This is a genomic window from Pseudomonas sp. v388 (assembly GCF_003935425.1).
Lineage (GTDB): Bacteria > Pseudomonadota > Gammaproteobacteria > Pseudomonadales > Pseudomonadaceae > Aquipseudomonas.
Genome location: NZ_RHQN01000003.1, coordinates 227,111 through 340,119, shown reverse-complemented (window position 1 = coordinate 340,119; position 113,009 = coordinate 227,111). Strand labels below are relative to the sequence as shown.

Genomic DNA, 113,009 nt, shown 5'->3' with positions numbered 1-113,009 from the left:
GTTCCCGGGGTGACAACTGCTGCGGCGCCAGCAGTTGATCGCTGCCGTGGTCCTGTGCATCAAGCAAGACCCGCTGCACGGAATCGGCGATGAACACGCGCCTGCTGCACACGCCTTCGATCGCCGCCGGCAGCTCGCTGGCCACGCTGGCCTTGCTCAGCAAGCCACGAACATTCAACTCCAGCATCGCCTGAAACAGCCCGGCGTTGCTCAACGTGGTCACCACGATCACCGGCAGGTCCGGAAAGTCGCGGCCGATGCGTTCCAGCAGGCGCAGGCCATCGCTTTGCTGCGCGGCCGGCATCATGAAGTCGGTGACCAGCACATCGCAGGGATGATCCCGCAACGCCTGCAACAGCTCATCCGGGTTGCTCGCCTGGGCCACCACGTGCGCAGCGTCGCCGTGTTCTATCACCACACGCAGGCCGATCAGGAAGATGGGATGGTCGTCCGCCAGAATGACGCGCAGAGGGCGATCGAGTGTTCCGCTCACGGTATTGCTCCATCGAAGGTTGCCACATGGTAATGGCATCCGGCGCTGCTGTTTAGCCAGAAGCAGCGTCTGGAGAATATTCGTAGGAATTGGCGAAGGTTATTGATGAAGATTCCTACGCTTCGTGTAACGCAGCGCAGGGCAGAGTGCGGCGATAGCCCCGAGATGATCGAGTCACCGGACTTCCCAGGCGGTTTTCTGCCTGTCACATTGCGCAGGCATCCTCGGAGTCAGGAACCGGTGCCCGATCGCGTTGTGCAGAGAACTTTATGCATGAAGCCACGGTCATTGATAAGCACCTTTGCATTCAAACTGTTGAGTGGTGATCTAGATGGAAAATATCAGCTTACTGCTAAGCGAAGCGCTGGCTCCGTATCAAGCCAGTCTTGGGCCGCAGGGGCCTCGGGGCGAACGTCTGGTGACCCTGAAAGATGCAGCCGGTGCCGTTGTGATCGAGCGCAGCTTTACCGCCGATCAATTGCGCGACAAACGCCAGTTGACCGATGTGGTCGATGGCCTGCACCGGGATCTGATGGTTGCCGAAGGCCGTATCGAACCTTGCGTGATCGCTGCCATGCGTCATGCCGCAGTGGGCCAGGCTTTCGTCGCCGCTCCTGCTTTTGTCTGACGGCCTGGAACCTTTGCCCGCACCGGGCGCTCCTATGATTACGGCAGGCTCGATCGTTGTGCTCCGATGATCGATGGCCCGCCGTACGGACCTATAGCGTCCTGTTGACCCCGAGCAGGCTCCCCACTGCCCGGGGTTTCTTTTTTTCAGGCGCGGCCTATGCAGACCCCCTCGACCTGGTGCCTCAATGGCTGGCGAAATACGCCTTGGCCTGTGCCAGGTAACCGGCACGCTCGGCCGGGTCGAGCCATTGGGCGTAGGCGCCCATCAGGCTGCTTTCGCGCAGCACGCGCATTTCCCGATTGATGATCTGAATGGCCCGCCGCCCTTGCGGGGTGTCGGAACAGCCGATGTGGGCGTATTGGTACTGCGCGTTACCCTTGACCGGCACGAACGCCAACTCGTCCAGATTCATGTCCTGTTGCTGGGCCTGATAGCGGATCTCCAGCCAGAAACCGATCAGCGCCTGCAAGCGCCCGAGACGTTCCATTTGTAACAGGCTGCCCACCGCTTCGTTGCCGTAATGCAGGTTCAGCGCTTCGGGCGGGCTCTGCCGCAGAGCCTGGTCGACCACCACACCATAACTGCGCTGCGCCACCACGCCGACCTTGACACCCGGCGTATTCAGCAACCGCTGAAGGTCGATCCGGCCTTCGTCGATCAGCGCAGTGAAGCGTTGCATGTCGGCCTTGCGCACGATCAGCCCACTGCTGGGCAGGACGAAGACCGGAATCGAAAAGGCGATGCTCTTGGCGCGCTCGGCGGTCCAGAGTGAGGTCGGATCACAACTCAACGGGTGTTCTTTCAGCATCTGCGAGCTGCGCGCACGATTGACCCTCATCAGCACATGGTCGTACTCGGGCATGCGCTCGATCAGCAGGGGCATGAGTCGGTCTATCGCGCCTTGCCCTTGCAGCGGACCGGCGAAGATGGTCGACGGAGGCAGGTCGCGCAGCAGCCAGTTGAGGGTTTCCCTGGCTTGAAGGCCGCCTGGCAGCGCGCACAGCAGCAGGATCGGCAACCAGCGGATTCGCGTGGAACGCGTGGCTTGCAGGATATGAAAAGGCATTCGCTGGTGTTCATCCCTTGAGTCATCGAGCATCGAATGCCCGCAGGCAGGCGCATCAGGCCGGTGAATTCTACCGTTCACCGCGACGCAAGCGGCTACAAATACCGTTCGCTCCCGGCGCCGGTCAAGCTCTTTGCGGTGCGGCACGACCGGCGAGGTCGTTCGCCACGCGCGCATCGGTTAGACTGGCTGACTTTCCGCATTCCAGAGCCCGTTCATGGCCCAGCCGTCCACGACTTACAAATTCGAACTCAACCTTACCGATCTCGATCGTGGGGTTTATGAAAGCGTCAAGCAGACCATCGCCCGCCACCCCTCGGAAACCGAAGAGCGCATGACCGTGCGTCTGCTGGCCTATGCACTCTTCTACAACGAGCAGCTATCGTTCGGGCGCGGTCTGTCGGACGTTGACGAGCCCGCTCTGTGGGAGAAAAGCCTGGACGACCGCGTGCTGCACTGGATCGAAGTCGGCCAGCCGGACGCCGACCGACTGACCTGGTGTTCGCGTCGTACCGAGCGCACCAGCCTGCTGGCCTACGGCAGCCTGCGTGTCTGGGAAGGCAAGGTGGTGCCCGGCGCGCGCAACCTGAAGAACGTGCACATCGCCGCCGTGCCTCAGGAGATTCTCGAAGTCCTGGCCAAGGACATGCCGCGGGTCATCAAATGGGACGTGATGATCAGCGAGGGCACCGTGTTCGTGACCGACGACCGCGGCCAGCATGAAGTTCAGCTGGAATGGCTGGTAGGCGAGCGCGGTTGATACGGCGCCGCTTCCGGTCATCACTTTTCAACGCTTCGACAGAGAATCTGTAAAACCGCATGCGCATCGAACCTCGTCTGTTGCCTGACACCCTGCCTTTGCTTGGCGATCTGCCGCCGTTGCTCACCCGTCTGTACGCCGCCAGAGGCGTGGCCAGCGAGGCCGAGCTGGACAAGAGCCTGGCGCGGCTGATTCCTTATCAGCAACTCAAGGGCATCGATGCCGCGGTGGATCTGCTGGTGACGGCCCTTGAACAGCGCCAGCGCATGCTGATCGTCGGCGACTTCGATGCCGACGGCGCAACGGCCAGCACCGTCGGGGTGCTGGGCCTGCGTCTGCTGGGTGCCGAGCATGTCGATTATCTGGTGCCGAACCGCTTCGAGTACGGCTACGGGCTGACCCCGGAAATCGTCGAAGTGGCGTTGCAGCGCGAGCCGCAGTTGCTGATAACCGTGGATAACGGCATTTCCAGCGTCGAAGGCGTGGCCGCGGCCAAGGCGGCCGGTTTGAGCGTGCTCGTCACCGATCACCACTTGCCGGGTCATGAGTTGCCGGCGGCCGATGCCATCGTCAATCCGAACCAGCCAGGCTGCACCTTCCCGAGCAAGTCGCTGGCCGGCGTCGGTGTGATTTTCTATGTGCTGATGGCCCTGCGCGCACGGCTGCGGGACACCGGCTGGTTCGAGCGTAACCAGCGTGCCCAGCCGAATCTGGGCGAGCTGCTGGACCTGGTGGCGCTGGGCAGTGTCGCCGACGTCGTGCCGCTGGATGCCAACAACCGCATTCTTGTACATCAGGGTTTGATGCGTATTCGCGCCGGTCGCGCTCGCCCGGGCCTGCGTGCGATTCTCGAAGTGGCGCGGCGCGAGCCGTCGCGCATTACGTCCACCGACCTGGGGTTCATTCTCGGGCCACGGCTTAACGCGGCCGGTCGGCTGGACGACATGAGCCTGGGCATCGAGTGCCTGCTGTGCGACGACCCGCTGCTGGCGCGGGAAATGGCGGTGCAGCTGGACGAACTGAATCAGGACCGCAAGTCCATCGAGCAGGGCATGCAGCGCGAGGCGCTGGCCCAGCTCAAGGATTTGCCGGTGGAGTCCATGCCGTTCGGCCTGTGCCTGTTCGACGCCGAATGGCATCAAGGCGTGATCGGCATCCTGGCTTCACGCCTCAAGGAGCGCTATCACCGCCCGACCATCGCCTTCGCCAGCGCAGGGGAGGGCGTGCTCAAGGGGTCGGCACGTTCGGTGCCCGGCTTTCATATTCGTGACGCCCTGGATGCTGTCGCGGCGCAACATCCCGAGCTGATCAGCAAGTTCGGCGGCCACGCGATGGCTGCCGGCTTGTCGTTGCCGCAAGAGAATTTCCCGGCCTTTGCCGAGGCCTTCGATCAGGAAGTACGTCGCCAGTTGTGCGAGGAAGACCTGACCGGGCGCCTGCTGTCGGACGGTTCGCTGGCGGTCGAAGAGTTTCATCTGGAGCTGGCCCGCGCACTGCGCAACGCCGGCCCTTGGGGGCAGCATTTTCCCGAGCCGCTGTTCCACGGCGTCTTCCAGCTGGTCGAGCAACGTGTCGTAGGCGAGCGGCACCTCAAGATGGTGCTCAAGACCGAATGCGGCAGCGTGAAGCTCGACGGCATCGCCTTCAGCGTGGATCGCGACATCTGGCCGAACCCGAATATCCGCTGGGTGGAGCTGGCCTACAAGCTCGATCTGAACGAGTTCCGCGGTAATGAGACCGTGCAGCTGCTGGTCGCGCACATCGCCCCGCGATAAGCCGGAACCCCGGCGTCTCCCGAGTTGTCGACTAGGCTCTGTCTACGAAGAAAGAATCTGGACGCCTGAATTTCAACTCGAGAGGTCGCCATGAGCCTGCTGCTTGAACCCTACACCCTGCGCCAACTGACCCTGCCCAATCGCATCGCCGTATCGCCCATGTGCCAGTACTCCAGCGCCGACGGCCTGGCCAATGACTGGCATCTGGTTCATCTCGGCAGCCGAGCGGTGGGCGGGGCGGGGTTGGTCTTCACCGAAGCGACCGCGGTTACCGAAGACGGTCGGATCACACCTCAGGATCTGGGCCTGTGGAAAGATGAACAGATCGAAGGGCTGCAGCGCATTACCCGTTTCATCACCGCCCAAGGCGCGGTGGCCGGCATCCAGCTGGCCCACGCCGGCCGCAAGGCCAGCACCTGGCGGCCATGGCTGGGCAAGCATGGCAGCGTGCCGGTGAGTGAAGGCGGCTGGACGCCGGTCGGTCCGTCGGCCATTGCTTTCGATCCTCAGCACACGGTGCCGATCCAGCTGAGCGAAGGCCAGATCCAGGAGGTGATCCAGGCGTTCGTCCAGGCGGCGCGTCGTTCGCTGGAGGCAGGTTTCAAGGTGGTCGAGGTGCATGCTGCCCATGGCTATCTGCTGCATCAGTTCCTGTCGCCGCTGAGCAATCAGCGCACCGATCAGTACGGCGGCTCTTTCGAAAACCGCATTCGCCTGACGTTGCAGGTGACCGAGGCGATCCGGGATATCTGGCCCGATGAGCTGCCGGTATTTGTTCGCGTATCGGCCACCGACTGGGTGGAGGACGGCTGGAATCCGGACGAAACCGTGGAGCTGGCGCGTCGCCTGAAAGCCTTGGGTGCGGACCTTGTGGATGTGTCGTCCGGCGGCACGGCAGCGAACGCAGAAATTCCGGTCGGTCCCGGTTATCAGACCCGCTTTGCCGAACGTGTGCGCAAGGAATCGGGTATTGCCACCGGCACGGTGGGAATGATCACCGAACCTGCGCAGGCCGAACACATTCTGCGCACCGGGCAGGCCGACATCATCCTGCTGGCCCGCGAACTGCTGCGTGATCCGTACTGGCCGCTGCACGCCGACGACGATCTGGGCGGCCGCAAGGCCATCTGGCCCGCGCAATACCAGCGCGCGACCCATCGCGATCAGCCGATTCACGAGTCAGACCTGAGGGATTGATTCATCAGGACCTGCCGGCCCTTTCGCGAGCAAGCTCGCTCCTACGAGAACGGTGACGCAGCCGCAGGAGCGAGCTTGCTCGCGAAGACTTATCTTCAGGCGCGGCATCTGCCGGGTTTTACCGACGCGCTGGCCAATCGGCTGGTGCCTAAGGTATGGCCGGCCCGTCCAGCAGCTCGGTGACCTTCGCATTCAAGGCCGCGATGGAAAACGGCTTGGGCAGCACATGCATGCCTGGCTCCAGCGTACCGGCGCCCAACGCAGCATTTTCGGCATAGCCGGTCACGAACAGCACCTTCAGCTCGGGACGCAGCATGCGCGCTGCATCGGCAAGCTGGCGACCGTTCATGCCGCCGGGCAGGCCGACGTCGGAGATCATCAGGTCCACGACCACGTCCCGTTGCAGGATGCCCAGCGCCGCCGCGCCGTGCTCGGCCTGCAACACCTGACAGCCCAGCTCCTCCAGCACCTCCGCGATCAACTCCCGCACCGCAGGCTCGTCGTCCACCACTAGCACCTTTTCGCCACCCGCTGGCTGGGCGATCAGCGGAACGGCCGGCAGATCCGCTTCGCTGGCGCCGTCAGGACTGTCGAGTATCGGCAAGAAGATCCGGATCTCACTGCCACGGCCCAGGCTGGAGGTGATGTTTACGCCGCCACCCGATTGCCGCGCAAAGCCATAGATCATCGACAGGCCAAGGCCGGTGCCCATGCCGATCGGCTTGGTGGTGAAGAACGGGTCGAAGGCGCGGCGCACCACTTCAGGTGACATCCCGCTGCCGGTATCGCTGACCGACAGCGCAACGTAACGGCCCGGTGTCAGTTCTACCCTGCGAGCCGCCGGCGCATCCAGGACCAGATTGTCGGTTTCGATACGCAGCCGCCCGCCGTCCGGCATGGCGTCGCGGGCGTTGATGCACAGATTGAGCAGGGCATTTTCCAGCTGATGCGGGTCGACCATGGTCGACCACAGGCCCGGTGTCTCCTTTACCCGCATATCAATGCCGGGGCCGACGGTGCCGCGGATCAGTTCTTCCATGCCCTGCACCAGCCGGTCGACGTCGGTGGGCTTGGGCGCCAGGGTCTGGCGACGGGAGAACGCCAGCAGGCGATGAGTCAGCGACGCAGCACGGCGAGAGCCTTCCAGCGCCGCTGCGATATAGCGGCCCAGTTCGGCGAACCGGCCCTGGTTGACGCGCGCCTGCAGCAATTCGATATTTCCGGTGACGCCCATCAGCAGGTTGTTGAAATCATGGGCCAGGCCGCCGGTGAGCTGGCCGACCGCTTCCATCTTCTGCGACTGGCGCAACGCTTCCTCGGTGGCGCGCAGGGCTTCGGAGCGCAGCTTTTCGTGGGTCATGTGCTTGCCCAGGGCGAAGATCAGCCCGTTGCCCGGCGCGGCTGTCCAGCCGATCCAGCGGTAGCTGCCGTCAACATGCAGATAGCGGTTTTCGAACAGTGGCAGCACTTGGTCAACGGCGTGGTCCAGCGCAGCCTGACTGCTTTGGCGGTCGTCAGGGTGCACCAGCTCAAGGATCGATTTGCCGACCAGCTCGGCGGAATCACGCCCCAGCACCGCGTCCCACGCCGGGTTGACGCGCAGGAAGATTCCGTTGAAGTCGATCATGGCCAGCAGGTCGGGCGAAATCTCCCAGAACGTGTCCAGCTCGGCAGTGCGCTGCGCGAGCATGGCGGTCTGCCGGCGCTCGAGGTCGATCAGGTCGTCGATCAGTTGCAGGCGACGCTGCTCGCTGGCCTCCAGGGCCTGCCGGCTCAGAACATTGTGCGTCGTCTCGTTGGTGGTGCAGAACATGCCTACGGTTTCGCCATGTTCATCGATGACCGGCGAGAAGGAGAAGGACCACCAGGTCTGCTCGATTTCGCCGTAGCGCGCCATGGTCAGCGGCATGTCGACGCAGTGATACGGCTTTCCGGCCAGGGCGTCATTGACCATGGGCGCCACCTGATCCCAGACATCGGACCACAGCTCGGGAATCCGCGCACCCATGGCCCGCGGCTTGCGCGGACCGAGAATGGGTGCATACGCATCGTTGTAGAAGAACAGCAGCTCCGGTCCCCATAGCAGGTACATGGAAACCGGGGAATTGAGCATCAGATTCAACGTGCTCTTGAGAGACGACGGCCACTGTTCCATCGGGCCAAGCGACGTGGCGCCCCAGTTTTTGGCGCGAATCGCACTGGCCGCCTCGCTAGTGCTGGCGGGAAACCCATCATGCGCAGTCAATTCAAGCACGCTCCCGGTAGGCAGATTCGCTACCGATAAAATATTCATAAGACAGCAAAGCCGCAAGAAGCCGGAGCATATAGGTGAGTGACCGGCGTTGTCCGCTGTTTCTGACAGCCCCAGAGCATGGGCCAGCAGCGGCGACGGCTTGCGGGCCGGCCGCGGTGGGCGCCGCATGAACCGTGGCAGCCGCAACATCCGGAAGCACACCCTTTATCGGTCCTGGGGGAATTTTCCTTACCCTGCTGGTCAATGAATCATCTGACAAACATTGAGGCGAATTCCTATGAATACTCGTGGCTTACTCGACCAGCTGCTCAAGTCCGGGCAGTCGATGTTGCAGGACAAGGTCAGCGGCAAGCCAGGCAAGCGATCCTCCGGCAGTGACTCGCTGGTGGGTGGCCTGGGGAGTCTGTTGGGGGGTGGCACCTCATCGAGCGGCGGGCTGGGCGGGCTGTTGTCCGGCGCCGGCGGTGGGGCGCTGGCAGCGGGTGCCATGAGCCTGCTCAAGGGCAAGAGTTCTCGCGGGATGGGCGGCAAGGCACTGAAGATGGGTGGGCTGGCCGCCCTGGGCGTGCTGGCCTACAAGGCCTATAACGCCTGGCAGGCCAATCAGGGCCTGACCGCCCAGCGTGAGCCGCGCACCATCGACCGGTTGCCTGAAAATGAAGCCGAGGAACACAGCGAGGCGATCCTGCGGGCGCTGGTGGCGGCGGCCAAGGCTGACGGGCATGTCGACGAGCGTGAGCGGGAGCTGATCGAAGGTGAGTTTTCTAAGCTGGGCACTGACCAGCAGTTGCAGAGCTGGCTGCATGACGAACTGAACAAGCCCTTGGACCCGGCCGAAGTCGCGCGCGCCGCTCGAAGCCCGGAAATGGCCGCTGAAATGTACATCGCCAGTGTGATGCTGGTGGATCAGGAACATTTCATGGAGCGCGCTTATCTGGACGAATTGGCCCGCCAGCTCAAGCTTGAGCCGAGCCTGAAGGCCGAGCTGGAAAATCAGGTTCGCGACGCGTAACAGCTCCCTTCTCGGACACGTCCGCTCCAGGGGTTCGATTCCTGTAGGAGCGGACTTGTCCGCCAACACATCTATACGCGCGATACACATGGCGTGGCTTGCGCCAATTCAGCAGTCTTCTCAATCCTTCGCAATGACAGTGATGTTCGGCCGCCGCCTGCCGATACATCGGGTATGGGTATGCGCCGGGTTTGCCGGGTGCGTGTCCTGACAGGCAATATGCCTCATGCCTGAGACACTTATGAATAAACGGCTGGGCTATACTCACGCCGCTTGGACCGTCTGTCGGTCCGCTTCTTGAACACGGCCGGCGGCCGTTGTTGAACTCTTGAGGGCTGACCGTGAAGAACTGGACCTTGCGCCAACGGATTCTGGCGAGCTTTGCCGTCATCATCGCAATCATGCTGCTGATGGTGGTCGTGTCTTACTCCCGCTTGCTGTCGATCGAATCCAGCGAAGAGCAGGTCCGTCTCGATGCGTTGCCGGGCGTCTACTACAGCACGCTGGTACGAAGCGCCTGGGGCGAAAGCTATATCCGCACCCTGGAATTGATCGGCGAAGGCAAGGGCCGTCCCTTGACCAAGCAGGAAAAAGACCAGTTCGCCGGGTTTGAAGACAACCTGCAGACGCAAATGGACGGCTACAAGAAGTCCATTTTCGACGACAGCGACCGGGTCAATTTCGCTGCGTTCGAGAAGCGCCGCGAAGCCTACGGCCGCTTGCTCGGCGAAGTCCACGCCGCTTACGACCGTGGCGACTATCCCACCGCCCGTGCCGAGTTCTATGACCAGGTCAATCCGGTCTGGTCCGAGGGTCGTCGCCAGCTCAACGACATCATTGTCGCCAACAAGCAACTGGCCGACCGGGCCACCGACAACATCGTCAACGCCGTGCTTGGCGCCAAGATCAGTCTGGTCATTTCCCTGCTCATCGCTGTGATGGCTGCGGCTGCCTGCGGTCTGCTGCTGATGCGCGCGATCATCGCGCCCATGGAACTGATCGTGAAGATTCTCGGCGTCATGCGCACCGGCGACCTCAGTTCGCGCCTGAAGCTGGAGCGCCGCGATGAGTTCAATGCGGTGGAAACCGGTTTCAACGACATGATGACCGAACTCAACGCGCTGGTTGCCCAGGCGCAGCGCTCCTCGATTCAGGTCACGACTTCCGTCACCGAGATCGCCGCCACTTCTCGGCAGCAGCAGGCCACCGCTACTGAAACTGCGGCCACCACCACTGAAATTGGCGCCACGTCCCGGGAAATTGCCGCGACTTCCCGCGATCTGGTACGCACCATGACCGAAGTCACCAACGCCGCCGATCAGGCGTCGATCCTGGCCGGTTCCGGCCAGCAAGGCCTGGCGCGCATGGAAGACACCATGCACCAGGTGATGGGCGCGGCCGACCTGGTCAACGCCAAGCTGGCGATCCTCAATGAGAAGGCCGGCAACATCAACCAGGTGGTGGTGACCATCGTCAAGGTGGCCGACCAGACCAACCTGTTGTCGCTCAACGCCGCCATCGAGGCCGAGAAGGCCGGCGAATACGGGCGCGGTTTCGCGGTCGTGGCTACCGAGGTAAGGCGTCTGGCCGACCAGACCGCCGTCGCCACCTACGATATCGAGCAGATGGTGCGCGAGATCCAGTCGGCGGTGTCCGCCGGGGTCATGGGCATGGACAAGTTTTCCGAAGAAGTGCGTCGCGGCATGTTCGAAGTCACCCAGGTCGGTGAGCAGCTGTCGCAGATCATCCATCAGGTGCAGGCGCTGGCGCCGCGCGTGCTGATGGTCAACGAAGGCATGCAGGCCCAGGCGACCGGTGCCGAGCAGATCAATCAGGCACTGGTGCAACTGGCCGATGCCAGCAGCCAGACCGTCGACTCGCTACGTCAAGCCAGTTCCGCCATCGACGAGCTGAGCCAGGTCGCGGTCGGGTTGCGCGGTGGCGTGTCGCGCTTCAAAGTCTGAGCCGGCGATGATCGATCATTCGACCAGACGTGAAGGGCCGGCGCAGGTCAAGAACAAGCTGTTCCTGCTGTTTCGCATCGGCGAGGAACGCTATGCGCTGGAGGCGATCGAGATCGCCGAAATCCTGCCGCGTGTCAAGCTCAAGGCCATCGCCCAGGCGCCGCGCTGGGTCGCGGGCATCTTTGCGCACCGAGGCGAGATCGTACCGGTGATCGACATCAGCGCCCTCAATTCCGGCCAACCCGCCCAGGCGCGGACCAGCACCCGAATGGTGCTGGTTCATTACCGCCACGACGACCTGCATCCGGCGCAGTTGCTCGGCCTGATTCTTGAGCAGGCGACCGAAACCCTGCGTTGCCCGGCCTCGGATTTCAAGGAATATGGCCTTGAGAACCGACTGGCGCCGTATCTGGGGCCGGTCCGGGAAGACGCTCGCGGCCTGCTGCAATGGATCAACGTTCAGGAGCTGCTCAGCGAGCCGGTGCGAGAACTGCTGTATCCGGTGACGCCCCTCGAACTGGAGCAACTCGAGGACGCGGGATGAACGACGACGCGCGTTTTTTCAGCTTTCTCAAGGAACGTATCGGCCTGGACGTCACGTCGGTCGGCGAGGCCATCGTCGAGCGTGCCCTGCGCCAGCGTTGCAGCGCTTGCGGCTTGGCGGACAGCGATGCCTACTGGCAACTGCTGATCACTTGCGCTGAGGAACAACAGGCGCTGATCGAAGCGGTGATCGTTCCCGAGACCTGGTTCTTTCGTTACGCCGAATCCTTCGCCACCCTCGGCATGCTGGCTGCGGCGCGCCTCAAGGCGCTAGGCGACGTGCGGCCGCTGCGCATCCTCAGCCTGCCATGCTCGACCGGCGAAGAACCCTACTCGATTGCCATGGCGTTGTTTGACGCCCAGTTGGCGGCCCATCAATTCAAGATCGACGCCATCGACATCAGCCCGCTGTCCATCGACCGTGCCAAGCGCGGCCTGTACGGCAAGAACTCGTTTCGGGGCAGCGATATCGGTTACCGCGACCGTTATTTCACCGCCAGTGAGCAGGGCTACCAGATCGCCGAGCGGGTTCGCGACCGTGTGGATTTCCAGCCGGGCAACCTGCTGGACCCCAACCTGGCGTGCCGTGCAGGCTACGACTTTGTGTTCTGCCGCAACCTGGTGATCTATTTCGACCAGCCGACCCAGAAGCATGTGTTCGAGGTGCTCAAGCGCCTGACCCTGCAGGACGGCCTGTTGTTCATCGGGCCTGCGGAAGGCAGCCTGCTGGCGGCCATCGGCATGCGCTCGATCGGCATTCCCCAGTCCTTCGCGTTCCGCCACGCGCCGATCAACAGCGCCGCCGCCATCAGCGTGCCGGTGGTTCCGACTGCGCCGGGCAGTGCAGGCGGTTACGTGCGGCCGCGGGCGATGCCGGAGCCGACCCCGCGCCTAGGCTCGCGTTCCTTCGCGCCACCCGCGGCGAACCCGGTCAAGGCACCTCGGCCGGCTGCCGACGGTGACGCGGCAACCTGGCTGGCCAGCATCGCGCAGTTGGCCAATGAAGGTCGTAGCGCCGATGCGCGGGCGGCCTGTGAGCGCTACCTGCGAAAACTTGAACCGGTGGCGCCGGTCTTCTACTGGCTGGGGTTGCTCAGTGAAGTCGAAGGCAACGCGGTACAGGCTCAAGGCTTCTATCGCAAGGCGCTGTATCTGGACCCTCAGCACGCCGAGTCCCTGGCGCAATTGGCGGCATTGCTGGCTGCCAGGGGTGACACCGCCGGAGCCCGTCGTCTTCAGGACCGTGCCGCCCGTGGCGCCGACAAGCAAGGAAGTAATCGATGACGGGACTGTCCAGCCTTTCAAGCCTTACCCGCGACGATGCCGACGCCATCGACGATTGCTGGAACCGTATCGGCATCCATGGCGACCGCTCCTGTCCGCTGCTGGAAGAACACATTCACTGCCGCAACTGCTCGGTCTATTCCGCCGCAGCGACGCGCTTGCTGGACCGTTATTCGCTGGTTCAGGACCATCGCGAGCAGGTCCATGTCACCGAACGGCAGCGCGACATCAAGACACGCTCGGTGCTGGTGTTCCGCCTGGGTGAAGAATGGCTGGGCCTGGCGACGCGTTGCCTGTCCGAGGTCGCACCGCTGCAGGCCATCCATTCGTTGCCGCACCAGCGCTCACGGGCGCTGCTGGGCGTGGCCAATGTGCGCGGTGCGCTGGTCGCCTGCATCTCGCTGGTCGAATTGCTGGGCCTGGACAGCAACCCGGTGGTGTCCAGTAGCGCGCGGATCATGCCGCGCATGCTGATCCTGGCGGCGGACGGCGGGCCGGTGGTGGTTCCGGTGGATGAAGTCGAGGGTATCCACGGCATGGACGAGCGCGAGCTGGACAGCGCTTCGGCCTCCGGAACCCATGCCAATGCGCGCTTCACCCGCGGAGTCATGCAGTGGAAAGACCGCAGTCTGCGTTTGCTCGATGAACAAGAGTTGTTGTCGGCGGTACACCGGAGCCTTACATGACGCCAGATCAGATGCGCGACGCCTCGCTGTTCGAGCTGTTCACGCTGGAAGCCGAAGCCCAGACTCAGGTCCTGAGCGCCGGCCTGCTGGCACTGGAACGCAGCCCGACCCAGGCCGACCAGCTGGAAGCCTGCATGCGCGCAGCGCACTCGCTCAAGGGGGCAGCGCGGATCGTCGGTGTGGACGCCGGGGTCAGCGTGGCGCATGTCATGGAAGATTGCCTGGTCAGCGCCCAGGAAGGCCGTCTGTTGTTGCAGCCGGAGCATATCGATGCGCTGCTCTCGGGCACCGACCTGCTGATGCGCATCGCCACGCCGGGTGACAGCGCTGTCGCTCAGGCCGATATCGACGCTTATGTGGAGCGGCTCAATACCTTGCTCGCCTCGGGAGCGGGCGCGACGCGCACCGTCAGCGTGCCGCAAACCGAGTCTATGCCTGTCGGCGGCTTGCCTGACATCGAGCTGCCGACCCACGGCTTGCCCGAACCCTTTGCTGAGCTGCGGCTCGAACCGTTGCCCGAGACTGTCGCTGCTGCGGCGCTGCCAGACGCGGCCCTGGCCGTCTCGCCGCCGCTGGCCGCTGCCGAGCCGCAAGCCCAGCCTCGCGCGCCGGAACGCCGCATGAGCGACAGCACCGAGCGGGTACTGCGGGTTACCGCCGAACGCTTGAACGGGCTGCTCGACCTGTCCAGCAAGGCGCTGGTCGAAACCCAGCGCATGAAGCCCTTGCTGGCGGGCATGCAGCGCCTCAAGCGCTTGCAGTCCAGCAGTGACCGCGCCCTTGAAGCGCTCGGCATCAGCCTGGGCGAAGCCGGGGTTAACCCCGATGCGCACAAGGCGCTGCAGGATGCGCGCAACCTGCTGGCTCAGGCGCAGCAGATGCTGTTGCAGCAGACCGCCGAACTCGACGAATTCGGCTGGCAGTCGGGGCAACGGGCGCAGTTGCTGTATGACACCGCGCTGGCCTGTCGGATGCGGCCCTTTGCCGATGTGCTGGCCGGTCAGGCGCGCATGGTTCGCGACCTGGGCCGCGAGTTGGGCAAACAGGTGCGGCTACAGATCGAGGGCGAAAAGACTCAGGTCGACCGCGACGTGCTGGAAAAACTCGAAGCCCCGCTCACCCATCTGCTGCGTAACGCGGTCGATCATGGCATCGAGTCACCGGAACAGCGGATTGCCAAGGGCAAGTCGCCGGAAGGCCTGATCCGCCTGCGTGCGTCTCATCACGCCGGTCTGCTGGTGGTCGAGCTGAGCGACGACGGCGGCGGGGTGGACCTTGAGCGGCTGCGCCGCAATATCGTCGAGCGCAAGTTGTCGCCTGCCGAGACGGCGGCGCAGTTGAGCGAAGAGGAGCTGCTGAGTTTCCTGTTCCTGCCCGGCTTCAGCATGCGCGACAAGGTCACCCAGATTTCCGGACGCGGCGTGGGGCTGGACGCTGTGCAGCACATGGTTCGCCAGATGCACGGCGGTGTCGAACTGGAGCAGTGGAGCGGCCAGGGCAGCCGGTTCCGCATCGAGCTGCCGCTGACCCTGTCGGTGGTGCGCAGTCTGGTGGTCGAGGTGGGCGGCGAGGCCTATGCCTTCCCGCTGGCACACATCGAACACATGCGCGATCTGCAGCCGGACGACATCGTGCAGCTCGAAGGTCGCCAGCACTTCTGGCACGACGAGCGTCATGTCGGCCTGGTCTCGGCCAGCCAGTTGCTGCACCGCCCGCCCAGCCAGAACCCTGACGAAGCGCTCAAGGTCGTGGTGATTCGCGAGCGCGAAGCGGTGTACGGCGTGGCCGTGGAACGCTTCATCGGCGAACGAACCCTGGTGGTAATGCCGCTGGATGCTCGCCTGGGCAAGGTCCAGGACGTGTCGGCCGGCGCTCTGCTCGACGATGGCTCGGTGGTGCTGATCATCGATGTCGAGGATATGCTGCGCTCGGTGGAGAAATTGCTGAACACCGGGCGCCTGGAACGCATCGACCGGCGAGATCGCCAGGCCGGTGCCGTGGTGCGCAAGCGCGTGCTGGTGGTGGATGACTCATTGACGGTTCGCGAATTGGAGCGCAAGTTGCTCGTCAGTCGCGGCTACCAGGTCGCCGTCGCGGTGGATGGCATGGATGGCTGGAACGCGTTGCGCGCTGAAGACTTCGATCTGCTGATCACCGACATCGACATGCCGCGCATGGACGGCATCGAACTGGTGACCCTGTTGCGCCGCGATACGCGCTTGCAGTCCCTGCCGGTCATGGTCGTCTCCTACAAGGATCGTGAGGAAGACCGGCGTCGGGGCCTGGACGCAGGCGCGGACTACTACCTGGCCAAGGCCAGTTTCCACGACGATGCCTTGCTCGATGCCGTCGCCGAACTCATTGGAGACGCACACGCATGAAAATCGCCATCGTCAACGACATGCCCATGGCAGTCGAGGCGTTGCGCCGGGCGCTGGCTTTTGAGCCGGCGCATCAGATCGTCTGGGTGGCGCGCAATGGCGCCGAGGCGGTGGCGCATTGCGCCGAGCAGACGCCGGATCTGATCCTGATGGATCTGATCATGCCCGTCATGGATGGTGTAGAGGCCACGCGCCGGATCATGGCCGAAACGCCGTGTGCCATCGTGTTGGTTACCGTCGACCGGGAACAGAACGTCCACCGGGTGTTCGAGGCCATGGGCCACGGCGCGCTGGATGTGGTCGACACGCCGGCTATCGGCGTAGGCGATCCGCGAGAGGCAGCCGCGCCGCTGTTGCGCAAGATCCTTAATATCGAATGGCTGATCGGCCAGCGTTCCGCGCGGGAGCCTGCACCCAGCCCGGCACCGCGCGCACCTTCCCGACGCAGCAAGTTGCTCGCCATCGGTTCGTCCGCGGGCGGTCCGGCTGCGCTGGAAATCCTGCTGCGTGGGCTGCCGGTCAACTTTCCGGCCGCGATTGTACTGGTGCAGCATGTCGACCAGGTATTTGCCGCCGGCATGGCCGAATGGCTGGGTACGGTGTCTGGAATTCCGGTGCGTCTGGCCCGTGAAGGCGAGCAGCCGCAACCGGGTACAGTGTTATTGGCCGGCACCAATCACCACATTCGGTTGCTCAAAGACGGTACGCTTGCGTATACAGCTGAACCGGTGAACGAAATCTACAGGCCTTCGATCGACGTTTTTTTTGAAAGTGTGGCCCGCTATTGGAATGGGGACGCAGTAGGCGTTCTGCTGACCGGCATGGGGCGTGATGGCGCACAAGGGCTCAAGACCTTACGCGAGCAAGGCTGTCTGACCATCGCGCAGGATCAGGCAAGCTCTGCGGTCTACGGCATGCCCAAGGCCGCCGCCAGTATCAATGCCGCCGTAGAAATCAGGCCGCTGAACACGATTGCGCCTCGCTTGATCGAGGTATTTGCTCAATGAATTTCCAGGTGAATTCACCGTCCGCCGGTGACCAGGAGACGCTTCATGCATGAATTGCAGCTCGAAGAGCTTAAGGCCCCGGACGATGAATCTGTGATGGTACTGCTGGTGGATGACCAAGCCATGATCGGCGAAGCCGTTCGGCGGGGGCTGTCCGGTGAAGAAGGGATCGATTTCCATTTTTGCGCCGATCCGCATCAGGCGATCGCCCAGGCGGTGCAGATCAAGCCGACCGTGATTCTCCAGGACCTGGTGATGCCGGGGCTGGACGGACTGACGCTGGTGCGCGAGTACCGCAACAACCCGCTGACCCGCGACATCCCGATCATCGTGCTCTCCACCAAGGAAGACCCGCTGATCAAGAGCGCGGCGTTTGCGGCCGGCGCCAACGACTATCTGGTCAAGCTGCCCGACACTATCGAGCTGGTGGCGCGCATCCGTTACCACTCGCGTTCCTACCTGACCCTGCTGCAACGCGATGAAGCGTATCGCGCGTTGCGGGTCAGCCAGCAGCAACTGCTCGACACCAACCTGGTGCTGCAACGCCTGATGAACTCCGACGGCCTGACCGGCCTGTCGAACCGTCGGCATTTCGACGAATACCTGGAGCTGGAATGGCGTCGGGCAACTCGCGAACAGACCCAGCTGTCGCTGATGATGATCGACGTCGACTACTTCAAGGCGTTCAACGATGGCTTTGGACATCTGGAAGGCGACGAGGCGTTGCGTCAGGTCGCCAAGGCGATCCGCGCCAGCTGCAGCCGACCGTCCGACCTGCCGGCGCGTTACGGGGGCGAAGAGTTTGCGATGGTGCTGCCGAGCACCTCGCCCGGCGGTGCCCGGTTGCTTGCCGAAAAACTACGCCAGAGTGTGGTGGGCATGAACATCCCGCACATAGCGCCGACACCGGGTTCGAGCCTGACCGTAAGTATTGGCGTGGCGACGATGACGCCGCAGCCGGGCACCAACAGCCGCCAGTTGATTCTCGATGCCGACAAGGGGCTGTATCAGGCCAAGAACAATGGGCGCAATCAGGTGGTGGTCGGCGGATAACCACCTGTCACAGGCGTTTTACATCAGGGCTGCCCAACGGGCTGCTTTCGCTGTGCCGCCTTGTGTATACTCGTCGGCTTTGAAAATTTCGCCTGCGAGTGCTGCCCACCATGGAAATCAACCCGATCCTAAACAGCATCAAGGACCTGTCCGAGCGCTCCGAAACCATTCGGGGGTATCTTTGACTACGATCACAAACATGATCGTCTGACCGAAGTAAACCGCGAGCTCGAAGATCCTGCTGTCTGGAACAACCCCGAGTACGCCCAGAACCTTGGCCGCGAACGCTCGCTGCTGGCGCAGATCGTCGATACCCTCGACGAGATGAAGTCCGGCCTCGCCGATGCCAAGGACCTGCTGCTGATGTCCGCCGAGGAAGAAGACCAGGCCGCCGTCGATGACGTCGCCGCTGAAGTCGAGCGCCTGCGCGAATCGCTGGAGAAGCTGGAATTCCGCCGCATGTTCAGCGGCGACATGGACCCCAACAACGCCTACCTGGACATCCAGGCCGGTTCCGGCGGTACTGAAGCGCAGGACTGGGCCAACATCCTGTTGCGCATGTACCTGCGCTGGGCCGACAAGCGTGGCTTCGACGCCACCATCATGGAACTGTCCGCCGGCGAAGTCGCCGGGATCAAGGGCGCTACCGTGCATATCAAGGGTGAATACGCCTTTGGCTGGTTGCGTACCGAAATCGGCGTACACCGTCTGGTGCGCAAGAGCCCGTTCGACTCCGGTGCGCGTCGCCATACGTCGTTCTCGGCCGTGTTCGTGTCACCGGAAATCGATGACAACATCGAGATCGAGATCAACCCGGCCGACCTGCGCATCGACACCTATCGCTCCTCGGGTGCCGGTGGTCAGCACGTCAACACCACTGACTCGGCGGTACGTATCACCCACGTTCCGACCAATACCGTGGTCAGCTGCCAGAACGAGCGCTCCCAGCACGCGAACAAGGACACCGCCATGAAAATGCTGCGGGCCCGTTTGTACGAGCAGGAAGTGCAGAAGCGCAACGCCGCTTCCCAGGCGCTGGAAGACACCAAGTCCGACATCGGCTGGGGGCATCAGATCCGCTCCTACGTTCTGGACGCCTCGCGCATCAAGGACCTGCGGACCAACGTCGAGCGCAGCGACTGCGACAAGGTGCTCGACGGCGATATCGACGAATACCTGGTGGCAAGCCTCAAGCAAGGGCTCTAAGGCACGCGCTGCAGGGCTATGGGCCTGCAGCGTCGTCCGGGGCGGCGATCCGCCTTGCCCGCGAACCCCGGCCACGCCGGGGGCAACGAATCTGTGATGGAATATCTAAAGACATGAGCGACCAACAACTCGACCCGCAAGCCCTGCAACAGGAAGAAAACACCCTGATCGCCCTGCGCAAGGAAAAGCTTGCTGCCGAGCGCGCCAAGGGGCAGGCCTTCCCGAACGACTTCCGCCGTGACAGCTACTGCAATGACCTGCAGAAGCAGTACGCCGACAAGACCAAGGAAGAACTGGCCGAGGCGGCGATTCCGGTCAAGGTTGCCGGTCGCATCATGCTCAACCGTGGCTCGTTCATGGTCCTTCAGGACATGACCGGTCGCATTCAGGTCTACGTCAACCGCAAGACCCTGTCCGAAGAGACCCTGGCCGCCGTCAAGACCTGGGACCTGGGCGACATCATTGCTGCCGAAGGCACCCTGGCCCGTTCCGGCAAGGGCGACCTGTACGTCGAGATGACCACCGTGCGCCTGCTGACCAAGTCGCTGCGCCCGCTGCCGGACAAGCACCACGGCCTGACCGACACCGAACAGCGCTACCGCCAGCGCTACGTCGACCTGATCGTCAACGAAGACGTGCGCGAAACCTTCCGCATTCGTTCTCAGGTCATCGCCCACATCCGCAGCTTCCTGATGAAGCGTGACTTCCTGGAAGTCGAAACGCCGATGCTGCAAACCATTCCAGGCGGCGCCGCGGCCAAGCCGTTCGAGACCCACCACAATGCGCTGGACATGGAGATGTTCCTGCGTATCGCGCCGGAGCTGTACCTCAAGCGTCTGGTCGTCGGTGGTTTCGAGAAGGTGTTCGAGATCAACCGCAACTTCCGTAACGAAGGCGTCTCGACCCGTCACAACCCCGAGTTCACGATGCTTGAGTTCTATCAGGCGTATGCGGACTACGAAGACAACATGGACCTGACCGAGGAGCTGTTCCGCGAGCTGGCCCAACTGGTACTGGGCAGCACCGATGTGCCTTACGGCGACAAGGTGTTCCACTTCGGCGAGTCGTTCGTGCGCCTCTCGGTGTTCGACTCGATCCTCAAGTACAACCCCGAGTTGACCGCTGACGACCTGAACGACATCGACAAGGCCCGCGCCATCGCCAGGAAAGCCGGCGCCAAGGTGCTGGGCTTTGAAGGGCTGGGCAAGTTGCAGGTAATGATTTTCGAAGAACTGGTCGAGCACAAGCTGGAGCAGCCGCACTTCATCACCCAGTACCCGTTCGAAGTGTCGCCGCTGGCCCGTCGCAACAACGACAACCCGAACGTCACCGACCGTTTCGAGCTGTTCATCGGTGGCCGTGAAATTGCCAACGCCTACTCCGAGTTGAATGACGCGGAAGATCAGGCCGAACGCTTCCAGGCACAGGTGGCCGACAAGGACGCCGGTGATGACGAAGCCATGCACTACGACGCCGACTTCGTTCGCGCGCTGGAGTACGGCATGCCGCCGACGGCGGGCGAGGGCATCGGCATCGACCGCCTGGTGATGCTGCTGACCAACGCACCGTCCATTCGCGACGTGATCCTGTTCCCGCACATGCGTCCGCAGGCGTAACAGGTTCCGCAAGAGCCGCCCCATCCGGGGCGGCTTTTTTGTGTCAGTCGACGCGATACGTTGCTGTGTGCGGGAGCAACGCGCTTGCCCGCGACCGGTGCGTCTCGTGTCATGTGCCGGAACCAGCTTCGGCGTCGCGGTTCAGGTTGTGGCTAAAGAACGATTCAAAGGGATCAGGTCGTGAAAATCGCGCAAGAAGGCGCTGCCGGCGTTGCCACGGCGGTGGCCAGGAGTGTCAGGTATCAAGGCCGCAAGGCCAGCCGTGAAGGCAGTGAACAGCGTCGCCAGCAGATTCTCGATGCCGCCATGCGCATCGTGGTTCGCGACGGAGTTCGCGGCGTGCGCCACCGGGCCGTCGCCGCCGAAGCCGGTGTGCCGCTGTCGGCCACCACCTATTATTTCAAGGACATCGATGACCTGCTCACCGATGCCTTTGCCCAGTACGTGCAGCGCAGCGCGGCCTACATGGCCAAGCTGTGGCAGAACACCGAAGTCATCCTGCTCGATATGTTGCGTGGCAATTCCGGCAACCCGGCCGACCGTTTTCGCCTGGCCGACGACATCGCGCAGATGGTCATGGAATACATCCGCCATCAACTCCAGACCCGTCGCGACTACCTGATGGCCGAACATGCCTTCCATCAGGAGGCGCTGATCAACCCCAGGCTGGCGCCATTGGTCATGGCTCATCAGGAGATTCTCCTGCAGGGCAGCTGCCAGTTTTTCCAGGTGATCGGCTCGTCGCAGCCCGATCAGGACGCGCAGGTGTTGACGGGGCTCATCCGCCGGATGGAATATCAGGGCCTGCTGCACGGCCCTGATCATCAGGCCGATGCCGAGATATTGAGTATTCTCACGCGCCAGCTGCGGCTGGTGCTGGGTACGCCTCAGCGTGCTCAAGGGTGACCGGCGGTCGCCCCGTTGTGGCGCGTGATCCGCGCGTCGCCAAATAACCCAAGGAGTACCGGGTGGACGAGTACCAGCAGACTATTCGTACTTTATCGGACCGGATCGTCGCGGCGCAGACGCCGATTCGGGTACTGGATGCGGTGAAATGGGACGAGAACGTGCGCAACGAGTTCCTCGCCGCCAAGGGCAAGGCGCTGCCCGCCGTGGACCGCGCGTACTACGCGAACCGCCCGCTGGGCTTTGATTCCAGCGACCTCAAGCAGGAATTCCAGAACATCGAGCGTGATATCACCCGGCAACTGGGGCAGTTCAACCCGGTCGGGCAGATCATGCGCCGCATGTGCAAGGAATACCGCATGGTGGTGCGCATGCTCGAAGCGCGCGGCACTCCGGATTTCGGATTGATTTCCCAGGAGCTGTACGGCGCGGCGTCCGATGCTTTCCATGCCGGCGATCCGACCCTGGCCGACCTGGGCCTGATGCTGTCCGATTACCTGAACAATATTGCCGGGCGTGGCGACCTCAAGGACGAAGCCAAGGAGCTGACCGCCAAGGATGCGGTGGCGATGTTGCAAAGCCGCCTGAATCGTACCTTTGGCGAGGCCGAAGAAACGATTCGGGTGTTCGAGTCCGACGGGATCGTCGCCGACGCGGCGGCCGGTGCCGACTACATCAAGATCCGCAGCGACGCGATGTTCAACGAGCGTGACGTGCGGGCGCTGGAAGTCCATGAAGGGCTGGTGCACGTCGGCACCACGCTCAATGGTCAGAATCAGCCGATCTGCACCTTCCTGTCCAAAGGCCCGCCGTCGTCGACCGTGACCCAGGAAGGGCTGGCGATCCTGATGGAAGTCATCGCCTTCGCGTCCTACCCCAGCCGCCTGCGCAAGCTGACCAACCGCACGCGCGCCATCCACATGGCAGAGGAGGGCGCCGATTTCCTGCAAGTGTTCGAGTTCTATCGTGAGCAAGGCTTCGGCATGCCGGAAAGCTACGGCAACGCCAGTCGCGTGTTCCGTGGCTCGGTGCCTAACGGCCTGCCATTCACCAAGGACTTGTCCTACCTCAAGGGCTTCATCATGGTTTACAACTATATTCAGTTGGCCGTGCGCAAGGGCAAGCTCGAACAGGTTCCGTTGCTGTTCTGCGGCAAGACCACGCTGGAGGACATGCGCACCCTGCGCCAGCTGGTGGATGAAGGCCTGGTGGTTGCACCCAAATACCTGCCCGACCAGTTCCGCGACATGAACGCCTTGTCGGCCTGGATGTGCTTCTCCAACTTCCTCAATCACCTGAGCCTGGACCGGATCGAAGCGGATTATTCCAATATTCTCTAGACGATGAATCTGTATGCCAATACCGGCCCTGTCCCTGTAGGAGCCAGCGGGCGGCGATCCGTCTTGCTGGCGAAGCGTCAGACCAGACAATTCAATTCGCTTCGCCGCCCGGTCCGCTCCCACGATAATCAGCATCCAACCAAGGAACGTTCTTTGAAGCTGCTCGGTATCCTGACCTTGTTTCTCAGCCTCACCGGCTGCAGCTCGATGCTGTTCTACCCCGAATCCGGCCTGCCGTTCACGCCGGACAAGGCCCGTCTCGAATACCGTGACGTGAACCTGACCGCCGCCGACGGCACCCGCCTGCACGGCTGGTGGCTGCCGGCCAAGGCCGGCGTGCCGGTCAAGGGGACGGTGCTGCACCTGCACGGCAATGGCGGCAATCTGTCCTGGCATCTGGGCGGCAGCTGGTGGTTGCCGGAACAGGGTTATCAGGTGCTGTTGCTGGATTATCGCGGCTACGGCCTGTCCGAGGGCGAGCCGAGCCTGCCAGCGATCTATCAGGACATTCAGGCAGCGTTCGACTGGCTGGCTACCTCGCCCGATGTTCAGAGCAAGCCGCTGGTGGTGCTGGGGCAGAGCATCGGCGGCGCGCTGGCGGTGCATTACCTGGCGCAGCATCCGCAGCAACGCGCCAGCCTCAAGGCGCTGATTCTGGATGGAACACCGGCCAGTTATCGAGATGTCGCCCGCTATACGCTGGGCACTTCGTGGCTCACCTGGCCGTTGAAAACGCCGCTGTCCTGGCTGATTCCGGACGACGACAGCGCGCTCAACGGTCTTTCGCGGCTGGCAGGCACGCCCACGCTGATCTTCCAGAGCATGGACGACACGCTGGTGCCGATGGATAACGGCATCCGGCTGTACCAGGCAGCACCGCCGCCCCGCGTCCTGCAACTGACGCGGGGCGGACATGTGCAAACCTTTTCCGACCCGACCTGGCGTCAGGTGATGCTGCGCTACCTGGAAGACCCGCAGCATTTCAACGGCCTACGGCGACTGGCCGAGGTGCCGAATTACCCGAAGCCGTAGCAGCGCGTCTGCCCGCGATGCGGTCTTGCCAGCACAAGGTCGCGGGCAAGCGCGCTGCTACCGTTCACCGAACCGACATCGAGCCACTCCATGACCGAAGAACGCAACCTCATTCCTATGATCCTTACCGGCATCGGCACCATCATCGGTACCGTCGGCTGCCTGTGGTACTACGGCTACCTGCACTTCGCCAAACCGGAGGACGCCCTGCAACTGAACCAGTTCACGTTGCTCAAGACCGTTCCCGGCGAAGACTACCGCGCCAGCCTGACCCCCGCCGCCGAAACGGCCCAGTGCATCGACGGCGTGCTGGTGCTGTTCGATACCAGGCAAAAGGGCTTGTCGGGTGTGCTGGTCAATGGGCGCAAGCAGGTGGTGAGGTGTGCGGGGTAGGGCGGTCAGGCGCGTTTGATTACGTGGACGGAGCCAACTGCCTTTAGCTTCTCACCCGGCTAACGGTTGGTCTCTGTGGGAGGGAGCGTCTGCTCGCGACGGCTGACTGTCAGGCGCTCGATAAGCGTCGGACATACAGGCCCCGTCGCGAGCTACGCTCTCTCCCACACGTTTTGCACCGGTCCGCTACAGGCACGACGCCAACCTTGTAGGAGCGGACCGGGCGGCGTTCCGCTTGTTCGCGAAGCGGCCGGTGCAGCCACCGCATAGTTGTCGTCTGGAATTCCGTATTCGCGAGCAAGCTCGCTCCCACAGGTCATCGCAAGACAGTTCCTCTGACCCGTGGCGCAAAAAAGCCCCACCTGCATGACACAGGTGGGGCCTGGGTGTAGCCGTCAGTCGATTACTGCATCGACGAACGCGGTGCGACCGGCTGGTTGTCGTTGGAGATGGTGACTTCCACACGACGGTTCATGGCGCGACCGGAGTTGCTGGTGTTGTCGGCAACCGGGAATTCCTTGCCGTAGCCCTGGGCCACGATACGGGCCGGGTCTACGCCCTGGCGTACCAGTGCGGCGCGTACCGAATTGGCGCGGCGCTCGGACAAGGTCTGGTTGTAAGCCGCGGAACCGGTGCTGTCGGTATAGCCTTCGACGATCACCTTGCGATCAGGGTTTTCCTGAAGGAAAGCGGACAGCTTGCCGATGTCGCCCTGGGCGCCCGGCTTGAGTTCAGCCTTGTTGTAGTCGAACAGCACGTCGCCAAAGGTGACCATGGTGCCGCGTTCGGTCTGCTTGGCGTTCAGGCTGTTCTTCAACGCAGCGATCTGCGCGTCACGGGCTTCCAGACGGGCCTTGGCGCGGTCTGCCGAAGCGTTCTGCAGCTGGGCTTCGGAGGTGCGCAGGTTGATGGTCTGCTTGGCCAGCTCGATGCGCTGGTTGGTCAGATAAGCCAGCTGGTCAACCTTGGCTTCGTTTTCCTTGTCGCGGAACGCCTTGTCGGCCTTGTCCAGCCACTCGCTGGCGTCTTTGGTTTCAAGCGCCGCGACTTTGGTGGATTCGGGGTTGGTCTGCAGGGCAGTGAAGTTGCTGCGCGCCTGCTCCAGGTTTGGATTCGGCTTGGTGGCACAGGCAGCCAGGGCAACGCTCATGGCCAGCATGGCAGGGATCATAATGTGTTTGCGCATAATAGGGTCGTCCTTTTAATCAATTACCAATGCATGAAAAACGTAGGCCGGGGTGCTTACTGCACCTGACGCAGGCCTTCCTCACGTAGTTCGTTGACACCCTGACGGGCGTCCTGCACGGCTTTGTCAGCCTTGGCCGCCTGCGCCTTGCGCTCGGCTACACGAGCGTCCCACTCAGCCTGTTCGGCCAGCCTGCGCGCTTCGTCGTAATGCTTTTCCTGCATGGCCAGCTCAGCCTGCTTGAGTTTGTCCTGAGCCGACTTGGTTTCCACCGCGGCGAACTCGGTACCGCCCGCGCTGACGGCGCTGTTGACCGCAGACTGGGTGACCGCGTACTGCTCGGTCGGCGGATTACCTGCGCAACCGGCGAGGATGAAGGTGCTACCCAGAGCCAGCGCGGCCAGTTTCAGTCCGCGCAGGCCTTTGAACTTGGTGTTGGCAGTAGGGGTGTTCATCGTGATCAACTCCATTGTCTGACTCCAAACGAGGTTATCCATGACAGTCATTCTTTTTGGCTCGCCGGCTCAGGGTAGAGGCCTCTGACGTCGCGCGGGCTTCGCTGTAATGGTTAAAAACTCCGACCTGCCGCTTTTTTGAATAGTTCATTCGAATGTGGATCGCATTTTTCCGGCCTTTTCGAACCAGGCGTGAATCTGACGCTGGCGCATTGACACGAAAACGCACAGGGCCCGCATAGACGGCTGGGCGGGCCACGCTGTAGGACAAACGCTATGGGCAACTGTAAATCAGCCTGCGGAGGCGTCTTCCTTTTCGGACAATTCATGGAGATAGCGTTTCGATAACGCAAGGAAACGTGGTGTTGCTCCGACGTCTTCGTACAGCGGATCACCTTCCTCATCGGTGGCGATCACATGCTGGCCCTTGACGTAGGGAAAGCTCGCTTCGAGTTCTTCAAGGGCCGAGCCGATCAGTTCGCCGAGCAGCTCTTCAGGGTGATGCTTGGGGTACATATCGCAGAGTGCGGCCAGGCGGGCAGCGGATTCCAGGTCGAGATGGATGGCGTATTGCGTCTGAGTCAGGCGTCCCGTGGCATTGCGTTCCCAGTGTTGGGCCAGCTCGCGGATTTTCATATGGACCTCTTCGTTTACTCGCTCATGGCGGGTCTGTTCGATTCGTGAGCCTTTGTGAAGCTCACGCATCAGATTAGACGCGATGTGTCGGTATCGGGATTTGTCGTTGCATTGCTTTTTTGCTGCACTGTTGAGTAGAACGGGTTTGCAATCACCGGTTCAGTCGTGGTGATGTGCAGGCTGCAAGTGGGAGCGGACCAGTCCGCGAACGGGCGCGACCCAACAACAAAAAACGGAGAAGGATCCATGGCCGATATCGATGCGCGGTTGCGTGAGGACGTTCATCTGCTGGGTGAACTGTTGGGCAACACGATCAGCGCACAGCGCGGCGCCGGATTCCTCGACAAGATCGAGCGCATCCGCAAAGGCGCCAAGGCGGGCAGGCGTGGCTCGGCGCAAGGTGCCGAGCAATTGAGTTCAAGCCTGGACAGCCTCCAGGACGATGAGCTGTTGCCCGTGGCGCGGGCGTTCAATCAATTCCTCAACCTGGCCAATATCGCCGAGCAGTATCAGCTCATGCGCCGTCGCGACGACGCTCAGTCGTTGCCGTTCGAATCCCGTGTTCTGCCCGAGTTGCTGGACCGTCTCAAGGCCGCTGGTCACTCGTCCGATGCGCTGGCCCGGCAATTGGGCAAACTCGATATCGAACTGGTGCTGACCGCGCACCCCACCGAAGTAGCCCGACGCACGCTGATCCAAAAATACGACGCCATCGCCGCCCAGCTTGCGGCCCTTGACCACCGTGACCTCAACAGCCTCGAACGCCAGCAGATCACCGCACGTTTGCAGCGCCTGATCGCCGAAGCCTGGCACACCGAGGAAATCCGTCGCACCCGACCCACGCCGGTGGATGAGGCCAAATGGGGTTTTGCGGTCATCGAGCATTCGCTGTGGCACGCAATCCCAGGTTATCTGCGCAAGGCCGATCAGGCATTGCAGGCCGCCACCGGTCTGCACCTGCCGCTGGAAGCGGCGCCGATTCGCTTTGCTTCATGGATGGGCGGCGACCGGGACGGCAACCCTAACGTGACCGCGGCGGTGACTCGCGAAGTCTTGTTGCTGGCACGCTGGATGGCCGCCGATCTTTACCTGCGCGACGTCGACAATCTGGCCGCCGAGCTTTCCATGCAGCAGGCCAATGACGCGCTGCGCGCCAGCGTCGGCGAAAGCGCCGAACCTTATCGTGCCGAACTCAAGCGCCTGCGTGAGCGATTGCGGGCCACACGCAGCTGGGCCAACGACTCTCTGGCCGCGCCACAACCGCTGACGCAGACAGTGTTGCAAGACAACCGCGAGCTGTTGGACCCGCTGATGCTCTGCTACCAGTCCCTGCACGAATGCGGCATGGGCGTGATCGCCGACGGGCCGTTGCTGGACTGCATTCGCCGGGCGGTGACCTTCGGCCTGTTCCTGGCCCGTCTCGACGTGCGCCAGGACTCGACCCGTCACAGCGCGGCCATGAGTGAAATCACTGATTACCTGGGCCTGGGCCGTTACGACCAATGGGACGAACCGACACGTGTCGACTTCCTGCTGCGCGAACTGAACAACCGCAGGCCCTTGCTGCCGGCGCATTTCCAGCCTGCCGCCGATACCGCCGAAGTACTGGCGACCTGTCGCGAAGTGGCGGCGGCACCCGCCGCGTCGCTGGGTTCCTACGTGATCTCCATGGCCGGCGCGGCTTCGGACGTGCTTGCCGTCCAGCTGCTGCTCAAGGAGGCCGGGCTGCTGCGGCCGATGCGTGTGGTGCCGCTGTTCGAAACCCTGGCCGACCTCGACAATGCCGGGCCGGTGATGGAGCAATTGCTGGCGCTGCCCGGCTATCGCGCGCGTTTGCAGGGTCCGCAGGAAGTGATGATCGGCTATTCGGATTCGGCCAAGGACGCCGGCACCACCGCCGCGGCCTGGGCGCAGTATCGTGCTCAGGAGCGGCTGGTGGAAATCTGCCGCGAGCAGCAAGTGGAGCTGGTGCTGTTCCACGGGCGCGGCGGCACGGTCGGCCGCGGTGGCGGCCCGGCCCACGCGGCGATTCTGTCCCAGCCGCCGGGTTCGGTGGCCGGGCGTTTCCGCACCACCGAGCAGGGCGAAATGATCCGGTTCAAATTCGGCCTGCCGGACATCGCCGAGCAGAACCTCAACCTTTACCTGGCCGCCGTGCTGGAGGCGACCTTGCTGCCGCCACCGCCACCACAGCCTTCCTGGCGCAGGATGATGGACCAGCTGGCCGCCGACGGGGTGGGCGCCTACCGTGCCGTGGTCCGTGAACACCCCGAATTCGTCGAGTATTTCCGGCAGGCCACACCTGAACAGGAGCTGGGACGCTTGCCGCTGGGCAGTCGTCCGGCCAAGCGCCGCGAGGGCGGCGTCGAGAGCCTGCGGGCGATTCCGTGGATTTTCGCCTGGACCCAGACGCGGCTGATGCTGCCGGCCTGGCTCGGCTGGGAAACGGCGTTGAGCAAGGCGCTGGAGCGCAATGAGGGTGCGCTGCTGGGGCAGATGCGCGAGCAGTGGCCGTTCTTCCGCACTCGCATCGATATGCTGGAAATGGTCCTGGCCAAGGCCGATGCCGACATCGCCCGGCTCTACGACGAACGTCTGGTCACGCCGCAGCTGCAACATTTGGGTGCACATCTGCGCGACCTATTGTCGCAGGCGTGCGACGTGGTGCTGGGCCTGACCGGGCAGGACCGCCTGTTGGCGCACAGCCCTGCGACCCTGGAATTCATCAGCCTGCGCAACACCTACCTGGACCCGCTGCATCTGCTCCAGGCCGAGCTGTTGGCTCGCTCACGGAATCGCGAAGCGAACCTCGACAGCCCTCTGGAACTGGCCCTGCTGGTGTCGGTGGCGGGCATCGCCGCCGGGCTGCGCAACACCGGCTGATTGCAGGGCTGCGTCGCTGTCCGGGGCAAATTTGCCACGGACGGCGGCGAGGGCAAAGTTTGCAGGCTAGCCTGCTCAAACCGCTTGCCTGGTCCGACCGCCGCAAACCCTCGGCGCATCACCTGTGTGGTGCGACTTTTGGCGTCTTGTGCGGCCTGTGTCGGCTGTGTATCTTGGTCAGCCTTTTGGCCTATTGGCCTGATTCATTTTTTAGATTGGCCAAGCGGCGAATCCGATTATGTCCATAAAAAAAGTTTGAGGAGCATGACGATGCGCGTGATTCTGCTGGGAGCTCCCGGGGCCGGTAAAGGTACTCAGGCAAAATTCATCACTGAAAAATTTGGCATCCCGCAAGTATCGACAGGCGACATGCTGCGCGCGGCCGTCAAGGCTGGCACTGAACTGGGTCTCAAAGCCAAGAGCGTCATGGACGCCGGCGGCCTGGTGTCCGACGACCTGATCATCGGCCTGATCAAAGACCGTCTGGCTCAGCCCGATTGCGTCAACGGCGTACTGTTCGACGGTTTCCCACGCACCATTCCACAGGCCGAAGCCCTGTTGAAAGCGGGTCTGGAGATCGACCACGTACTGGAAATCGCCGTCGACGACGAAGAAATCGTCCAGCGCATGTCCGGTCGCCGTGTTCACGAAGGTTCGGGTCGTATCTACCACGTGCAGCACAATCCGCCGAAGAAGGAAGGCCTGGACGATGTCACCGGCGAGCCGCTGGTACAGCGCAAGGACGACGTCGAAGAAACCGTGCGTCATCGCCTGTCGGTCTACCATTCGCAGACCAAGCCGCTGGTCGAGTTCTACAGCGAACTGAGCCGCAAGAACGGCAAGCCCAAGTGCAGCCACATTGCAGGCGTGGGTTCGGTCGAGACCATCACCGCCAAGGTGCTCGCTGCCCTGAGTTAAGGCCAGCGTATTGTTCGACAATGGCCCGCTTGCGGGCCATTTGTCATTTATACTGCGTCACTTTTTTCAATCACGACGGATACATCGATGACCACCTTGCTGGCCCTGGACACCGCCACTGAAGCCTGCTCGGTCGCTTTGCTGCATGACGGCAACGTGCTGAGCCACTACGAGGTGATCCCGCGCCTGCATGCCCAGCGGCTGTTGCCCATGATCAAGAGCATCCTGGCCGAGGCGGGTATCGGCATGTCGGCGCTCGACGCCATTGCCTTTGGTCGTGGTCCGGGCGCGTTCACCGGCGTGCGCATTGCCATCGGTGTGGTGCAGGGCCTGGCGTTTGCGCTGGAGCGGCCGGTACTGCCGGTGTCGAACCTGGCTGTGTTGGCGCAACGCGCCTTTCGTGAGCACGGCGCCAGCCAGGTGGCCAGCGCCATCGATGCGCGCATGGATGAAGTGTATTGGGGTTGCTACCGCGAGTCCGTTGGTGAGATGCGCCTGATCGGCAACGAAGCGGTTATGCCGCCCGAACAGGCCGGCCTGCCGCTGGATGCGGCGGGCGAATGGTTCGGTTCCGGAACCGGTTGGGGTTACGCCGAACGCATTCCGGTGAAACCGTCTGCCTTTGATGCCAGCCTGTTGCCACACGCCCAGGACCTGCTGACCCTTGCCACGTTTGCCTGGAATCGTGGCGAAGCGGTGCCTGCCGACGACGCGCAACCGGTTTACCTGCGGGACAAGGTCGCCACGCCCAAGGCACGGTGATGGCACGCCACGGATCTGGCGGTCTGCGAGAAAGCGTCAATTTGCCATCTACCTTTCATCGCCTAAATGATCGATGGCGCTCGGCGGTCCAAACATTTTGCAATATGTGTGGTCTAGTTATCGTTCGGGCATTTGCGGATTCCTGATCAGTGACGTTAAATTGCCACTACAAGACGCCGAGTACAAGCGATGCGCATAGACGGACCTACTAACCGCTCCTACCCCATCAAGCGAAAGCCTCAGAAGAGCCCGGCCACGGTCGACGGCACTTTCGAGGAAATCGAAAACGATGCGGAACTCCCTCCGCTGCCTCAGGCTGCCCGCCGCGAGTCCGGCGACGCTCAGATTGGCAACACCGCCAACGTGCCTGCACGTCCGCAAGACATCATCTTCCCGCGCTCGATGAGTACCCGCGTTGCGACTGCACTGGCCAGCTACCTGACCACCGCCAGTTTCGTCGATTGGGATCTTGAAGTATCGGGGCTCGATCTTCACGTCTGAACATGTCTAGCCTTCCGTACTTCCTCGGTTGTCCGTCATGGAGAGACGACAACTGGCGTGACTCGTTCTATCCCGCCGATGCGCGCTCAGGCGACTTTCTGAGCCTGTATGCCCAAGTGTTCAACGCCGTGGAAGGCAACACCACCCATTACGCCCGTCCCAAACCTGCCACCGTGCAGAAATGGGCCGAGGTCATGCCTGCCGGTTTTCGTTTTACCGCCAAGTTCCCTAATGACATCAGCCACGAGGGTGATCTGCGCCTGAACATTCCGGCCGCAGAAGAGTTCGTGCGCCTGTTGGCGCCGTTGGGCGAGCGCGTGACGCCGTACTGGCTGCAACTGTCGCGTGCATTCACACCGGACCGTCTGGCCGAGCTGGCCGGCTTTATCGATGAACTGCAGTTGCCCTTGGCCGTGGAAGTGCGGCATGAGTCGTTCTTTGAAAAAGGCGAGCATGAGCGTGCGCTGAACCGCCTGCTGCTGGATCGCGGCGTCGAACGTGTCTGCCTCGATTCCCGCCCATTGTTCAGCTGCGTTTCAAGTGACCCCGCTGTACTTCACGCCCAGTCGAAGAAGCCCAGACTTCCGGTGCGTCCCGCCGCATTGAGCCAATTCCCTCAAGTGCGCTTCATCGGCGGCCCGGATCTGGCCGCCAACGAAACATTTCTGGTGCAGTGGGTCGAGAAGGTCGCGCAGTGGATCGAAGAAGGCCGCACGCCTTATGTGTTCCTGCATACGCCCGACAACCACCTGGCCCCGGCCCAGGCACAACGCTTTCATGCGCTTTTGATGGCGCGTTTGCCCGGCCTGCCGCCGCTGTTCGAACTGGATCATGGTCCGCAGGTGGAGCAACTGGGCTTGCTCTGAGGTCGGTAGGTGTGGGTTTATAGGGCTCACCCGGTGCTTTACCCACGATCTCGGAGAATACGCATGGACTCGCAACAACTTCTTCGCGCCCAAACCTTCAAGGCTCTGCACGAGCGGGAAGGCGCTTTCGTGATTCCCAACCCGTGGGACGCAGGCTCGGCGAAGCTGCTGGCCTCGCTGGGTTTCGAGGCGCTGGCGACCACCAGCGCCGGGCTGGCGTTCAGCCTGGGCCGCCCCGATGCGCAAGGCGCGATCAGCCGTGATGAAACCCTGGGCAACGTCGCCGCCATTGTCGCTGCCAGCGGCCTGCCGGTCGCGGCCGACCTGGAAAACGGCTTTGCCGACAGCCCCGAGGATTGCGCCGACAACCTGCTCAAGGCGGTGGCGACCGGGATTGTCGGCGCCTCCATCGAGGACGCCACCGGGCAGCCGGACAAGCCCATCTATGATTTCGAGCTGTCGGTGGAGCGCGTCCGGGCGACGGCAGCGGCGGTGCGCGGCCTGCCGTTTCCGTTCCTGCTCACGGCGCGCGCGGAAAACCTGCTCAATGGCCGCCTGGACCTCGACGATACGCTGCGGCGCCTGGAAGCCTACGCCCAAGCCGGTGCCGACGTGCTCTACGCGCCGGGCCTGCGCACTCGTGAAGAGGTGATCGCCGTGGTCCGGGCCGTCGCGCCCAAGCCGGTCAACGTGCTGATGGGGCTGGGCGGCGTGACCCTGACGGTCGCAGAACTGGCCGAATGCGGCGTCAAGCGTATCAGCGTCGGCTCGTCTCTGGCGCGAGCGGCATTGGGCGGTTTGTACCTGGCCGCCGAGGAGATCCGCAACTATGGCACCTTCAACTACGCCGGGCAGGCGCTGCCTTTTGACCGGCTGAATGATCTGTTCAAGGGTTGAGGATGCGAGGATTTCTGCTGTTGCTGCTGGTGTGCGCAGGCGTCGCCGCAGCGATCTGGCGTGGCTGGATCGAGGTTCCGCCACAATGGAACCCTTGGGCGCCGCTGGATGTGCGGGCCGAACCCAACCTGCTGACGCCGTTCAAGCTGTCACGCCTGCAGAATGACCCGACGCTGTGCGATCAGGTTTTGGCCTCGTCCCGACTGCGCTTCAGTCGTCAGGCCGACAGCGCTGCGTCCGCCAAATGCCCGCTGCAAAACACGTTGCGGGTCCAGGGCGGCGAGGTCGCGCTCAGCAGCAGCTTTTTGGCCAGTTGCCCGTTGGCGGTAGCCTACGTGTTGTTCGATCTCCATACCTTGCAGCCCGCCGCGCAGGCGGTATTCGGCCAGCGCGTCGCGCGGATCGACCACCTGGGCAGTTTTGCCTGCCGCAACGTCTATAACCGGGCCAACAGTCGATTAAGCCAGCACGCCAGCGCCAACGCACTGGACATCGCCGGCTTTCGCCTGGCCGACGGGCAGCGGATCAGCGTGCTCAAGGATTGGGATGACAACGGCGAGAAGGGGCGTTTTCTCAAGGAAGTGCGCGACGGGGCGTGCAAGCAGTTCAGCACCGTGCTTGGGCCGGAATATAACGCCGCGCATCGCAACCATTTTCACTTAGACATGGGGCGCTGGCAGGTCTGCCGTTAAGCGGCCAGGCGCAGGTTTTGCGCGATCAGCGGACGTGCCCAGATGACGTCGTAGTCAAAGGCGCGCTGCTGGGAAGCAATGGTTTTCTCATCCAGCGGCAGAGCCGGCTTGTCGGCCAGCTCCCACTCGAATTCGGCAATCGGCAGGTGCAACGGACGCGGATGCGGGCCTGGACCCGGATTGACGCTGTCGTCATAAGGGTTCAGCACGGTGGGGCGAACCCAATGGCTTTCGAATTCCAGAGAGCGTTGTTGTTCGATCAGTTCGCTCATGCTGAACGGTTCGGCCGGAGGCGGCAGCAGGTCCAGTTCGAATTCGGCGATCGGCAGGAACAACGGCTCCGGCGGTTTGACCTCGGTGTCGGTGACCGGGCAACTGCGTTGCTCGACAATCTGGCTCAACGTTTTGGCGCCGGCCACCGGCTCGCCGGTCTCGACATCCACCTCATCAGCCATTGCCGGTTGGGCCGATACTTGGGTTCCATCACCGATCTGCTCGGCCATCGCGCGCGCGAAAGCATCCGACCACAGCTGAGTCACACCACCCAGGGTGCGGCTGTTGCGGATGCTGTAGTCGCCTGCGTGAGACAGGTAGCCGACGGATGATTGAACAATGTCTGACATGGTGATCAGTACCGACCCTGGGTCTGGCAAAATACCGGATACTTCTTTATCGGCAGCTTGCGCCGATCATTAACAATTTTTTGGGCGTGTGTATCCATGAGTGAGCAGCAATCAGGCAGTCGCATCCGGGTCGAGACCCTGGCCGTCGGCGCAGAGGAACAGGCCGCAGGCTGGGCGCAGCGCCTGGGTCTGCCGCTGGTCGACGATCAGGCCGATTTCGCCCTGCAGGTGACCGACGCCGGCTTGCAGTTGCAGCAGCTGGGCGATGACGCGCCAGGCCCGGTGCGGGTGGATTTCGTCGAGGGTGCGGTGGCGCATCGGCGCCTGTTCGGCGGCGGCAGCGGGCAGATGATCGCCAAGGCGGTCGGCGTCCAGCCCGGTGTTCGTCCACGGGTGCTGGATGCCACGGCCGGGCTGGGCAAGGATGCCTTCGTGCTGGCGAGCCTGGGCTGTGAAATGAGCCTGATCGAACGTCAGCCGATCATTGCCGCGTTGCTGGAAGATGGTTTGGCCCGCGGCCGCCACGACAGCGAGGTGGGCGCGATCATCTCCCAGATGCGTCTGCTCACCGGCAATTCCATCGAGCTGATCCGCGCCTGGGCAGGGGAACCGCCGCAGGTGATCTACCTCGACCCGATGTTTCCGCATCGCGAGAAGACTGCTCTGGTCAAGAAAGAGATGCGCCTGTTCCGCCCGCTGGTGGGCGATGACATGGACGCACCGGCCTTGCTGCAAGCCGCGCTGGCGCTGGCCACGCACCGGGTGGTAGTCAAGCGCCCGCGCAAGGCGCCATGCATTGACGGACCCAAGCCGAGTCATGTGCTGGACGGCAAGTCCAGCCGTTACGACATCTACCCCAAGAAAGCACTCAAGCCCAAGGCAGCGGAGTGATCGTCAGGCCCGGTAGGCACGGATGAACAACTCGACGACCTCGCGCACATGACGCTCGGCGCTGGCCTGGTCCGGCAGCTCACCGCAACCGACCATCAGCCGGAAATTGCACACGCCCTTGACCAGAATCAGAAAGTGCTCGGCGGCGGTTCTGGCTGAGGCGAAGCGTAGCTCGCCGCGTTGTGCCAGACGACCCAGCAGCCGTTCCATCTCACCAATGATGCGCGCCGGCCCGGCCTCGAAAAAGATCATCGATAGCTTCGGGTCCTGAGTGCCCAGCGTCACCATCAGTCGATGCAGTTCGAGGGACTCGGGACTGTTGGTCAGCGCCTGGAACGCCCGAGCGATGTCCAGCAGCACATCCTCGACGGGCAGGCTCTCGTCCAGCGGCAGGAACAGCGCAGGCATCTGCTCTTCGCAGCGTGCAACCACGGCGGCGGAAAACAGCGTCTCCTTGTCGGTGAAGTGGTTGTAGACCGTGAGCTTCGATACGCCGGCTTCACTGGCGATGGCATCCATGCTGGTGCTGGCGTATCCCTGACGGATGAACAGATTCTTGGCGGATTCCAGAATCGCTTTGCGCTTTTCCAGGTCCTTTGGGCGGCCTGGGCCGCTCGGCAATGATTGATCGGGCATCGTGTCCTGAATAATGTACTGGTGGGTTTGGTAATTTTTAATATACTCGCCGGTACAAATATTCCAAGCCCGATTTCACGAAGGTCACATCATGTTGCGCCATGCCTCGTCCCTCGTTCTGCCCGTGTGTCTGGTTTCTTTGCTAGCCGCCTGTGGTCAGGAGGTAGCGGCGCCGGTCGTGATCCGTCCGGCCATGGTGGTGCAGCCGGTGCCCGCTTCTCAGGCCATGGACAGCTACCCTGGCGAAGTCCGCGCCCGGTTCGAGCCGCAACTGGCGTTTCGTATTGCCGGCAAGGTCAGCCGACGGCTGGTCGAGGAGGGCGAGCGGGTCAAGGCGGATCAACCGCTGGCCGAACTCGATGCCCAGGACGTGCGTATGCAACTGGAAGCGACTCGTGCTCAGGTCGCAGCGGCCCAGGCCAACCTGCAACTGGTGCGCTCCGAGCGGGATCGCTACAAGGCGCTGCTGGACCGGCAGATGGTCAGTCGCTCGCAGTACGATAACGCCGAGAACCTGTATCGCTCGGGCGAAGCACGGTTGCAGCAGATCAAGGCTGAACTCAGCGTCGCCAGCAACCAGACCAGCTACACGGTGCTGCGCGCGCCGCAGAATGGCGTGATCGCCAAGCGCAGCGTCGAAGTCGGCCAGGTGGTCGCCGCCGGCCAGACGGTCTTCACCCTGGCCGCCGATGGCGAGCGTGAAGTGTCCATCAGCCTGCCGGAACAGAATTTCACCCGTTTCAAGATTGGCCAGCCGGTGGCGGTCGAGCTGTGGACGCAACAGGGCCAGCGCTTGCCCGGGCGCATTCGCGAATTGTCGCCGGCCGCCGACCCACGCTCGCGCACCTTTGCCGCCCGCATCGCCTTTGCCAGCGCTCAGGCGCCCGCCGAACTGGGCCAGAGTGCCCGGGTCTTCATCGCTGCTGAACATGCGGTACCGTTGGCGGTGCCCCTTTCCGCAGTCACCGCAGAGCAGGGCGTGAGCTATGTCTGGCGGGTCAACCCCGACAGCACGCTCAAGCGCGTGCCGGTCCAGTTGGGGCCATACGGCCAGGAATCGGTGCCGGTGCTGGAAGGACTGAGCGCCACGGACTGGGTGGTCGCGGCCGGCGTGCATGTGTTGCGCGAGGGCGAGCAGATTCGCCCGGTGGATCGCAGCAACCGTGTCGTGAAACTGGCTGCCAAGGAGTAGGCGCGATGCACTTCAATCTTTCCGAGTGGGCGCTGCGTCACCGCTCCGTGGTGCTGTACCTGATGATCGTGCTGGCTATCGTCGGCGCGCTTTCCTACACCAAGCTTGGGCAAAGCGAAGACCCGCCCTTTACCTTCAAGGCGATGGTCATCCGCACGCTGTGGCCTGGCGCCAGCGCCGAAGAGGTGGCGCGGCAGGTCACCGATCGAATCGAGAAAAAACTCATGGAAACCGGCGAATACGAGCGCATTGCTTCGTTTTCCCGACCCGGCGAGTCGACCGTGACCTTCGTTGCCCGGGATTCGATCTTCTCCGCCTATTTGCCTGAGCTCTGGTATCAGATCCGCAAGAAAGTCGGCGACATCCGCCACACCTTGCCGCCTGGCGTGCAAGGGCCGTTTTTCAACGATGAATTCGGCACCACCTTCGGCAATATCTACGCACTGACCGGGCAGGGCTTCGATTACGCAGTGCTCAAGGACTACGCCGACCGCATCCAGATTCAGCTGCAACGGGTCAAGGACGTCGGCAAGGTCGAGCTGATCGGTCTGCAGGACGAGAAGATCTGGATCGAGCTGTCCAACGTCAAGCTGGCGACCCTCGGCCTGCCGTTGCAGGAAGTGCAGCAGGCGCTCGAAGCGCAGAACGCGGTGAGTTCGGCGAGCTTCTTCGAGACCGCCAGCGAGCGGGTGCAACTGCGAGTCAGTGGACGGTTCCAGACGGTGGAAGAGATCCGCAGCTTTCCGATCCGCGTCGGCGACCGCACGCTGCGCATTGGCGATCTGGCGGACGTGCACCGCGGTTTCAACGATCCGCCCGCGCCGCGCATGCGTTTCATGGACGAGGAAGCCATCGGTCTGGCGGTCGCGATGAAAGAGGGCGGCGACATTCTGATCCTCGGCCGGGCGCTGGAAGCCGAGTTCGCTCGCCTGCAAAAGAACCTGCCGGCCGGCATGGAGCTGCGCAAAGTGTCGGACCAACCCGCTGCGGTGAAAACCGGCGTGGGTGAGTTCGTCCGGGTGCTGGCCGAAGCGCTGGTGATCGTGCTGCTGGTCAGCTTCTTTTCCCTGGGCGTGCGTACCGGCATGGTGGTGGCGCTGGCGATTCCGCTGGTGTTGGCCATGACCTTCGCCGCCATGTATTTCCTGGGTATCGGCCTGCACAAGATTTCCCTTGGTGCGCTGGTGCTGGCCCTGGGGTTGCTGGTGGACGACGCGATCATCGCCGTGGAAATGATGGCGATCAAGATGGAGCAGGGCTACGACCGGCTCAAGGCGGCCAGCTTCGCCTGGACCAGCACCGCGTTTCCGATGCTGACCGGTACGCTGATCACCGCCGCGGGCTTTCTGCCTATTGCCACGGCATTGTCCAGCACCGGCGAATACACCCGCTCGATCTTCCAGGTGGTGACCCTGGCGCTGATTGCTTCGTGGATAGTCGCGGTGATGTTCGTGCCGTACCTCGGTGACCGGTTGCTGCCGGATCTGGCCAAGCTTCACGCACAAAAACATGGCAACGCCGCACCGGACCCTTACGGCACGCCGTTCTACACCCGCGTGCGCGGCGTGGTGGAGTGGTGCGTGCGGCGCCGCAAGACCGTGATCGTCGCCACCGTGGCGCTGTTCGTGCTGTCGGTGCTGATGTTCCGCTTCGTGCCGCAGCAGTTCTTTCCGGCCTCGGGGCGTCTGGAGCTGATGGTGGACCTCAAGCTGGCCGAAGGTTCGTCGCTGACCAATACGGCCGAACAGGTCAAGCGCCTGGAGCAGATGCTCAAGGATCATCCGGGCATCGACAATTACGTGGCTTATGTCGGCACCGGCTCGCCGCGTTTCTACCTGCCGCTGGACCAGCAACTGCCTGCCGCCAGCTTTGCCCAGTTTGTGGTGCTGACCAAAAGCATCGAAGACCGCGAGGCGTTGCGCAGCTGGCTGATCTCGCACCTGAACGAGCAATTCCCGACCCTGCGTTCGCGAGTCACGCGCCTGGAGAATGGCCCGCCGGTGGGCTACCCGGTGCAGTTCCGGGTCACCGGCGAGCACATCGAGGTGGTACGGGCGCTGGCGCGCAAGGTGCAGGATAAGGTGCGGGAGAATCCGCATGTGTCCAATGTGCACCTGGATTGGGAAGAACCCAGCAAGGTCGTGCATCTGAACATCGATCAGGACCGGGCGCGGGCGCTTGGGGTCACCACGGCGGACCTCTCGACGTTACTGCGCAACTCGCTCACCGGTTCCAGCGTCAGCCAGTTTCGCGAGGATGACGAGCTGATCGAAATCCTGCTGCGCGGCACCCGTGACGAGCGCGAGCAGCTCGGCGCGCTGTCGAGCCTGGCGATTGCCACCCAGCACGGCACCAATGTCGCGTTGTCGCAGGTCGCCACCCTGGAATACGGCTTTGAGGAAGGCGTGATCTGGCATCGCAATCGCTTGCCCAGCGTCACGGTGCGCGCCGATATCTATGGCAAGCAGCAACCGGCGACGCTGGTGCAGCAGATCCTGCCGACCCTTGAACAGGTGCGCAGCGAATTGCCGGACGGTTACCTGCTGGAAGTGGGCGGCACGGTGGAGGATTCCGCTCGCGGGCAGAATTCGGTGAATGCCGGGGTGCCGCTGTTCATCGTCGTGGTGCTGACCTTGCTGATGATTCAGCTGCGCAGTTTCTCGCGCATGTTCATGGTCTTCATCACCGCGCCGTTGGGGCTGATTGGTGTAACGCTGTTCCTGCTTATCTTCAACCAGCCGTTCGGCTTCGTGGCGATGCTGGGGACCATTGCGCTGTCGGGGATGATCATGCGCAACTCGGTGATTCTGGTCGATCAGATCGAACAGGACATCGCTGCGGGGCTGGATCAGTGGCAGGCCATCATTGAAGCCACGGTGCGCCGCTTCCGGCCCATCGTGCTGACTGCGCTGGCGGCGGTGCTGGCGATGATTCCGCTGTCACGCAGCCTGTTCTTCGGCCCGATGGCCGTGGCCATCATGGGCGGCCTGATCGTCGCCACCGCGCTGACCCTGCTGTTCCTGCCGGCGCTGTATGCGGCGTGGTTCCGGGTCAGGAAGACACCTGCGGAGCAATTGCCGTGACGCTCCATGTGGGAGGCAGCGTGCTGGCGACGACGGTGTTTCAGTCACTGCATTTCTGTGACTTCACCGGCCTCGTCGCGAGCAAGCTCCCTCCCACGGGACTTGAGTCAAGCCCGTGGGAGCGGACCGGGCGGCGCTCCGCTCGTGCGCGAAGACATATTTACAGTCGACACATCTGCTTAGGATGTACCGGCCTCGTCGCGGGCAAGGGCGCTCCTACAGGTTTGGTGTCGCTTACAACGCGCCAAACACCTTCTTGGCCAGGCTGGTGGCTGCGGCGGCGGGGTTGGCGCGGATGCTTTCTTCCTGTTTGGCGATCATCTCGAACAGACCGTTGAGCGCCTGCTCGGTTACGTAGCTTTCGATATTCGCGCTCTTGGTGTCCAGCACGCCCAGCGTCGCGGCCTGTCCGGCGAAGGCGTTGTATTTCTGAGCCAGGCCCACTTTATCGGTGGCCTGCTTGACGATGGGCAGGAATTTGGCGCGGATCTGCTCGCGGCTGCTGCTGTTGAGGTATTGGGTCGCTGAGTCCTTGCCGCCGTTGAGAATCGACTTGGCGTCGGCCACGCTCATCTTTTTCACCGCATCGACCAGCAACGCCTGCGCCTGGGGAACCGCTGCCTCGGCCGCCTGGTTCATGCTGGTTTCCAGCTGCTCGACCTGGGCGCCCATGCCGAACTGTTTCATCTTCTTGGCCACCTTGCCCAGATTGCCCGGCAGTTCGATGCGCACCTCCTGGTTATTGCTGAAGCCGCCCGGCACGCCCAGCTGCTTGACGGCGACTTGCGCGCCCTGGGTCAGCGCATCCTTGAGACCGCCGGTGGCGTCGGACTGGGACAGGTCGGCCACCGACAGGGCGAAGACGTTGGCCGACAGCAGCAGGCCCGCGCAAAGGCCGGCAAAGGTAAACGATGGGCGAAGCATGAGAGCATCCTTTTCAGAGGGATCTGCGAAGCAACGCTGCCGGTGTCGGCAGCGCCGTTGGACAAGAGGGTATCAGGGACGCAGCCGCGCCGGGCTCAATCTGATACGCAAAGGCGCGGGATCGGTGCCGTCGAGTTTGACCGCTACCTGTTCGGGATTGGTGAACAGCAGCTTGCCGTCGGCTTCGATGCGCGCATTGATTGCATAGCGATGGCCGGGTTCGATTTGCCGAGGATCGTATTCCAGATGGAAGGGTAGTGGGACCTGGCCTTTGATCTGGCCGCTGTCACGCGCGATGGTCACGGCAGGTGCGTCGGCGCGGGACACGTCCTGCAGGGTGACGCTTAGTGTCGCCGCAGGCGGCAGGGCCGAGCGTTGCAGGTAAAAGACTTCGCCGTCCAGGCTGGACTTTGGCGTAGGCACGGTGCTGCAGGCTCCCAGCAGCGTGGCGGCGAACATGAGGCTGATGGTTTTCATAAAAGATCTCCGTATCGACCACGCCAGATGGAGCCTGGCGTGGTCGGCGGGAATTTACCCCATTCAGCTCGCCGGATCAGCTTCGGTTACAACTTCGTTCTGATGCAGCGCCACTTGCCGGATGGACAAGCGTATTTCAGCCGGCAGCACGCGCTTGGCGGCGCCCTCGGCCAGTTCGCCCAGCAAGGGGTGATAGCTGAGCTTGCCGGCGGCGTCCTTGCGCAACACGCCCAGGTCCAGCAGAGTCTGGATGAAATGGCGGAACAGGCTCTTGTCGAAGAACTCAGGCGCGTTCAACCCATGCAGGATCGACAGCCGCTGGGCCATGACCGTACACAGATCCTCAAGCTCTTCGGCGCTCAAGGTCTGCTGGCCGCTGTTGAGCAGCAGGGCGATGGCCATGTAGAAACGTTGCAAGGTCTGGGCGATGGCTCGCGACAGCAGGGTCAGCAGCACGAACTCTCGGGAGCTGGGCTCAGGGCGCACGAACACGCCTTCTTCCTTGCTGCGCAGCAAGCCCTGCTCGACGAACGCCGCCAGCCACTGATCGACCACTTCATCCAGCTCGTTCAACGGCCAGCGAATGAACAGCTCCGCTTGCAGGTACGGGTAGAGTGCCCGGGTATAGCGCAGGATCTGCTCACGGGTCATCCGTGACGTACTCTGGAAAAAACTGGCCAGCAGCGACGGCAGCGCGAAGATGTGCAGCACGTTGTTGCGGTAATAGGTCATCAGCACCGCGTTCTGTTCGTTCAGGTACAGAATCCGGCCCAATGCGTCTTTCTGCTCGGCCAGCAGGTCCATGCCTTTGACGTGTTCGATCAATTCCCGGCCGTTGCCGTCCGGCAGCGTGGTGTGCGGCGAATACGGCACGGCGCGCAGCAGGGTCAGGTACAGGTCGAGTACCCGCTCCATGGCTTGATCGTCCAGCGCCAGCCGTTGTGTGGACAGCAGCGCCACGGCGACCAGGTTCATCGGGTTGACCGCCGCTGCTTCATTCAGGTGCTGGGCAACGCGGTCGCCAAGGCGATTGGTGGTTTCGCTGAGCCATTGCGGCCGGTATTGCGGCGCCAGTTCCTGTGCCTGGGCGCGCCAGTCGGGTTGCTCGCTGTCGAGGAATTCGGCCAGCTTGATCGGCTCGCCAAAGTTGACCGAGACCTGGCCGAAGCGCTGCTTGAGGGCGCCGATGACCTTGAAAATGTCGAAGATCGATTCTTTCTTCTTGGTTGCGCCGCGCAGTTCGCCCAGGTAAGTCCGGCCTTCCAGGACCCGTTCGTAGCCGATGTAGACGGGGATGAAGACGATCGGCATCCGCGAGTTGCGCAAAAAGCTGCGCAGGGTGATGGCCAGCATGCCGGTCTTGGGTTGCAGCATGCGCCCGGTGCGCGAGCGACCGCCCTCGACGAAGTATTCGACCGGGAAACCCTTGGTGAACAAGCTGTGCATGTACTCATTGAACACCGCGGTGTACAGCGGGTTGCCCTTGAACGTGCGGCGCATGAAGAACGCCCCGCCGCGCCGCAGCAGGCTGCCGATGACCGGCATATTGAGGTTGATACCGGCGGCAATGTGCGGCGGCGTCAGGCCGTTGCGAAACAGCAGGTAGGACAGCAGCAGATAGTCGATATGGCTGCGGTGGCACGGTACGTAAATCACTTCGTGTCCTGGCGCGACCTCTTGCACCCCTTCGATATGACTGACCTTGATGCCGTCGTAGATCTTGTTCCAGAACCAGCTCAGTACCACTTCCAGAAAGCGGATGGCCGAGTAGGTGTAGTCCGAAGCGATCTCGTTGCCATAGCGCAGCGCCAGTTCCCGCGCCTTGTCCTGGGAAATCTTTTCTCGTTCGGCTTCTTCGAGGATCGCCTGTTGGACCAGCGGCTCATCGAGCAGCCCCTTGACCAGATTGCGGCGGTGCGAAACGTCCGGGCCGATGACCGCGCTCTTGAGATTGCGGAAATGCACGCGCAACAGGCGCTGGGACATGCGCAGGGTCAGCTCGAAGCCTTTGTTCTGGTCGACCAGTTCCCGCAGGTGGATCGGGTCGGAAAACTGCACGCGGGTCTTGCGACCCAGGATCAGAATGGTAGCCAGTCGGCGCAGCTTGCCGGTCACCGCCCAGCTGTCGGCGAACAACAGTTTCCAGGCGCTGGATTCACGATCCGGGGACTGGCCCCAGAACACACTGACCGGGATGATCTGCGCGTCTTCCTGAGGGTTCTGGCTCACCGCCGCCACCAGCCTTTCCAGGGTCGGCGGCGCGCCGCGCTTGTCATGGCGGCCCAGCCAGTCCGGCGCGGGCGTCAGGTAGAAAAACGCCGCCGGCTCCATCAGGTTGCCCACCGACACCGACAACACCGGGCGCGGCAGCCCGGCCTTGCGGCATTCAGTGTCGAGCACCGCCAGGTCACTGATGGAAGGTGACTGCAAGGCATAGAACACCGGCCGGCTGCGATCCAGATTCAAGGTGAAGGAGGACTGATTGATGGTTTCCGAGCGGACCCAGAGATACAGCAATCGACGCAGGGTGCCGAACACAAGACGACGGAACGGGGAACGAGTCATACGGATTCTGCTGAATGAGGAGGGCGAACGCCCCAAAAAGGGCGCCAGTGTGACGTATGACGCCGGGATCGGCAAAAGGTGCGAGAGGGCGAAGCCCGGTCCGCTCCTACAGACTGTGGCGAAACTGGCCTGTGGAGGCAGCTTGCTGGCGACAGCGGCGGCGCCGCGTTACTGTGGGAGCGACCTTGGTCGCGAAGAGGCCGTGGCAGACGCTGCATCTGCATCTGCATTGCCTGGTCCGGCGCTTTCGCGACCAAGGTCGCTCCTACAGATTGATCGGCGCGGGATTGTTACGACGTCCGCCAGGTAATCTCTTCTTCGCCGTCGGCACTGATGCGCATCCAGCGGTCGGCGGTTTCGTCGCTTTCTTCTTCAACCCAGGTACCCGGCGCGCAGCGCACTTCGACGTTCAGGGCGGCGAAGGCAGCGCGGGCGCAGGCGATGTCGTCGTCCCAAGGCGTCTGGTCGCTGTCCAGATGCAGGCTGTTCCACTTGCCTACGGCCTTGGGCAGCCAGGTGACAGGCACATTGCCGGCCTTGCACTTCCACGTCTGGCCGCGCTGGGTCCATTCGCTGCAGGGGCCGAGGGCGGTGCCGAGCCACTGGGCAATCGCCTTGTGGTCGACGTCTTCGTCCTTCAGGTAAATCTCGATATCGGGTTGGCGCATGGATGCCTCTTTTGAATGCTTATTGCAGCACGAAATAATCGTAGCGCATGGAAACAGTGACCTTGAACGGGCCGGGGTGTTCGATCACGGCGGTGCGACGCTCGGCACTGGCGCGCCAGCCGTGGGGCGTCATGGCCAGCAGGTCGGCACGGGACTGGCCGTCGATCAGTTTGAGCGTGTAGGTGAGCGTTTCACTGTGTTGCAGCTGCATGCCTTCGGGCACCAGCGCCAGATGCTTGTCATCGGCGTAGTCGCGCACTTCGTCATAAAGACGCTGACGCAGCTCCATCAGATGCCCGCTGGTGGGTCCGACCCGCATCAGGCCGCCGCCGGGCGACAGCAGGCGCTTGGCCTCCTGCCAGTCCAGCGGGCTGAACACGCTGGCCAGGAACTGACAGCTGGCGTCGGGCAACGGCACGCGGGCCATGCTGGCGACCGTCCAGGTCAGCGCCGGGTTGCGGCGACAGGCGCGCTTCACCGCTTCGCGGGAGATATCCAGCGCGTAGCCATCGGCGCGGGGCAGGGCCTCGGCGATCTGTGCAGTGTAATACCCTTCGCCGCAGCCGATATCCAGCCAGCGCTCGGGCTTGCGTTCGGCAGCCAGTTCGGCCAGGCGCCGGGCGACCGGTGCGTAATGCCCGGCGTTGAGGAAATCGCGCCGCGCCTCGACCATCGCCTGATTGTCGCCAGGGTCACGGCTGTTCTTGTGTTGCACCGGCAGCAGGTTCAGATACCCCTGGCGCGCGCGGTCGAAGCGATGGTTGGCCGGGCAGGCGACACCGTTTTCCACCGCGCTGAGCGGTGCTGAGCAGATCGGGCAGGTCAGCATCAGGCGAGCAACTTGACCAGAGTCTGGTAGTAGATTTCGGTCAGCACATCGAGGTCGCTGGCCAGAACCCGCTCGTTGACCTGATGGATCGTCGCGTTGACCGGGCCCAGTTCGACCACTTGAGTGCCCAGGGTCGCGATGAAGCGCCCGTCGGAAGTCCCGCCGCTGGTGGACGCCTGGGTCTCGCGGCCGGTGACCGACTTGATGCTGGCCGATACGGCGTCCAGCAATGCCCCTGGCTCGGTCAGGAACGGCAGGCCGGACAGCGCCCATTCCACGTGCCAGTCCAGCTCATGCTTGTCGAGAATGGCCGCGACCCGCTGCTTGAGACCTTCAACCGGGGACTCGGTGGAAAAGCGGAAGTTGAACACCGCTGTCAGGTCGCCCGGAATCACGTTGGTCGCGCCGGTTCCGGAGTTGAGGTTGGAAATCTGGAAGCTGGTCGGCGGGAAGAAGGCATTGCCCTCGTCCCAGTGCTCGGCGGCCAGCTCGGCCAGCGCCGCAGCGGCCAGGTGAATTGGGTTCCTGGCCAGATGCGGATACGCCACATGGCCCTGCTTGCCGCGCACGGTGAGGGTCGCGCCCAGCGAACCGCGACGACCGTTCTTCACCACATCGCCCACCAGCGTGGTGCTCGACGGTTCGCCGACGATGCACCAGTCCAGACGCTCGTTGCGTGCCGCCAGCCGCTCGACCACCGCCTTGGTGCCGTGGTGTGCCGGGCCTTCTTCATCACTGGTGATCAGGAAAGCCACAGTGCCCTTGTGGTCGGGGTAGTCGCGGACGAACCGCTCGGACGCCACCAGCATCGCGGCGAGGCTGCCTTTCATGTCGGCAGCGCCGCGGCCGCAGAGCATGCCGTGCTCGTCGATCAGCGCATCGAACGGGTCGTTCTGCCAGGCTTGGGTCGGGCCGGTGGGCACCACGTCGGTGTGACCGGCAAAGCACAGTACCGGGCCGTCATGGCTGCCATGGGTCGCCCAGAAATTGTCGACGTCTTCGATACGCATCGGCTCAAGCTTGAATCCGACATCGCCCAGGCGCTGCATCATCACGGTCTGACAATCGGCATCGACCGGCGTGACCGAGGGTCGACGGATCAGGTCGCAGGCGAGTTGAAGAGTGGGCGAAAGGTCGGCTGGGGCCGTCATGTACAGAACTCCGGTAGCAAGGCTTTGGGCGCGAAAGGGCGGGTATCTTAAAGCAAAACGACGAGACTAAGGTTTCGATGTGACGTTGAGCGCGGCTCTGGCGAGTTTCTGACCGAACGCCGTCACGCACAGGTGTCCGATTGCGCATCAGGCCCTATAATGCGCGCCGGTTTTTCCGCCGGCATCAGAGGCCACGAACATGAGCACAGCAGATCCACGTTTCGCAGGCATCGCCCGTTTGTACGGCGACGATGGCCTGGCACGCCTGCGCGCGGCCCATGTGGCGGTGGTGGGGATCGGCGGCGTGGGCTCGTGGGCGGCCGAGGCGATGGCGCGTTGCGGGGTTGGCGAGATTTCGCTGTTCGACATGGACGATGTCTGCGTCAGCAACAGCAACCGCCAGTTGCACGCGCTGGACAGCACCGTGGGCCGGCCGAAGGTGGAGGTGATGGCCGAGCGGATTCGGTCCATCAACCCCGACTGCGTGGTGCATGCGGTGGCCGATTTTGTGACCCGCGACACCATGGCCGACTACATCACTCCCGATCTGGATTTCGTGCTCGACTGCATCGACAGCGTCAACGCCAAGGCCGCGCTGATTTCCTGGTGCAAGCGGCGCAAGATCCAGATGGTCACCACCGGTGGCGCAGGCGGACAGATCGACCCGACGCTGATCCAGATCGCCGACCTGAACCGCACCTTCAACGACCCGCTGGCCTCCAAGGTGCGCTCGACGCTGCGTCGCGATTACGGTTTTTCCCGCACGCCGAACCGCCATTACAGCGTACCGTGCGTGTTCTCCAGCGAACAGCTGCGTTATCCCAAGCCCGATGGCGGGATCTGCCTGCAGAAAAGCTTCGTGGGTGATGGCGTCAAGCTGGACTGCGCCGGTGGTTTCGGCGCGGTGATGATGGTGACGGCGACCTTCGGCATGGTGGCCGCGACGCGTGCCATCGATAAGCTGGTGGCCGGCACGCGGCGGCCGTCCGAGCGGGTCAAGCCGGTGGCGCAGCCTTCTGCTCAGGTCTGAGCCAGCTCGCGCATCCTTTGCAGCACGGCATTGAGGCCGTTGCTGCGCGAGGGTGACAACTGACGAGACAGGCCCAGTTGCTGAAACCAGTCCGGCAGGTCCAGCTGTTGCAGCTCGTCATTCGCCAGGCCGTTGACCCGCGCCAGCAGCAGCGCCACCAGCCCACGAATCAGCCGTGCATCACTGGCGGCGCGAAACTGCCAGCGGCCCTCGACGACTTCACCCAACAGCCACACCTTGCTCTCGCAACCATGAACCAGATGTTCGTCGGACTTTTCCTCGTCGTTCAGCGGCGGCAGGCGGTCGCCCCATTGCATCAGCAAGCGTGCCCGCTGCTCCCAGCTCTGCGGCTGGGCGAAGGTGTCCAGCGCCGTTTGCGCGTCGGGCGGCAGGCTCATCGCAGTAACTCCAGTCCTTGATCCAGTGCGGTGAAGAAACGCTCCAGATCGGTGGTGTCGTTATACAGGGCAAGCGATACGCGAATCGCGCCGGGCAGGCCGAGGCTCTTGAGCAGCGGCATTGCGCAGTGATGACCGGCGCGCACGGCGATGCCCTGTTCGGTCAGCAGGTGCGCTAGGTCTGCGTTGTGCACACCATCGACCACAAAGCTGGCCAGGGCCAGTTGCGGAGCGCCGAGGACTCGAATGCCCTCGCGCTGTCGCAGGCCGTCGAGCAGGCTGCGGTGCAGGCCGGCCTCGTGTTCCGCCACGGTCGCCGGGTCCAGGCTGCCGAGATAATCCAGGGTCGCGCCCAGGCCGATGGCGCCGGCGATGGGGGGCGTTCCGGCCTCGAAACCCAGCGGCGCCGGGCGGAATCGGGCGTGGTGGTAGTCGGCGGTCAGCACCATTTCTCCACCGTACTGCCAGTGCGCCAGACCGGGCAGAACCTCGTTGCGGCCGTACAGTACGCCGAGCCCGTCCGGGCCATAGAGTTTATGACTGGAGAATACGTAGAAGTCGCAACCCAGCGCCTGCACGTCCTGCCGACCGTGAACCACGCCTTGTGCGCCGTCCACCACGGTCAGCGCGCCTTGTGCCTTGGCCAGCGCCAGCAGTTCGGGCAACGGCTGCCAGGCGCCGAGGATGTTGGACAGCTGGCTGACCGCCAGGACGCGTGCGCGCGGGCCGATCAGCGTAGCGGCGGCAGCCAGATCGATCAGCCCATGGGCATCGAGGGGCAGTACCACCAGCTTGAGTTCGCGGCGCTGGGCCAGTTGTTGCCAGGGCAGCAGGTTGGCGTGATGTTCCAGAGCACTGACGACAATTTCGTCACCGGCCACGAACTGGTGCTCCAGCCCATAGGCCAGCAGATTCAAGGCGGCCGTAGCGCCGTGGGTAAAGATGATCTGTCCCGATTCCCCGGCATTGAGCCAGTGGCCGATCTTGCGGCGGCTGTCTTCGAAGGCCTGGGTGGCGTGAGCGCCGGGCAGGTGCTGCGCCCGATGCACGTTGGCGGCACCGTTGGCGTAGTAATGGATTAGGGCATCGATCAATGCCTGGGGTTTTTGCGTCGTGGCGGCGTTGTCCAGATAAGTCTGGCCTTGCCGTAGCAGGGCGTCGATGGCAGGAAAGTCAGCGCGCCATGGAGAAAAGAGGGGCATTGTTCATCCGGATCGTAAAAGCGGGTCCGGGGTGTTCAAGCCCCGAACCCGCACACGGCATCAGTTATGAGCGTGCAGAGCTTCGTTCAGCTCGATGGCCGACTTGTGGGTCTTGCATTCCACGGCGCCGGTCTGCGAGTTGCGACGGAACAGCAGGTCGGTCTGGCCGGCCAGATCACGGGCCTTGACGACCTTGACCAGTGCGTTGTTCTCGTCCAGCAGTGCCACCTTGGTGCCGGCGGTGATGTACAGGCCCGCTTCGACGGTGTTGCGGTCGCCCAATGGAATGCCGATACCGGCGTTGGCGCCGATCAGGCAGCCTTCACCGACCTTGATGACGATGTTGCCACCGCCGGACAGCGTGCCCATGGTCGAGCAGCCGCCGCCCAGGTCCGAGCCCTTGCCGACGAATACACCGGCCGAAACACGGCCTTCGATCATGCCCGGGCCTTCGGTGCCGCCGTTGAAGTTGACGAAGCCTTCGTGCATGACGGTGGTGCCTTCGCCGATGTAGGCGCCCAGGCGCACGCGGGCACTGTCGGCGATACGCACGCCGCTCGGCACGACGTAGTCGGTCATTTTCGGGAACTTGTCCACCGAGAACACTTCCAGCAGTTCGCCCTTGAGGCGTGCTTCCAGTTGACGCTCGCCCAGCTCGGCGAGGTCGACCGCACCCTGGCTGGTCCATGCGACGTTCGGCAGCAACGGGAAGATACCGGCCAGATTCAGGCCGTGGGGCTTGGCCAGGCGATGGGACAACAGGTGCAGCTTGAGGTAGGCCTCAGGCGTCGAGGTCAGCGGCGCGTCTTCAGCCAGCAGGGTGGCGACCAGCGGGTTGTGGCTTTCCGCCAGACGAGTCAGCAGCGCCGCCTGGGTCGCATCAACGGACTTGAGTGCTTCAGCCAGTTTCGAAGCCTGATCGGAATTGAACGCGATGGCCTGGTTGCCGGCGCTGTAGCCCAGGACTGGCGCGATAGCGGCTACCAGTTCGGCCGAAGGGTTGATCAGCGGCTGGGCGTAGAAGACTTCCAGCCAGGCGCCTTGACGGTTTTGGGTGCCGACGCCGAACGCCAGGCTGAACAGGGAAGTGGACATGCAAATACCTCTTACGAATTAAAGGACCTTCGATCGCGCACAGGCTTATCGAATGGCCGCTGCATACAGGTCGGGTTTGAAACCAATCAGGGTTCGGTCGCCGAGATCGAGCACCGGGCGCTTGATCATCGAGGGTTGCGCCAACATCAGGTCAACCGCTTTGGCCTGGTCGAGATCGGTCTTCTGTCCGTCGTCGAGCTTGCGAAAGGTCGTCCCGGCGCGGTTCAGCACCACTTGCCAGCCGTGTTCATCGCACCAGCTGTTGAGGTGCTCACGGTCGATGCCGGCAGTCTTGTAGTCGTGGAAATCGTAGCTCACGGCGTTTTCATCGAGCCAGGTGCGAGCCTTCTTCATCGTGTCGCACGCCTTGATCCCGTAAAGGCACAACGCTTTCTTGTCATCAGCCACTGGTTTGCCTCCTCTGAGATGGTTGTGAAAACGGTCACGGATTATGCCACGGGGTGAGCGGGTTGGGCTGCCGCGTGGACAGTAATGCTTTTATTGCGTCAGTTTTACGATCAGGCCCGCGTGCCCTATACAGGACGCAATCATTGTAGGAGCGACCTTGGCCGCGATCTGGCGCACAGCGCCAGCGCAATCGGTGTCGGAAGCAGATCCGCCGCGGTTTACCTGGCGACGAAATCCCGAATGCGCTCCGCCGCTTCGATGCATTCGGCCAGCGGTGCAACCAGTGCCAGACGGACACGACCGGCGCCAGGATTGAAACCGTCGACCTCACGCGACAGATACGAACCCGGCACCACGGTCACATGCTGCTCGGCGAACAGGTCACGGCAGAAGGCGGCATCGTCGCTACCCACGTTGGGCCATAGATAAAAGCCGCCATCGGGACGCTGCACGTCCATGACCGGCGCCAGGATCGCCAGCACCGCGTCGAATTTTTCCCGATACAACGCACGGTTGGCGCGCACGTGCTCTTCGTCGTTCCAGGCGGCGATGCTCGCCAGCTGGGTCTGCACCGGCATCGCGCAACCATGGTAGGTGCGATACAGCAGGAACGCCTTGAGAATGTCCGCGTCGCCGGCCACGAATCCCGAGCGCAGGCCCGGCAGGTTGGAGCGCTTGGACAGGCTATGGAACACCACGCAACGTTTGAAATCCTCGCGCCCCAGCTCCACGCAGGCGCTGAGCAAGCCTGGCGGCGGGGTGTCTTCGTCGAAATACAGCTCGCTGTAGCATTCGTCGGCGGCGATCACGAAGTCATGCTCGTCGGCCAGCGCAATCAGTTTCTTCAGGGTTTCAACCGGAATCAACGCGCCGGTCGGATTACCGGGCGAGCACAGGAACAGAATCTGGCAGCGCTTCCAGACATCCGGCGTAACAGCGTCGAAGTCCGGGTTGAAGCCGTGTTCGGCCACGCATGGCAGGTAATGCGGTTGCGCGCCGGCCAGCAACGCCGCGCCTTCGTAGATCTGGTAGAACGGATTGGGGCTGACGACCAGGCCGTCATCGCTGCGGTTGACCACGGTCTGAGTGAAAGCGAACAACGCTTCGCGGGTGCCGTTGACCGGCAGCACGTTATGGGCCGGATCGATCCAGCCATGCGGCACGCCGAAACGACGTTCGCACCAGCCGGCGATGGCTTCACGCAAGGCGGCAATGCCCAGTGTGGTCGGATAGACCGCCATCTTGTCCAGGTTGTCGGCCAGTGCCTGGGCCACGAAGTCCGGTGAGCGATGCTTGGGTTCGCCGATCGACAGGGCCACCGCACGCTTGTCCGGGTTGGGCGTGACAGGGCCGAGCAGGGCGCGCAGCTTCTCGAACGGATAGGGCTGAAGCTGTTGCATGGCGTTATTCATGGGCTGGGTTCTCAATGAACAGGGCGCCCGTGCGGTGGGCGCCGTTGAAACGATTCGTGGGTTCGGTGGGGTCAGATGCTGATTCGCAGCTCGCCGCCCGGTTCGGTGTCCACGCTCAGTTGCGACACGATGGCTTCCTGCAAGCGACTGCACAGCTGCGGATCGGACAACGGATGGTTGTCGGCATCGGTGAGAAAGAACACGTCTTCCACGCGCTCGCCAAGGGTGGCGATCTTGGCGTTCTGCAACGACAGGTCGAACTCCAGGAAAATCTTGCCGACCCGCGCCAGCAGGCCGGGACGATCCGGCGCCAGCAATTCCAGCACCGTCACCGGACGCTGGGCGTCATTGTGAATGGTGACCTGCGGCGCAAAGGCAAAATGCTTGAGCTGGCGCGGCACCCGGCGCTTGATGATGGTCGGGTAGTCATCGGGATTGCGCAGGGCTTCGGTCAGGCCGTTGCGGATTTGCTGGATGCGCTCCGGGTTGTCGCCGATCGAGCCGCCGTCGTTGTCGAGCACGATATAGGTGTCGAGGGTGAACTTGCTGCTGGAGGTAATGATGCGGGCATCGTGGATGTTGAGGTTCAACTGGTCCATCGCTGCCACGGTCACCGCGAAGAAGTCGTGCTGGTCCGGCGCATAGATGAAAATCTGCGTGCCGCCCTCGAACTCGCGCTGGGTGGTTTCCTTGATCAGCACCAGCGGACCGCCATCGGCAGGCTGCTGAAGGATCTCGTCGGTGTGCCAGGCGACGTCACCGGCGGTGTGGCGCAGGAAATAATCGTCGCCCAGCGCTGACCACAGTTGCTCCACGTCGTCGGGATCGGTGCCGCTGCGCACCAGGATGTCCAGCGCCGCAGACTGGGTGCGCCGGATCTGTTCTTCGCGATCCACCGGGTTTTCCAGACCGCGCTTGAGTGCACGCTTGGTCTCGGTGTAGAGCTGGCGCAGCAGGCTGGCGCGCCAGGAATTCCACAGGGTCGGGTTGGTGGCGTTGATATCGGCCACGGTCAGCACGTAGAGATAATCCAGGTGCACTTCGTCGCCGACGAACTGGGCGAAATCGTGGATTACCTGCGGGTCGGACAAGTCCTTGCGCTGCGCGGTGGTGGACATGACCAGGTGATTGCTCACCAGCCAGACGATCAGGCGGGTATCCCAGGCGGGCAACTGGTGACGCACGCCGAAAGCCTCGGCATCCACCGCGCCCAGTTCCGAGTGATCACCGCCGCGTCCCTTGCCGATGTCGTGGTACAGGCCGGCGAGATAGATCAGCTCGGGCTTGGGCAGGCGCGCCATGATCTTGCTGGCCAGCGGGAATTTCTCGGAAACCTCGGTGTACTGCAACTTGCGCAGGTGCTTGATCAGGTTGAGCGTATGCGCGTCCACGGTATAGATGTGGAACAGGTCGTGCTGCATCTGCCCGACGATATGGCCGAACTCCGGCAGATACAGGCCCAGAATGCCGTAGCGGTTCATGCGCCGCAGGTTGCGGTGAATGCCGATCTCGCACTTGAACAGCTCGATGAACAGGCTGGTGTTGCGGATATCGTTGCGGAAATCGTCGTTGATCAGGTGCCGGTGCTCGCGCAACAGGCGGATCGTGTCGGCCCGCACACCCTTGATCTCTGGATGTTGAGCCATCAGCACGAAGATTTCGATCATCGCGAATGGGGTGCGCTTGAACACATTGACGTGGGTCGCTTCGATGTAGCCGTCATGCAGCTGGAACCGCGAGTTGATCGGCTGCGCATTGCCGCTGTCGTCTTCGGCCAGAATGACTTCTTCGAAATGCTGGATGATCAGGTCGCTCAGCTCGGCGATCCTCATGACCACGCGGTAATACTTCTGCATGAAGCGTTCGATGGCCAGCTTGGCATCGTTATCGCGATAGCCCAGCAGTTCGGCGATGCGAATCTGGTAGTCGAACAGCAGGCGGTCTTCGGAACGACCGGCCAGCATGTGCAGCGCATAGCGCACTTTCCACAGGAAATCCTGAGAGGAGGCCAGCAGGTTGTTCTCGCTTTCCAGCAGGAAACCTTCCCCGGCCAGGGCGTGCAGGTTCAGCGTGCCGTACTGGCGGCGTGCCACCCAGAGAATGGTCTGTATATCTCGCAGGCCACCGGGCGAGCCTTTGACATTCGGCTCCAGGTTGTACTCGGTGTCGTTGTACTTGTGATGCCGGGCTTTCTGCTCGGCGCGCTTGGCCAGGAAGAAGTCCTTGCTCGGCCACATGTGCCGCGGGCTGGTGACCTCCAGCATGCGCTGGCGCAGGCGTTCGGGGCCGGCGATGGTGCGGCTTTCCATCAGATTGGTGATGACCGTCAGGTCGGCGCGTCCTTCCTGGGCGCACTCGTCGACCGAGCGCACGCTCTGGCCGACTTCCAGGCCGATGTCCCACAGCAGGGTCAGAAAACGCTCGATCGGCTCGCGGAAGATTTCGTGGTCGTCCTGGTCCAGCAGGATCAGCAGATCGATGTCCGAATAAGGGTGCAGTTCGCCTCGCCCGTAGCCGCCGACCGCCAGCAGGGCAATCTCGGCCTCGGCGCTCCACTGAAACTGATCCCAGGCCTGTTGCAGGATGTTATCCACGAACCAGGCGCGGTCCTCGATCAGCCGCCGTATGTCACGACCCGACCTGAATCGCTCATCGAGCACGTCCCGCGCATTGCGGATGGCTTTCTTGAAGGCAGCGATGGGGCTGGCCTTCAGCGCCAGTTCGGCCTGGAACTGACCGCGATCGAACAAATCTGGATCCACCTGCGGCATGCAACAGCTTTCCTTATGTCGGGCGATGCGAACTGAGTCTCGAGCGAGGGCGCCGGCCTTTACGACGCGGTCGAGGTGCGGGCGATGGTGTCGTCACTGCGCAAGGTGAAGATCTCGTAGCCGTCGGCGGTCACCACCAGGGTGTGTTCCCACTGGGCCGAGAGCTTGCGGTCCTTGGTGATCGCCGTCCAGCCGTCGCCCAGGATCTTGGTGTCGGCCTTGCCCTGGTTGATCATCGGCTCGATGGTGAAGGTCATGCCTTCGAGCAGCTCGACGCCGGTGCCCGCTTCGCCATAATGCAGCACCTGCGGTTCTTCATGAAAGACCTTGCCGATGCCGTGGCCGCAGAACTCGCGGACCACCGAGAAGCCGTTCTTCTCGGCGTGCTTCTGGATGACTGCGCCGATATCGCCGAGGCGGGCGCCGGGGCGCACGACTTCGATACCTTTATAGAGGCATTCCTGGGTGACCCGCGACAGGCGCTCGGCCCATTCCGCAACCTTGCCGACGTGGAACATGCGGCTGGTGTCGCCGTGGTAGCCGTCCTTGATCACGGTGATGTCGATGTTCAAGGTGTCGCCGTCCTTGAGCTTCTTGTCACCGGGAATGCCGTGGCACACCACGTGGTTGATCGAGGTGCAGATCGACTTGGGAAAGCCCTTGTAGTTGAGTGGCGCGGGAATGGCCTGCTGCTCGTTGACGATGTAGTCATGGCAGATACGGTCCAGCTCTTCGGTGGTGACGCCCGGCTTGACGTGCGGTGCGATCATCTCCAGGACGTCGGCGGCCAGGCGGCCTGCGATACGCATCTTTTCGATGTCTTCGGGGGTTTTCAGGGTAATCGTCATTCGAATCTCTCGGCGTGTCCGACACGCGGTTTATGCGTAAAGGCACGATTCTACCAGACCGATGGCGCACCGGTGTCCATCGCATCCTTATATAGGGTCCATGCAGCAGCGTAAAAGCGCGGCGAAACAAGTACTTGATTCGGGTTTCGTTCTCTTTCCTTTTGTGATATAAAATGCGCCGCTTTCCAAGGTCCGTCCTGGAAGCCTAAACCCACACACGTGTCGACACGATGACCTGGGTGCCTTTGGCGGCTCGCCACTGGTTGGTCATTGGGATACGTGGAGGCCTAACCCGACTTATCAAGGAACTATCATGTCCCAAGTCAATATGCGCGATATGCTGAAGGCCGGTGTGCACTTCGGTCACCAAACCCGTTACTGGAACCCGAAAATGGGTAAGTACATTTTCGGCGCGCGTAACAAGATCCACATCATCAACCTTGAAAAAACCCTGCCGATGTTCAACGAAGCACTGACTTTCGTTGAGCGCCTGGCTTCGGGCAAAAACAAGATTCTGTTCGTCGGCACCAAGCGTTCCGCCGGCAAGATCGTTGCTGAAGAAGCAGCACGTTGCGGTTCGCCGTACGTCGACCATCGCTGGTTGGGCGGCATGCTGACCAACTTCAAGACCATCCGTCAGTCGATCAAGCGTCTGCGCGAGCTGGAAGTACAGGCTGAAGACGGTACTTTCGCCAAGCTGACCAAGAAAGAAGCGCTGATGCGCACTCGCGACCTGGAAAAACTGGATCGCAGCCTGGGCGGTATCAAGGACATGGGCGGTCTGCCGGACGCACTGTTCGTTATCGACGTTGATCACGAGCGCATCGCGATCACCGAAGCCAACAAGCTGGGTATCCCGGTCATCGGCGTTGTCGATACCAACAGCAGCCCGGAAGGCGTTGACTACATCATCCCAGGCAACGATGACGCCATCCGCGCTATCCAGCTGTACATGGGTTCGATGGCTGACGCTGTCATCCGCGGTCGCAACAACGTTGCTGGCGGCACCGACGTTTTCGTCGAAGAAGCTCCAGCTGCAGCTGTAGAAGCTGAGTAACTAACGCCTGGCGTTTACTCAGTACGCGAAAAGGGGGCTCTGCCCCCTTTTTGCCACCTCGAAAATGATTGGCTGGCGTTGACATGGCTTTCCTGTCATGTGTTGCTGCCACCCTGATTTTTCAAGAATTTGCACGCCCGCTCACCCGGGTGGAATGGTTGAAGACCTATCCAAGAGGATTTTGAAATGGCAGAGATTACTGCAGCGTTGGTCAAAGAACTGCGCGAGCGTACCGGCGAAGGCATGATGGATTGCAAAAAGGCCTTGACCAAGGCCGGCGGCGACATCGAAAAAGCGATCGACGACATGCGTGCATCCGGCGCGATCAAGGCCGCTAAGAAAGCAGGCAACGTTGCTGCTGAAGGCGCCATCGCCATCAAGGACGACGGCAAGGCTGCCGTTCTGCTTGAAGTCAACTCGCAGACCGACTTCCTGGCTTTGCAGGACGACTTCAAGGCATTCGTCGCTGCCAGCGTCGAAAAAGCATTTGCCGACAAGCTGACCACCGTTGAGCCGTTGATCGAAGCGCGCGAACAGGATCGTCTGGTTCTGGTTGGCAAGACCGGCGAGAACGTCAACATCCGTCGTCTGGCTCGCATCGAAGGCGACGTGCTGGGTTCGTACCTGCACGGCAACAAGATCGGTGTCGTGGTAGTCCTGAAGGGCGGCGACTCCGAACTGGCCAAGGACATCGCGATGCACGTTGCCGCGACCAACCCTGAGTTCCTGCTGCCATCGGACGTTTCTGCCGAAGCGATCGAGCGCGAGAAGAATGTCTTCCTGCAGCTGAACGAAGAGAAGCTCAAGGGCAAGCCTGCTGAAATCGCCGAGAAGATGGTTAGCGGCCGTATCAGCAAGTTCCTGGCCGAAGCGAGCCTGGTCGAGCAGGCGTTCGTCAAGAACCCTGAGATCACCGTTGGCGCCCTGGCCAAGAAAGCCGGTGCTGAAATCGTTTCCTTCACTTACTTCAAGGTAGGCGAAGGCATCGAGAAGCCAGTCGACAACTTCGCTGAAGAAGTCGCTGCTCAAGTAGCTGCCAGCAAGAAGTAAGACAGTCTAATACTGTCGCCCCAAAGAGGCTGCCCGCTCACGCGCGCGGCCTCTTTGTCGAAAGGGAGAAGGAATTTTCCCTTGGAGAAGTGGCTCACAAGGCTGCATTCTTCCGATGCTCCAGGAGCGTCAAGCTAGAGTAAGCGCAGGCACGAGGTGCCTGGCACAGATTTTTTCAAACGCCGCAGGAGAGATTCGCAATGGCTCAGCAGGGCAGTGGTTATCAGGCTCGCTATAAACGCATTCTACTCAAGCTTAGCGGCGAGGCCCTGATGGGGTCCGAAGAGTTCGGTATCGATCCCAAGGTGCTGGATCGCATGGCGCTGGAAGTCGGCCAGCTGGTCGGCATCGGCGTACAGGTCGGTCTGGTCATCGGTGGTGGCAACCTGTTCCGCGGTGCCGCTCTGAGTGCCGCCGGCATGGACCGCGTCACCGGGGATCACATGGGCATGCTGGCCACTGTGATGAATGCCCTGGCGATGCGGGACGCTCTGGAACGCGCTAATATCACGGCCATCGTGATGTCCGCCATCTCCATGATGGGGGTGACCGATCATTACGATCGTCGCAAGGCCATGCGTCACCTCAGCGCCAAGGAAGTCGTGATTTTCGCGGCGGGGACCGGCAATCCGTTCTTCACCACCGATTCGGCCGCCTGCCTGCGAGCGATCGAAATCGACGCCGACGTCGTGCTCAAGGCGACCAAGGTCGATGGCGTATACACAGCAGACCCGTTCAAAGACCCCAATGCCGAGAAGTTCGATCATCTGTCTTACGATGAAGTGCTGGATCGCAAGTTGGGTGTGATGGATCTGACGGCCATCTGTCTGTGTCGCGATCACAAGATGCCGTTGCGCGTCTTCAACATGAACAAACCCGGCGCCCTGCTGAATATCGTCCACGGCGGCGCTGAAGGAACCCTGATCGAGGAAGTTCAACAATGATCAACGAAATCAAGAAAGACGCTCAAGAGCGCATGCAGAAGTCCCTCGAATCCTTGAGCCATGCATTTGGTCAGATTCGTACCGGCAAGGCTCACCCCAGCATTCTGGGTAGCGTGATGGTCCCTTACTACGGTGCCGATACGCCGTTGAGCAGCGTTGCCAACGTCACGGTCAAGGACTCGCGTACCCTTCAGGTCGTCGCCTTCGAGCGCAACATGCTGGCTGCAGTCGACAAGGCCATCCAGAGCGCGGGCCTGAACCTCAATCCGACCAACCTCGGTGAGTTGCTGCTGATTTCCATGCCGGCCCTGACGGAAGAAACCCGCAAGGGCTTCACCAAGCAGGCCCGCAGCGCTGCTGAAGATGCCCGTGTTGCGGTGCGCAACATCCGCCGTGATGCCTTGAGCGATCTGAAAAAACTGGTCAAGGACAAAGAGATCAGCGAAGACGAAGAGCGTCGTGCTGCTGCGGATATCCAGAAACTGACCGACAAGGCAGAAGCAGATATCGACTCGGCGACCAAGGCGAAAGAAGCAGACCTGATGGCGGTTTGAGGTCGAGACGTTTTCATGGAAAAGACAAAACTGGCCGCATCGACTTCGGTGCCGCGTCATGTCGCCATCATCATGGACGGAAACAACCGCTGGGCCAAGAAACGTCTGTTGCCGGGCGTGGCGGGGCACAAGGCGGGTGTTGACGCGGTTCGTGCGGTGATCGAGGTGTGCGCAGAAGCCAAGGTCGAAGTGCTGACGCTGTTCGCGTTTTCCAGTGAAAACTGGCAGCGCCCGGCCGATGAGGTCGGCGCCCTGATGGAGCTGTTTTTCACGGCCCTGCGCCGTGAAACCAGGCGCCTGAACGAGAACGGCATCTGCCTGCGCATCATCGGTGACCGCTCGCGCTTCCATCCGGAGCTGCAGGCGGCGATGCGTGAGGCGGAGCTGAGCACGGCCGGTAATGATCGCTTTGTCCTGCAGATCGCCGCCAACTACGGCGGTCAGTGGGACATCGCCCAGGCCGCCCAGCGGCTGGCGCGGGAAGTCCAGGCGGGTCATCTGCAGCCCGAGGATATTACCCCCGGCCTGCTGCAGACCTGCCTGGCCACCGGCGACCTTCCGTTGCCGGATCTGTGCATCCGCACCGGTGGCGAACACCGCATCAGTAATTTCCTGCTCTGGCAGCTGGCTTACGCCGAGCTGTACTTTTCCGACCTGTTCTGGCCGGACTTCAAACACGATGCCATGCGCGCTGCGCTGGCTGATTTCGCTTCTCGCCAACGTCGCTTCGGTAAGACCAGCGAACAGGTAGAAGCTGGAGCCCGCGCTTAATGCTCAAACAACGGATCATCACGGCGCTTATCCTGCTGCCGATTGCCCTTTGCGGTTTCTTCCTGCTCACCGGCGCCTACTTCGCCCTGTTCATCGGCGTGGTCGTGGTGTTGGGTGCGTGGGAATGGGCGCGTCTGGCCGGGCTTGTTGCCCAGTCGATGCGCATCGCCTACGCGGCGGTCGTGGCCCTGCTGCTGTTCCTGATGTACCTCGCGCCCGGAGTGGGGCCATGGGTTCTAGGTGCGGCGGTGATCTGGTGGGCGCTTGCGACCTTCCTGGTGCTGACCTATCCGGCCTCCAGCGAGCACTGGGCCAGCGCGATCTGCAAACTGCTGATCGGTCTGCTGATCCTGTTACCGGCCTGGCAGGGGCTGATGCTGCTCAAGCAATGGCCGATGGGCAACTGGCTGATCCTGTCGGTGATGGTTCTGGTGTGGGCGGCGGATATCGGGGCCTACTTTTCCGGCAAGGCCTTCGGCAAGCGCAAGCTTGCACCCAAGGTCAGCCCCGGCAAGAGCTGGGAAGGCGTGTACGGCGGGTTGCTGGTGGCGCTGGCGATTACCGCTGCGGTGGGATTTTCCCGTGACTGGTCGGTTTCCCAGTTCATTGCCGGCTTGCTGGGGGCGGCGGTCATCGTGCTGATCTCCATCGTCGGCGATTTGACCGAAAGCATGTTCAAGCGCCAGTCGGGCATCAAGGACAGCAGTAACCTGCTGCCAGGCCATGGCGGCGTGCTGGATCGCATCGACAGCCTCACCGCTGCCATACCGGTATTCGCGGTGTTGTTGTGGGCTGCGAACTGGGGTGTGATGTGAGTGCGCCTCAGCAGATCACCGTACTGGGCGCGACGGGTTCCATTGGCCTGAGCACCCTCGATGTCATCGCTCGCCACCCGTCGCTGTATCAGGTATTCGCCCTGACCGGCTTTTCCCGGCTGAGCGAATTGCTGGCGTTGTGCGTCCGGCACACGCCGCGTTTTGCGGTGGTGCCGACCCAGGAAGTCGCTCGCAAGCTGCAGGACGATCTCGCCGCCGCCGGGCTCGATACCCGGGTGCTGGTCGGCGAGAAGGGCTTGTGCGAGGTGTCCGCGCATCCGCAGGTCGACGCCGTGATGGCGGCCATCGTCGGCGCCGCCGGTCTGCGGCCGACGCTGGCGGCGGTGGAGGCCGGCAAGAAAGTGTTGCTGGCCAACAAGGAAGCGCTGGTCATGTCCGGCGCGCTGTTCATGCAGGCGGTCGGTCGCAGCGGCGCGGTATTGCTGCCCATCGACAGCGAGCACAACGCGATCTTCCAGTGCCTGCCCGCCGATTTTTCCCGCGGTCTGGGTGCGGTGGGTGTCAGGCGAATCATGCTGACTGCTTCGGGCGGACCTTTCCGTCAGACTCCGTTGGCGCAGTTGCACGACGTCACCCCGGAACAGGCCTGCGCCCATCCGGTATGGTCGATGGGGCGCAAGATCTCCGTCGACTCGGCCACCATGATGAACAAGGGTCTGGAGCTGATCGAAGCCTGCTGGCTGTTCGACGCTCGCCCGGCTCAGGTCGAGGTGGTCATTCATCCGCAAAGTGTGATTCATTCGCTGGTCGATTACGTCGATGGTTCTGTGTTGGCGCAGTTGGGCAATCCCGACATGCGCACGCCGATCGCCAATGCCCTGGCGTGGCCGGCACGGGTGGATTCGGGCGTGGCACCGCTGGACCTGTTCCGGATCGGCCAGCTCGATTTCCAGGAACCCGACGAGCAGCGCTTTCCATGCCTGCGCCTGGCGCGTCAGGCAGCGGAGGCCGGCGGCAGCGCGCCGGCCATGCTCAATGCGGCCAACGAGGTGGCGGTCGCCGCGTTTCTCGACCGGCGCATCCGCTACCTGGAGATCGCGAGTATGATCGAGGATGTTCTGGGTCTTGAGCCGGTGATTGCGGTTGATGAGCTGGACGCCGTATTCGAGATGGATTCAAAAGCGCGTGTTCTGGCAGAGCAGTGGCTTGCGCGGAACGGGCGATAACGAGGCAGGCAGCAAGGTGCTGGCCCTAGGGGCGATGTGATGTGTCGGGAGCATGCCTTCAGGCTGCAACAGATGAGCACACGTGCCGATGAAGCGGCACCTGGAGAAGGTTGATGAGCGCGCTATATATGATCGTCGGCACCCTGATTGCGCTGGGTGTCCTGGTGACCTTTCACGAATTCGGCCACTTTTGGGTGGCCAGGCGTTGTGGCGTCAAGGTCCTGCGTTTCTCGGTGGGCTTCGGCACCGCTCTGGTGCGCTGGCACGATCGCCAGGGTACTGAATATGTGATCGCCGCCATTCCTCTGGGTGGCTACGTGAAGATGCTCGACGAGCGAGAAGGCGACGTTCCTCCGGAACTGGCCGATCAGTCGTTCAATCGCAAGTCGGTCTATCAGCGTATCGCCATCGTTATCGCCGGCCCTGTCGCCAACTTCCTTCTGGCGCTGGTGTTCTTCTGGGCATTGGCGATGCTGGGCAGCCAGCAGGTCAAGCCGGTCATCGGCGCGGTCGAGGCGGGCAGCATCGCCCAGCGCGCCGGTCTGGTCGCGGGGCAGGAGATCGTCTCGGTCGACGGCGAGCCGACCTCTGGCTGGTCGGCGGTCAATCTGCAGCTGGTCCGTCGCCTGGGTGAAAGTGGCAGTATTGCGCTGACGGTTCGCGATCAAGGTTCCAGCGTCGACACGCCGCGAGCGCTGGCCCTGGATAACTGGCTCAAGGGTTCGGCCGAGCCGGATCCGATCAAATCCCTGGGAATCCGCCCATGGCGTCCGGCCCTGCCGCCGGTGCTTGCCGAGCTCGATCCCAAGGGGCCTGCGCAGGCCGCCGGCTTGAAGACAGGCGATCGACTGCTGGCACTCGACGGCCAGCCCGTCACCGAATGGCAACAGGTCGTCGACTGGGTGCGTGAACGCCCCGCGGCCAAGGTGTCGATACGCATCGAGCGCGACGGTGCGCCGCTGGAAATCCCGCTGACCCTGACGACGCGCGGTGAAGGCGAGGCGGCGGCAGGATATCTGGGGGCCGGCGTCAAAGGCATCGACTGGCCGCCGGAAATGCTTCGCGAGGTCAGCTATGGCCCGCTGGCCGCGGTTGCCGAAGGCGCCAGCCGGACCTGGACCATGAGCGTGCTGACCCTCGAGTCGCTGAAGAAAATGTTGTTCGGCGAGCTCTCGGTAAAAAACTTGAGTGGACCGATAACCATTGCTAAAGTGGCGGGCGCTTCGGCCCAGTCGGGTTTGGGAGATTTTCTCAACTTCCTCGCCTACCTGAGCATTAGCCTGGGTGTTTTGAATCTGCTGCCCATTCCGGTACTGGATGGGGGGCATTTGCTGTTCTATCTGATCGAGTGGGCGCGTGGTCGTCCCCTTTCGGAAAGGGTACAGGGTTGGGGGGTTCAGATCGGTATCAGTCTGGTGGTGGGCGTCATGTTGCTCGCGCTGGTCAATGATCTGGGTCGACTGTAAAACGTTGCTGTGTTGCGAACCTGCCGCATTTTGCGGCAGTTTGTTTATTGCCAGTTGGAATAAGAAAGGACTTCATGAAACGTCTGCTGCTAACTGCGGTTCTTGCCGTACTGATGATCGCTGAAGTTCACGCCGAGTCCTTCACCATCTCCGATATCCGTGTCAACGGGCTGCAGCGGGTCTCCGCCGGCAGCGTGTTCGGTGCATTGCCGTTGAACGTCGGCGAGCAGGCGGATGACGGTCGTCTGGTTGAAGCTACCCGTGCGCTGTTCAAAACCGGTTTCTTTCAAGACATCCAACTGGGTCGTGACGGCAACGTGCTGGTCATCTCCGTTGTCGAGCGTCCTTCGGTCGCCAGCATCGAGATCGTAGGCAACAAGGCGATCTCCACCGAAGACCTGATGAAAGGGCTCAAGCAGTCCGGTCTGGCCGAAGGCGAGATCTTCCAGCGTGCGACCCTCGAAGGCGTGCGTAACGAACTGCAGCGTCAGTACGTGGCGCAAGGTCGCTACTCTGCCGAGGTCAACGCCGAAGTCGTGCCTCAGCCGCGCAACCGCGTGGGTCTGAAGATCGACATCAACGAAGGTACGGTCGCGGCCATCCAGCACATCAACGTCGTGGGCAACACCGTGTTCCCCGACGAGGACCTGATCGGTCTGTTCGAACTCAAGACTACCAACTGGTTGTCGTTCTTCAAGAACGACGACAAGTACGCCCGTGAAAAGCTGTCCGGTGACCTGGAGCGTCTGCGTTCCTACTATCTGGATCGCGGCTATATCAACATGGATATCGCCTCGACCCAGGTGTCGATCACCCCGGACAAGAAGAACGTCTACATCACTGTCAACGTGAATGAAGGCGACAAGTACAGCGTCAAGTCGGTCAAGCTCAGCGGCGACCTCAAGGTGCCTGAAGATCAGGTCAAGTCGCTGTTGCTGGTGCAGCCGGGCCAGGTGTTCTCCCGCAAGGTGATGACCACCACGTCCGAACTGATCACCCGCCGCCTGGGCAACGAAGGCTATACCTTCGCCAACGTGAACGGCGTGCCGACACCGAACGCCGAAGACCACACCGTCGACATCACCTTCGTGGTCGATCCGGGCAAGCGTGCCTACGTCAACCGCATCAACTTCCGCGGCAATACCAAGTCGGCGGACGAAGTACTGCGTCGCGAAATGCGCCAGATGGAAGGGGGCTGGGCGTCGACGTACCTGATCGACCAGTCCAAGACTCGTCTGGATCGCCTGGGCTTCTTCAAGGAAGTCAACGTCGAGACACCGGCCGTGCCGGGCACCGATGACCAGGTGGACGTGAACTACGCGGTGGAAGAGCAAGCTTCCGGCTCGATCACGGCCAGCGTCGGTTTCGCACAGAGTGCGGGCCTGATCCTGGGTGGTTCGATCAGTCAGAACAACTTCCTCGGTACTGGTAACAAAGTCAGCATCGGCCTGACCCGCAGCGAATACCAGAGCCGTTACAACTTCAGCTATGTCGATCCGTACTACACGCCGGATGGCGTGAGCCTGGGCTACAACGCGTTCTATCGCACTACCGACTACGACGACCTCGACGTCGATGTGGCGAGCTACGCGGTAGACAGCCTGGGTGCCGGTATCAGCCTTGGCTACCCGATCAGCGAGACGTCACGCCTGACCTACGGCCTGAACGTTCAGCAGGATGAGATCAAGACCGGTACGTACACTGTCGAAGAGATCTTCAAGTTCATCGATCAGGAAGGGGACAGCTTCCTGAACTTCAAGGCTTCCGTGGGCTGGAACGAATCGACTCTGAACAAGGGCGTACTGGCCACTCGCGGCCACTCGCAAAGTCTGGTTCTGGAGTCCACCTTGCCGGGGAGCGACCTGTCGTTCTTCAAGCTCGACTACCGTGCCCAGTACTTCCACCCGATCAGCGACAGCTACACCCTGCGTCTGCATACCGAGCTGGGTTATGGCGACGGTTACGGTTCGACCTCGGGTCTGCCGTTCTATGAAAACTACTACGCCGGCGGCTTCAACTCGGTTCGTGGCTTCAAGGACAGCACCCTGGGCCCGCGCAGCACGCCTAGTATCGGTGAAGCCAACGGCGGTCGCCCAGGCACCGTCGCAGACCCGGACCAAGATCCGCTGCCGTTCGGTGGTAACGCGCTGGTTCAGGGCGGTGTAGAAATCATGTTCCCGCTGCCATTCATCAAGGACCAGCGTTCACTGCGTACCTCGCTGTTCTGGGACGTAGGTAACGTGTTTGACACCAACTGCGATTCCAACCGCACGCTTAATGGCGAGAAAGTCGAGTGCAACGACATCGACTTCTCCGGCATGGCGAGTTCGGTAGGTGTGGGCGTTACCTGGATCACCGCGCTTGGCCCGTTGAGCTTCGCCCTGGCGATGCCGATCAAGAAGCCGGATGACGACTCCGAAACCCAAGTGTTCCAATTCTCCCTGGGTCAGACGTTCTAAGACGTCTGGTCTGTGATAACGCAACGAATTCTGTAGGAGTTGTATTGTGCGTAAGTTGACTCAATTGGTACTGCTGGCCTCCGTTCTTGTTGCCGGCCCCGCATTCGCTGACATGAAAATCGCTGTCCTGAACTATCAGATGGCTCTGCTGGAATCCGACGCGGCGAAGAAATACGCCGTGGATGCCGAGAAGAAATTCGGCCCGCAACTGACCAAGCTCAAGGGCCTGGAAAGCAGCGCCAAGGGTATCCAGGATCGTCTGGTGAGCGGCGGCGACAAGATGGCCCAGCCCGAGCGCGAGCGTCTGGAGCTGGAATTCAAGCAAAAAGCCCGTGACTTCCAGTTCCAGTCCAAGGAACTGAACGAAGCCAAGGCCGTTGCCGACCGTGAAATGCTCAAGCAACTCAAGCCGAAGCTGGACCAGGCGGTTGAAGAAGTCATCAAGAAAGGTGGTTTCGACCTGGTGTTCGAGCGCGGTGCAGTGATTGATGTCAAGCCTCAGTATGACGTCACTCGCCAGGTCATCGAGCGCATGAACCAGCTGAAGTAATATGAGCACAATCATCAAGCTCGGCCAGTTGGCCGAGTTCCTTGGCGCCACATTGCGTGGCGACCAGGACAAGCACATTACCGGGCTGGCCATTTTACAAGAGGCCGGCCCTGATCAGCTTAGCTTCCTGGCAAATCCCCAGTACCGCAAGTTTCTCGTGGACGCCAAGGCTGGCGCCGTGCTCTTGAAGCCGGCCGATGCCGACGGCTACACCGGAGATGCCCTGCTGGTGCCGGATCCGTACCTGGCCTATGCCCGTGTCTCCCACCTGTTCGATCGCAAGCCCAAGGCCAGTGTCGGTGTACATCCGAGCGCGGTCGTGGCGGACGACGCACAGGTCGATCCGTCTGCCAGCATTGGCGCGTTCGCGGTCATCGAAAGCGGTGCCAGCATCGCGGCAAACGTGACCATTGGCGCGCATTGCTTCATCGGTGCGCGTTGCGTGATCGGTGAAGGCGGTTGGCTGGCGCCACGCGTGACGCTTTATCACGATGTGCGTATCGGCAAGCGGGTCGTCATCCAGTCCGGCGCAGTGCTGGGGGGTGAAGGCTTCGGTTTTGCCAACGAGAAGGGCGTCTGGCAGAAGATCGCCCAGATCGGCGGCGTCACTGTCGGAGACGACGTGGAGATCGGCGTGAATACGGCCATCGACCGCGGTGCTCTGGCGGATACCCTGATCGGCAATGGCGTGAAGCTCGACAACCAGATTCAGATCGCCCACAACGTACAGATCGGCGACCACACGGCCATGGCGGCCTGTGTCGGGATCTCCGGCAGCACCAGGATCGGCAAGCACTGCATGCTGGCGGGCGGGGTCGGGCTGGTGGGGCATATCGAGATCTGTGATGGCGTATTCATCACTGGCATGACGATGGTTACCCACTCGATCACCGAGCCGGGCTCCTATTCGTCCGGCACTGCGATGCAGCCCGCAGCCGAATGGCGCAAGAGCGCGGCCCGGCTGCGCAAGATCGATGACATGGCGCGCCGGTTGCAGAAACTGGAAAAGATGGTCGAGACCGTGACCTGCGCCAGCAATGCTTCATCTGATGGCTGATAACTTTTTAATATCAAGCGTGCACAGTCTATAAACTGCCTCCTTGATGCAGAGGAGTGCTGCGCAGTCGCGACGCACTCCCAATCTTTACTACAGGCTTCCCCTCGAAATGATGGACATAAAAGAAATTCGCGAATACCTGCCTCATCGCTACCCGTTCCTCTTGGTGGATCGTGTGACGGAGCTGGATATCGAGAACAAGAACATTCGCGCTTACAAGAACGTCAGTGTCAACGAGCCATTCTTCGAGGGTCATTTTCCTCAGCACCCGATCATGCCGGGCGTGTTGATCATTGAAGCGATGGCTCAGGCCGCCGGCATCCTGGCGTTCAAGATGCTCGACACCAAGCCCTCCGACGGCACGCTTTACTATTTCGTCGGCTCCGACAAGCTGCGTTTCCGTCAGCCGGTCCTGCCGGGCGACAAGCTGGAACTGGAAGCCCGCTTCCTGAGCAGCAAGCGTCAGATCTGGAAGTTCGAATGCCAGGCCACGGTCGACGGCAAGCCTGTATGCTCGGCTGAAATCATCTGTGCGGAACGCAAGCTATGAGTTTGATTGACTCTCGCGCAATCATCGATCCGACGGCCATCCTGGCCGACAACGTGGAGGTCGGCCCCTGGTCGATCATCGGAGCCGGTGTGGAAATTGGCGAGGGTACAGTTGTCGGTCCGCATGTGGTCCTCAAAGGGCCGACGCGGATCGGCAAGCACAACCGCATCTACCAGTTTTCATCGGTGGGCGAAGACACCCCTGACCTCAAGTACAAGGGTGAGGCCACTCGTCTGGTGATCGGCGATCACAACATCATTCGTGAAGGCGTGACCATTCACCGCGGAACGGTTCAGGACCGTGCGGAGACCACGCTGGGTGATCACAACCTGATCATGGCCTACGCCCACATCGGGCACGACAGCGTGATCGGCAATCACTGCATTCTGGTGAACAACACGGCGCTGGCCGGTCACGTGCACGTGGGCGACTGGGCGATCCTGTCCGGTTTCACCCTGGTGCATCAGTTCTGCCACATCGGCGCCCATAGCTTTTCCGGCATGGGCACGGCGATTGGCAAGGATGTCCCGGCATTCGTCACGGTATTCGGCAACCCTGCCGAAGCGCGCAGCATGAACTTCGAAGGCATGCGCCGTCGTGGATTCAGCGAGCAGGCCATCCACGCCCTGCGTCGCGCCTACAAGACGGTCTACCGTCAAGGCCTGACCATCGACCTGGCGATGGCCGAGCTGGCCGAGCCTGCGGCGCAGTTCCCCGAGGTCGCTTTGTTCCTGCAATCCATTCAGTCCTCGACCCGCGGCATCACACGCTAACCATGGGCAGCCCATTGCGTATCGCGCTGGTGGCCGGCGAGGCGTCCGGCGATATCCTCGGCTCAGGGTTGATGCGCGCCATCAAGGCCCGCCATCCGGATGCCGAGTTCATCGGTGTTGGTGGTCCGCTCATGGAAGCGCAGGGCATGGTCTCAAGTTTCCCCATGGAGCGGCTGTCGGTCATGGGGCTGGTCGAAGTGCTGGGCCGCCTGCGCGAATTGCTGGCTCGGCGCAAGTTGCTGGTCCAGAACCTGATCGACGCCAGGCCCGATGTGTTCATTGGTATCGACGCTCCGGACTTCACGCTCAATATCGAGTTGCAGCTGCGCCGTGCCGGTATCAAGACAGTTCACTATGTCAGTCCGTCGGTCTGGGCGTGGCGTCAGAAGCGGGTATTGAAGATCCGCGAAGGCTGCGACCTGATGCTGACCCTGCTGCCGTTCGAAGCCCGCTTTTATGAAGAGCAGGGCGTTGCGGTGCGTTTCGTCGGGCACCCGCTGGCCGACACTATTCCCCTGGAAGCCGACCGCGACGCGGCACGCGCCGAACTGGGTTTCGATAGCGGGCCTGTGGTCGCGCTGATGCCGGGCAGTCGCGGCGGCGAAGTGGGGCGCCTGGGAGCGCTGTTCTTCGATACCGCCGAACGCCTGCTGGCCCAGCGCCCCGGCCTGCGCTTCGTGCTGCCGTGCGCGAGCCCGCAGCGCCGTGCTCAGATCGAACAGCTTCTCGAACATCGCACCCTGCCGATCACCTTGCTCGACGGCCGGTCGCACGTGGCCCTGGCCGCCTGCGACGCGGTGCTGATCGCCTCCGGCACCGCCACGCTCGAAGCACTGCTGTACAAGCGACCAATGGTGGTTGCCTACCGTCTGGCACCGGTTACCTTCTGGATCCTCAAGCGCATGGTCAAAAGCCCGTACGTGTCGCTGCCCAACCTGCTGGCTCAGCGTTTGCTGGTGCCCGAGTTGCTGCAGGATGCGGCTACGCCCGAGGCGCTGGCTCGGACCCTCCTGCCGCTGATCGACGGCGGACAGGCGCAGACCACCGGGTTCGACGAGATTCACCGCACCTTGCGTCGCGATGCTTCCAACCAGGCTGCCGAGGCGGTTCTGAGCCTGATCGGCCAGTCACCTTCACAATGAGTGTTTCATCGATGCAAATGGGTCTGGATTTCAACCTGGTCGAAGACCTGGTCGCCGGCGTCGACGAGGTCGGGCGCGGCCCACTGTGCGGCGCCGTGGTGACTGCTGCGGTAATCCTCGATCCGGCGCGACCGATCCTAGGACTCAACGACTCCAAGAAACTGACCGAAGCGCGGCGCGAAAGGCTGTTCGACGAGATTCAGGAAAAAGCGCTGTGCTGGTTCATCGCCCGGGCTGAAGTCGGGGAAATCGACAGCCTCAACATCCTGCATGCCACGATGCTGGCCATGAAGCGCGCGGTCGAAGGGTTGAGCATCACTCCCAGACTGGCGTTGATCGACGGTAACCGCTGTCCGCAGTTGTCGGTGCCTTCAGCGCCAGTCATTCAGGGCGATGCCAAAGTACCTGCCATTGCAGCGGCTTCGATTCTCGCCAAGGTCAGTCGGGATCGGGAAATGTCCGCTTTCGAGTTGATCTATCCGGGCTACGGCATGGGTGGCCACAAGGGCTATCCCACGCCGGTGCATCTGGAAGCGCTGGCTCGCCTGGGGCCGACGCCGATTCACCGGCGTTCGTTCGCGCCGGTGCGCGCCGCCTACGAAGCGCGCGAGGCGATGATGATCGGTTCGACGTCGCTGCCGATCGGTCTGCTTCAGAACTGACGTTTAGCGCAGGGATCGCTACAATCCCGACCTTCGTTTTTCGTGTCTACCCGCTATAGGATCACCATGCCGGCTTCTTTCGTTCATCTACGCCTGCACACCGAATACTCGCTGGTCGACGGCCTGGTTCGCGTCAAGCCGCTGATCAAGGCGCTGACCGCCATGAACATGCCGGCGGTGGCGGTGACCGACCAGAACAACATGTGCTCGCTGGTCAAGTTCTACAAGGCGGCGCAAGGGGCGGGTATCAAGCCGATCTGCGGCGCCGACCTGTGGCTGGCCGGACGCGACGACGACGCGGCGCTCAGCCGGATCAGCCTGCTGGTGATGAACCCGGCAGGTTATCGCAACCTGACCGAACTGATTTCCCGTGGCTTCATCGAGGGCCAGCGCAACGGCCAGGTCATCGTGCAGCCTGAATGGGTCGCCGAAGCCAGCGAAGGCTTGATTGCACTGTCCGCCGCCAAGGAAGGTGAAATCGGCATGGCGCTTCTGGGCGGCAATCCAGGCGAGGCCGACGAACTGCTGCGCAAGTGGATGGCGGTGTTTCCCGACCGTTTCTACATCGAAGTACAGCGCACCAATCGCGCCAACGACGAAGAACACCTGCATGCCGCGGTAGCCCTGGCCGAACGCCACGGCGCACCCCTGGTGGCGACCAACGATGTGCGCTTCATCAAACAGGCCGATTTCGAGGCCCACGAGACGCGTGTCTGCATCGGCGAAGGCCGGGCGCTGGACGATCCGCGCCGTTCCCACAACTACAGCGACCAGCAATACCTGAAAAGCGCGGACGAAATGGCCGAGCTGTTCAGCGACCTGCCCGAGGCGCTGGAAAATACCGTCGAGATCGCCAAGCGCTGCAACATCGACGTCAAGCTGGGCACTCACTTCCTGCCCAATTTCCCGATTCCCGATGGCATGACCATCGACGAATATTTCCGCAAGGTGTCTTTCGACGGCCTGGAAGAGCGGCTGTCGGTACTGCTGCCCAAGGACACCACCGAAGATTACGAAGCCAAGCGCCAGGTCTACGTCGACCGCTTGAATTTCGAGCTGGATATCATCATCCAGATGGGGTTCCCCGGCTACTTCCTGATCGTCATGGACTTCATCCAGTGGGCCAAGAGCAATGGCGTGCCGGTTGGTCCGGGCCGTGGGTCGGGTGCCGGGTCGCTGGTGGCCTATGTGCAGAAGATCACCGACCTTGACCCGCTGGAATATGACCTGCTGTTCGAACGCTTCCTGAACCCGGAGCGGGTGTCGATGCCCGACTTCGACGTCGACTTCTGCATGGACGGTCGCGACCGGGTGATCGACTACGTGGCCGAGAAGTATGGTCGCAACGCGGTGAGCCAGATCATCACCTTCGGTTCCATGGCGGCGAAGGCTGTGGTTCGCGACGTGGCGCGGGTGCAGGGCAAGTCCTACGGCCTGGCGGATCGTCTGTCCAAGATGATTCCGTTCGAAGTCGGCATGACCCTGGAAAAAGCCTACGAACAGGAAGAAGTGCTGCGTGACTTCCTCAAGGTCGACGAAGAAGCCGCTGAAATCTGGGAAATGGCCCTCAAGCTCGAAGGCGTGGTACGAAACGTCGGCAAGCACGCCGGTGGCGTGGTTATCGCGCCGACCAAGCTGACCGACTTCTCACCGATCTATTGCGATGAAGAAGGCGACGGCCTGGTCACTCAGTTCGACAAGGACGACGTCGAGGCCGCCGGTCTGGTGAAGTTCGACTTCCTGGGTCTGCGGACCCTGACCATCATCGACTGGGCGCTCAAGACCATCAACCGCGACCGCGCCAAGGTCAACGAAGCGCCGCTGGACATCGCGTTCATTCCGCTTGATGACCTGCCGACCTACCAGCTGTTGCAGCGGGCCGAAACCACAGCAGTGTTCCAGCTCGAATCCCGCGGCATGAAGGAGCTGATCAAGAAGCTCAAGCCCGACTGCCTGGAAGACCTCATCGCACTGGTGGCCCTGTTCCGTCCAGGCCCTTTGCAGTCCGGCATGGTGGATGACTTCATCAACCGTAAGCACGGCCGGGCAGAGCTGTCCTACCCGCACGTCGACTACCAGTACGAGGGCCTCAAGCCGGTACTGGCACCGACCTACGGCATCATCCTGTACCAGGAACAGGTGATGCAGATCGCCCAGGTCATGGCCGGCTACACCCTTGGTGGCGCGGACATGCTGCGCCGGGCGATGGGCAAGAAAAAGCCCGAGGAAATGGCCAAGCAACGCGGTGGTTTCATCGACGGCTGCAAGACCAACAATATCGACCCGGATCTGGCGGGCAACATTTTCGACCTGGTGGAAAAATTCGCCGGTTACGGTTTCAACAAGTCTCACTCCGCCGCTTACGGGCTGGTCTCCTATCAGACAGCCTGGCTCAAGACCCACTACCCGGCGCCATTCATGGCTGCGGTACTGTCGGCGGACATGCACAACACCGACAAGGTCGTGACCCTGATCGAAGAAGTGCGCACCATGAAGCTGCGCCTGGACGCGCCGGATGTGAACACCTCCGAGTTCAAGTTCACGGTCAGCGACGACGGCCGTATTCTTTACGGCCTGGGCGCGATCAAAGGTGTTGGCGAAGGCCCGGTGGAAGCGATCACCGAGGCGCGGCAGAACGGCCCGTTCACCGACCTGTTCGATTTCTGCGCGCGGGTCGACCTCAAGCGCGTCAACAAGCGGACCCTCGACGGCCTGATCCGCAGTGGTGCGCTCGACCGTCTCGGCCCGTATTTCGAGCTGGAACCCAAGGCGTACCAGGCCAACATCGACCGTAACCGCTCGGTATTGCTGGCGGCGCTGGAAGAGGCGATCCAGGCTGCCGAACAAACCGCTCGCAGCCGCGACAGTGGTCACTCGGACCTGTTTGGTGGGCTGTTCGTCGAAGAAGACGCCGACGTATATGCCAACCATCGCAAGACCCGCGAGCTGAGCCTGAAGGATCGCTTGCGCGGCGAAAAGGAAACCCTGGGCCTGTACCTGACCGGGCACCCCATCGATGAATACGAAGGTGAAGTGCGTCGATTCGCTCGCCAGCGGATCATCGACCTCAAGCCGGCGCGCGACACCCAGACCGTCGCCGGGCTGATCATTGCCCTGCGGGTCATGAAGAACAAAAAGGGCGACAAGATGGGGTTCATCACCCTGGACGACCGCTCGGCGCGTATCGAAGCCTCGCTGTTTGCCGAAGCCTTCCATTCCGCCCAATCGCTGTTGCAGACCGATGCTATGGTGGTGGTTGAGGGTGAAGTGAGTAACGATGACTTTTCCGGCGGGCTGCGCCTGCGCGCCAAACGTGTGATGAGCATCGAGGATGCGCGGACCAACCTGGCCGAAAGCCTGCGAGTGACGGTGCATGCCAGTGCCCTCAAGGGCGACCGGCTGCGTTGGCTGGGCGATCTGTGCAAGAAGCATCGCGGCGCCTGCCCGATCACCGTGGACTACACCGGGCCTGATGCCAAGGCCCTCCTGCAGTTTGGCGAAGCGTGGCGAATTGATCCTGCGGACAGCTTGATTCAAGCTCTGCGTGACCAGTTCGGACGTGAGAACGTCTTCCTGCAGTATCGCTGACGCTGTAGGCTCAGCCCTGAATTTTCAATTTCGACCTGACCGCGCCTGTTCCCAAGGGAAAGGCGCAGACGGATCAACCGGCCGGCCTCTTGGCCGTCTACCCAAGACGGATGCCTATGAACCCGAATTTTCTTGATTTCGAACAGCCTATCGCTGACTTGCAGGCCAAGATCGAAGAACTGCGCCTGGTGGGGAACGACAACTCGCTGAACATCGGCGACGAAATCTCCCGGCTGCAAGACAAGAGCAATACGCTCACCGAAAGTATCTTCGGCAACCTGACCAGCTGGCAGATCGCGCGCATGGCGCGTCACCCGCGTCGTCCTTACACCCTGGATTACATCGAGAATATTTTCACCGAGTTCGAAGAACTGCACGGCGACCGTCACTTCTCCGATGACGCGGCCATCGTTGGCGGCACCGCGCGTCTCGACGGTCAGCCGGTCATGGTGATCGGTCACCAGAAAGGTCGCGAAGTCCGCGAAAAGGTGCGCCGCAACTTCGGCATGCCGCGCCCTGAAGGCTACCGCAAGGCGTGCCGCCTGATGGAAATGGCCGAACGCTTCAAGATGCCGATCCTGACCTTCATCGACACTCCGGGCGCTTATCCGGGCATCGATGCCGAAGAGCGCAACCAGAGCGAGGCGATTGCCTGGAACCTGCGTGTCATGGCCCGTCTGAAGACGCCGATCATCGCAACCGTGATCGGTGAAGGCGGTTCCGGCGGTGCGCTGGCCATCGGTGTCTGCGACCAGTTGAACATGCTGCAGTACTCCACCTACGCGGTAATTTCCCCGGAAGGTTGCGCGTCGATCCTGTGGAAAACCGCCGAGAAAGCTCCGGATGCGGCTGAGGCCATGGGCATCACCGCCGAGCGTCTCAAGGGCCTGGGCATCGTCGACAAGGTGATCAACGAGCCGTTGGGTGGCGCACACCGCGATCCGGTCGCGGCGGCGGCGTCGATCCGTGAAGAGCTGAGCACTCAGCTGGACATGCTCCGCGCCTTCGATAACGAAGCGCTGTTGAAGCGTCGTTATGATCGCCTGATGAGCTACGGTCTCTGATCGAGTAGGGAACTGGCTCCCACACCCCCCTGTAGGAGCCAGCTTGCTGGCGATGGCGGACAGATTTCCATGACCAGAATCACCCCGGTGGGTCATGATCTTCGCGACAGGGTCTTTCAGGCCCTGGCTTGTCGGCGCCACGCGCCTGCCTGGCATGTCGGTTTCTCCGGCGGCCTGGATTCCACGGTATTGCTGCACCTGCTGGCCGACCTGGCCCGGCATCATTCCCTTCCGCCTCTCTACGCCATCCATGTGCATCACGGTCTGCAAGCGGCTGCCGATGGCTGGCCGGCGCACTGTCGCCGCGTGTGCGAGACGCTGGGTATTGCTCTGCAAATCATTCATGTGACGGTTGCCCCAGGCGCAAGCCTCGAGGCCGCAGCTCGGGAAGCACGTTATGCGGCCTTCAGCGAGGTGCTGAAAGAAGGGGAGCTGCTGCTGACCGGACAGCACCGCGACGATCAGGCGGAAACCGTGCTGTTTCGCCTGCTGCGCGGCGCCGGTGTGCGTGGCCTGGCGGCGATGCCGACGCAGCGGGTGCTGGGCAAGGGAGGGTTGTTTCGGCCGCTGTTGGCCGTGTCGCGAATCGAGCTGGAAGATTACGCGAATCGACATGGGCTGACGTGGATCGAAGATCCCAGCAACACCGACGTCCATCACGCCCGCAACTTCCTGCGCAAGCAGGTCATGCCCCTGCTGCAGGAGCGATGGCCGGAGGCCGGCGCCAGCCTGGCCCGTACTGCCGCGCACTTGAGTGAAGCGCAAGGGCTGCTGGATGAACTGGCGGAACAGGATCTCAGCGCGGCTCGTGCCATCAGCCCGTTCGTGTGGCTAGGGTTGCCGGTCCTTTCGCTGGCGCCGCTGGCGCTGCTCTCCGCTGCCCGGCAGCGCAACGCCCTGCGTTTCTGGCTGGCCGCGTTCAGCCGGTTGCCCGACACCGACCACTGGGTCGGCTGGGAAACCCTGCGCGATGCCGGCGAGGACGCCCGGCCGGTCTGGCGGCTGGTCGACGGTGAGCTGCAGCGCAGCAACGGGCATATCTGGTGGCTACCGGACACCTGGCGCCTGCCGGACGAAGGCGCCGTGACCTGGCCTGCGCCCCGGTCCGGACTGATGCTTGGCGGTAACGGTCATGTAACGCTGGTGGGCGATATTCCGCCCGGGCCGTTCGAGGTGCGTTATCGCACGGGCGGCGAGGTGATGCAGGTGCCGGGGCGCGGGCGGCGCGACCTCAAGCGACTGCTCAACGAGCAGGGCGTGCCGGCGTTCGTGCGCGGCCGATTGCCGCTGCTGTACCGTGACGGGCAGTTGCTGGCGGTCGCCAATCTGCCCGGCCTGGACGGGCGCGCCCATGGAAACTGGCATTTACGCTGGGTCGCACCGACGAGCGACCAATGTTTGAGCTGAAAGGGGCTTTCAGGTAGACTACGCTCCCTTCTTGATACAGCTTATGTTGGTTCTTTCGAATCAACGCAAGTTGCCGGTTACCAACCAGTGTTTACTGGGCGATTTCTTAAAATGTAGCGCGCAATGGGCAGGCTTGTGGCCGGTCGGTTTCAACGCAGCAGTTTCGGGAGTGCACCGTGAATTATGTCGGTAATCGGGGGCTTCGGCCTTCCTTCGCTTTCCCCGGCGGCTCTGACCGCTTTAACGCAGACTTCTAGGGTTTTTCATGACGCGCTACATCTTCGTCACGGGCGGTGTTGTTTCTTCATTGGGGAAAGGCATTGCCTCGGCTTCATTGGCGGCCATCCTGGAGGCGAGGGGGCTTAAGGTCACCATGCTCAAACTGGACCCCTACATCAACGTGGACCCGGGTACCATGAGCCCGTTCCAGCATGGTGAAGTGTTCGTCACCCATGACGGCGCGGAAACCGACCTGGACCTTGGCCACTACGAGCGGTTCATCCGCACCACCATGACCCAGAACAACAACTTCACCACCGGCCGTGTGTACGAACATGTCCTGCGCAAAGAGCGCCGTGGTGATTATCTGGGCGCGACCATTCAGGTCATCCCGCACATCACCGACGAAATCAAGCGCCGCATCATCAAGGGTGCCGGCGATGCCGACGTCGCGCTGGTCGAGATCGGCGGTACGGTGGGCGACATCGAGTCGCAACCGTTCCTCGAAGCAATTCGCCAGCTGCGTGTCGAAGTGGGCTCCAAGCGCGCGATGCTGATGCATCTGACGCTGGTGCCGTACATCGCCACTGCAGGCGAAACCAAGACCAAGCCAACCCAGCACTCGGTCAAGGAACTGCGCTCCATCGGCCTGCAGCCTGACGTGCTGATCTGCCGTTCCGACCATCCGGTGGACGTGTCCTCGCGTCGCAAGATCGCGTTGTTCACCAACGTTGAAGAACGCGCGGTCATTTCGCTGGAAGACGTCGACACCATCTACAAGATTCCTGCCGTACTGCACGCCCAGGGCCTGGACGATTTCGTCGTCGAGCGCTTCGGCCTGCAATGCAACGGCGCGGATCTGTCCGAGTGGGAAAAAGTGGTCGACGCCAAGCTCAACCCCGAGCATGAAGTCACCATCGCCATGGTCGGCAAGTACATGGAACTGCTCGACGCGTACAAGTCGCTGATCGAAGCCATGAGCCACGCCGGTATCACCAACCGCACCAAGGTGAACCTGCGCTACATCGATTCCGAAGACATCGAGAATCAGGGCACCGGCCTGCTGGAAGGCGTCGATGCCATCCTGGTTCCGGGCGGTTTCGGCCTGCGCGGCGTGGAAGGCAAGATCACCGCCGTCCAGTTCGCTCGCGAGAACAAAGTACCGTACCTGGGCATCTGCCTGGGCATGCAGGTTGCCGTCATCGAGTTCGCCCGTAACGTGCTGGGCTGGAAAGACGCCAACTCCACCGAGTTCGATCGCAACGGCGCGCATCCGGTCGTCGGCCTGATCACCGAGTGGGAAGACGCCACCGGCGCAGTCGAAACCCGTACCGAAACCTCCGACCTGGGCGGCACCATGCGTCTGGGCGCGCAGGAATGCCAGCTGTCGGCCGGCTCGCTGGTACATGACTGCTACGCCAGCGACGTGATCGTCGAGCGTCATCGTCACCGCTACGAAGTGAACAACAACCTGCTGCCGCAGTTGATCGAAGCCGGCCTGAAGATTTCCGGTCGTTCCGGTGACGGCGCACTGGTCGAAGTGGTCGAGGCGCCGGATCATCCATGGTTCGTGGCCTGCCAGTTCCACCCTGAGTTCACCTCGACGCCACGCGACGGCCACCCGCTGTTCAGCGGTTTCGTCAAGGCTGCGCTGGCTCAACATCAGAAGAACGGCTGAAAGGGATACCAGTAGATGGCTCAGAAAATCATCCGCGTCGGCTCGATCGAGATTGCCAACGACAAGCCAATGGTCTTGTTCGGTGGCATGAACGTGCTCGAGTCGCGCGACATGGCGATGCAGGTCTGCGAGGAATACGTGCGGGTTACCGAAAAACTCGGCATCCCTTACGTGTTCAAGGCCAGCTTCGACAAGGCCAATCGTTCTTCGGTGACGTCCTACCGCGGTCCGGGCCTCGAAGAAGGGCTGCGCATCTTCGAAGAGATCAAACGCACCTTCAACGTGCCGCTGATCACTGACGTGCATGAGCCGCATCAGGCCGCTGCCGTCGCGCAAGTCTGCGACATCATCCAGCTGCCGGCCTTCCTGTCGCGCCAGACCGACCTGGTGGTCGCGATGGCCAAGACCGGTGCCGTGATCAACATCAAGAAGGCCCAGTTCCTCGCACCTCAGGAAATGAAACACATCCTGACCAAATGCGAAGAGGCCGGTAATGATCAGTTGATCCTGTGCGAGCGGGGTTCCAGCTTCGGTTACAACAACCTGGTGGTGGACATGCTCGGCTTCGGCATCATGAAGCAGTTCGAATACCCGGTGTTCTTCGACGTGACCCACGCCCTGCAGATGCCGGGCGGCCGTGCCGATTCGGCCGGTGGGCGCCGTGCCCAGGTTCTGGACCTGGCCAAGGCCGGGTTGAGCCAGAATCTGGCCGGTCTGTTCCTCGAAGCCCATCCGGATCCGGACAACGCCAAATGCGACGGGCCTTGCGCCTTGCGCCTGGACAAACTGGAGCCATTCCTGGCCCAGCTCAAGTCACTGGATGAACTTGTTAAAAGTTTTCCGATCGTAGAAACCGCTTGATCAGGGTTCTCCGGTAAAGTGCCGTTCCCCGTCATTCGTGACGGGGTTGTCGCATTCAGGCCCGGCCTTTTTGCGACCCGCTATCTCGTATCGTTTTCCCAGCTCTGTCGTTTTCGTCAATCTTGGAGTGTTTACAACAATGGCAAAAATCGTCGACATCAAAGGTCGTGAAGTTCTCGACTCCCGTGGCAATCCCACCGTGGAAGCAGATGTGCTCCTCGACAATGGCATCATCGGCACCGCCTGTGCGCCGTCCGGTGCTTCAACCGGCTCGCGCGAAGCGCTCGAGCTGCGCGATGGCGACAAGAGCCGTTATCTGGGCAAGGGCGTCCTCAAGGCCGTAGCGAATATCAACGGTCCAATTCGCGACCTGTTGCTGGGTAAAGACCCAGTGGACCAGCAGGCGCTCGACCGGGCGATGATTGCCCTGGACGCGACCGAGAACAAGGCCAGCCTGGGCGCCAACGCGATCCTCGCCGTGTCCCTGGCTGCCGCCAAGGCTGCCGCACAGGACCAGGACCTGCCACTGTACGCGCACATCGCCAACCTCAACGGCACGCCGGGCGTCTATTCCATGCCGGTTCCGATGATGAACATCATCAACGGTGGCGAGCACGCCGATAACAATATCGACATCCAGGAATTCATGGTTCAGCCGGTGGGCGCCAAGTCGTTCTCCGATGCACTGCGCATGGGCACCGAAATCTTTCACCACCTCAAGGCTGTGCTCAAGGCACGCGGCTTGAACACTGCGGTGGGCGACGAAGGCGGTTTCGCGCCGAACCTGGCCTCCAACGAAGACGCACTGGGCGCCATCGCTGAAGCCGTGGCCAATGCCGGTTACAAGCTGGGCACCGACGTGACCCTGGCCCTGGACTGCGCCGCCAGCGAGTTCTACGAAGACGGCAAATACAACCTGTCGGGCGAAGGCCATTCCTTCGACTCCGAAGGTTTTGCCGACTACCTGGCCGGTCTGACCAGCCGCTACCCGATCATTTCCATCGAAGACGGCCTGGATGAATCCGACTGGGCTGGCTGGAAAGTGCTGACCGACAAGATCGGCGAGAAGATCCAGCTGGTAGGCGACGACCTGTTCGTGACCAATACCAAGATCCTGAAAGAGGGCATCGACAAGAAGATCGCCAACTCGATCCTGATCAAGTTCAACCAGATCGGCACCCTGACCGAAACCCTGGAAGCCATCCAGATGGCCAAGGCCGCCGGCTACACCGCAGTGATCTCGCACCGTTCGGGCGAAACCGAAGATTCCACCATTGCCGATCTGGCCGTGGGCACCTCTGCCGGCCAGATCAAGACCGGTTCGCTGTGCCGCTCCGACCGCGTGTCCAAGTACAACCAGTTGCTGCGTATCGAAGAGCAACTGGGTGCCAAAGCCATTTATCGTGGTCGTGGTGAGTTTCGCGGTTGAGCTGTAAATGTTAAAAGACAACCCGAGTCGCAGGGAAATCGCCACGGCGGTGTAACCTGCGACCCGGGTGCGGACGCTCCTGGCTAGCCGGGAGTGATTGAGCCTGGCTTATGTCAGGCTCAATGCCCTCAGTCGTTTGCTCATCGTGTTGGCTCTGCAGTCTTTTCTACTGGGTACCTGATATTTCAATGCGCAGTCCTAACTGGTTGTTCCTTGTGCTGCTCCTGCTGCTGGCGGGCTTGCAGTATCGCCTGTGGGTGGGCAATGGCAGTCTGGCGCAAGTAGCCACCCTGACGCAGCAGATCGCCGACCAGCATGCCGAGAACGAAAGCCTGCTGGAGCGTAACCGCGTGCTGGATGCCGAGGTCATGGAATTGAAAAAGGGCCTGGAAACCGTGGAAGAGCGTGCCCGTCATGAACTGGGCATGGTCAAGGACGGCGAAACCCTCTATCAGCTGGCGCAGTGACCCGATGAAAGAATTTCTTCCTGCCTTCTGGGCAGTGATTCCTGCAGCGGGCATCGGTGCTCGCATGGCAGCAGATCGCCCCAAGCAGTACCTGCAGCTTGGCGGCCTCACCATTCTCGAACACAGCCTGCTCTGTTTTCTGGATCACCCACGGCTCAAGGGCCTGGTGATCAGCCTGGCGGTGGACGACCCTTACTGGCCGACCTTGCCCTGCGCGCTGGATTCGCGGATTCAACGTGTGGACGGCGGCAAGGAGCGCTCGGGCTCGGTGCTCAATGCACTGCTGCACCTGCACGCTCAAGGTGCCAGTGATGATGACTGGGTGCTGGTACATGACGCCGCACGCCCGAACCTGGCGCGCAGCGATATGGACAACCTGCTCGGCGAACTGGCTGACGACCCGGTTGGCGGCCTGTTGGCGGTGCCGGCGCGCGACACCCTCAAGCGTGCCGGCAGCGACGGCCGCGTAGAGGAAACCGTAGACCGCAGTCTGATCTGGCAAGCCTACACGCCGCAAATGTTCCGCCTCGGCGCCTTGCACCGCGCGCTGGCCGACAGCCTGGTATCGAATGTCAGTATTACTGATGAAGCTTCGGCCATGGAATGGGCCGGACAGTCACCACGGCTGATCGAGGGCCGATCCGACAACATCAAGGTTACCCGCCCGGAAGATCTGGAATGGCTGCGCCAGCGGTGCAAGGAATTTGGCCGTCATTCGGACTGAGATGCCGACTCTTTTTTCCCGCTAACTACCGATACTCCTCCCGCAGCGCCAGCCCTTCCTTGAGAAAGTCCACCAGCTTGCGCACTTTCGGCGACAGATGACGTTGTTGCGGGTACAGCGCCCACACCGCTGTGTTGGGCGGCTGATGCGCTTCGAGCAGCGAGATCAGCGCGCCGCTATTCAAATGCTCCTGCACGTAGTAATCCGGCAGCTGACACAGGCCCACGCCCTGTAGCGCGGCGTCCAATACTGCCTGCCCGCTGTTGCAGCGCCAGTTTCCCTGGATGCGCTGAGAAAACTCCCGCCCGTTCTGCTGCAACAGCCAGGTATCGCTGCCGCCGATCAGGCAGTTGTGGCGGCTGAGCTCCGACAGGCTGTGTGGGCGACCGTAGCGAGCGAGGTAGGAGGGCGATGCGCAGACGTACATGCGTCGCGGCGCCAGGCGCGTCGCCACCAGGCGTGAGTCCTGCAGGCGGCCGAGCCGAATGGCCAGGTCCATGCCTTCGTGCACCAGGTCCAGGGTGTCATTGCTCAGTTCGATATCCACCCGCAACTGCGGATAGGTGCCCATGAAGCGGGTGACCAACGGTGTGATGAAACGCTCGCCATAGGCCACCGCACAGGTCATGCGCAGCAACCCCTTGGGCTCGCTGGCCAGATCGCCGATGGCGCGCAGGGCTTCTTCGCGGCCGTCCTGCAGACGCTGGCAGTGTTGCAGAAATGTCTGGCCTGCTTCGGTCAAGGCCACTTTACGAGTGCTGCGGTAGAGCAGGCGGGTTTGCAGACGTTCTTCGAGACGCACGATCTGGCGACTGATGTGAGATGACGACACCCCCAGGCGCTGGGCGGCTGCCGTGAACTGGCCGCATTCGGCCACCGCGACGAATTCGTCCATGCCCTCCCAACGATTGGCGTACATCGATTATCCCTGTGCAGCAATAATGTTTTGCTTTTGGCTGGATTACTCGCTGATCGGCACTGTACTACACTCCAGGCCTGTTTTTATTCCGCCGGAGAAGATTGATGATCAAGTCACGCGCTGCTGTAGCCTTCGAGGCCAAAAAACCTCTGGAGATCGTGGAAGTGGACGTCGCCATGCCCAAGGCGGGTGAAGTCCTGCTGCGTGTGGTGGCTTCGGGCGTTTGCCACACCGACGCCTACACCTTGTCGGGTGCGGACCCGGAAGGCATCTTCCCCTCCATTCTGGGTCACGAAGGCGGCGCCATCGTTGAAGCCATCGGCGAAGGCGTAACCTCGGTCGCCGTGGGCGACCATGTCATCCCGCTGTACACCCCGGAATGCCGCCAGTGCAAATTCTGCCTGTCGGGCAAGACCAACCTTTGCCAGGCCATTCGTTCCACTCAGGGCAAAGGCCTGATGCCGGACGGCACCACGCGCTTTTCCTACAAAGGCCAGGACATCTTCCACTATATGGGGACGTCGACCTTTTCCGAGTACACCGTGCTGCCGGAAATTTCGGTCGCCAGGATCGCCAAGGAAGCTCCACTGGAAAAAGTCTGCCTGCTGGGCTGCGGCGTCACCACCGGCATCGGTGCCGTGCTGAACACTGCAAAAGTAAAGCCCGGTGACACCGTGGCAATCTTCGGCCTGGGCGGTATCGGCCTGTCGGCGGTCATTGGCGCGGTCAAGGCCAAGGCGGCGCGCATCATTGCCATCGACATCAATCCGGCCAAGTTCGAAATCGCCAGACAACTGGGCGCCACCGATTGCGTGAACCCCAAGGACTTCGACCGTCCGATCCAGGAAGTCATCGTTGACATGACTGACGGCGGCGTGGACTTTTCCTTCGAGTGCATCGGCAACGTGCAGCTGATGCGCGCGGCGCTGGAATGCTGCCACAAGGGTTGGGGCGAGTCGGTGGTGATCGGCGTGGCCGGTGCCGGTCAGGAGATCTCGACCCGTCCGTTCCAGCTGGTCACCGGGCGCGTCTGGCGCGGTTCGGCGTTCGGCGGCGTGCGTGGCCGTACCGAGTTGCCGAGCTATGTCGACATGGCGCAGACAGGCGAAATCCCGCTGGATACTTTCATCACCCACACCATGGGTCTGGAAGATATCAACAAGGCCTTCGACCTGATGCATGAAGGCAAAAGCATCCGCACCGTCATTCATTTCTAAGTGTGAGCTGCAAGTTTCAAGCTTATGGCTGCAAGAGGGGCGGGCGCCTCTCTTGTAGCTTGCTTGTAGCTTGCAACTTATAGCTTGAAGCCTGGAGCTTCCCCCTATGACCCTGGAAAATCTTTCCTGCCAGAAAAGCTTTGGCGGTTGGCTCAAACGCTATAAGCACACCTCCCGTGTACTGGGCTGCGACTTGGTCTTTGCCGTCTACCTGCCACCCCAGGCAGAGAAGGGCGGCAAGTTGCCGGTTTTGTACTGGTTGTCCGGCTTGACTTGCACCGATGAAAATTTCATGCAGAAAGCCGCCGCTCAGCGCGTTGCGGCGCAACTGGGCATCATCATCGTCGCACCCGACACCAGCCCCCGCGGCGCGGATGTACCGGGTGATCCTGATGGCGCCTGGGATTTCGGACTGGGTGCGGGTTTTTACCTCAACGCCACTGAACAGCCGTGGGCCAAGCACTACCGCATGCACGATTACGTGGTGGAGGAGCTGCCGGCGCTGGTCGAGGAACACTTTCCGGCTTCGCAGGCGCGCAGCATCAGCGGGCACTCCATGGGTGGTCATGGCGCGCTGATCTGCGCACTGCGCAATCCCGGGCGCTACAAGTCAGTCTCGGCCTTTTCGCCGATCAGTAACCCGATGGACTGCCCATGGGGCCAGAAAGCCTTCAGTCGTTACCTGGGTGAAGACCGTTCGCGCTGGCGCGAGTGGGACGCCAGTGTGCTGATCGCCGATGCCGCAGAGAAGCTTCCAACCCTGGTGGACCAGGGCGACCGAGATGACTTCCTGGTCAACCAGCTCAAGCCCGAAGCGCTGGTTCAGGCAGCGAAGGCTGCAGATTATCCGCTGACGCTGCGCATGCAGCCGGGTTACGACCACAGCTACTTCTTCATCGCCAGCTTCATCGAAGATCATTTGCGGCATCACGGCGACGCCTTGAACGCATAACCTTCGTCAAAGCAGGTAGAATCACGCCCTGACTTTTTGCAGGGCGTTTTTCTATGCGTATTGGCCATGGCTACGATGTGCACCGTTTCGCTGAAGGCGATTTCATTACCTTGGGCGGGGTGCGGATAGCACACGGTTTCGGCCTGCTGGCCCACTCCGATGGCGATGTGGTCCTGCACGCCCTCAGCGACGCCTTGCTCGGCGCTGCTGCGCTGGGCGATATCGGCAAGCATTTCCCCGACACCGATCCGCAATTCAAGGGCGCCGACAGCCGGGTACTGCTGCGCCATGTGCTCAAGCAGGTTCAGGCCAAGGGCTGGAAGGTCGGCAACGTCGACGCCACCATCGTCGCCCAGGCGCCCAAGATGGCACCGCACATCGAAGCCATGCGTGAGCTGATCGCGGCCGATCTGCAGGTCGGGCTGGACCAGGTCAACGTCAAGGCCACCACCACCGAAAAGCTCGGTTTTGTCGGTCGGGAAGAGGGTATCGCCGTGCATGCCGTTGCCTTGTTGCTGCCGGCATGAACGAACTCGAACTGTTGGGGCCTGCGGCCTACGGCGAAGCGCTGGGCCGGGCAGTCCTCAAGGAGACGGCCGAAGATTTCCAGGTCGACGAGGTGCTGGATATCCCGCTTTCCGGCGACGGCGAGCATCTGTGGCTGTGGGTAGAGAAGCGCGGTCTGAACACCGAGGAAGCGGCGCGACGTCTGGCGCGTGCAGCCGGGGTTCAGTTGCGTACGGTCAGCTATGCGGGCCTGAAGGACCGTCAGGCGCTGACACGTCAGTGGTTCAGCATTCAATTGCCGGGCAAGGCCGACCCGGATCTGTCCGCAGCCCAGGACGATACGCTGCGCATACTCAGCAGTGGTCGTCATCGGCGCAAGCTGCAACGCGGCGCCCATGCGGCCAACGGATTTACCCTGCGCCTGACGCGCCTCGAAGCCGATCAGCAGGCGCTGAACGCGCGTCTGGAGGCAATCAGGCAGCAGGGCATTCCCAATTATTTCGGTGCGCAGCGCTTCGGTTACCGTGGCGGCAACCTCGGTGAAGCGCGCGACTACGCGGGGCGTCAGGCGTTGCCTGAGCAGCGTGCGGTACGCTCACGGTTGTTGTCTACGGCGCGCAGCTTCCTGTTCAATCGAGTACTGGCCGCCAGGGTCCCCGATGGCAGTTGGCAGCGTGCCCAGGTCGGTGATCTGCTGGCATTCACCGACAGCCGCAGCTTCTTTCCGGCCGGAGAAGCGGAATGCAGCGATCCGCGCCTGGCAATCCTCGACCTGCATCCCACGGGCCCGCAGTGGGGCGCAGGCCCGTCGCCGGCCGCTGGCGCGCCAGCCGAGCTGGAGAACCGCATCGCCGAGGAAGAATCGGTGCTGCGGGACTGGCTGGTCCGCGCAGGCATGGAGCACGAACGTCGCATCCTGCGGCTGCCCATCGATCGCCTGACGTGGCATTATCCCGAGCCTGACATTCTGCAACTGGAATTCGTCCTTCCGCCCGGATGTTTTGCCACCGTACTGGTGCGCGAACTCGTCGATCTGGTGTCGGTCGGGCACACGGATAGCCCATGCGTATTCTGATTTCAAACGATGATGGCGTTAGTGCGCCGGGCCTGGCAGCGCTCCATGCGGCCCTGGCCGACTACACTGAATGCGTGGTGATTGCACCGGACCAGGACAAGAGCGGCGCCAGCAGTTCGCTGACCCTCGACCGTCCTCTGCATCCACACACGCTGGCCAATGGTTTCATCAGTGTCAACGGCACCCCGACCGACTGCGTGCACCTGGGTCTTAACGGGCTGCTGGAGCGCCAGCCGGACATGGTGGTATCGGGTATCAACCTGGGCGCCAACCTGGGTGACGACGTGCTGTACTCCGGTACGGTCGCCGCAGCGCTGGAAGGCCGTTTCCTGGAGCGACCGTCCTTCGCGTTTTCGTTTCTGTCGCGTCAGCCGGACAACCTCGCCACGGCGGCGCATTACGCGCGGTTGCTGGTGCAGGCTCATGAACAGCTCGACCTGCCGCCGCGCACGGTACTGAACGTGAATATTCCCAACCTGCCGCTGGAACACATCCGCGGCATCCAGCTGACCCGCCTCGGGCACCGCGCCCGAGCGGCCGCGCCGATCAAGGTCGTCGACCCCAGAGGGCGCGCCGGTTACTGGATCGCCGCCGCCGGTGATGCCGAAGATGGTGGTGCCGGCACCGACTTCCATTCGGTGATGCAAGGCTATGTGTCGATCACGCCGCTGCAATTTGACCGCACCTACCAGAACGGTTTCGGCAGCCTCAATAACTGGCTGGAGGGCCTGCGCTGATGTCACGCGAGCAAGATGATCTACTGCGTCGCGGAATCGGGATGACCTCGCAGCGTACTCGCGAACGCCTGATTCAGCGCCTTTACGAAGAAGGCATCTCCAACACGCGGGTGCTGGACGTCATTCGCAAGACGCCGCGGCATCTGTTCGTCGACGAGGCGCTTGCACACCGCGCCTACGAAGACACTGCGCTGCCGATCGGCAACAACCAGACCATTTCCCAGCCGTACATGGTTGCCCGCATGAGCGAGCTGCTGCTGGCGGCAGGTCCGCTGGACAAGGTGCTGGAAATCGGCACCGGCTCCGGTTACCAGACTGCCGTACTGGCGCAGCTGGTGGAGCGGGTGTTCTCGGTGGAGCGCATCAAGGTGCTGCAGGACCGGGCCAAGGAGCGGCTGGTCGAACTCAACCTGCGCAACGTAGTGTTTCGCTGGGGCGACGGCTGGGAGGGGTGGCCGGCGCTGGCACCCTACAACGGTATTATCGTGACGGCGGTCGCCACCGACGTGCCTCAGGCGCTGCTCGACCAGTTGGCGCCTGGTGGGCGGCTGGTCATTCCGGTCGGTTCCGGAGAGGTGCAGCAATTGATGCTGATCATTCGTGAAGAGCATGGCTTTGCACGGCACGTCCTGGGCGCCGTGCGATTCGTCCCGCTGCTCAACGGGCCGCTGGCTTGACGGGGGCTTGGGTGTAAAGGAATTACCGGCGCGCTCATCGGTCTACAGCCTTCGTGCGAGCCGGCCTTGCACAAGTGGCCGCGCGCGTTGGCGGCTGTGCCTGAAATACAGGGCATCGGTTTCGACGCAGTTAACCACAGGCTGCCTCCGCGCATGCGGCACAATAGGCAGCTTTTGAATTCAGTCACCAGTAAAGGGAGTGGCGGGTGAGTCACACAGTCATTCAGCAGCTCAGGTCTTCAAGAAGTTATCAGCGTCTGGTGATTGGCATTGCTCTCAGTGTCCTCTTGGTCGGCTGTTCCAGTTCCCCGTCGGGTGGCGTGCGCGTGGTTGACCGTAACGGCAACACCGTGTCCCAGCGTCCGGCCGTGACCACAGGGCAATACGTCGTACGTCGTGGCGATACCCTGTTTTCCATTGCATTTCGTTACGGTTGGGACTGGAAAGCCCTGGCCGCGCGCAACCAGATTCCCGAGCCGTTCACTATCCGGCCGGGTCAGACGATTCGCTTCGACGGGCGTTCAAATTCAACGGCAACCGGCGTCGCAACCGCGCCGGTCGTGACCCGTCCGGTGACCACTACTTCTACCAGCAACAGCGCCTCCGGCTCCGTGAAGACGACGGTTATCTCCAAACCGGTAGCGGTTGTACCGGTGGTGATACCGCCCTCGGCCACCGCGCAAACCGGCGCCGCGGGCAAGTCTCCGACCGGTTGGGGGTGGCCTTCGAGCGGCGTATTGATAGGAAAATTTTCCTCAAACGGCAGTTTGAATAAAGGAATTGATATCGCGGGTGATTTGGGACAGCCTGTTTTGGCTGCGTCTGATGGTTCAGTTGTTTACGCCGGAAGTGGATTACGGGGCTACGGCGAATTGATCATCATCAAACACAGCGATACCTACGTCAGTGCCTACGGTCATAACCGCAGGTTGTTGGTACGGGAGGGGCAACAGGTCAAGGCTGGACAGACAATTGCCGAGATGGGTTCGACGGGAACTGACCGGGTGAAACTGCATTTTGAGATTCGCCGCCAGGGTAAGCCTGTCGATCCGCTGCAATTTTTGCCCAAGCGTTGATGGTTGCCAGCCTGTTTCTGACGTAGCAGGAACAGGCTCAAGCGTTGCCACGGAAATAGGCGTCGCTGGAGCTTGAGGTCGAACTCACCAAAGGACTATAACAATGGCTCTTAGCAACGAAGCGCCGGAGTTTGACATCGATGACGACGTGCTTCTCATGGAATCCGGTCTTGTCCTGGAAGAGGCTGCGGTCGAAAAGCAGTCTCGCGCTGCGCCTTCGAGTCGTGCCAAGGCCAAGCAGTCTTCATCGCTCAAACAACATAAATATATTGATTACACCCGGGCGCTCGACGCTACCCAGTTGTATCTCAATGAAATAGGGTTCTCCCCCCTGTTGTCCCCGGAAGAAGAGGTCCACTTTGCACGGCTGTCGCAAAGCGGTGATCCGGCCGGACGAAAACGCATGATTGAAAGCAATCTGCGGCTGGTGGTCAAAATCGCCAGGCGCTACGTCAATCGTGGGCTGTCATTGCTCGACCTGATCGAAGAGGGCAACCTCGGTCTGATCAGGGCGGTAGAAAAATTCGACCCTGAACGCGGTTTCCGATTCTCCACTTACGCAACCTGGTGGATTCGTCAGACCATTGAGCGTGCCATCATGAATCAGACCCGGACCATCCGGCTGCCGATTCATGTCGTCAAGGAACTGAACGTCTACCTGCGTGCGGCGCGCGAGCTCACTCAGAAGCTCGATCACGAGCCATCCCCCGAAGAGATCGCCACGCTGCTGGAAAAGCCGGTCGGCGAGGTCAAGCGCATGCTTGGGCTCAATGAACGGGTATCCTCCGTGGACGTTTCACTGGGCCCGGATTCGGACAAGACCCTGCTGGACACCTTGACCGATGATCGACCGACTGACCCCTGCGAGCTGTTGCAGGATGACGACCTTTCCCAAAGCATCGATCAGTGGCTGTCTGAACTCACTGACAAGCAACGGGAAGTGGTCATACGCCGTTTCGGTCTGCGTGGACACGAAAGCAGTACGCTGGAAGATGTAGGTCTTGAGATCGGCCTGACCCGCGAGCGGGTGCGGCAGATCCAGGTGGAAGGCCTCAAGCGGCTTCGTGAGATCCTGGAGAAGAACGGATTGTCGAGCGAGTCGCTATTCCAGTAGTTCCTCGCCGCGTGACAAAAGCCGATATGAATATCCTGTGTTCATATCGGCTTTTTAGTGGGCGCTCGCCTGACCGGCGCCTGGCCGTTCAATGGTCCGGCCTGCCGCGGGTTGGGAAATAATTCGAAACTGGCGTAAGCGTTCACTTACCCGGACTGTAGGTTTTCGCTGATTTGTAAGGGCATATCTGGACGGAAAAACCGGGTGCTTGATTAAGCCGCTGATTCCCTTTGGTTTTTTTCGAGTGCCGGATGTGACGGTAATATCCGGCGGTTTTTTCCGGCATTGCTCTGATCCCGAAAATGAATAAGATCGAACTGTGCCAACGGAACGGCACGGGCTGTCACGGACGACGGTCATGGACATCGCGGGATGCGATTCATCAGGACGATGACAGGGAATACAGGGATCAGGGAAAGGTGGGCGGTTTATACCGCCCCTTTTTTTGCCTGAATTTTGTCTCCGGGCCTGCAAAGGCTGCCCACAAAAAAGGCCCCGAAGGGCCTTTTGCAAACACCGGACGCCTAGCGTTCGAGGTCTGCGATCTTGCCAGGCTTGCCATCCCACTGCGCGGCATCGGCCAGCGCGTCTTTCTTCTCGGTGATGTTCGGCCAGACCTCGGCAAGCTCGGCGTTGAGCTCGATGAAGTTCTCCATTCCGGCGGGAATCTCGTCCTCCGAGAAAATCGCCTGGGCAGGGCACTCCGGCTCGCAGAGGGCGCAGTCGATGCACTCGTCCGGGTGAATCACCAGGAAGTTCGGCCCTTCGTAGAAGCAGTCCACCGGACAGACTTCTACGCAGTCGGTGTACTTGCACTTGATGCAGTTGTCGGTGACGACGAAGGTCATTTCTAATTCTCTCCTCAGGCGGCGGCAGCAGAGCCCTTCCAGACAGGGATGCAGGGTTCGGGGAGGTCCCGGCCTCATGAAAACGTGCTTGGGTGCGCGGCCTTGAAGCAGTTGACTGCCTCGCCTGCCGCAAACACATAGGTTCGCTGCGTTATCACGCGGCTCGGATAGCGGCGCTGCCAGGCTAAAAGCAGAGCGCATCCCAAACCGCGCGGGATTCTAACAGCTTGTTGCACGCTTCGTCAGAGGCGTGTTTGCAATGTATACAACATCTCAAGCGCCTGACGCGGCGTAAGGTCGTCGAGTTTCACTTTCGACAGCTCGTCGAGCACCGGATGGGGCAGGCTGGCGAACAGGTCGCTCTGTTGCGGAGCGGCAGGTTTGCCGGGCCTGGCCTTGGGCTTTTCATGGGGCAGGCTGGTGGTTTCCAGGCGTTGCAGATGCTCCTTGGCACGGGTGATTACCTTGCCCGGAACCCCCGCCAACTGGGCCACCGCCAGGCCGTAGCTCTGGCTTGCCGGGCCTGGCAGCACCCGGTGCAAAAACACGATGCGCTCGTTGTGCTCGGTTGCATTGAGGTGCACGTTGGTGACCAGCGGTTCGCTTTCCGGCAGCACTGTCAGCTCGAAGTAGTGGGTGGCGAACAGCGTGTAGGCGCGCAACTGGGCGAGACATTCTGCCGCAGCCCAAGCCAGCGACAAACCGTCGAACGTACTGGTGCCGCGACCGACTTCGTCCATCAGCACCAGACTGCGATCGGTGGCGTTATGCAGAATGTTCGCCGTCTCGCTCATTTCCACCATGAACGTGGAACGCCCGCCGGCCAGGTCATCGCTCGACCCGATCCGGGTGAAGATGCGGTCGACCAGCGACAACTCGCAACTGGCAGCCGGTACGAAACTGCCGATATGCGCCAGCAGCACGATCAATGCCGTCTGACGCATGTAGGTGGACTTACCGCCCATGTTCGGACCGGTGATGACCAGCATGCGCGTGTTGTCGTCCAGCGCCAGGTCATTGGCCACGAACGGCGTGGACAGCACCTGCTCGACTACCGGGTGGCGACCCTGTTCGATGCGCATGCATGGCTCATCGACGAAGCGTGGGCAGTTGAGGTCCAGATTCAGGGCGCGCTCGGCCAGGTTGCTCAGCACGTCCAGTTCAGCCAGGGCGGCCGCGCTGTCCTGCAACGGCGCCAGATGGCCGATCAGATCTTCCAGCAGCGCCTCGTAGAGCAGCTTTTCCCTGGCCAGCGCCCGGCTTTTTGCCGACAGGGCCTTGTCTTCGAAGGCCTTGAGTTCCGGCGTGATGAAACGCTCGGCGCCTTTGAGAGTCTGGCGACGGATATAGTCGGCCGGGGCCTGTTCGGCCTGCTTGCTCGGCAATTCGATGAAATAGCCGTGGACGCGGTTGTAACCCACCTTGAGATTGGCGAGGCCGGTGCGGGCTTTTTCCCGGGCTTCCAGATCGATCAGGAATTGCCCGGCGTGCTCGCTGAGGGACAGCAGCTCGTCAAGCTCGGCGTCGTAGCCGGTCTTCAGCACGCCGCCGTCACGGATAACGGCGGGCGGATTGTCGATTACCGCACGTTGCAGCAGGTCCGCCAGCTCTGGATAGGTGCTGATGGTCGCCGCCAGTTGTTGCAGGTGCGGCGCCTCCAGCTCAGACAGTGCGGTTTGCAGTGCGGGCAGTGCGCCCAGCGCGTCGCGCAGGCGGGCCAGGTCACGAGGGCGGGCATTGCGCAGGCCGATACGGGCGAGAATCCGCTCGATATCGCCGATTTCCTTGAGCTGCGGTTGCAGGTTCTCGAAGCGATAGCGTTCCAGCACACAGGTGATCGAACTCTGGCGCGCCTGAAGGACGGTCAGGTCACGCAGCGGGCGGTTCAGCCAACGCGTCAGCAGGCGGGTACCCATGGCGGTCTGGCAGCGGTCCATGACCGATTGCAGGGTATTGTCGCGCCCGCCGGAAAGATTGATATCCAGTTCCAGGTTGCGGCGGCTGGCGCCATCCAGCACCACCGTGTCGTCCAGTCGCTCGTGGCGCAGGCTGCGCAGGTGCGGCAAGGCAGTGCGCTGGGTTTCCTTGGCGTAGCCCAGCAGGCATCCGGCGGCACCGATGGCCAGGGTCAGCATCTCGCAGCCGAAGCCCTTGAGGTCCTGAGTCGCGAACTGCTGGCACAGGCTTTTGTGGGCGCTGTCACGTTCGAAGTCCCACGGAGCGCGACGGCGAGCACCGCGGCGCTTCTCGGCAGGCAAGCCCTGCGGCCAGTCGTCAGGAATCAGCAGCTCCACGGGGTTGATGCGCTCAAGCTCGGCCAGCAGGTTTTCCCAGCCCTTGATTTCCAGCACGCTGAAACTGCCGCTGGTGATGTCCAGGACGGCCAGGCCGAACAGGCGCTCATCGCCCAGAACGGCGGCGATCAGGTTGTCACGGCGCTCGTCGAGGAACGCTTCATCGCTGATGGTTCCAGGCGTGATGATGCGCACGACCTGGCGCTCTACCGGCCCTTTGCTGGTGGCCGGATCACCGATCTGCTCGCAGATGACCACCGATTCGCCCAGCTTGACCAGCTTGGCCAGATAACCCTCGGCCGCATGGTACGGAATGCCGCACATGGGAATGCTCTGGCCTGCCGACTGACCGCGGGCGGTCAGGGTGATATCCAGCAGCTTGGCCGCCTTCTTCGCATCTTCGTAGAAGATTTCGTAGAAGTCGCCCATGCGGTAGAACATGAGCTGGTCAGGGTGCTGATTCTTGAGCCGCCAATATTGCTGCATCATGGGCGTGTGTGAGGAGAGATCGGAGAGGGCTTTGTTCATCAGTCAGTCGGGACAATTCTTGAAATAGGTGGGGCAGACTACGGATATGAGAGGCAACCCCTTCCTGTTTCCGGAGGTTGTCCTGCGTATGTCTGGCGATGGGCGCAAGATTATCACGCACGCTGCAGCGGCGCAGGTCCGGCTTGCCCGCACGGATTGGTGAGCGGGCATTTCAGTCGGCTTCCACGGGAAGATTTGCCGTATAGAATTTTGCCCGTCGCCGCTCATTCCGGGCGGCCCGTGTTCAAAAGGATTGTACATGGCCAACAAGCGAGCAAGGGATGCTGGCAACGGACGCTTCATTACTCTGGAGGAGGCCCGGCGCCGGCCCGCGCAAACCATCGTCGAAACCATCAAAAAGCCGGAAACCCGGAAGAAGAAAGGTAACCGGCCATCCAGCGGAACGGTCGCACCTTGACCGCCCATCACCGGGCCGGACCTTTTGCACAGGGTCCGGCTCGAACCTGACAGGAACACATCGTGGAAGATATTACCCGGCTCGCCGATGCGCTCGGCAAGCTACTACAGGTTTCCAAGGCCCAGGTCACCACCGCCGAGTCGTGTACCGGTGGCGGCATTGCCGAGGCGATTACTCGAATCGGCGGCAGTTCGGCGTGGTTCGAGGCGGGCTACGTCACGTACTCCAATGCCCAGAAGACCCGACAGCTGGACGTGCCCGAAAGCTTGTTCAACACCGTCGGCGCGGTGAGCGAAGAAGTAGTGCGCTCCATGGTCGTCGGGGCGCAGCGCAACAGCGGTGCCCGGTATGCCGTGGCCGTCAGCGGTGTCGCCGGCCCCGGCGGCGGTTCGCCGGAAAAACCGGTCGGTACGGTCTGGCTGTGCTGGGGCGCAGGCTCAAGCCTGGTCGCCCAGCGTCGGCAGTTCGCCGGAGATCGCGATGCAGTGCGCCGACAGACGGTTGAGGCCGCGCTAGAAGGGCTGATCGAGCTTGTCGCTGGAGAAATGCCAAAACAGGGGTAGGCGCGCGCCTCTCCCTGTGGAATAATACTGTCTACTTATACAGGTGTTGCGGCCGTTCAGGCCCTAAATTGAATTTGATTACGTGAGGACTTCAATGGACGACAACAAGAAGAAAGCCTTGGCTGCGGCCTTGGGTCAGATCGAGCGTCAATTCGGTAAGGGTGCCGTGATGCGCATGGGCGACCATGATCGCCAGGCGATCCCTGCCATCTCCACCGGTTCGCTCGGTCTGGATATCGCACTGGGCATCGGCGGTTTGCCGAAAGGCCGGATCGTGGAAATCTACGGCCCGGAATCTTCGGGTAAAACCACGCTGACCCTTTCGGTCATCGCACAGGCCCAGAAAATGGGCGCAACTTGTGCGTTCGTCGATGCGGAACACGCTCTCGATCCGGAATACGCCGGCAAGCTGGGCGTCAACGTCGATGACCTGCTGGTGTCGCAGCCGGACACCGGCGAGCAGGCTCTGGAAATCACCGACATGCTGGTGCGTTCCAATGCCATCGACGTGATCGTCGTCGACTCCGTCGCCGCTCTGGTGCCCAAGGCCGAAATCGAAGGCGAAATGGGTGACATGCACGTCGGCCTGCAGGCCCGTCTGATGTCCCAGGCGCTGCGCAAGATCACCGGTAACATCAAGAACGCCAACTGCCTGGTCATCTTCATCAACCAGATCCGTATGAAGATCGGCGTCATGTTCGGCAGCCCGGAAACCACCACCGGTGGTAACGCGCTGAAGTTCTACGCTTCGGTCCGTCTGGACATCCGCCGCACCGGCGCGGTAAAGGAAGGCGACGAAGTGGTGGGCAGCGAAACCCGCGTCAAGGTCGTCAAGAACAAGGTGGCACCGCCGTTCCGCCAGGCCGAGTTCCAGATTCTCTACGGCAAGGGTATCTACCTGAACGGCGAAATCATCGACCTGGCCGTTGCGCATGGCTTCATCGAGAAGTCCGGCGCATGGTACAGCTACCAGGGCAGCAAGATCGGTCAAGGTAAAGCCAACTCGGCGAAGTTCCTGGCGGACAATCCGGAAATCGGCAATGCCGTCGAGAAGCTGATTCGCGACAAGCTGCTGACTCCTGGAGTTGACACCAAGGCTGTCGGCTCCCGCGAGCCTGCCGCTGCTGACGACATGGCTGAAGCTGACATCGACATCTGATGGCTGTCGTGCTTGATACCGTCGTCGCGGTACGACGGACCGCAATGGACCTGCTCGCGCGACGCGAGCACGGTCGAGTCGAGCTGACGCGTAAACTGCGTCAGCGCGGCGCAACCTCCGAGCTTATCGAACCCGCCCTCGACCGTCTGGTTGAGGATGGGCTTCTCTCTGAATCCCGTTACCTTGAAAGCTTTGTCGCTTCCCGGGCTCGTTCCGGCTATGGCCCTTTGCGTATTCGTGAAGAGCTGGGCCAGCGCGGCCTACAGAAAGCCGATATCGAGCAGGCGCTCAAGGAATGCGGCGTCGACTGGCAGGAAAAGCTTCAGGAAACCTGGCAGCGCAAGTTTGCCGGCAGGCTGCCTGTCGACGCACGCGAGCGCGCGCAGCAAGGGCGCTTTCTGAGTTATCGAGGTTACCCGCTGGACAGCATCGGCCGCCTGTTGAGCGGCCGAGGCGCAGACGATTAAGTTGCCCGAGAGACTGTATCGGTAACGGATGCCGCCGACCGTGGCTCTGAAGCCGCGATCCGGTTTTCCGCAAGATTGATATAGTCAATCAGCTCTCGCAGGCGGCCCTGATTGCGTCCGGTGAAGGTGAAAGCCAGACGTGTCAGATGGCTGAACTGCGCCTCATCATGTTGCTCTCCTTCATAGCGATGCTGATGGAAGTTCTCGCTCAGGCACAGATCGGCAAAGGCCTCTTGCATATGCGCCAGCGCCTGCTCGGTGAGCGGATGGTGCATGCGGATCACGAACTGGTTCTTCAGCCACCGACTGGAATGGTAGTTGCTGTAGAACTGGTTGATTTCCTGCACGGCTTCGTCGGTGCTGTAGACCAGGCGCATCAGTTTCATGTCGGCCGGCAGGATGTAGTGATTGTCTTCCAGTTGGTGCTTGATGAAGTCCAGCGCGCTTTGCCAGAAGTTGGCGCCGGGATTGTCCAGCAGCACGATGGGGACCAGCGGGCTCTTACCGGTCTGGATCAGGGTCAGCACTTCCAGCGCCTCATCCAGCGTGCCGAAGCCGCCAGGGCAGAGCACCAGCGCGTCGGCTTCCTTGACGAAGAACAGCTTGCGGGTGAAGAAGAAATGGAAGGGCAGCAGGTTTTCCGTACCTTCCACGGTCGGGTTGGCATGCTGTTCGAACGGTAAGGTGATGTTGAACCCCAGGCTGTGCTCACGACCCGCGCCCTCGTGGGCCGCGGCCATGATGCCGCCGCCGGCGCCGGTGATGACCATCATGTCGGATTCAGCGATCTTGCTGCCCAGCTCGCGGGCCAGCTGATAAACCGGGTGCTCGACCGGGGTACGCGCAGAACCGAACACCGTGACCTTGCGCCGCCCCTTGAAACGTTCCAGCACCCGAAACGCGCCGTCCAGCTCGCGCAGGGTTTGCAGGGTAATCTTGGCATTCCAGCGATTGCGATCGTCCTGAGCCATGCGCAGGACGGTAAGGATCATGTCGCGGTACAGCGGCAGGTTCGGACTGCCGGGCGCTACAAGGTTGATGTGGTCTTCGATCTTCGCGGTAAGGTCCAGGCCATTGCTTTGAAAGTGCCGGGACAGGACATCATTCGGGACATAAGGCATTCAAGATTTCTCCTCCTGCAGAATCGCGATTCACAGGATGATGGTCCGGTTTGCCCCAAAAGGCTACCCATGTAGAAAGCGGGAAGGGCGTCGGTACGGTCGCGGCGTCTGTGTCGCGGGTACCAACGCTTCGAGGACAAGCGGGGCTCCTATGGAAACGGCGTGGGGCCGTAGGAGCGGACTTGTCCGCGAAGGCGTCAGGCTATTACTTTTTCGGCCGGGCCGTGCAGTCCGCCGCCTGGAACGTCTGGGTCGCCACCGGGCGGTTGGTCTTGTATTCGGTGAATTGATACTTGAGGACGGCGCCTTTGGTCATCAGCTGACGGTAGCCGTTGTTGCGGCAGACGCTGTTGCCCAACTGATTGCGCATCACATCCGGGTTGGCGCGCATCTGCTGAGCCTGGCCTTCGCGCACGCTCAGGTGGTTGATCAGCTCCTTGCCGTTGACCGTGTAACCCTGGTCGAGGATGTCTTCGTTGATCGCTCTCGGCGTGCCGACGCTGCTTTCCTTCGCAACTTTTTCCAGCATCTTGCTGAGCTCGAACTCCTGTTTCGAGGCTGCCTGGGCGCACAGCGGAGCGGCGAGCAAAAGTGTAAGGGTGGGGACGATAAGGCGCAGCATCAAACTCTCCTGATTTAGTGGCTGGGCGTTTGGACCAGCAACTCGAACATGCGTTCCGGGTCATCCGCCCTGGGCGGGCTGGATGCCGCGCCAGTATAAGGCAGGAGCCGGCGTGAAAGCAGGTTGAAGCGCCGGGGGTCTGATAAACTGCGCGCACTTTTTCTGCCGGGTTTTCGTGGTGTCGATGCATTCCTTCAGTTGGCAGGTGCTGTAATGAGTCATGCTGTTTCCCGGTTGCGGGACGAACGTCTGGCGCGCAGTACCAAACCGTTTATTGCCCGCGGCTCCCGCGCGCCTCGCTGCCCCGGGTGCCGGGTGATAGTCAGCTACTGTCTGTGCGCCTGGAGGCCGACGGTGGCGGCGACATCGGGTATGTGTCTGCTGATGTACGATACCGAGCCTTTGAAGCCCACCAACACCGGATGGCTGATAGCCGACGTGATCCAGGACACTCACGCCTTCGGCTGGTCGCGGATAGAGGTCGACGAACAACTGCTGAGCCTGCTCGACGACCCGCAGTGGCAGCCGTACATCGTGTTTCCAGGCGAGTTCGTCGCCCCGGAACGCGTCGTGACCCAGGTCAGTCAGGAGCCAGGCAAGCGGCCGCTGTTCATCCTGCTGGATGCCACCTGGACGGAAGCGCGCAAGATGTTTCGCAAGAGCCCGTATCTTGAGCGGTTTCCGGTGCTGAGCCTGGCGCCAGAGCAGATATCACGCTACCGCCTGCGCCGATCCCGGCGTGACGACCATTTCTGCACGGCGGAAGTGGCGGCGCTGTGCCTGGAGCTGGCACAGGACCATACTGCCAGTGGCGTGCTGGATGCCTATCTGGATGTGTTCAGCGCCCACTATCTGGGTGCCAAGTTCCAGAACCCGATTGACCCGGACGACGCAGCACACAGCCATTTGAAGGCTTATCTTCAAGCAGAGTCCGTAAGGGATGTACTCGAGGGTGCGTGATGCTTGACCGTCATGGTCTTGCTGGGCATCCTTGGCGCCGCTTGAAGGCTGACGGCCACGGATGTGCCCGGTCGGCCGAGTGAATCATTGGCATTCCCGATGCCTTGTTGAGCGGCCGGCCGGTCCGGCCCTCACTATAAACAGGATCAAACGATGACCTACGACATCCTGATCGCCGATGACCATCCCCTGTTTCGCAGCGCGCTGCGTCAGGCGTTGAGCATTGGCCTGGGGCCTGATGCGCGGCCGGTCGAGGCAGAAAGCATTGCCCAGCTCGAGTCTCATCTGGAACAGAAGGCCGACTGGGATCTGGTCCTGCTGGATTTGAACATGCCCGGCGCCTACGGGTTTTCAGGGCTGGTGCTGCTACGTGGGCAATATCCGCAGATTCCCGTGGTGATGGTTTCCGCCCAGGAAGAAGCTTCGATTGTGGTCCGTTCCCGGGAGTTCGGTGCCAGCGGCTTCATACCCAAGTCCAGTTGCCTGGAGGATATCCAGCAGGCGGTGCGCGCGGTGCTCGACGGCGATGTCTGGTGGCCGCCGCAGGTCAACGAGACGGTCAGTGTCTCGCCCGAGGCCAAGGCGGCCAGTGCCGGGCTTGCGAGCCTGACACCCCAGCAGTTCCGGGTGCTGACCATGGTCTGTGAAGGCTTGCTCAACAAACAGATCGCTTACGAGTTGAGCGTCTCCGAAGCCACCATCAAGGCCCACGTAACGGCGATCTTCCGCAAGCTTGGTGTGCGCACCCGGACTCAGGCGGCCTTGCTGCTGCAACAACTGGAATCCATTTCATCTGTTTGAAAGAACGGCAGGCGGAAATACGTTCACGCTTTTTTGACCTGTTCTACCTTAATTTCCATCATCTTTTTTGCACAGCAGCCCTCTCTATGTCGCCCTTCAAAGGCCAGACCGGCCTGAAACGAATCTTCAATGCCGCAGGCTATTCCCTTGATGGCCTGACGGCCGCTTTCAAGGGCGAGGCGGCGTTTCGCCAACTGGTACTGCTCAACGTCGTGCTGATCCCGTTGTCGTTTTTCGTCAATGTCAGCAAGGGCGAACAGGCCCTGCTGATTGCGGTCTGCCTGTTGGCATTGATCGTCGAGCTGCTCAATTCGGCGGTGGAAGCGGCTATCGACCGGATCTCCCTGGACCTGCACCCGCTGTCCAAGAACGCCAAGGACATGGGCAGCGCAGCGCAACTGGTTGCGCTGGGCATGATTGGGCTGGTCTGGGGTGTGATACTGCTGGGCTGATCAGTACAGGCTGGGCAACACGATTTCATCACTGCGCCGCACGCCTGCGGTGAACGCCCGGCACAGCTCCAGAAATTCCCGCATGGCAGAGGTCTGATACTTCTGTTTGTGCCAGATGAAATAGAACTGTCGCGACAGGTCCAGCTCCGGCGTTTCCAGTGCTACCAGGCTGCCTCGACGAAATGCATCGCGCAGTGCCAGACGCGAAATGCAGCCAATACCCAGCCCCGACTCCACTGCGCGTTTGATCGCTTCGGTGTGCTCCAGCTCCAGGCGCACGTTCAGGCCGTTGCGATGGTGACGCATGGCCTGATCGAAGGTCAGTCGCGTGCCCGAGCCCTGTTCACGAAGAATCCACGCTTCATGGGTGAGTTCCTGCAACGTGGCGCGGGCGCGCTTGGCCAGCGGGTGCTGCGGCGCACAGAACACCACCAGCTCATCCTCGACCCAGGACTGAACTTCGATATCCGGATGGCTGCAATCACCTTCGATCAGACCCAGATCAATTTCGTAATGAGCCACCTGCTGCACGATGTGCGCGGTGTTCTGCACGTGCAGCTTGACCTGGCTTTCCGGGTGGCGCTGCATGAAGCTGCCGATCAGCAGGGTCGCCAGGTAATTGCCGATGGTCAGGGTCGCACCCACCGCCAGCGAACCGAAGCCGGACTTGCCGTTGAGCAGGTCTTCGATTTCCTTGGCCTGGTCGAGCAGCGCGACGGCCTGGGGCAGGAGCTGGCGACCGGTCGCGTTGAGGCTCAGGCGCTTGCCGGCCCGATCAAAAAGCTGGGTACTGGATTGACGTTCCAGTTCGGTGATCGAGGTACTGGCGGCCGATTGCGAGAGCGAAAGCAGCACGGCAGCGCGCGACACGCTTTCCTGCTGAGCGACAGCGACGAAGACTTGAAGTTGACGGAGAGTGAATCGCATATCTATATAACCGATTACCCATATCTTGATAATTCATTTAACAGATATTGTGTCTGCCACTAGAATGTCGCGCAATAGCGCATTGCCCCTGCGGGCACGAAAATTCAGGAGTTCCCACGTACATGAGCAACATGAACCACGAGCGTGTCCTCAGCGTCCATCACTGGAACGACACCCTCTTCAGTTTCAAGTGCACCCGCGATCCAGGCCTGCGCTTCGAGAACGGTCAGTTCGTCATGATCGGTCTGCAGCAGCCCAACGGTCGCCCGCTCATGCGTGCGTATTCGATCGCCAGCCCTAACTGGGAAGAGCATCTGGAGTTCTTCAGCATCAAGGTGCCAGACGGCCCGCTGACCTCGCAGTTGCAGCACCTCAAGGAAGGCGACGAGATCATCATCAGCAAGAAGCCTACCGGCACGCTGGTGCTGGATGATCTCAAGCCCGGCAAGCATCTGTATCTGCTGAGCACCGGTACTGGTCTGGCGCCGTTCATGAGCGTCATCCAGGACCCGGAAACCTACGAGCGTTTCGAAAAGGTCATCCTGTGCCACGGCGTGCGTTACGTGAACGAAGTCGCCTACCGCGAGTTCATCACCGAGCACCTGCCGCAGAACGAGTTCTTCGGTGAAGCGCTGCGTGAAAAGCTGATCTACTACCCAACCGTGACCCGCGAGCCGTTCGAGAACGAAGGCCGCCTGACCGACCTGATGCGCAGCGGCAAGCTGTTCAGCGATATCGGTCTGCCACCGATCAACCCGCAAGACGACCGCGCCATGCTGTGCGGTAGCCCAAGCATGCTCGACGAAACCAGCGAAGTGTTGAACAGCTTCGGCCTGACCGTTTCGCCGCGCATGCGTGAGCCGGGGGATTACCTGATCGAGCGTGCATTCGTCGAGAAGTAAACCCGGTCAAAGAAAACCCGCCGAGCCTTGCGACCCGGCGGGTTTTTTATTGCCCGGAATCCAGCGCCGGGACCACGTCGAGCACTCGAATGAAGCCCGGCTCGGGATAATGCCAGCGCACGTCCAGATCCCAGAACCGCGCGCCGTAACGGCGTTCCGGCGTCGGCGTCTGGTACGCCGGACGCGGGTCTTGCGCCAGGCACTGTTCGATCAGTTCCACCAGCGGTTCCCCGAGGCGCAAGCCATTTTCCCGAGCCTGCCTCAGTGCGTGGTCTTCCCAGAGCACTGGAATCAGATCGGGGGCGGCGCTCGCCATCCTGTTGCTGGCGTCACTGATGATATCGGCGTAAGGAACGTAAGGCTTGATGTCCAGCACCGGCGTGCCGTCCAGCAGGTCAATACCCGACAGCCACAGACGACCGGGTTCGACCTTGTCCAGCTTGACCACAGACTGGCCAATCCCGTTGGGCCGATGCGTCGCGCGAGTGGCGAATACGCCCACCGACTGGTTACCGCCCAGGCGCGGCGGGCGTACCTTCAGGCGAGGTTTGTCTTCCAGGGCCAGATGGAACAGAAACAGCAGCCAGACGTGACTGACCTGCTCCAGACCCTGCACCGCGTCGCCTTGATCGAACGGCGCTACCAGCTCCAGCACGCCACGCGCGGCGGGCGCCAGTTGCGGCTGGCGGGGAATCGCGAACTTCTCCTTGAAGCAGGAGCGCACGAAACCGACCGGGGAGACTTGATGACTCACGATGGCGACCGGATCAGCCGCGAACGCGCAGGGTCAGGCCCTTGAGAAAGTTGCGCAACAGCTGGTCGCCGCACTCGCGGTAGTTGGTATGGCCTTTCTTGCGAAACAAAGCGCTCAGCTCAGGCTTGGACACCGGGAAGTCTACCGACTTGAGGATCTCGTGCATGTCGTCTTCCTTGAGCTCGAAGGCCACCCGCAGCTTCTTGAGAACAATGTTGTTGGTGATCGGCAGCTCGATCGCCGGTGCCGGGCGGCTCTCGTCCTTGCCGCGCTTGAAGTACACCAGCCCATCCAGGAAGTGGGCCATGATTTCGTCGCTGCAATCGAGGTAGCCTTCCTCGTCTTCTTTTTTCATGAAGGCGATGACGTCGGTCTTGCTGATGTCGAAACCGGCAAGTTTAGTGATCTCGACAATCTTGCTGTCGCTGATATCGAGCATGTAGCGCACGCTGCGCAATACATCGTTGTTCATCATGGTGCGGGAGTCCTGATAATTCGTAAGGCGGCGCACGGGCAGGGCCATGCGCGCATGAATGAGGGGGTTAGAACTTTTCTTTGGAGGTCATGTAGCGCCACTGGCCTTCAGGCACCTTGGCCATGGACACGCCGCCGACCCGGATGCGGCGCATGGAAACGATCTTCAGGCCGACTGCTTCGCACAGCGCCGCGATAACGCCGGGCTGCGGGTTCTTCATGGCGAAGCGCAGACGGTCTTCGTTCTGCCAGCTGGCCTTGACCTTGGGAAATTCCTTGCCCTTGTAGGTCAGGCCATGATTCAGCCGGTTGAGGCCGTGGGCGACCATTTCGCCGGACACCTCCACCACGTATTCCTGCTCGATCTTGCTGCGGTCGTCGGTCAGCTTGCGGATGATCTTCCAGTCCTGGCTGAACACCATCAGGCCGCTGGCATTGTCCTGTAGCGTAGAGGTGGTTTCCAGGCGCAGGAAATGGCCTTTCAATGGGCGTTTGCCGAACCGGTGTTCTTCGGACAGGGTGCCGGGAGTGATCAACTGCAACGCGCCGTCTGCGGGGACGCTGGCGGGTTTGTGCAGGATGATGGTCACCGGCTCCGGCGCGTCAGCCTTGGCTTGCGGGCTGAGCTCGACTTTCTGGTCGCCGACCTTGAACTGCGGCTCGTCGATTACCTCGCCATCCACGGTTACCCAGCCGCCCTCGATATACAGCTCGGCCTCCCGACGGGAGCAGCCGGTCAGCTCGATGAGGCGTTTGGAAAGGCGAATGGGATCTGTCATGACAAGAAGCCGTTTACTTATGGGAAAGGCGTCATTGTAACCGCGCGCGTCGGGTTAATCGCGGCATCATTGCAAATGCGCTGCAATCGGCGATCCTGAATCGGCCTACCACTTCCACTGGCGGCTCATTCTCAGCATCGGGTAGGGCTGGCCCAGTCCATCGACCTCGGAACGGCTGACTACCTTGAATCCCTGCTTGAGATAGAAGCCCAATGCCTGTGGGTTCTGCTCGTTGACGTCCAGCTCCGTGATCCGGAAGTGTGCGATGGCATGGTTCAGCAGGTGTTTGCCCAAGCCTTGCCCGCGGTAGTCCGGATCGATGAACAGCATGTCCAGCCGATGGCGGCTGACGCCTGCAAAGCCGGTGATCCGTCGCGTATCGTCGCGGGTGCAAAACAGGCTGACCGTTTCCAGGTACTGGCCGAGCAGGCCCTTGAGGGTAGCGATGTAGTCGTCGGGCAGGAAGTCATGGGTTGCCCGCACCGAACGCTCCCAGACCTGGGTCAGTTCGGGGAAGTCGCTGGTGTCCGGGGTGTGGATGTCCATGATGAAATCGTCTCTCGAGGTTCCGGTACCGCCACAGTTTACGCCCATAAAAAAAGCCCCGCCGGTTTCGCCGGGCAGGGCTTTCAGGGTGCAGCGCTCAACTCATTTCAGATGGGTTCGGCCCACAGGTCGTACTCGTCGGCATCGGTAACGCGGCACATGATCTTGTCGCCCGGCTTGACGGTACTGTCGTCTTCCAGGCCGATGAAGACGTTGCCGTCGATCTCCGGGGCGTCGAAGAAGCAGCGGCCCACCGCGCCGCGCTCGTCGACTTCATCGATCAGCACTTCGATCTCCTTGCCGATTTTCATCTGCAGGCGTGCCGCGCTGATGGCCTGCTGGTGCGCCATGAAACGGTCCCAGCGGTCCTGTTTGACGTCATCTGGCACGACCGCCGCATCCAGCAGGTTGGCTGGAGCACCCTCGACCGGTGAATACTGGAAGCAGCCGACGCGGTCCAGTTGGGCTTCGGTCAGCCAGTCCAGCAGGTACTGGAAATCTTCCTCGGTTTCACCGGGGAAGCCGACGATGAAGGTCGAACGGATGATCAGGTCCGGACATTGCTCGCGCCAGTTCTTGATCCGCGCCAGGGTCTTGTCTTCGAACGCCGGGCGCTTCATCAGCTTGAGGACGCGCGGGCTGGCGTGCTGGAACGGAATGTCCAGGTACGGCAGGATCTTGCCGGCCGCCATCAGCGGGATCAGCTCATCGACGTGCGGGTACGGATAGACATAGTGCAGACGGACCCAGACGCCTAGCGAGCTGAGGGCCTGGCACAGTTCGGTCATGCGGGTCTTGACCGGCTGGCCGTCCCAGAAACCGGTGCGGTATTTCACATCGACGCCGTAGGCACTGGTGTCCTGAGAGATCACCAGCAGTTCCTTTACGCCCGATTTCACCAGACGCTTGGCTTCGTCCAGGACATCGCCGACCGGACGGCTGACCAGTTTGCCACGCATCGAGGGGATGATGCAGAAGCTGCAACTGTGGTTGCAGCCTTCGGAAATCTTCAGATAGGCGTAATGGCGCGGCGTCAGCTTGATGCCTTGCGGCGGCACCAGGTCGATCAATGGGTTGTGATCGATATTCGGCGGCACCACCTGATGCACGGCATTGACCACCTGCTCGTACTGCTGCGGACCGGTGACCGACAGCACGCTTGGGTGCACATTGCGGATCACGCTCTCGTCGACGCCCATGCAACCGGTCACGATCACCTTGCCGTTTTCCGCCAGCGCTTCGCCGATCACTTCCAGCGACTCGGCCTTGGCCGTGTCGATGAAACCACAGGTGTTGACGACCACGACATCGGCGTCTTCGTAGGTCGGTACGACTTGATAACCTTCCATGCGCAACTGGGTCAGGATGCGCTCGGAGTCCACGAGAGCCTTCGGGCACCCTAATGATACCCAGCCTACACTTGGAGTTTTTGATGTCATGATAGGGGGGTTCCTCATCAGGGTTGATTTTCTAATGGCTAAAAACGGCGCGCGAGTATACAGCTATTTGCGCTTCTCGGACCCCCGTCAGAGCACCGGCAGCAGCGCCGATCGTCAGTTGCAGTACGCCCAGCGCTGGGCTGCCGAAAAGGGTCTAGTTCTTGATGCTTCACTATCGATGCGTGACGAAGGCTTGTCAGCCTACCACCAACGGCACATCACCCAAGGTGCCCTGGGCTTGTTCCTCGTTGCGATAGAGGAGGGACGCATCAGCCCAGGTTCCGTCTTGATCGTCGAAGGGCTCGACAGGTTGAGCCGAGCAGAGCCGATCCAGGCACAGGCTCAACTGGCACAGATCATCAATGCCGGCATAACGGTCGTGACCGCAAGCGACGGTCGCGAGTACAACCGGGCCAGTCTCAAAGCTCAGCCGATGGACCTGGTCTATTCGCTCCTGGTCATGATCCGCGCGCATGAAGAGTCCGACACAAAGAGCAAGCGTGTTAAAGCGTCCATACGGCGGCAGTGTGAAGGTTGGCAGGCGGGCACCTACCGTGGATGCATCCGCAACGGTAAGGATCCGCAGTGGCTCCGGTGGGACGGTGCCCAGTGGGAGCTGATCCCCGAGAGGGTTGCAGCGGTGCGGCGTACCTTGGAGCTTTACCAGCAGGGTTTCGGAAAAGACAAGGCAGCGAAGATCCTGTTTGAAGAGGGCTTCACGCTTACTGAACGAGGTGTAACCGGACTGCAGGTCTACAGGCTCGTTCGCCTGCAGGCGCTGCGGGGGGCAAAAACGCTGAAGGTCGACGGCGAAGACTTCGTGCTGGAAGAGTACTACCCCAGGCTTATCTCGGACGCCGAGTGGGAAGAGCTGCAGTATCTGGCAGGACAGCGACTTCGTCGCCGGGGCGTGAACGAGATTCCCGGGCTGGTGACGGGCATCGGGATTACCTACTGTGGTTACTGCGGTACCGCCGTCGTTGGGCAGAACATGATGGGTCGAATGCGCGCTGATGGGACCCTTGCTGATGGCCATCGTCGGCTGCAGTGTGTGTCGTACAGCATTAACCAGGGCTGTAGCGCTGGGGGTTCCTGCAGTGTCGTTCCGATCGAGAAAGCGATACTGAACTTCTGCTCGGATCAGATGAACCTGCAGCGCCTGCTCCAAGCTGGTGACGACGGCAAAGGCCTTCGTCACCAGTTATCCACGGCTCGTGTAGAGGTTGAGAAAATAGGTAGCCAGCTGAGCAAGATTACCGATGCGCTGTTGGCGGACGAAAGTGGCTCGGCACCGATCTCGTTTTTGCGTAAGGCGCGAGAGTTGGAATCAGACCAGGCCGAGGCGGAGCTGCGGGTTTCGCAACTTGAAAGGGAAGTGGCCGCACTGGCTCGCACAGGGATACCTGCGAGAGCTGAGCGGTGGGGAGAACTTGCTGAACGAGCCAATGCCCTCGATCCCGATGCCCGGCAGCAGATCCGGCAGATGGTTATGGATACGTTCGAACGGATAGTCGTCTACATGCGCGGTATTGGGGCACAGGACCGTTCCAGTAAGTTCATCGACGTGCAGCTGTTGTCGCGCACTGGCCAACATCGGGTGATCCAGATTAACCGTCGAACTGGGGAGTGGGTCGCAAGCGAAGACTGGGACTGAGGGTTGCGCCGATAAATCTCGTGAATATACTGTACAGACATACAGTAATAACAAGGAGCCCCGCGTGTCCCAGATCCTGCCGTCCAGCGTTGATCGTCCGATGCTTTCCCCTTATCAGCATCTGCTTCATCGTATACACCGACAGATAAACAGCTCCGCTGCACAGTTGAGGCGGCAAACGACGATTGTGCGTGCGCCTGACGAAAACGCCGAGGACTGGGATGCTTTTTTGGAGCAACTGGATATTGAAGAGAGCGTGAGCGTGACCCGTCTAGGCTGGGGGATCGCTCGGCTCGAATGGACCAATCAGCACAGAAGCTAAATAGCCTAAAGCTAACTTTATTACAGGATAAGTTAGGTTGGGGCTTGCTTGGGCGTAAGCCATAGGCTAACTTTAGCTCCGTTGATCCACCGCTGTATCTCAGCGGCAATGTCCACGGAGACTAGCCATGCATGTTGTAACCCTTTCCCCAGAAGCCCGGTCGCACATGGCCGGGCAGCTCGCCGATAGCCACAGTAGCGGAACTGGTTTTCAGTGCGCTTATGCACTTGCTGCTATCGCAAGCGGCCGAGTAGTAGACGTCGCGCACATGATGCTCGTGCCTCATGGGGCCTACCTTTCAATCTGGATCGTTCTTCTTGGCCGACAAATTAGCACCACCATCTGTCAGCCAGATGCGACCCCTGAGCGGATCACTCAGATTCTGCAAGAGCATGCGAATGCTGTAATTGGCAGCTCTGAGATAGAGCCAGCCAGTTTCATCGTCCTGTGCGATTTAACCTCGTCTCTGAAAGTCGCCGTGGTTATGAAAAGTGGCAGGTACCTCCTCCCAGTTGGGGATTTACCAGAGCTTCACCTGGTGATAGATCCCGCGATCTGGAGACCAGGCCGGCCCCGATTTCACTTCGAGCTAGAGGGAATTCGGCTGACCATGCCGGCGCTCCTTCCGAAGTCTGACGGCACCGCCCTGCAGTTGCTCCTTGGATGCACTCGCGATCTCGTCAACAACTACCGGAACGCCTGACGGGAGATAACCATGTCGAATAGTGCTATGGGTTCGAGAATGCGTCAGATCCTCTTCACCATCGCCATCTCACTGTCGTGCGTGACGGCTTTGTCCGTAGCGATGGCGATGTTTGCCCTGATCGAGGATCCCTTGCTGGCATTTGTATTCGCGGCGGCCGCAGTCCTGCTTGATCTGTATAAATATCTCGCTTGGCCAGTAGCAATGGGCATGCTGGCCGCCGGTAAGAATTTCTGCGCAGCGTTAATGATCGCGTCGGCCCTGGTACTCGCAGCCGTCTCGGGTTGGGCGACCTACGATCGATTGCTGACATCGATCGTTTCAGCCCAGGCTCGTTCTACCGCGGTGACAGAGCAGCGCATGGTTGACCTGCAAGCGGTGAAGTCCGACGGACTACGGCAGATCGACTCTCTGGACAACGATTGGCGCTCGACGACGGATCAAGCTCGACAGCTTCGCGAGCGAGGCATGGTCAGCAAAGCGCAGGAATTGGAGACGTCGGCGCTCGGTCGGATTGCTGAAGAGCGTGAGCGGGTGTTGCAGCGGCTGGATCGTGTCTCTGTTGAACTCACGGAGTCGCGGGTGATGACCGGGAAAACAATTGGGCTGCCCGAGCTGCTGGCGATCCTGCTTTGTGCCGGCTTTGCAGGCGCGCTTGAAGCGGTCCCCGCACTGATCGGCTCAGCCTTGCGTACCGGCTGCGCATCCGAAGTCACGCTGGCTATTGTCAGCACACCGGCAGTGCCAGCAACACCGGCAGTGCCAGCAACACCAGCAACACCAGAAACACCAGCAACGCTGGCGACACCGGACCCAGTAACGACACCAGTTTTGGCAAAGCCGGCACCCGGTGAACAACAGGACCTGTTCGGTTCGCCTGATGGAGCCCTGATGCAGACGCTGCTGGACATCACACGAACAGCCGCTCCAGGCACACCCATATCGCTCCGTAATTTCACCTCTGCCGCTCGGGTCGGGAACCGACGCGCTATGAAGCTATTTCGTGCAGCGCTCGACCTGGGCGAGCTGCGTAAAACCACCGCCGGATATGTGACCGCTTGAGGAGGGCATGGCCATGAATTTCGAATTTTCAGAGCAGGATAAACAAATGCTTTCTCGCAGCGTGTCAGGCTGGAGGACCGCGAACTTGGAAATTGATACCGCGATTCGTTTGGAGAACTGGCGGGCTATCGACAGCGCCCAAATTGATCGATCGTCGCACGCCAACACGATCGCACTTATCGTAAATAAATATGCAGACTCAGTAGAACACGGAGCACGGCCATGATCGGTATTCCAAAGACAGGCACCCTGGAAAACGGCCGTATCGCTGCGAACGTCACCAGCGGTTACCAATTCTCAACAGCGGATGGCCGTCCGGCGCGTTTAGCGATCATCGATGACCAGGGAAACGTGGTTGAGGCTGGCGACGCTGTAGCCCGCGAGGCGTGGAACGTGTGCGTCGCCGTTATCAAGAATTTCAAAATTGGGCAGGGGCACATTGTTGTGCATAGCGCACCCCCTGGAGGGGTGACGGTAAGTTCAAGCCGTGCGCAGGATGACTGACGGTGAAGACTTTTATCTATAAAGCCAAGACTACCGGTCAAACGCTACGCGTAGCGGAGAGTAAGTCTGTGTTGAAGCTGCATCATCTCCTTATATATTTTCCGAACTTCCCGGAGCGAGCGGGCAGGAAGTTCGATATCTCCAAACTGATAGGCCAGGTCACCCTTGTTCATTATATCAAAACGCCTTTTGGCGAGGTAAAGAAACCTAACCACGTCCAGGTCGTCAGTAAGAGGGTGTCTCACGCTATCGATGTTTCTTCTGCCATATTCACGGCCAGGCTCAGGGAGGAACAGGATGGACTCATGCTCGGTCCAGTGGGGGGTGATGTCAATCAACGCCCCCTCAGTGTTCTGCCAGACAGCGTGGAACTCAGCTTCGATGTAAAGATCGGCGACTTGCCAAATGGCCCAGCCGTTCAGCTGTTTTCCCTTATGAGCGACAACATGCTTTGGGACAGTGTAGAAACTTTCACCGATTGGCTCGCCGGTCAACGGTTTATGAGGGATAACGAGGGGAGATTGGTCCTGGACTATTGAACGGCAGAACTCGATTACATATGGGGAGTCCGGGGATGGTGCCTGAGAAATCATAATTGAGTTTTCCGCTTACATGCCGGTGATCTTGGCGTCAATCGCACGGCCTATGATTTCCCAGCTCCCGTCCAGCACAACCGGCTGATAGCTGGGATTAAGCGGCACCAGGTAACCGACCCCAGCATCCATTATGTACTGCTTAAACGTGGTTTCACCACTGACCGTGTTGCGTGCAACATAGAACTTCCCGCTGATGACATCGAAGCCTTCCGGGCGGATCAGAATGGGGGTGCCCTCGGGAAAGGTAGGTGGCGTCTCCGAGGTCATTGATTTCCCCTTGACCCTCAGCCAGTAGCCTTTAGGCCCAGCATTCTCCGTCGAACTCAGCCATTCATCTGCCACACCTGTGGGATAGGTCGCCGATGATTCAATGCCTGCCCCGGCATCTACCCAGGTGATCAACGGGTACTCGGTGGCCTCCCTGCGTGGCTGCACCATCGGGCTGACGTTCGCCATCTCCGCGATCTCAGAAGCCAAGCGAGGGCTGAAGCTTTCAATGGGCTCCTGAATCATCTTTGCCAGTACAGCTGCGAAGCGCGCATTCAGAGGATTTATGCCCCGCAGGTACTGGTTGACGGATACGGGGGTGATTCCTGCGGCCTCGGCGATCTGCCGCTGCGTCAATTTCAGCTCATTTTTTTTCGCGAGGAAAAGGGCGTTAGCTGCTTCGCACTCAGCACGCAGAGCGTCTGTAAGGGGTTTTTTCGTATAGGTCATTTGTGGATTATAAGCCGTAGGCTAACGCTTTTGGGTTCGCCAATGGCGTCG

The 113,009-nt window shown here is 61.6% G+C and carries 108 protein-coding genes (1 of these 108 cut by a window edge); 75 read left to right on the top strand and 33 right to left on the bottom strand.

Annotated elements, in window-relative coordinates:
- Positions 1 to 493: the 5' portion of a response regulator transcription factor gene (locus tag EGJ27_RS09205; protein WP_125830418.1), read on the bottom strand. Its footprint begins 170 nt before the window's first position; 493 of the gene's 663 nt are visible here — the first part of the coding sequence; the start codon lies at positions 491 to 493; its stop codon lies beyond the left edge, outside the window.
- Between the two features lie 331 nt (positions 494 to 824).
- Between EGJ27_RS09205 and EGJ27_RS09200 the strand changes: the two genes are divergently transcribed.
- Positions 825 to 1,121, top strand: a complete 297-nt coding sequence (locus EGJ27_RS09200) for a DUF3509 domain-containing protein (RefSeq protein WP_125830417.1) — start codon at positions 825 to 827, stop codon at positions 1,119 to 1,121.
- A gap of 184 nt (positions 1,122 to 1,305) precedes the next feature.
- Here EGJ27_RS09200 and EGJ27_RS09195 read toward each other — a convergent pair whose 3' ends face one another.
- Positions 1,306 to 2,190, bottom strand: coding sequence for a TIGR02285 family protein (locus tag EGJ27_RS09195; RefSeq protein ID WP_125830416.1), 885 nt, complete (start codon positions 2,188 to 2,190; stop codon positions 1,306 to 1,308).
- A gap of 217 nt (positions 2,191 to 2,407) precedes the next feature.
- Between EGJ27_RS09195 and EGJ27_RS09190 the strand changes: the two genes are divergently transcribed.
- The 3 genes from EGJ27_RS09190 to EGJ27_RS09180 all read left to right on the top strand — a co-directional run bounded on the left by EGJ27_RS09190 (position 2,408) and on the right by EGJ27_RS09180 (position 5,922).
- The gene (locus EGJ27_RS09190) at positions 2,408 to 2,950 is read left to right on the top strand and encodes a YaeQ family protein (RefSeq protein ID WP_125830415.1); all 543 of its coding nucleotides are present in this window, start codon (positions 2,408 to 2,410) and stop codon (positions 2,948 to 2,950) included.
- Between the two features lie 59 nt (positions 2,951 to 3,009).
- Positions 3,010 to 4,725 (top strand): single-stranded-DNA-specific exonuclease RecJ, encoded by a 1,716-nt coding sequence (gene recJ, locus EGJ27_RS09185; RefSeq protein WP_125830414.1) that lies wholly within the window; start codon positions 3,010 to 3,012, stop codon positions 4,723 to 4,725.
- Between the two features lie 90 nt (positions 4,726 to 4,815).
- Positions 4,816 to 5,922, top strand: a complete 1,107-nt coding sequence (locus tag EGJ27_RS09180) for an NADH:flavin oxidoreductase/NADH oxidase (protein WP_125830413.1) — start codon at positions 4,816 to 4,818, stop codon at positions 5,920 to 5,922.
- 148 nt (positions 5,923 to 6,070) lie between these two features.
- Here the strand turns inward: EGJ27_RS09180 and EGJ27_RS09175 are convergent, their stop codons facing one another.
- On the bottom strand, positions 6,071 to 8,167 hold the full coding sequence (locus EGJ27_RS09175; protein WP_125830412.1) for a PAS domain-containing sensor histidine kinase: 2,097 nt from the start codon (positions 8,165 to 8,167) through the stop codon (positions 6,071 to 6,073).
- A gap of 286 nt (positions 8,168 to 8,453) precedes the next feature.
- On the opposite strand from EGJ27_RS09175, the gene EGJ27_RS09170 reads away from it, so the two are divergent.
- The 14 genes from EGJ27_RS09170 to EGJ27_RS09105 all read left to right on the top strand — a co-directional run bounded on the left by EGJ27_RS09170 (position 8,454) and on the right by EGJ27_RS09105 (position 24,599).
- The gene (locus EGJ27_RS09170; RefSeq protein WP_125830411.1) at positions 8,454 to 9,188 is read left to right on the top strand and encodes a tellurite resistance TerB family protein; all 735 of its coding nucleotides are present in this window, start codon (positions 8,454 to 8,456) and stop codon (positions 9,186 to 9,188) included.
- Positions 9,189 to 9,529: 341 nt separating this feature from the next.
- The gene (locus tag EGJ27_RS09165; RefSeq protein WP_125830410.1) at positions 9,530 to 11,152 is read left to right on the top strand and encodes a methyl-accepting chemotaxis protein; all 1,623 of its coding nucleotides are present in this window, start codon (positions 9,530 to 9,532) and stop codon (positions 11,150 to 11,152) included.
- Positions 11,153 to 11,159: 7 nt separating this feature from the next.
- Entirely contained in the window at positions 11,160 to 11,696 is a 537-nt protein-coding gene (locus tag EGJ27_RS09160) for a chemotaxis protein CheW (RefSeq protein ID WP_125830409.1), read from the top strand.
- Entirely contained in the window at positions 11,693 to 12,979 is a 1,287-nt protein-coding gene (locus EGJ27_RS09155) for a protein-glutamate O-methyltransferase CheR (RefSeq protein WP_125830408.1), read from the top strand. The genes EGJ27_RS09160 and EGJ27_RS09155 overlap by 4 nt, the downstream gene beginning before the upstream one ends.
- On the top strand, positions 12,976 to 13,665 hold the full coding sequence (locus EGJ27_RS09150) for a chemotaxis protein CheW (protein ID WP_125830407.1): 690 nt from the start codon (positions 12,976 to 12,978) through the stop codon (positions 13,663 to 13,665). The genes EGJ27_RS09155 and EGJ27_RS09150 overlap by 4 nt, the downstream gene beginning before the upstream one ends.
- Positions 13,662 to 16,046, top strand: a complete 2,385-nt coding sequence (locus tag EGJ27_RS09145) for a hybrid sensor histidine kinase/response regulator (RefSeq protein WP_125830406.1) — start codon at positions 13,662 to 13,664, stop codon at positions 16,044 to 16,046. The genes EGJ27_RS09150 and EGJ27_RS09145 overlap by 4 nt, the downstream gene beginning before the upstream one ends.
- Positions 16,043 to 17,053, top strand: a complete 1,011-nt coding sequence (locus tag EGJ27_RS09140) for a chemotaxis response regulator protein-glutamate methylesterase (protein WP_125830405.1) — start codon at positions 16,043 to 16,045, stop codon at positions 17,051 to 17,053. The genes EGJ27_RS09145 and EGJ27_RS09140 overlap by 4 nt, the downstream gene beginning before the upstream one ends.
- A gap of 45 nt (positions 17,054 to 17,098) precedes the next feature.
- The gene (locus tag EGJ27_RS09135; protein ID WP_125830404.1) at positions 17,099 to 18,106 is read left to right on the top strand and encodes a PleD family two-component system response regulator; all 1,008 of its coding nucleotides are present in this window, start codon (positions 17,099 to 17,101) and stop codon (positions 18,104 to 18,106) included.
- Positions 18,107 to 18,216: 110 nt separating this feature from the next.
- Positions 18,217 to 19,312, top strand: a protein-coding gene (gene prfB / locus EGJ27_RS09130; protein ID WP_125830403.1) for a peptide chain release factor 2 whose coding sequence is annotated in 2 segments (ribosomal slippage) — positions 18,217 to 18,288 and positions 18,290 to 19,312 — 1,095 coding nt in all. Because the reading frame shifts where the segments join, the coding sequence is not laid out codon by codon here.
- A gap of 113 nt (positions 19,313 to 19,425) precedes the next feature.
- Positions 19,426 to 20,928: a lysine--tRNA ligase gene (lysS, locus tag EGJ27_RS09125; protein ID WP_125830402.1), complete on the top strand. Its 1,503-nt coding sequence runs from the start codon at positions 19,426 to 19,428 to the stop codon at positions 20,926 to 20,928.
- A 180-nt stretch (positions 20,929 to 21,108) separates the two neighbouring features.
- On the top strand, positions 21,109 to 21,834 hold the full coding sequence (locus EGJ27_RS09120) for a TetR/AcrR family transcriptional regulator (RefSeq protein ID WP_125830401.1): 726 nt from the start codon (positions 21,109 to 21,111) through the stop codon (positions 21,832 to 21,834).
- A 62-nt stretch (positions 21,835 to 21,896) separates the two neighbouring features.
- Positions 21,897 to 23,174 (top strand): flavohemoglobin expression-modulating QEGLA motif protein, encoded by a 1,278-nt coding sequence (locus EGJ27_RS09115; RefSeq protein ID WP_125830400.1) that lies wholly within the window; start codon positions 21,897 to 21,899, stop codon positions 23,172 to 23,174.
- A 153-nt stretch (positions 23,175 to 23,327) separates the two neighbouring features.
- Positions 23,328 to 24,206 carry an alpha/beta hydrolase gene (locus tag EGJ27_RS09110; RefSeq protein ID WP_125830399.1) on the top strand — a complete coding sequence of 293 codons (879 nt, stop codon included), beginning with the start codon at positions 23,328 to 23,330 and terminating at the stop codon, positions 24,204 to 24,206.
- Positions 24,207 to 24,296: 90 nt separating this feature from the next.
- Complete coding sequence (locus EGJ27_RS09105) at positions 24,297 to 24,599, top strand: hypothetical protein (RefSeq protein WP_125830398.1); 303 nt, start codon at positions 24,297 to 24,299, stop codon at positions 24,597 to 24,599.
- Between the two features lie 403 nt (positions 24,600 to 25,002).
- Here the strand turns inward: EGJ27_RS09105 and EGJ27_RS09100 are convergent, their stop codons facing one another.
- From EGJ27_RS09100 to EGJ27_RS09090, 3 genes are all read right to left on the bottom strand, one after another.
- A complete protein-coding gene (locus tag EGJ27_RS09100; protein WP_125830397.1) occupies positions 25,003 to 25,785 on the bottom strand; it encodes an OmpA family protein in 783 nt (260 codons plus the stop codon).
- A gap of 56 nt (positions 25,786 to 25,841) precedes the next feature.
- Positions 25,842 to 26,255, bottom strand: a complete 414-nt coding sequence (locus EGJ27_RS09095; protein ID WP_125830396.1) for a DUF4398 domain-containing protein — start codon at positions 26,253 to 26,255, stop codon at positions 25,842 to 25,844.
- A gap of 276 nt (positions 26,256 to 26,531) precedes the next feature.
- A complete protein-coding gene (locus EGJ27_RS09090; RefSeq protein ID WP_125830717.1) occupies positions 26,532 to 26,876 on the bottom strand; it encodes a pilin assembly protein in 345 nt (114 codons plus the stop codon).
- A 246-nt stretch (positions 26,877 to 27,122) separates the two neighbouring features.
- Between EGJ27_RS09090 and ppc the strand changes: the two genes are divergently transcribed.
- The 7 genes from ppc (at position 27,123) to EGJ27_RS09050 (ending at position 34,395) form a co-directional block, all read left to right on the top strand.
- Positions 27,123 to 29,759 carry a phosphoenolpyruvate carboxylase gene (gene ppc / locus EGJ27_RS09085; RefSeq protein WP_125830395.1) on the top strand — a complete coding sequence of 879 codons (2,637 nt, stop codon included), beginning with the start codon at positions 27,123 to 27,125 and terminating at the stop codon, positions 29,757 to 29,759.
- A 270-nt stretch (positions 29,760 to 30,029) separates the two neighbouring features.
- Positions 30,030 to 30,677, top strand: coding sequence for an adenylate kinase (gene adk, locus EGJ27_RS09075; protein ID WP_125830393.1), 648 nt, complete (start codon positions 30,030 to 30,032; stop codon positions 30,675 to 30,677).
- 87 nt (positions 30,678 to 30,764) lie between these two features.
- Positions 30,765 to 31,439 (top strand): tRNA (adenosine(37)-N6)-threonylcarbamoyltransferase complex dimerization subunit type 1 TsaB, encoded by a 675-nt coding sequence (gene tsaB / locus EGJ27_RS09070; RefSeq protein ID WP_125830392.1) that lies wholly within the window; start codon positions 30,765 to 30,767, stop codon positions 31,437 to 31,439.
- 189 nt (positions 31,440 to 31,628) lie between these two features.
- The gene (locus tag EGJ27_RS09065; protein WP_125830391.1) at positions 31,629 to 31,940 is read left to right on the top strand and encodes a hypothetical protein; all 312 of its coding nucleotides are present in this window, start codon (positions 31,629 to 31,631) and stop codon (positions 31,938 to 31,940) included.
- Positions 31,941 to 31,942: 2 nt separating this feature from the next.
- The gene (locus EGJ27_RS09060) at positions 31,943 to 32,806 is read left to right on the top strand and encodes a DUF72 domain-containing protein (RefSeq protein WP_125830390.1); all 864 of its coding nucleotides are present in this window, start codon (positions 31,943 to 31,945) and stop codon (positions 32,804 to 32,806) included.
- Between the two features lie 63 nt (positions 32,807 to 32,869).
- The gene (locus EGJ27_RS09055) at positions 32,870 to 33,703 is read left to right on the top strand and encodes an oxaloacetate decarboxylase (RefSeq protein WP_125830389.1); all 834 of its coding nucleotides are present in this window, start codon (positions 32,870 to 32,872) and stop codon (positions 33,701 to 33,703) included.
- Positions 33,704 to 33,705: 2 nt separating this feature from the next.
- A complete protein-coding gene (locus tag EGJ27_RS09050) occupies positions 33,706 to 34,395 on the top strand; it encodes an extensin family protein (RefSeq protein ID WP_125830388.1) in 690 nt (229 codons plus the stop codon).
- Here the strand turns inward: EGJ27_RS09050 and EGJ27_RS09045 are convergent.
- The gene (locus EGJ27_RS09045; protein ID WP_125830387.1) at positions 34,392 to 35,018 is read right to left on the bottom strand and encodes an energy transducer TonB; all 627 of its coding nucleotides are present in this window, start codon (positions 35,016 to 35,018) and stop codon (positions 34,392 to 34,394) included. The two genes, EGJ27_RS09050 and EGJ27_RS09045, sit on opposite strands and share 4 nt — an antisense overlap.
- A gap of 96 nt (positions 35,019 to 35,114) precedes the next feature.
- Between EGJ27_RS09045 and EGJ27_RS09040 the strand changes: the two genes are divergently transcribed.
- The gene (locus EGJ27_RS09040) at positions 35,115 to 35,909 is read left to right on the top strand and encodes a class I SAM-dependent methyltransferase (protein ID WP_125830386.1); all 795 of its coding nucleotides are present in this window, start codon (positions 35,115 to 35,117) and stop codon (positions 35,907 to 35,909) included.
- A 3-nt stretch (positions 35,910 to 35,912) separates the two neighbouring features.
- Here EGJ27_RS09040 and EGJ27_RS09035 read toward each other — a convergent pair whose 3' ends face one another.
- Positions 35,913 to 36,545: a TetR/AcrR family transcriptional regulator gene (locus EGJ27_RS09035; protein WP_125830385.1), complete on the bottom strand. Its 633-nt coding sequence runs from the start codon at positions 36,543 to 36,545 to the stop codon at positions 35,913 to 35,915.
- 91 nt (positions 36,546 to 36,636) lie between these two features.
- Here EGJ27_RS09035 and EGJ27_RS09030 point away from each other — a divergent pair, with 91 nt between their 5' ends.
- Both EGJ27_RS09030 and EGJ27_RS09025 read left to right on the top strand, forming a co-directional pair.
- Positions 36,637 to 37,737: an efflux RND transporter periplasmic adaptor subunit gene (locus tag EGJ27_RS09030; RefSeq protein ID WP_125830384.1), complete on the top strand. Its 1,101-nt coding sequence runs from the start codon at positions 36,637 to 36,639 to the stop codon at positions 37,735 to 37,737.
- Positions 37,738 to 37,742: 5 nt separating this feature from the next.
- Positions 37,743 to 40,820: an efflux RND transporter permease subunit gene (locus tag EGJ27_RS09025; RefSeq protein ID WP_125830383.1), complete on the top strand. Its 3,078-nt coding sequence runs from the start codon at positions 37,743 to 37,745 to the stop codon at positions 40,818 to 40,820.
- A gap of 234 nt (positions 40,821 to 41,054) precedes the next feature.
- On the opposite strand, the gene EGJ27_RS09020 is transcribed toward EGJ27_RS09025, so the two are convergent.
- The 6 genes from EGJ27_RS09020 to dapE form a co-directional block, all read right to left on the bottom strand.
- Complete coding sequence (locus EGJ27_RS09020; RefSeq protein WP_125830382.1) at positions 41,055 to 41,744, bottom strand: DUF4197 domain-containing protein; 690 nt, start codon at positions 41,742 to 41,744, stop codon at positions 41,055 to 41,057.
- 72 nt (positions 41,745 to 41,816) lie between these two features.
- On the bottom strand, positions 41,817 to 42,221 hold the full coding sequence (locus EGJ27_RS09015) for a YbaY family lipoprotein (RefSeq protein ID WP_125830381.1): 405 nt from the start codon (positions 42,219 to 42,221) through the stop codon (positions 41,817 to 41,819).
- A gap of 63 nt (positions 42,222 to 42,284) precedes the next feature.
- Positions 42,285 to 44,786: a glycerol-3-phosphate 1-O-acyltransferase PlsB gene (plsB, locus tag EGJ27_RS09010; protein ID WP_125830380.1), complete on the bottom strand. Its 2,502-nt coding sequence runs from the start codon at positions 44,784 to 44,786 to the stop codon at positions 42,285 to 42,287.
- Between the two features lie 290 nt (positions 44,787 to 45,076).
- Positions 45,077 to 45,454, bottom strand: coding sequence for a hypothetical protein (locus EGJ27_RS09005; protein WP_125830379.1), 378 nt, complete (start codon positions 45,452 to 45,454; stop codon positions 45,077 to 45,079).
- A gap of 19 nt (positions 45,455 to 45,473) precedes the next feature.
- Positions 45,474 to 46,283, bottom strand: a complete 810-nt coding sequence (locus tag EGJ27_RS09000; protein WP_125830378.1) for a putative RNA methyltransferase — start codon at positions 46,281 to 46,283, stop codon at positions 45,474 to 45,476.
- Positions 46,283 to 47,434 (bottom strand): succinyl-diaminopimelate desuccinylase, encoded by a 1,152-nt coding sequence (gene dapE / locus EGJ27_RS08995; protein ID WP_125830377.1) that lies wholly within the window; start codon positions 47,432 to 47,434, stop codon positions 46,283 to 46,285. The genes EGJ27_RS09000 and dapE overlap by 1 nt, the downstream gene beginning before the upstream one ends.
- Before the next feature lie 199 nt (positions 47,435 to 47,633).
- On the opposite strand from dapE, the gene tcdA reads away from it, so the two are divergent.
- The gene (gene tcdA / locus EGJ27_RS08990; protein ID WP_125830376.1) at positions 47,634 to 48,464 is read left to right on the top strand and encodes a tRNA cyclic N6-threonylcarbamoyladenosine(37) synthase TcdA; all 831 of its coding nucleotides are present in this window, start codon (positions 47,634 to 47,636) and stop codon (positions 48,462 to 48,464) included.
- Here tcdA and EGJ27_RS08985 read toward each other — a convergent pair.
- The 7 genes from EGJ27_RS08985 to map form a co-directional block, all read right to left on the bottom strand.
- Complete coding sequence (locus EGJ27_RS08985; RefSeq protein WP_125830375.1) at positions 48,455 to 48,862, bottom strand: SufE family protein; 408 nt, start codon at positions 48,860 to 48,862, stop codon at positions 48,455 to 48,457. The genes tcdA and EGJ27_RS08985 overlap by 10 nt on opposite strands.
- Positions 48,859 to 50,064, bottom strand: coding sequence for an aminotransferase class V-fold PLP-dependent enzyme (locus EGJ27_RS08980; RefSeq protein ID WP_125830374.1), 1,206 nt, complete (start codon positions 50,062 to 50,064; stop codon positions 48,859 to 48,861). The genes EGJ27_RS08985 and EGJ27_RS08980 overlap by 4 nt, the downstream gene beginning before the upstream one ends.
- Positions 50,065 to 50,124: 60 nt before the next feature.
- On the bottom strand, positions 50,125 to 51,159 hold the full coding sequence (gene dapD, locus EGJ27_RS08975) for a 2,3,4,5-tetrahydropyridine-2,6-dicarboxylate N-succinyltransferase (RefSeq protein ID WP_125830373.1): 1,035 nt from the start codon (positions 51,157 to 51,159) through the stop codon (positions 50,125 to 50,127).
- A gap of 45 nt (positions 51,160 to 51,204) precedes the next feature.
- Positions 51,205 to 51,546, bottom strand: a complete 342-nt coding sequence (locus EGJ27_RS08970; protein ID WP_125830716.1) for an ArsC family reductase — start codon at positions 51,544 to 51,546, stop codon at positions 51,205 to 51,207.
- Between the two features lie 239 nt (positions 51,547 to 51,785).
- Entirely contained in the window at positions 51,786 to 52,979 is a 1,194-nt protein-coding gene (dapC, locus tag EGJ27_RS08965; RefSeq protein WP_125830372.1) for a succinyldiaminopimelate transaminase, read from the bottom strand.
- Positions 52,980 to 53,050: 71 nt separating this feature from the next.
- Positions 53,051 to 55,750, bottom strand: coding sequence for a [protein-PII] uridylyltransferase (locus tag EGJ27_RS08960; RefSeq protein ID WP_125830371.1), 2,700 nt, complete (start codon positions 55,748 to 55,750; stop codon positions 53,051 to 53,053).
- A gap of 59 nt (positions 55,751 to 55,809) precedes the next feature.
- A complete protein-coding gene (gene map / locus EGJ27_RS08955) occupies positions 55,810 to 56,598 on the bottom strand; it encodes a type I methionyl aminopeptidase (RefSeq protein WP_125830370.1) in 789 nt (262 codons plus the stop codon).
- A 313-nt stretch (positions 56,599 to 56,911) separates the two neighbouring features.
- Between map and rpsB the strand changes: the two genes are divergently transcribed.
- From rpsB to ispD, 23 genes are all read left to right on the top strand, one after another.
- Positions 56,912 to 57,655 (top strand): 30S ribosomal protein S2, encoded by a 744-nt coding sequence (rpsB, locus tag EGJ27_RS08950; protein WP_125830369.1) that lies wholly within the window; start codon positions 56,912 to 56,914, stop codon positions 57,653 to 57,655.
- Between the two features lie 186 nt (positions 57,656 to 57,841).
- A complete protein-coding gene (gene tsf / locus EGJ27_RS08945; protein ID WP_125830368.1) occupies positions 57,842 to 58,705 on the top strand; it encodes a translation elongation factor Ts in 864 nt (287 codons plus the stop codon).
- Between the two features lie 200 nt (positions 58,706 to 58,905).
- Positions 58,906 to 59,649 carry a UMP kinase gene (pyrH, locus tag EGJ27_RS08940; protein ID WP_125830367.1) on the top strand — a complete coding sequence of 248 codons (744 nt, stop codon included), beginning with the start codon at positions 58,906 to 58,908 and terminating at the stop codon, positions 59,647 to 59,649.
- Positions 59,646 to 60,203: a ribosome recycling factor gene (frr, locus tag EGJ27_RS08935; RefSeq protein ID WP_125830366.1), complete on the top strand. Its 558-nt coding sequence runs from the start codon at positions 59,646 to 59,648 to the stop codon at positions 60,201 to 60,203. Before pyrH ends, frr begins: the two co-directional genes overlap by 4 nt.
- 15 nt (positions 60,204 to 60,218) lie before the next feature.
- On the top strand, positions 60,219 to 60,974 hold the full coding sequence (gene uppS, locus EGJ27_RS08930) for a polyprenyl diphosphate synthase (protein WP_125830365.1): 756 nt from the start codon (positions 60,219 to 60,221) through the stop codon (positions 60,972 to 60,974).
- On the top strand, positions 60,974 to 61,789 hold the full coding sequence (locus EGJ27_RS08925) for a phosphatidate cytidylyltransferase (protein ID WP_125830364.1): 816 nt from the start codon (positions 60,974 to 60,976) through the stop codon (positions 61,787 to 61,789). Before uppS ends, EGJ27_RS08925 begins: the two co-directional genes overlap by 1 nt.
- Positions 61,786 to 62,976, top strand: coding sequence for a 1-deoxy-D-xylulose-5-phosphate reductoisomerase (gene ispC, locus EGJ27_RS08920; protein WP_125830363.1), 1,191 nt, complete (start codon positions 61,786 to 61,788; stop codon positions 62,974 to 62,976). Before EGJ27_RS08925 ends, ispC begins: the two co-directional genes overlap by 4 nt.
- Before the next feature lie 113 nt (positions 62,977 to 63,089).
- Positions 63,090 to 64,442 (top strand): sigma E protease regulator RseP, encoded by a 1,353-nt coding sequence (rseP, locus tag EGJ27_RS08915; RefSeq protein ID WP_125830362.1) that lies wholly within the window; start codon positions 63,090 to 63,092, stop codon positions 64,440 to 64,442.
- Between the two features lie 74 nt (positions 64,443 to 64,516).
- On the top strand, positions 64,517 to 66,901 hold the full coding sequence (gene bamA, locus EGJ27_RS08910; RefSeq protein ID WP_125830361.1) for an outer membrane protein assembly factor BamA: 2,385 nt from the start codon (positions 64,517 to 64,519) through the stop codon (positions 66,899 to 66,901).
- Positions 66,902 to 66,947: 46 nt separating this feature from the next.
- The gene (locus EGJ27_RS08905) at positions 66,948 to 67,451 is read left to right on the top strand and encodes an OmpH family outer membrane protein (protein WP_125830360.1); all 504 of its coding nucleotides are present in this window, start codon (positions 66,948 to 66,950) and stop codon (positions 67,449 to 67,451) included.
- A gap of 1 nt (position 67,452) precedes the next feature.
- Positions 67,453 to 68,508 (top strand): UDP-3-O-(3-hydroxymyristoyl)glucosamine N-acyltransferase, encoded by a 1,056-nt coding sequence (lpxD, locus tag EGJ27_RS08900; protein ID WP_125830359.1) that lies wholly within the window; start codon positions 67,453 to 67,455, stop codon positions 68,506 to 68,508.
- Positions 68,509 to 68,617: 109 nt separating this feature from the next.
- Entirely contained in the window at positions 68,618 to 69,058 is a 441-nt protein-coding gene (fabZ, locus tag EGJ27_RS08895; protein WP_125830358.1) for a 3-hydroxyacyl-ACP dehydratase FabZ, read from the top strand.
- Positions 69,055 to 69,831, top strand: a complete 777-nt coding sequence (gene lpxA / locus EGJ27_RS08890; RefSeq protein WP_125830357.1) for an acyl-ACP--UDP-N-acetylglucosamine O-acyltransferase — start codon at positions 69,055 to 69,057, stop codon at positions 69,829 to 69,831. The genes fabZ and lpxA overlap by 4 nt, the downstream gene beginning before the upstream one ends.
- A gap of 2 nt (positions 69,832 to 69,833) precedes the next feature.
- Entirely contained in the window at positions 69,834 to 70,973 is a 1,140-nt protein-coding gene (gene lpxB, locus EGJ27_RS08885; protein WP_125830356.1) for a lipid-A-disaccharide synthase, read from the top strand.
- Between the two features lie 11 nt (positions 70,974 to 70,984).
- On the top strand, positions 70,985 to 71,635 hold the full coding sequence (gene rnhB, locus EGJ27_RS08880) for a ribonuclease HII (protein ID WP_125830355.1): 651 nt from the start codon (positions 70,985 to 70,987) through the stop codon (positions 71,633 to 71,635).
- 66 nt (positions 71,636 to 71,701) lie between these two features.
- Entirely contained in the window at positions 71,702 to 75,223 is a 3,522-nt protein-coding gene (gene dnaE, locus EGJ27_RS08875; protein ID WP_125830354.1) for a DNA polymerase III subunit alpha, read from the top strand.
- 116 nt (positions 75,224 to 75,339) lie between these two features.
- Positions 75,340 to 76,287, top strand: coding sequence for an acetyl-CoA carboxylase carboxyltransferase subunit alpha (locus EGJ27_RS08870; protein WP_125830353.1), 948 nt, complete (start codon positions 75,340 to 75,342; stop codon positions 76,285 to 76,287).
- Positions 76,288 to 76,356: 69 nt separating this feature from the next.
- Positions 76,357 to 77,694, top strand: coding sequence for a tRNA lysidine(34) synthetase TilS (gene tilS / locus EGJ27_RS08865; RefSeq protein ID WP_125830352.1), 1,338 nt, complete (start codon positions 76,357 to 76,359; stop codon positions 77,692 to 77,694).
- A gap of 265 nt (positions 77,695 to 77,959) precedes the next feature.
- A complete protein-coding gene (locus EGJ27_RS08860; RefSeq protein WP_125830351.1) occupies positions 77,960 to 79,591 on the top strand; it encodes a CTP synthase in 1,632 nt (543 codons plus the stop codon).
- A 15-nt stretch (positions 79,592 to 79,606) separates the two neighbouring features.
- The gene (gene kdsA / locus EGJ27_RS08855) at positions 79,607 to 80,452 is read left to right on the top strand and encodes a 3-deoxy-8-phosphooctulonate synthase (protein WP_125830350.1); all 846 of its coding nucleotides are present in this window, start codon (positions 79,607 to 79,609) and stop codon (positions 80,450 to 80,452) included.
- 139 nt (positions 80,453 to 80,591) lie between these two features.
- Positions 80,592 to 81,881 (top strand): phosphopyruvate hydratase, encoded by a 1,290-nt coding sequence (gene eno / locus EGJ27_RS08850; protein WP_125830349.1) that lies wholly within the window; start codon positions 80,592 to 80,594, stop codon positions 81,879 to 81,881.
- A gap of 188 nt (positions 81,882 to 82,069) precedes the next feature.
- The gene (gene ftsB, locus EGJ27_RS08845; RefSeq protein ID WP_125830348.1) at positions 82,070 to 82,348 is read left to right on the top strand and encodes a cell division protein FtsB; all 279 of its coding nucleotides are present in this window, start codon (positions 82,070 to 82,072) and stop codon (positions 82,346 to 82,348) included.
- A gap of 4 nt (positions 82,349 to 82,352) precedes the next feature.
- The gene (gene ispD / locus EGJ27_RS08840) at positions 82,353 to 83,072 is read left to right on the top strand and encodes a 2-C-methyl-D-erythritol 4-phosphate cytidylyltransferase (RefSeq protein WP_125830347.1); all 720 of its coding nucleotides are present in this window, start codon (positions 82,353 to 82,355) and stop codon (positions 83,070 to 83,072) included.
- Between the two features lie 25 nt (positions 83,073 to 83,097).
- Here ispD and EGJ27_RS08835 read toward each other — a convergent pair whose 3' ends face one another.
- Positions 83,098 to 83,991, bottom strand: coding sequence for a LysR substrate-binding domain-containing protein (locus EGJ27_RS08835; RefSeq protein WP_125830346.1), 894 nt, complete (start codon positions 83,989 to 83,991; stop codon positions 83,098 to 83,100).
- A 104-nt stretch (positions 83,992 to 84,095) separates the two neighbouring features.
- Here EGJ27_RS08835 and EGJ27_RS08830 point away from each other — a divergent pair, with 104 nt between their 5' ends.
- The 8 genes from EGJ27_RS08830 (at position 84,096) to rpoS (ending at position 91,346) form a co-directional block, all read left to right on the top strand.
- Positions 84,096 to 85,208 carry an S-(hydroxymethyl)glutathione dehydrogenase/class III alcohol dehydrogenase gene (locus EGJ27_RS08830; protein WP_125830345.1) on the top strand — a complete coding sequence of 371 codons (1,113 nt, stop codon included), beginning with the start codon at positions 84,096 to 84,098 and terminating at the stop codon, positions 85,206 to 85,208.
- Between the two features lie 106 nt (positions 85,209 to 85,314).
- Positions 85,315 to 86,160 carry an S-formylglutathione hydrolase gene (gene fghA / locus EGJ27_RS08825; protein ID WP_125830344.1) on the top strand — a complete coding sequence of 282 codons (846 nt, stop codon included), beginning with the start codon at positions 85,315 to 85,317 and terminating at the stop codon, positions 86,158 to 86,160.
- Positions 86,161 to 86,213: 53 nt separating this feature from the next.
- Positions 86,214 to 86,687, top strand: coding sequence for a 2-C-methyl-D-erythritol 2,4-cyclodiphosphate synthase (gene ispF / locus EGJ27_RS08820; RefSeq protein WP_125830343.1), 474 nt, complete (start codon positions 86,214 to 86,216; stop codon positions 86,685 to 86,687).
- Complete coding sequence (gene truD, locus EGJ27_RS08815; RefSeq protein ID WP_125830342.1) at positions 86,684 to 87,742, top strand: tRNA pseudouridine(13) synthase TruD; 1,059 nt, start codon at positions 86,684 to 86,686, stop codon at positions 87,740 to 87,742. The genes ispF and truD overlap by 4 nt, the downstream gene beginning before the upstream one ends.
- Entirely contained in the window at positions 87,730 to 88,479 is a 750-nt protein-coding gene (gene surE / locus EGJ27_RS08810; RefSeq protein WP_125830341.1) for a 5'/3'-nucleotidase SurE, read from the top strand. The genes truD and surE overlap by 13 nt, the downstream gene beginning before the upstream one ends.
- 41 nt (positions 88,480 to 88,520) lie before the next feature.
- Positions 88,521 to 89,156 carry a protein-L-isoaspartate(D-aspartate) O-methyltransferase gene (locus tag EGJ27_RS08805; protein ID WP_177522986.1) on the top strand — a complete coding sequence of 212 codons (636 nt, stop codon included), beginning with the start codon at positions 88,521 to 88,523 and terminating at the stop codon, positions 89,154 to 89,156.
- 206 nt (positions 89,157 to 89,362) lie between these two features.
- Complete coding sequence (locus tag EGJ27_RS08800) at positions 89,363 to 90,232, top strand: peptidoglycan DD-metalloendopeptidase family protein (protein WP_125830339.1); 870 nt, start codon at positions 89,363 to 89,365, stop codon at positions 90,230 to 90,232.
- 103 nt (positions 90,233 to 90,335) lie between these two features.
- Positions 90,336 to 91,346 (top strand): RNA polymerase sigma factor RpoS, encoded by a 1,011-nt coding sequence (gene rpoS / locus EGJ27_RS08795; protein WP_125830338.1) that lies wholly within the window; start codon positions 90,336 to 90,338, stop codon positions 91,344 to 91,346.
- Between the two features lie 524 nt (positions 91,347 to 91,870).
- Here rpoS and fdxA read toward each other — a convergent pair.
- Both fdxA and mutS read right to left on the bottom strand, forming a co-directional pair.
- The gene (gene fdxA / locus EGJ27_RS08790) at positions 91,871 to 92,194 is read right to left on the bottom strand and encodes a ferredoxin FdxA (RefSeq protein ID WP_125830337.1); all 324 of its coding nucleotides are present in this window, start codon (positions 92,192 to 92,194) and stop codon (positions 91,871 to 91,873) included.
- 242 nt (positions 92,195 to 92,436) lie between these two features.
- On the bottom strand, positions 92,437 to 95,016 hold the full coding sequence (mutS, locus tag EGJ27_RS08785) for a DNA mismatch repair protein MutS (protein WP_125830336.1): 2,580 nt from the start codon (positions 95,014 to 95,016) through the stop codon (positions 92,437 to 92,439).
- A 259-nt stretch (positions 95,017 to 95,275) separates the two neighbouring features.
- Between mutS and EGJ27_RS24895 the strand changes: the two genes are divergently transcribed.
- The 4 genes from EGJ27_RS24895 to recX all read left to right on the top strand — a co-directional run bounded on the left by EGJ27_RS24895 (position 95,276) and on the right by recX (position 97,623).
- On the top strand, positions 95,276 to 95,434 hold the full coding sequence (locus EGJ27_RS24895) for a hypothetical protein (RefSeq protein ID WP_177522985.1): 159 nt from the start codon (positions 95,276 to 95,278) through the stop codon (positions 95,432 to 95,434).
- A 62-nt stretch (positions 95,435 to 95,496) separates the two neighbouring features.
- Complete coding sequence (locus EGJ27_RS08780) at positions 95,497 to 95,997, top strand: CinA family protein (RefSeq protein WP_125830335.1); 501 nt, start codon at positions 95,497 to 95,499, stop codon at positions 95,995 to 95,997.
- A 94-nt stretch (positions 95,998 to 96,091) separates the two neighbouring features.
- Positions 96,092 to 97,156: a recombinase RecA gene (gene recA / locus EGJ27_RS08775; RefSeq protein ID WP_125830334.1), complete on the top strand. Its 1,065-nt coding sequence runs from the start codon at positions 96,092 to 96,094 to the stop codon at positions 97,154 to 97,156.
- On the top strand, positions 97,156 to 97,623 hold the full coding sequence (recX, locus tag EGJ27_RS08770; protein ID WP_125830333.1) for a recombination regulator RecX: 468 nt from the start codon (positions 97,156 to 97,158) through the stop codon (positions 97,621 to 97,623). The genes recA and recX overlap by 1 nt, the downstream gene beginning before the upstream one ends.
- On the opposite strand, the gene EGJ27_RS08765 is transcribed toward recX, so the two are convergent.
- A complete protein-coding gene (locus EGJ27_RS08765; protein WP_125830332.1) occupies positions 97,620 to 98,744 on the bottom strand; it encodes a TIGR00730 family Rossman fold protein in 1,125 nt (374 codons plus the stop codon). The genes recX and EGJ27_RS08765 overlap by 4 nt on opposite strands.
- A gap of 205 nt (positions 98,745 to 98,949) precedes the next feature.
- On the bottom strand, positions 98,950 to 99,366 hold the full coding sequence (locus EGJ27_RS08760; protein WP_125830331.1) for a quorum-sensing-regulated virulence factor family protein: 417 nt from the start codon (positions 99,364 to 99,366) through the stop codon (positions 98,950 to 98,952).
- A gap of 213 nt (positions 99,367 to 99,579) precedes the next feature.
- On the opposite strand from EGJ27_RS08760, the gene EGJ27_RS08755 reads away from it, so the two are divergent.
- The 3 genes from EGJ27_RS08755 to EGJ27_RS08745 all read left to right on the top strand — a co-directional run bounded on the left by EGJ27_RS08755 (position 99,580) and on the right by EGJ27_RS08745 (position 101,579).
- Positions 99,580 to 100,326, top strand: coding sequence for a tRNA-uridine aminocarboxypropyltransferase (locus EGJ27_RS08755; RefSeq protein WP_125830330.1), 747 nt, complete (start codon positions 99,580 to 99,582; stop codon positions 100,324 to 100,326).
- A 153-nt stretch (positions 100,327 to 100,479) separates the two neighbouring features.
- On the top strand, positions 100,480 to 101,127 hold the full coding sequence (erdR, locus tag EGJ27_RS08750; RefSeq protein WP_125830329.1) for a response regulator transcription factor ErdR: 648 nt from the start codon (positions 100,480 to 100,482) through the stop codon (positions 101,125 to 101,127).
- Between the two features lie 86 nt (positions 101,128 to 101,213).
- Positions 101,214 to 101,579 carry a diacylglycerol kinase gene (locus EGJ27_RS08745; RefSeq protein WP_125830328.1) on the top strand — a complete coding sequence of 122 codons (366 nt, stop codon included), beginning with the start codon at positions 101,214 to 101,216 and terminating at the stop codon, positions 101,577 to 101,579.
- Here EGJ27_RS08745 and EGJ27_RS08740 read toward each other — a convergent pair whose 3' ends face one another.
- On the bottom strand, positions 101,580 to 102,506 hold the full coding sequence (locus EGJ27_RS08740) for a LysR family transcriptional regulator (RefSeq protein WP_125830327.1): 927 nt from the start codon (positions 102,504 to 102,506) through the stop codon (positions 101,580 to 101,582).
- Between the two features lie 122 nt (positions 102,507 to 102,628).
- Between EGJ27_RS08740 and fpr the strand changes: the two genes are divergently transcribed.
- Entirely contained in the window at positions 102,629 to 103,408 is a 780-nt protein-coding gene (gene fpr, locus EGJ27_RS08735; RefSeq protein WP_007923929.1) for a ferredoxin-NADP reductase, read from the top strand.
- Between the two features lie 46 nt (positions 103,409 to 103,454).
- On the opposite strand, the gene tsaA is transcribed toward fpr, so the two are convergent.
- From tsaA to rimO, 5 genes are all read right to left on the bottom strand, one after another.
- Positions 103,455 to 104,162 (bottom strand): tRNA (N6-threonylcarbamoyladenosine(37)-N6)-methyltransferase TrmO, encoded by a 708-nt coding sequence (gene tsaA, locus EGJ27_RS08730; RefSeq protein ID WP_125830326.1) that lies wholly within the window; start codon positions 104,160 to 104,162, stop codon positions 103,455 to 103,457.
- A gap of 13 nt (positions 104,163 to 104,175) precedes the next feature.
- The gene (locus EGJ27_RS08725; protein ID WP_125830325.1) at positions 104,176 to 104,637 is read right to left on the bottom strand and encodes a DUF1456 family protein; all 462 of its coding nucleotides are present in this window, start codon (positions 104,635 to 104,637) and stop codon (positions 104,176 to 104,178) included.
- Between the two features lie 67 nt (positions 104,638 to 104,704).
- Complete coding sequence (locus EGJ27_RS08720) at positions 104,705 to 105,415, bottom strand: rRNA pseudouridine synthase (RefSeq protein WP_125830324.1); 711 nt, start codon at positions 105,413 to 105,415, stop codon at positions 104,705 to 104,707.
- Positions 105,416 to 105,520: 105 nt separating this feature from the next.
- On the bottom strand, positions 105,521 to 105,961 hold the full coding sequence (locus EGJ27_RS08715) for an acetyltransferase (RefSeq protein WP_125830323.1): 441 nt from the start codon (positions 105,959 to 105,961) through the stop codon (positions 105,521 to 105,523).
- A 107-nt stretch (positions 105,962 to 106,068) separates the two neighbouring features.
- The gene (gene rimO / locus EGJ27_RS08710; protein WP_125830322.1) at positions 106,069 to 107,400 is read right to left on the bottom strand and encodes a 30S ribosomal protein S12 methylthiotransferase RimO; all 1,332 of its coding nucleotides are present in this window, start codon (positions 107,398 to 107,400) and stop codon (positions 106,069 to 106,071) included.
- Between the two features lie 34 nt (positions 107,401 to 107,434).
- Here rimO and EGJ27_RS08705 point away from each other — a divergent pair, with 34 nt between their 5' ends.
- From EGJ27_RS08705 to EGJ27_RS08670, 7 genes are all read left to right on the top strand, one after another.
- Complete coding sequence (locus tag EGJ27_RS08705) at positions 107,435 to 109,054, top strand: recombinase family protein (protein ID WP_125830321.1); 1,620 nt, start codon at positions 107,435 to 107,437, stop codon at positions 109,052 to 109,054.
- A 64-nt stretch (positions 109,055 to 109,118) separates the two neighbouring features.
- Entirely contained in the window at positions 109,119 to 109,376 is a 258-nt protein-coding gene (locus EGJ27_RS08700) for a DUF1654 domain-containing protein (RefSeq protein WP_177522984.1), read from the top strand.
- A gap of 127 nt (positions 109,377 to 109,503) precedes the next feature.
- Positions 109,504 to 110,079 carry a hypothetical protein gene (locus EGJ27_RS08695; protein WP_125830320.1) on the top strand — a complete coding sequence of 192 codons (576 nt, stop codon included), beginning with the start codon at positions 109,504 to 109,506 and terminating at the stop codon, positions 110,077 to 110,079.
- A 12-nt stretch (positions 110,080 to 110,091) separates the two neighbouring features.
- Positions 110,092 to 111,141 carry a hypothetical protein gene (locus tag EGJ27_RS08685; protein WP_177522976.1) on the top strand — a complete coding sequence of 350 codons (1,050 nt, stop codon included), beginning with the start codon at positions 110,092 to 110,094 and terminating at the stop codon, positions 111,139 to 111,141.
- Positions 111,142 to 111,154: 13 nt separating this feature from the next.
- Positions 111,155 to 111,367, top strand: a complete 213-nt coding sequence (locus EGJ27_RS08680; protein ID WP_256672721.1) for a hypothetical protein — start codon at positions 111,155 to 111,157, stop codon at positions 111,365 to 111,367.
- Positions 111,364 to 111,645: a hypothetical protein gene (locus EGJ27_RS08675; protein ID WP_125830318.1), complete on the top strand. Its 282-nt coding sequence runs from the start codon at positions 111,364 to 111,366 to the stop codon at positions 111,643 to 111,645. Before EGJ27_RS08680 ends, EGJ27_RS08675 begins: the two co-directional genes overlap by 4 nt.
- 2 nt (positions 111,646 to 111,647) lie before the next feature.
- The gene (locus tag EGJ27_RS08670) at positions 111,648 to 112,184 is read left to right on the top strand and encodes a hypothetical protein (protein ID WP_125830317.1); all 537 of its coding nucleotides are present in this window, start codon (positions 111,648 to 111,650) and stop codon (positions 112,182 to 112,184) included.
- A gap of 69 nt (positions 112,185 to 112,253) precedes the next feature.
- Here the strand turns inward: EGJ27_RS08670 and EGJ27_RS08665 are convergent, their stop codons facing one another.
- Positions 112,254 to 112,958, bottom strand: a complete 705-nt coding sequence (locus tag EGJ27_RS08665) for an XRE family transcriptional regulator (protein ID WP_125830316.1) — start codon at positions 112,956 to 112,958, stop codon at positions 112,254 to 112,256.
- Between the last annotated feature and the right edge of the window lie 51 nt (positions 112,959 to 113,009).

Excerpts from the sequence above, each read along its gene's own strand:
- EGJ27_RS09200 (WP_125830417.1), top strand. The coding sequence starts at position 825 with ATGGAAAATATCAGCTTACTGCTAAGCGAAGCGCTGGCTCCGTATCAA.
- EGJ27_RS09195 (WP_125830416.1), bottom strand. The coding sequence starts at position 2,190 with ATGCCTTTTCATATCCTGCAAGCCACGCGTTCCACGCGAATCCGCTGG.
- EGJ27_RS09190 (WP_125830415.1), top strand. The coding sequence starts at position 2,408 with ATGGCCCAGCCGTCCACGACTTACAAATTCGAACTCAACCTTACCGAT.
- recJ (WP_125830414.1), top strand. The coding sequence starts at position 3,010 with ATGCGCATCGAACCTCGTCTGTTGCCTGACACCCTGCCTTTGCTTGGC.
- EGJ27_RS09180 (WP_125830413.1), top strand. The coding sequence starts at position 4,816 with ATGAGCCTGCTGCTTGAACCCTACACCCTGCGCCAACTGACCCTGCCC.
- EGJ27_RS09170 (WP_125830411.1), top strand. The coding sequence starts at position 8,454 with ATGAATACTCGTGGCTTACTCGACCAGCTGCTCAAGTCCGGGCAGTCG.
- EGJ27_RS09160 (WP_125830409.1), top strand. The coding sequence starts at position 11,160 with ATGATCGATCATTCGACCAGACGTGAAGGGCCGGCGCAGGTCAAGAAC.
- EGJ27_RS09155 (WP_125830408.1), top strand. The coding sequence starts at position 11,693 with ATGAACGACGACGCGCGTTTTTTCAGCTTTCTCAAGGAACGTATCGGC.
- EGJ27_RS09150 (WP_125830407.1), top strand. The coding sequence starts at position 12,976 with ATGACGGGACTGTCCAGCCTTTCAAGCCTTACCCGCGACGATGCCGAC.
- EGJ27_RS09145 (WP_125830406.1), top strand. The coding sequence starts at position 13,662 with ATGACGCCAGATCAGATGCGCGACGCCTCGCTGTTCGAGCTGTTCACG.
- EGJ27_RS09140 (WP_125830405.1), top strand. The coding sequence starts at position 16,043 with ATGAAAATCGCCATCGTCAACGACATGCCCATGGCAGTCGAGGCGTTG.
- EGJ27_RS09135 (WP_125830404.1), top strand. The coding sequence starts at position 17,099 with ATGCATGAATTGCAGCTCGAAGAGCTTAAGGCCCCGGACGATGAATCT.
- lysS (WP_125830402.1), top strand. The coding sequence starts at position 19,426 with ATGAGCGACCAACAACTCGACCCGCAAGCCCTGCAACAGGAAGAAAAC.
- EGJ27_RS09105 (WP_125830398.1), top strand. The coding sequence starts at position 24,297 with ATGACCGAAGAACGCAACCTCATTCCTATGATCCTTACCGGCATCGGC.
- EGJ27_RS09100 (WP_125830397.1), bottom strand. The coding sequence starts at position 25,785 with ATGCGCAAACACATTATGATCCCTGCCATGCTGGCCATGAGCGTTGCC.
- EGJ27_RS09095 (WP_125830396.1), bottom strand. The coding sequence starts at position 26,255 with ATGGAGTTGATCACGATGAACACCCCTACTGCCAACACCAAGTTCAAA.
- EGJ27_RS09090 (WP_125830717.1), bottom strand. The coding sequence starts at position 26,876 with ATGAAAATCCGCGAGCTGGCCCAACACTGGGAACGCAATGCCACGGGA.
- ppc (WP_125830395.1), top strand. The coding sequence starts at position 27,123 with ATGGCCGATATCGATGCGCGGTTGCGTGAGGACGTTCATCTGCTGGGT.
- adk (WP_125830393.1), top strand. The coding sequence starts at position 30,030 with ATGCGCGTGATTCTGCTGGGAGCTCCCGGGGCCGGTAAAGGTACTCAG.
- tsaB (WP_125830392.1), top strand. The coding sequence starts at position 30,765 with ATGACCACCTTGCTGGCCCTGGACACCGCCACTGAAGCCTGCTCGGTC.
- EGJ27_RS09065 (WP_125830391.1), top strand. The coding sequence starts at position 31,629 with ATGCGCATAGACGGACCTACTAACCGCTCCTACCCCATCAAGCGAAAG.
- EGJ27_RS09060 (WP_125830390.1), top strand. The coding sequence starts at position 31,943 with ATGTCTAGCCTTCCGTACTTCCTCGGTTGTCCGTCATGGAGAGACGAC.
- EGJ27_RS09055 (WP_125830389.1), top strand. The coding sequence starts at position 32,870 with ATGGACTCGCAACAACTTCTTCGCGCCCAAACCTTCAAGGCTCTGCAC.
- EGJ27_RS09050 (WP_125830388.1), top strand. The coding sequence starts at position 33,706 with ATGCGAGGATTTCTGCTGTTGCTGCTGGTGTGCGCAGGCGTCGCCGCA.
- EGJ27_RS09045 (WP_125830387.1), bottom strand. The coding sequence starts at position 35,018 with ATGTCAGACATTGTTCAATCATCCGTCGGCTACCTGTCTCACGCAGGC.
- EGJ27_RS09040 (WP_125830386.1), top strand. The coding sequence starts at position 35,115 with ATGAGTGAGCAGCAATCAGGCAGTCGCATCCGGGTCGAGACCCTGGCC.
- EGJ27_RS09035 (WP_125830385.1), bottom strand. The coding sequence starts at position 36,545 with ATGCCCGATCAATCATTGCCGAGCGGCCCAGGCCGCCCAAAGGACCTG.
- EGJ27_RS09030 (WP_125830384.1), top strand. The coding sequence starts at position 36,637 with ATGTTGCGCCATGCCTCGTCCCTCGTTCTGCCCGTGTGTCTGGTTTCT.
- EGJ27_RS09025 (WP_125830383.1), top strand. The coding sequence starts at position 37,743 with ATGCACTTCAATCTTTCCGAGTGGGCGCTGCGTCACCGCTCCGTGGTG.
- EGJ27_RS09020 (WP_125830382.1), bottom strand. The coding sequence starts at position 41,744 with ATGCTTCGCCCATCGTTTACCTTTGCCGGCCTTTGCGCGGGCCTGCTG.
- EGJ27_RS09015 (WP_125830381.1), bottom strand. The coding sequence starts at position 42,221 with ATGAAAACCATCAGCCTCATGTTCGCCGCCACGCTGCTGGGAGCCTGC.
- plsB (WP_125830380.1), bottom strand. The coding sequence starts at position 44,786 with ATGACTCGTTCCCCGTTCCGTCGTCTTGTGTTCGGCACCCTGCGTCGA.
- EGJ27_RS09005 (WP_125830379.1), bottom strand. The coding sequence starts at position 45,454 with ATGCGCCAACCCGATATCGAGATTTACCTGAAGGACGAAGACGTCGAC.
- EGJ27_RS09000 (WP_125830378.1), bottom strand. The coding sequence starts at position 46,283 with ATGCTGACCTGCCCGATCTGCTCAGCACCGCTCAGCGCGGTGGAAAAC.
- dapE (WP_125830377.1), bottom strand. The coding sequence starts at position 47,434 with ATGACGGCCCCAGCCGACCTTTCGCCCACTCTTCAACTCGCCTGCGAC.
- tcdA (WP_125830376.1), top strand. The coding sequence starts at position 47,634 with ATGAGCACAGCAGATCCACGTTTCGCAGGCATCGCCCGTTTGTACGGC.
- EGJ27_RS08985 (WP_125830375.1), bottom strand. The coding sequence starts at position 48,862 with ATGAGCCTGCCGCCCGACGCGCAAACGGCGCTGGACACCTTCGCCCAG.
- EGJ27_RS08980 (WP_125830374.1), bottom strand. The coding sequence starts at position 50,064 with ATGCCCCTCTTTTCTCCATGGCGCGCTGACTTTCCTGCCATCGACGCC.
- dapD (WP_125830373.1), bottom strand. The coding sequence starts at position 51,159 with ATGTCCACTTCCCTGTTCAGCCTGGCGTTCGGCGTCGGCACCCAAAAC.
- dapC (WP_125830372.1), bottom strand. The coding sequence starts at position 52,979 with ATGAATAACGCCATGCAACAGCTTCAGCCCTATCCGTTCGAGAAGCTG.
- EGJ27_RS08960 (WP_125830371.1), bottom strand. The coding sequence starts at position 55,750 with ATGCCGCAGGTGGATCCAGATTTGTTCGATCGCGGTCAGTTCCAGGCC.
- map (WP_125830370.1), bottom strand. The coding sequence starts at position 56,598 with ATGACGATTACCCTGAAAACCCCCGAAGACATCGAAAAGATGCGTATC.
- rpsB (WP_125830369.1), top strand. The coding sequence starts at position 56,912 with ATGTCCCAAGTCAATATGCGCGATATGCTGAAGGCCGGTGTGCACTTC.
- tsf (WP_125830368.1), top strand. The coding sequence starts at position 57,842 with ATGGCAGAGATTACTGCAGCGTTGGTCAAAGAACTGCGCGAGCGTACC.
- pyrH (WP_125830367.1), top strand. The coding sequence starts at position 58,906 with ATGGCTCAGCAGGGCAGTGGTTATCAGGCTCGCTATAAACGCATTCTA.
- frr (WP_125830366.1), top strand. The coding sequence starts at position 59,646 with ATGATCAACGAAATCAAGAAAGACGCTCAAGAGCGCATGCAGAAGTCC.
- uppS (WP_125830365.1), top strand. The coding sequence starts at position 60,219 with ATGGAAAAGACAAAACTGGCCGCATCGACTTCGGTGCCGCGTCATGTC.
- EGJ27_RS08925 (WP_125830364.1), top strand. The coding sequence starts at position 60,974 with ATGCTCAAACAACGGATCATCACGGCGCTTATCCTGCTGCCGATTGCC.
- rseP (WP_125830362.1), top strand. The coding sequence starts at position 63,090 with ATGAGCGCGCTATATATGATCGTCGGCACCCTGATTGCGCTGGGTGTC.
- bamA (WP_125830361.1), top strand. The coding sequence starts at position 64,517 with ATGAAACGTCTGCTGCTAACTGCGGTTCTTGCCGTACTGATGATCGCT.
- lpxD (WP_125830359.1), top strand. The coding sequence starts at position 67,453 with ATGAGCACAATCATCAAGCTCGGCCAGTTGGCCGAGTTCCTTGGCGCC.
- fabZ (WP_125830358.1), top strand. The coding sequence starts at position 68,618 with ATGATGGACATAAAAGAAATTCGCGAATACCTGCCTCATCGCTACCCG.
- lpxA (WP_125830357.1), top strand. The coding sequence starts at position 69,055 with ATGAGTTTGATTGACTCTCGCGCAATCATCGATCCGACGGCCATCCTG.
- lpxB (WP_125830356.1), top strand. The coding sequence starts at position 69,834 with ATGGGCAGCCCATTGCGTATCGCGCTGGTGGCCGGCGAGGCGTCCGGC.
- rnhB (WP_125830355.1), top strand. The coding sequence starts at position 70,985 with ATGCAAATGGGTCTGGATTTCAACCTGGTCGAAGACCTGGTCGCCGGC.
- dnaE (WP_125830354.1), top strand. The coding sequence starts at position 71,702 with ATGCCGGCTTCTTTCGTTCATCTACGCCTGCACACCGAATACTCGCTG.
- EGJ27_RS08870 (WP_125830353.1), top strand. The coding sequence starts at position 75,340 with ATGAACCCGAATTTTCTTGATTTCGAACAGCCTATCGCTGACTTGCAG.
- tilS (WP_125830352.1), top strand. The coding sequence starts at position 76,357 with ATGACCAGAATCACCCCGGTGGGTCATGATCTTCGCGACAGGGTCTTT.
- EGJ27_RS08860 (WP_125830351.1), top strand. The coding sequence starts at position 77,960 with ATGACGCGCTACATCTTCGTCACGGGCGGTGTTGTTTCTTCATTGGGG.
- kdsA (WP_125830350.1), top strand. The coding sequence starts at position 79,607 with ATGGCTCAGAAAATCATCCGCGTCGGCTCGATCGAGATTGCCAACGAC.
- eno (WP_125830349.1), top strand. The coding sequence starts at position 80,592 with ATGGCAAAAATCGTCGACATCAAAGGTCGTGAAGTTCTCGACTCCCGT.
- ftsB (WP_125830348.1), top strand. The coding sequence starts at position 82,070 with ATGCGCAGTCCTAACTGGTTGTTCCTTGTGCTGCTCCTGCTGCTGGCG.
- ispD (WP_125830347.1), top strand. The coding sequence starts at position 82,353 with ATGAAAGAATTTCTTCCTGCCTTCTGGGCAGTGATTCCTGCAGCGGGC.
- EGJ27_RS08835 (WP_125830346.1), bottom strand. The coding sequence starts at position 83,991 with ATGTACGCCAATCGTTGGGAGGGCATGGACGAATTCGTCGCGGTGGCC.
- EGJ27_RS08830 (WP_125830345.1), top strand. The coding sequence starts at position 84,096 with ATGATCAAGTCACGCGCTGCTGTAGCCTTCGAGGCCAAAAAACCTCTG.
- fghA (WP_125830344.1), top strand. The coding sequence starts at position 85,315 with ATGACCCTGGAAAATCTTTCCTGCCAGAAAAGCTTTGGCGGTTGGCTC.
- ispF (WP_125830343.1), top strand. The coding sequence starts at position 86,214 with ATGCGTATTGGCCATGGCTACGATGTGCACCGTTTCGCTGAAGGCGAT.
- truD (WP_125830342.1), top strand. The coding sequence starts at position 86,684 with ATGAACGAACTCGAACTGTTGGGGCCTGCGGCCTACGGCGAAGCGCTG.
- surE (WP_125830341.1), top strand. The coding sequence starts at position 87,730 with ATGCGTATTCTGATTTCAAACGATGATGGCGTTAGTGCGCCGGGCCTG.
- EGJ27_RS08805 (WP_177522986.1), top strand. The coding sequence starts at position 88,521 with ATGACCTCGCAGCGTACTCGCGAACGCCTGATTCAGCGCCTTTACGAA.
- rpoS (WP_125830338.1), top strand. The coding sequence starts at position 90,336 with ATGGCTCTTAGCAACGAAGCGCCGGAGTTTGACATCGATGACGACGTG.
- fdxA (WP_125830337.1), bottom strand. The coding sequence starts at position 92,194 with ATGACCTTCGTCGTCACCGACAACTGCATCAAGTGCAAGTACACCGAC.
- mutS (WP_125830336.1), bottom strand. The coding sequence starts at position 95,016 with ATGAACAAAGCCCTCTCCGATCTCTCCTCACACACGCCCATGATGCAG.
- EGJ27_RS24895 (WP_177522985.1), top strand. The coding sequence starts at position 95,276 with ATGGCCAACAAGCGAGCAAGGGATGCTGGCAACGGACGCTTCATTACT.
- recA (WP_125830334.1), top strand. The coding sequence starts at position 96,092 with ATGGACGACAACAAGAAGAAAGCCTTGGCTGCGGCCTTGGGTCAGATC.
- recX (WP_125830333.1), top strand. The coding sequence starts at position 97,156 with ATGGCTGTCGTGCTTGATACCGTCGTCGCGGTACGACGGACCGCAATG.
- EGJ27_RS08765 (WP_125830332.1), bottom strand. The coding sequence starts at position 98,744 with ATGCCTTATGTCCCGAATGATGTCCTGTCCCGGCACTTTCAAAGCAAT.
- EGJ27_RS08760 (WP_125830331.1), bottom strand. The coding sequence starts at position 99,366 with ATGCTGCGCCTTATCGTCCCCACCCTTACACTTTTGCTCGCCGCTCCG.
- EGJ27_RS08755 (WP_125830330.1), top strand. The coding sequence starts at position 99,580 with ATGAGTCATGCTGTTTCCCGGTTGCGGGACGAACGTCTGGCGCGCAGT.
- erdR (WP_125830329.1), top strand. The coding sequence starts at position 100,480 with ATGACCTACGACATCCTGATCGCCGATGACCATCCCCTGTTTCGCAGC.
- EGJ27_RS08745 (WP_125830328.1), top strand. The coding sequence starts at position 101,214 with ATGTCGCCCTTCAAAGGCCAGACCGGCCTGAAACGAATCTTCAATGCC.
- EGJ27_RS08740 (WP_125830327.1), bottom strand. The coding sequence starts at position 102,506 with ATGCGATTCACTCTCCGTCAACTTCAAGTCTTCGTCGCTGTCGCTCAG.
- fpr (WP_007923929.1), top strand. The coding sequence starts at position 102,629 with ATGAGCAACATGAACCACGAGCGTGTCCTCAGCGTCCATCACTGGAAC.
- EGJ27_RS08725 (WP_125830325.1), bottom strand. The coding sequence starts at position 104,637 with ATGATGAACAACGATGTATTGCGCAGCGTGCGCTACATGCTCGATATC.
- EGJ27_RS08720 (WP_125830324.1), bottom strand. The coding sequence starts at position 105,415 with ATGACAGATCCCATTCGCCTTTCCAAACGCCTCATCGAGCTGACCGGC.
- EGJ27_RS08715 (WP_125830323.1), bottom strand. The coding sequence starts at position 105,961 with ATGGACATCCACACCCCGGACACCAGCGACTTCCCCGAACTGACCCAG.
- rimO (WP_125830322.1), bottom strand. The coding sequence starts at position 107,400 with ATGACATCAAAAACTCCAAGTGTAGGCTGGGTATCATTAGGGTGCCCG.
- EGJ27_RS08705 (WP_125830321.1), top strand. The coding sequence starts at position 107,435 with ATGGCTAAAAACGGCGCGCGAGTATACAGCTATTTGCGCTTCTCGGAC.
- EGJ27_RS08695 (WP_125830320.1), top strand. The coding sequence starts at position 109,504 with ATGCATGTTGTAACCCTTTCCCCAGAAGCCCGGTCGCACATGGCCGGG.
- EGJ27_RS08685 (WP_177522976.1), top strand. The coding sequence starts at position 110,092 with ATGTCGAATAGTGCTATGGGTTCGAGAATGCGTCAGATCCTCTTCACC.
- EGJ27_RS08680 (WP_256672721.1), top strand. The coding sequence starts at position 111,155 with ATGAATTTCGAATTTTCAGAGCAGGATAAACAAATGCTTTCTCGCAGC.
- EGJ27_RS08675 (WP_125830318.1), top strand. The coding sequence starts at position 111,364 with ATGATCGGTATTCCAAAGACAGGCACCCTGGAAAACGGCCGTATCGCT.
- EGJ27_RS08665 (WP_125830316.1), bottom strand. The coding sequence starts at position 112,958 with ATGACCTATACGAAAAAACCCCTTACAGACGCTCTGCGTGCTGAGTGC.